Consider the following 113,464-nt stretch of genomic DNA (forward strand, 5'->3'; position numbering starts at 1 on the left):
CGCGGCAGCGATCGCCGCGGACCGGTGCGTTACTGCTTGGGCGCAGCCATTTCCTGCCGGGCCGCTGCATCCGCGGCCTTGTTCTCGACCTTGCGTTCCTGCTTGGCCGAGCCGACTTCATCCTTGTACTCGCCCTTGGCAGCCTTCTTCTTTGCCTTGTATTCGGCGGCGGCCTGCGCGCGCGCCTCGCGGCGCTCGACCAGCGGGTCCTTCGGCGGCTGGATCTGGGTCACGCCGGCCGCGGCGCCCTGGCCGCCGGCAGGGCTGGCCGCGGTGGCCGGCACGGCAGGCGTTGCCGGCATGCCCTGCGCGGCAGGGGTGGCTGGCGTGGCCGGGGTGGCGGGTGCGGTGGTCTGTGCGATCGCCGCGGCACAGCCGAGGCTTGCCAGGCCTGCCGCAATCACGCTGGCGACGCGGGCATGGCGGGTGCGGGTACGGCGAGCGGGTTGTTTCGGATCCATGGAATACCTCCAGGGTTAGGGTCGGAAGCGCCGGCCAAACGGCGTCGGCGCGACGTATGCCGCACGTTCCTGCCCGGCAGGCCATGCGGCGCGACGCGGTGATGAGAGCGACATGGCCAGTCTAGGTAGCGCGATGGCTTCGCGCTGTCGGGCATGCGCCGATGAGATGCCGGAATTGCTCCTACAAAGCCGGCAGGCACGCCGCCCCGCCGCCCCGCCGGCTCCCCGGCTGCCTGGCTGCTTCCGGGCTGCTCCCGGGCCGCTTCCGCTTTCAAGAATCTTTAAATCAGCGGCAATAAGATTCACTTCTGCCCTGGCAGCACTTCCGCCACCATGGCCCCCACGAAAGCGTGACGCCCCGGTCCGCCCGGCCCGGACCAGCTGCCGGTGACGCTGTTGTCACGAGGTTGACGTAGCGTCCGATGGCACAGGAGCGGATGAGGGAAACGATGCGAGCGCAAGGCCCCCTGGTATTCATGCTGCTGGCCGGCCTCGCGGCCGCACCCATGCCCGCGCTGGCCCAGGCGGAGCCGGCGTTCCGGGTGGTCGGCACCAATGTGCAGAAGCAGTCCAATGCGGTGCTGACGCTGATGTCGTTCGCGGTAGTACCGGACCTGGCTTCGAGCTCGCTTTCGATCAGCAATGCCAGCACCGACAACCCGGACCTGACCCTCTGGCAGCTCGGCGGGGGCTTTACGCTGAGCCAGTCGTTCCCGCTCTATCTTGAGGGGTCGATCGCGTACAACCGCTACGACCCGGCCTTTGTCGCCACCAACGGGCGCGAGTCGCGCCGGCTGCCGGCCAAATGGAACACGTTTGCCGGCACGGTCGGGGTGGGCTGGGATTTTCCGCTGATTCCCAGCAAGGAACTGGTGTTCCGCCCCATCTTCAATGCTTCGATCGGCCGCGTCGCCAGCGACCTGTCGATCGCCCAGTTCGCGGTCGAGCACAAGACCGAGCGCGACATCGCCTTTCTCGACGACGGCGCGATGAATGCCTATGGCCTGGGCGGATCGGTGATGCTCGACTGGGAAAGCCACCGCGACAACCGCGATATCGACGTGGAACTGCGCTATACCAACATCTACCTGCGCAGCCTCGGCGCCTCGTCCGGCGTGGAGGCCTCTTCCGCCGCGCAAACCGCCAGCCTGTACGCGCGCTGGCGCGCCCCGACCGGGCTGCGCGCGCTCGACCGGCCGGTGCGCTATGTGCTGGAGCTGTCGCATTCGCATTACTTCGGCAACCAGGCCGGGGCGCTGGGCTTCAACTCCCTCACCACGCTGGGCACGGGGCTTGAACTCGATACCAGTGCCCACGAAGTGTTCGTGACCCGGATTCGCGCGGTGGCGCGCTACGTCTTCGGCAACAACGTTTCGGGCGTGTCGCTTGGCCTGGCCGTCAGTTTCTAGCGGTGCTCCGGCTGGCTGTCGAGGCTCAAAAAGCCGACGCCGGACCGAGCGGTGTTGACCGGCATGCGCTCTGGCATCGCGCGGAACCCGACATCACGCAGTTTGACGCTCTGGTCGAGGCAGTTCCTTCCATTCGCGGAAAGCGCGGACGCCCTCTGCGCAAGCCGAAAATCGTCCAAGGCGATCGAGGCTACAGTTCCGAGCCACACCGACAGCGCTTGCGCAGGCGCGGCATCACGCCCGTGCTTGCCAAAATCGGCTCGCCTCACGGCAGTGGCCCGGGCGAAGGAGCGTCTGATCGGCTACGCGCATTGAGGGAATATGATTATCCCTGACAGCGCACGGTTGGCTTTGCGCTGATGGGCCGCCGAAACCGCCAGGTGAACATCAGGCGGAAACCACCATGCGATCAACCATCGCCTCGCACAGGTGCATCAGCTTTTGCGTATCCAGAGTCTTGGTCTGCGCGGTAGCGTTGATGGAATAGATCTGCGCGATGCCACGCATGTTGGCGACAATGAAAGTGGCCAGGCTGTCCAGATCGGACTCGATGAAGCGGGTGCCGCGGGCCTGTTCTAACTCCAGGCACTCGCGCACGAAGGCGATCGTGGCATCGTTCATGCTCGCGACGTCAGCCGCGAACTCCTGATCCTGGAAGATGGCTTCCGACAACAGCGCCGAGAACACCTGGGTGTTGGAGTCCGGCTTGCTGAGGCTGCCGAAGTGCGTGCGTATGAAGCTGCGCAGGCGTTCGAGGCCGACCGTGTGCCCTTCCGCCTGCTGGAAACGCTTGGCGAAATCGGCGCGCAACTCGGTCAGCACGGCCAGTTGCAGGGCCTGCTTGTTGCCGTACAGGTGAACGACGAGACCTTTGCTGACCCCCGCGGTCTCGGCCACCTCGGCAATCGTCATGCCGCCTACACCCTTGGCGCGCATGACCGTCATGGCGGCATTGATCAAGGCCAGCTCCGACGTGGCGCGCCGCTCCTCCTGGGTGCGACGGGTTCGGGCGATATGGGATGTCATGGAAGTCATTAGTTAAGCAAATTCAGGCGCTTTGTGAACGGAGCAGATTCTCCAGATTATCGGGCGTGAGAGCCAGAGTGCTCAGGATTTCGCGCGTGTGGGTGCCGACGGGCGCGATGTCCCGCATCTCCAGAGGCGTGGCCGAGAACCGCGGCGCGGGGGCGGCCTGCAGCACGCCGCCACGCTCGACATAGCTCTGCCGTGCTGCCATGTGTGGGTGGCAGGCGGCCTCGTGCGGCGCCAGCACGGGCGCCCAGCAGGCGTCACTGCCACCCAGGCAAGCCTCCCATTCGGCGCGTGTACGCGAGCGCATGAGTGCGGCCATGGCTTGCCTGAGCTCGGGCCACAGGCCGGGGTCGTTCTGGCCGCGGACAAAGCGCGCGTCGCCGTCCAGCCCCAGGCGCGCGAGCAACTCGGCATAGAACTTGGGTTCGAGCGGCGCAAAGTTGATCCAGCCGCCGTCCTTGCACTGGTAGCTTTGCGCCGCCCAGTGCGAACTGTCAAAAGCCTGCGTGCCGCGCTCGAAGCCGCCGCCGCGCCGCTGGATGGCGCCCAGCATCAGGTTCAGCATGTGGGCCGCGCCATCGACGATGGCGGCATCGACGACCTGCCCTTGCCCCGTGCTGCGCGCATGCTGCAGCGCGGCCAGCAGCCCTACCGCCAGATACAGCGCGCCGCCGGCCACGTCGCCCAGTACGGTGGACGGCGCCATCGGCGGTTCGCCGGCCGGGCCGGCAAACCACAGGGCGCCGCTGAGGGCAGTGTAGTTGCTGTCATGGCCGGCGCGCGGCGCCCACGGCCCATGCTGGCCCCAGCCTGTCATGCGGCCGTACACCAGGGCAGGCCGCCGCTGCAGGCACACCTCCGGCGCCAGGCCCAGGCGCTCCATCACACCCGGGCGCATGCCTTCGATCAGCAGGTCGGCGCCCTCGCACAGGCGCAGCACGGCCTCTACGGCGGCAGGGTCCTTGAGGTTCAGCACCACCGATTGCTTGCCGCGGCTGGTGATGGCATGGGGCCGTTGCGGCGCGGCCAGGCGCTCCGGCGGCTCGACGGCGATGACGGTCGCCCCCAGGTCGGCCAGCAGCATGCCGCAGAACGGACCGGGTCCGATGCCGCTGATTTCGATCACTTTGACGCCTGCGAGTGGGCCCAAGCTGTTGCTCCTTGTTGAGATGGATGGGATGGAAAGGCAGGACCTGCGGAAAACCCTATTGCCAAATCATACAAACTTACCGACCATATGGTAAGTAAGTTGAGGAAAAAACATGAAGACAGACGACACAACTTCCCGGATAGAAAAGCCCAGCCTCTGTGGTCGGGGCGCCCATCAGACCCCTTTTCTCAAAGGAGTCCGCTGCACAGCGTGCAATGAAGTGGCATTCCCACCGCAGCACTACGGCTGCGAGTGCTGCGGCAGCGCCGAACTGGCCGATATCGAACTGGCCGCGCAAGGGGTGGTGCTCGGCAGCAGCCAGGTCCACATCCATGCCCAGCCGGAGCCTGCGGTGCCGTTCACGGCGGCCGAGGTCCGGCTCGACGCCGGCCCGGTGGTGCGTGCCCTGCTGGACGTGGGGCACGAGGCGGGCGACTGGCACGGCCGGCGCGTCCATGGCGTGCTGCGTCAGCGCGGACAAGACCCCGCGGTTCTGGAATTCCGATTCGGGGTGACGGCATGAAGCGGACACTGAAGGACCTGCGGCCGGTCTACGTCGTAGGCATTGGCTGGCATCGCTACCAGGATCCGTCGGATACGTCGTACGTGACGCTGGGCCTGACCGCCGCGCGCCAGGCGCTGGCCGACGCGGGCGTGTCCATTGCCGGCGTGGACACCGCCTATGTTGCCCGGGCGCTGCTGGGCATGGCCTGCGGGCGGCCCATCCTGCGCCACCTTGGGGCGACGGGCCTGCCTATCGCCCATGTCGAAAACGCCTCGGCCTCCGGTTCGACGGCGTTCCGCAATGCCTGTATCGAAGTGGCCAGCGGCCTTGCCGATACCGCGCTGGTGCTGGGCGTGGACAAGCGCGCGCCGGTGGCCCGCGCCGAGACGCAGGCCGGGATCGAGCAACTGGCCAGCGAGTACATCGCGCCGTTCACACACTTTGCGCTGCTGGCAGACAAATACGTGCACCGCTCCGGAGCCGACATGCGCGACATCGCGCTGGCCGCGGTGAAGAACCACAACAACGGCGCGCTCAACCCGAACGCCCAGCGCCAGAAGCCGCGCACGCTCGAGGAGGTGCTGGGAGGGCGCAAGGTGTCTGGCGAGCTCACGGTGCTGCAATGCACGCCGGTCGGCGAGGGCGCGGCGGCTGTGGTGCTGATGTCCGAAGATGCAATCAAGGCGCACGGCATCGATCCCGGCCGCGCGGTGCGGGTGCTGTCGTCGGCCGCCCGGAGCCAGGCTGTTTACAAGGACGCTACAGCGTTCGACGAACTGCTCACGCAGGCCACCTGCCTGCAGGCGCTGCAGGAGGCCGGCGTCGCACCCACGGCGCTTGACGTGGTCGAGCTGCACGACGCCTTCGCGATCGAGGAAGTGCTGTACGTCGAGGCCATGGGTCTGTGCAAGCCGGGCCAGGCCATACCCGCTCTGAAGGGGGGCGAGTTCCACATCGGCGGCAAGGTGGCAGTGAGCCCATCTGGCGGGCTCATTGCCATGGGGCATCCGATCGGCCCCACCGGCGTGGGCCAGATCGCCGAAATCACGCTGCAACTGCGCGGCGAGGCCGGGCAGCGGCAGCAGCCCGGGGCGCGCACGGGGATGGCGCACATGGTGGGCGTGGGCGCTGTCTGCTACGCGCACGTGCTGGCCATCTGAGCCGCAAATCACATCAGCAATATCAGGAGACAGAGACATGATCGACTACATGGTTGAATTCGACGAAGACACGCGCGCCATCGTGGACCTCACCCGCAAGCTGGTGCACAAGCACCAGATGCCGCTGGAGGCCAGGAAACTGCAAGGCGGCGAGATCACCCCGGAGGACCTGTTGCCCGGCACCAGAGCCGCCAGGGAGGTGGGCCTGTGGGGCCTGACGCTGCCCGAGGCCCTGGGCGGCGCAAAGCTGACGGTAACGCAGCAACTGGCGGTCATCGAGGAGAATTTCCGGTGCCTGGTGCCGCTGCAGTTCGGGGGCCGTGTGCCGCCGTTCCTCTTCAACGCCACGGGCGTGCAGAAGGCGCGCTACCTCGATCCCTGCCTGGAGGACCGGCTGCAGTACGCGTTCGCGCAGACCGAGCCTTCGGGTGGCGCCGACCCCGGGAATGCGATCCAGACCAGGGCCGTCAGGCGGGGCGACAAGTGGGTGATCAACGGCACCAAGGTCTTCATCTCCCACGTCGGTCCGGCCGAGGTGATCTTCGTCGTGGCCGTGACCGACCAGGAAAAGCGCCAGCACGGCGGCATCTCCATGTTCGCGGTGGACAAGTCCAACCCCGGCCTGAACGTGTCGCGCGACATCCAGACGCTGGATGGCATGATCATCAACGAGCTGATCTTCGATAACTGCGAGGTGCCCGAGGACGCGATGATCGGCGCCAGCGGCGCAGGCTTCCGCAATGCGCAGATCATCCTGTCCCAGGCGCGCTTCGGTGTGGGCGCGCGCGCGATGGGCATCGCCATGCGCACGCTCGAGATGATGACCGAGTACGCGAAGCAGCGCGTGGCCTTCGGCTCCGCCCTGTCGCAGAAGCAGGCGGTCCAGGCCATGGTCGTGGACTCGTGGATCGACATCAACCAGTGCCGCTTGATGATGTATGCCGCCGCCAGGAAGGCCGATGCCGGCCACGACACCCGCGTCGAGGCCAGCACGATCAAGATGCAGGCTACCGAGGTGGTCGGCCGCGTGCTCGACCGCGGTGTCCAGATCTTCGGCGCGGCCGGGGTGTCGCTGGATAACCCCATTGCGCACTGGTATCGCTCGCAGCGCCCCGCCCGCATCTATGAAGGCCCGACCGAGGTGCACAAGTACCACGTGCTGGCCCGCCACCTGTTCCGCTGATGGGTGGACACCCGATGACAACCGCACCAAACTTGCCTGAACACTGGGCGCAGGTCCAGCCCGACAGGCCCGCCGTGGTCGCCGCAGACCAGACCCTGACCTGGCGCGAGCTCAACACGCTGGCCGACAACATCGCCAACCAGCTCGCCCGGCGCGGCGTCGGCGCCGGCGATATCGTGGCGCTGCGCATGCAGACCACGTCGCAATGGGTCGCGTTGATGCTGGCGCTGTCCAAGCTCAAGGCCCGGCTGCTGGGCATCAACTGGCGCCTGGTCGCCGACGAGGTCGACTATGTGCTGGAGAATGCCGGCGCCAGCATGCTGATCCTGGACGACGAGCAGCCGCAGGCGTTCATGGACAAGATCTCCGTGCTGCCGCCGGACGCCATGATTCCGGTGACCACGACCGGCGCAGCAAGCCAATGGAACGTGCTGACCCAGCCGGGCGGAGCGCCGCTCACCATGGACGAACTGTGCGAGCAGATCATCTACACCTCGGGTACCACGGGCAGGCCCAAGGGCGTGGCGCGCCATCTGCGGCCCGAGCCGGGCAATGAGCGCCTGAACCGCTACCTCGAAGCCCGGGGCGGCGCGTACAAGCGATACCAGGCGGCCGACGTGGTGCTGGTGTCCATGCCGTTGCATCACGGCTCAGGCCCTTCGCAGGTGCGCACGGCGATGGCGCACGGCTCCTTGCTGGTCCTGCAGAACCGCTTCGATGCCGCGCATTGGTTTGACCTGGCCGAGAAGCACGGCGTCACGCACTGGACCGGCGTGCCTACCATGTACAAGCGGCTCAAGAGCTACCAGGAGACCTCGGGCCGCCAGGTGCCGCGCCTCAAGAGCATGGGCATTGGCGCCGCGCCGGTACCCATGGCGATCAAGCAGTGGGTCCACGAGCAGTTCGGGCCGGTGCTGCATGAGGGCTACGGCTCCACCGAGACCGGCATGATCGCCGGCATGAAGGCAGACGACCACTTCCGGAAACCCGGCTCCAGCGGCCTGCCCTATGACGGCGTGGTAGTGGAGATCCGCGACGAGGACGGCAAGCCCTGCGCTTGCGGCACCGTCGGCGAGATCTGGGTCAATACCCCGGCCGTGATCAGAAACTATCTCAACGCGCCGCCGCTGGATGAAGACACGCTCGATGCGCGCGGCTTCTTTCGCACGGGCGACATGGGAAAACTCGATGCGGACGGCTATCTCTACATCACCGACCGCGCCAAGGACATGATCATCTCGGGCGGGGTCAACATCTATCCCGCGGAAATCGAGGCGGCGTTCTACCAGCACCCCGGCTTGCTCGACATCGCGGTGGTCGGCCTGCCCGACGAAGAATTCGGCGAGAAGGTGGTGGCCTACTACGAATCCAGGAACGGCCAGCCCATTCCCGGCGATGAACTGGCTGCGCTGGGGCAAGCGCAGCTGGCATCGTACAAGCGGCCACGGTATTTCGTGCATGTCGCCGAACTGCCGCGCAATGCCGTCGGCAAGATCCTGAAGCGCGAGCTTCGCCAACCTCATTGGAACAACCAGGAGCGCAACGTATGACATTGAACCTGACCGACCTCAACGGAAAGATCGCGGCCGTCACCGGCGCCGGCCAGGGTGTGGGCCGCGAGGTGGCCCTGCACTTCGCCAGGAGCGGCGCCGGGGCCGTCATCGTCAACGACTTCTATGCCGAGCGGGCCCAGGCAGTGGTCGAGGAAATCTGGGCACTGGGCGCGAAGGCCGTGGCTGCCGTGTGCGACGTGACCGACCAGGCGCAGGTCAAGGCTGTGTTCGCGCAGGCCACGGACGAGGCCGGCGGCAGCATCGACATCCTGGTCAATAACGCCGGCAATTCCGGCGTCAACCCCGATCCCGAAGCGCGCAAGCATTTCTGGGAAGTCGGCGAGGCAGCCTGGGACAGCTTCATCCGCGTCAATTTCTACGGCGTCATCAACTGCACGGCGGCGGTAGTGCCCGGCATGATCGAAAAGAACGCGGGCCGGATCATCACCATCATTTCCGACGCCGGCCGTGTGGGCGAGCCCAACCTGGAAATCTATTCCGGTGCCAAGGCCGGGGCCGCCGGCTTCATGCGCGGCGCGGCCAGGGCCCTGGGGCGCTACAACATCACGGCCAATTGCGTCGCCATCTCCGCCACGGCAACGCCGGCGATCGCGGCGCGCCTGGAGGCCGATCCCGACAGGAAAAAGAAGATGCTCTCGAACTACGTGATCCGCCGCGTGGGGCAGCCTGAGGACGTGGCCAACATGGTGTTGTTCCTGGCATCGGGATCGAGCTCGTGGATCACGGGCCAGACCTATCCGGTCAACGGCGGGTTCTCGTTCAACCTGTGAGGAGCGCACCATGACCACCGAGCAAGCTGCAATGCTGGAGAAGAAGGACGGGGTGGCAGTCATCACCCTGAACCGGCCCGAAGTCAAGAATTGCTGCAACAACGCGATGGCGATCGCACTGCAGGACATCATGGACGAAATTGACGAGGACAAGAACTGCTTCGTTGCCGTCATCCATGGCGCCGGCGGCAATTTCTCTACCGGCGCCGACCTGAAGGAAGCGGCCAGCGGCGTCAAGCGCACCAGACTGCGCCGCGGGGGCTTCGGCTGCTTCGTGCATCCGCTGCGCAAGCCGCTGATCGCCGCCGTCGAGGGCTATGCGGTGGGTGGCGGCTTCGAGCTGTGCCTGACCTGCGACATGGTGGTGGCCGCCGCCAACGCCAAGTTCGGCCTGCCCGAGGTCCGGCACAACCTGGTCGCGGTCGGCGGCGGGCTGTTCCGCCTGCCCAAGAAGATTCCCTACAACATCGCGTTCGAGATGGCCCTGACCGGCAAGATCTACGACGCCGATTTCCTGCGGCCCTATGGCATCCTGAACCGGGTGGTCGAGCCGGGCGCGACCCTGGAAAACGCCATGGAGCTGGCCCGCTCGCTGCTGGTGAACGGCCCGACGGCGCTGGCCGCGTCCAAGCGCATCATGTCCAAGGCCTTCGAATGGCAGGAACTGGAAGCCTGGGACAACCAGATGCCGATTGCGCAGGTCGCGCTCAACTCAAAGGACCGGGTGGAAGGGCTCAAGGCCTTCGCCGCCAAGCGCGCGCCGGTCTGGTCGGGCGAATAGCGCCCGGAACAAAGAGGAGACAACGATGCAAAGACGAAGCTTTCTGCTGGGCTCCGCAGCGGTGGCCACGGCATGGGCAGCGCATACGCCACTGCTTGCGCAGGACAAGACCCCGATCAGCATCATCATGCCGCTGGGCGGCGGCACAGGCGCCGACACCAGCACGCGTATCCTTGCTGACGTCCTGTCCCGTGAACTGCAGCGCACGGTGATCGTCGAGAACAAGCCAGGCGCCGACACCATGATCGCCACGCAATACGTGCTGAACGGACCGGCCGACGGAACGCGCGTACTGATGCTTTCGCCCAGCAACATGGTAATTGTTCCGCTGGTCAACAAGAGCCTGCGCTTCAATCCCGAAACCCAGCTGCAGCCCGTCATCACCTCGGTGCGCGGCGGTGCCGCCCTGGTCGTGAAGGCGGGCAGGCACAAGTCGCTGGCCGAGTTCGTTGCCTACGCCAAGGCCAACCCGGGCAAGACGTCGCTGGCCACCTACAGCGGGCACTACTACAAGCTGCTGGCGCTGATGATCCAGCGCGACCTCGGCATCCAGCTCAACAACGTGCAATACAAGGCCCCGGCGCCCGCGCTCAACGACGTGGTCGGCGGCAATGTCGACGCAATGATCATCGACGCCGGCGCCGCGCGCGAGTTCTTCCGCGCGGGCAAGGTCCACCTGCTGGCCTTGACGCACGAGCGCAGGCCCCCGGCCTTCCAGGATGTGCCAACCTTCAGCGAGCTCGGCTATCCCGATTCGACGGCTTACGTCTGGATCGGCTACGGGGTCAAGGCCGGTACGCCACCCGAGATGGTGCAGCGCCTGTACAAGGGATTCTCGGCCGCGCTCAAGTCCAAGGAGTATCTGGCCTACGTGGAGCAATCCAGCGCCGGCTCCGAGACGGTCGATCTGGACCCCGAGAAGACCAGGCTCTATGCGCAGGAGGAGCGCAAGCGCTTTGCCCGCCTGATCGAAAAGACCGGCTATACAAACTGATCGGACTGATGGATTGACATGGCTTGGTGCACCTCATGGTCGGCGGATGCCCAAGCATTTGATAGTGGGGATTGCACGAGTTTGCCTTCACCGCTGGCGTAGCGCCTGCGACTGCCGCTGATTGCCGCGCCGATGCTGCGCGTGTCCGGCCCGGACCTGGTGATGGCCGCATGCCGCAGCGGCGTCATCGGCGCGTTTCCCACGGTCAACGCCCGCGGCGCCGAGCAGCTGGACGCCTGGCTTGCCCAGATCAAGTCCCGGTGCGCCGAGGCGCCCGGCTTGCTCGCGCCGGTCTGCCCCAACATCATCATGCGCCGCCAGGCCACGCTGGATGAGGACCTGCGGGTCCTTATCCGCACCGGGTGGAGATGGTCCTCGCCAGCGTAGGCTCGCCCGAAGCCGTTAGGCACGCGCTTCATCGCCACGCCCGAGAGCCTGGGCGCCGGCCGCTACAAGGCCATGCTGGTGCACAGCCGGCTCGACGACGTGTTGCTGACCCAGGCCTTCACGGGACTGGATGCCAACATGCTGCGACCCTCCATCATGGCGGCGGGGCCGGACCCGCAGACCCTACAGGGCATGGTGTCTCCCGAGCGCGCCCGCGAACTGTTCAGCGAGCATGGCCGGGAGGCGCACGGCCTTGAAAAATAAGGGGATACAACCAAGTAACGATCTGGGCAGTTCAGGGTTGAGTGGACGAAGTTCAACGTTGCGTGAATCTCGACACTGGCTCCGGGAAAACCCGCATTCGGCCCCTGTCTTGAAATGCCCCCACCCCGTCCCTATAATTAGCACTCGTCAGGGGGGAGTGCTAACAACCCTGCGACACCTGAACATTTCTGACGGCCGTCGCCTCGGTAGCCGGCCGATTTGTGATCAAAAACACACTTTGTATCTAGGAGTCCGTATGAATCTGCGTCCTCTGCACGACCGCGTGATCGTGAAGCGTCTGGACAACGAAACCAAGACCGCGTCCGGTATCGTGATTCCCGACAACGCTGCCGAGAAGCCCGATCAAGGCGAAGTGCTGGCAATCGGTCCCGGCAAGAAAGACGACAAGGGCAACAACATCGCCCTGGACGTCAAGGTCGGCGATCGCGTGCTGTTCGGCAAGTATGCCGGCCAGGGCGTGAAGGTGGATGGCCAGGAACTGCTGGTCATGCGCGAAGAAGACATCATGGCCGTGGTCAACAAGTAATCCGTTACTTGTAGCCCCACCCGTACAGATTTCAGGAGATTCAGAACATGGCAGCAAAAGACGTAGTGTTCGGCGACGCCGCACGTGCCAAGATGGTCGAAGGCGTGAACATCCTCGCCAACGCAGTCAAGGTGACCCTGGGCCCGAAGGGCCGCAACGTGGTGCTGGAGCGCAGCTTCGGCGGCCCGACCGTGACCAAGGACGGCGTGTCCGTGGCCAAGGAAATCGAGCTGAAGGACAAGCTGCAGAACATGGGCGCACAGATGGTCAAGGAAGTCGCTTCCAAGACCAGCGACAACGCCGGTGACGGTACCACCACCGCAACCGTGCTGGCCCAGTCGATCGTGCGCGAAGGCATGAAGTTCGTCGCCGCCGGCATGAACCCGATGGACCTGAAGCGCGGCATCGACAAGGCTGTTACCGCCGCCGTGGAAGAGCTGAAGAAGATCAGCAAGCCCACCACCACCAGCAAGGAAATCGCCCAGGTTGGCGCGATCTCGGCCAACAGCGACGCCTCGATCGGCGAGCGCATCGCCGAAGCCATGGACAAGGTCGGCAAGGAAGGCGTGATCACCGTCGAAGACGGCAAGTCGCTGGCCGACGAGCTGGAAGTCGTGGAAGGCATGCAGTTCGACCGCGGCTACCTGTCGCCGTACTTCATCAACAACCCGGAAAAGCAGGTTGTCCAGCTGGACAACCCGTTCGTGCTGCTGTTCGACAAGAAGATCAGCAACATCCGCGACCTGCTGCCGGTGCTGGAGCAAGTGGCCAAGGCCGGCCGCCCGCTGCTGATCATCGCTGAAGACGTCGAGGGCGAAGCCCTGGCGACCCTGGTGGTCAACAACATCCGTGGCATCCTGAAGACCGCCGCCGTCAAGGCCCCGGGCTTCGGCGACCGCCGCAAGGCCATGCTGGAAGACATCGCCATCCTGACCGGCGGCACCGTCATCGCCGAAGAAATCGGCCTGACGCTGGAAAAGGCTGGCCTGAACGACCTGGGCCAGGCCAAGCGCATCGAGATCGGCAAGGAAAACACCATCATCATCGACGGCGCCGGCGACGCATCGGCGATCGAAGGCCGCGTCAAGCAAATCCGCGCCCAGATCGAAGAAGCGACCTCGGACTACGACCGTGAGAAGCTGCAAGAGCGCGTGGCCAAGCTGGCCGGCGGTGTTGCCGTGATCAAGGTTGGCGCTGCCACCGAAGTCGAAATGAAGGAAAAGAAGGCCCGCGTGGAAGACGCCCTGCACGCCACCCGCGCTGCGGTGGAAGAAGGCATCGTCCCCGGCGGCGGTGTGGCCCTGCTGCGTGCCCGCGCTGCGATCTCGGCACTGACCGGCGAAAACGCCGACCAGAACGCCGGTATCAAGATCGTGCTGCGCGCCATGGAAGAGCCGCTGCGCCAGATCGTGCTGAACGCCGGTGAAGAAGCGTCGGTGGTCGTTGCCAAGGTCATCGAAGGCAAGGGCAACTACGGCTACAACGCGGCTTCGGGCGAGTACGGCGACCTGGTGGAAATGGGCGTGCTGGACCCGACCAAGGTCACCCGCACCGCACTGCAGAACGCCGCTTCGGTGGCTTCGCTGATGCTGACCACCGACTGCGCCGTGGCCGAAACGCCGAAGGAAGAGTCGGCTCCGGCAATGCCGGGCGGCATGGGCGGCATGGGCGGCATGGAAGGCATGATGTAATTTGTGCCGACCGACTGCCTTCACGGGCAGGCTGTCTTGAAGAAACCCCCGCGGGCGTGAGTCCGCGGGGGTTTTTGTTTGGATGGCCGCCGCGATCGCGATCGCATCACACCTCAACCACGCAGCACCAGTCGAACGACTTGTTCTCCACCTCGCCGGTGCGGCGGCTGACATAGCCGCGCGGGTTGCACACCACGCGCGTGTTGTCGACGCAGTAATCGAAGCTGGTATGGGTATGCCCGTGGATCCACAGGTCCGCCTGCGCCACCAGGTCGGGCCGGCGCGACAGGAAGCCGCCGGAGACCAGGTCGTGCGAGAAGCGCGGGTCCAGGCTGCCCAGGTCCGGGCCGTGGTGCGTGACCACGACCGTCTTGCCCGCGTAGGGCAGCGCCAGTTGCGCAGACAGCCAGTCAGACGCGGCCAGGTGGCGGGCCAGCGCGTCCTGCGGCGTGAACTGGCGCATGCTGCCGTCCTCGCCGCGGATTTCGATCAGCCGGTGGTCGTACATCGCTTTCGCGCATGCCTGCATCGCTTCGTCGCGCCGGTCGGTGCCGAACAGCGTGTAGTCGGTCCACCAGGTCGTGCCGATGACGCGCACGCCGTCGAATTCCGCCACCTCGCCATTGAGCACGCGCACCTGCGGATGCGCAGCGGCGGCTTCGGCCAGCTGCTGGTCCACGGTGGCGAAATTGCTCTCGTAGTACTCGTGGTTGCCGGGCACGTAGACCACCGGCTGGCTGAACGTGCTGACGGCCCAGTCGATGCCGTCGCGGCCGTTGGCGATGTCGCCGGCCAGGACCACGAGGTCGGCATCGCACGCGGGCACGGACTGCGGCAGGTTGTGTTCGATGTGGAGGTCGCTCAGGATGCGTAGCTTCATCGGGACTCCAGGCGGGTAGGGCGCGCTGCATGATCTCGGCGCCGGCAGGGGGATTGCCTGCATTCTTGATAACACTGCCGCTCTGGTCAAGCCCCGGCCATCGGCCGGGCAAGCAAAAAAGCCCGGAACCTGGGTTCCGGGCAAGTGACTGTCTGGCCGGCATTGCACCGGGAGACAGCCGGGGGAAACGGTCGCGGTTTCCCGGAAGTGCTATCCCGCTTGCCCCGCCATGGTCGGCAGCAGGACGCGATAGATCTGGATGAAGGCCGGCCCCAGCAGCACCAGCAGCAGCGACGGGAAGATGGTGAAGATCAGCGGGAACAGCAGCTTCAGCGCAATCTTGGCGGCCTGCTCCTCGGCGCGCATGCGGCGCTTGGTGCGCAGCATGTCGGACAGCACGCGCAGCGACTCGCCCAGGCTGGTGCCGAAGCGGTCGGCCTGGACCAGCATCGACGCAAACTTGTCCACGTCTTCGACGCCGGTGCGCAGCGAAAGGTTGGTCAGCGCCTTTTCCTTCGAGAACCCCGAGCGCAGCTCCAGCAGCATCAGTTGCAGCTCGTCGGCCAGCACCGGGCAGCGCAGCGCCAGTTCGTCGGCCACCCGCATCAGCGCGGCATCCAGGCCGAGGCCGGCCTCGACGCAGACGGTGAGCAGGTCGATCACGTCGGGGAATTCTTCGAAGACGGTGCGCTGGCGTTGGGACACCTTGCGGGCGAGGACTATGTTGGGGAGGTAGTAGCCGATGGCGCCGAGCACGGCCAGCAGCACGAACATCAGTTGCTGGCTTTGCAGCCCGGGCTGGCTGCTGACCGCCACCAGTCCAAGCATCGGCAGGCCGACGGCCAGAACGGTCTTGGCGCCGAAGTACAGCGGCGCGGCGCTGGCGCTGCGCCAGCCGGCGTTCATGAAGCGCACGCGCAGCTGTGAATGCTCCCAGCCCTCCTTGGGCAGCGACAGCCGCGATACCGGCTGCGCCCACTTCACCAGCGTGTCGATCAGCGCCTGCTGCCGCCCCGCGTCAGCCTCGAACGGACCGGACTGGCCGGCGATCTGCTCGGCCCGCCCGCGCAGCCGGTGGGGCGCCAGCACATAGAGCACGCCGAACACCGTGCCGAACGCCGCCACGAAGATCAGCGCGAGCACGATCATCTGGTCGCCCTGGAACCCCTGGATAATTTCCTGCATGATGGACTCCCCGTCAGTATGGCTGTCCAAGCCCTGCTTCTTCTGTCTCTGCGCTGCGGCAACCGCGGCCGGCGCTTCAGACCCGGATCCGGATGATCTTGCGCATCCACAGCACGCCGAAGCTCATCGACACCAGCGCCCCGCCGATCATGCGCAACCCGAGCGGGTCTTCCCACAGCACGTTCATGAAGCCGGGGTTGACCACCAGGATCAGGCCGGCGGTGCAGAACGGCAGCAGCCCCAGCACCCATGCGGACATCTTGCCTTCGGCCGACAGCACGCGGATCTTGTCGAACAGCTTCAGGCGCTCGCGCACCATGGTGCCGATGGTGTCGAGGATCTCGGCGAGGTTGCCGCCGCTCTCGCGCTGGATCAGTACCGCGATGACGAAATAGCGCAGGTCGGCCACCGGCACGCGCATGGCCAGGTTGGTCATGGCCTCGTCCAGCGCCACGCCGTAGTTGATCTCTTCGAAGGTGGTGCGAAACTCCGGCCCGATAGGGGCCTTCATTTCCTGGCCGACCATGCTGAGCGCCCCGCTGAATGAATGCCCGGCGCGCAGCGCGCGGCTGATCATGTCGACCGCATCAGGCAGTTGCGCCTCGAGCTGCTTGAGCCGCCTGGCACGCAGGCGCATCACATGCAGTACCGGCAGCATCGCGGTCAGCACCGCGCCGAGCAGCACCAGCGAAGCCGGCAGGGGCAGCAGCGGGATCAGCGCGAGCGTGCACAGCACCACCATCGCGCAGTAGCCCAGCAGCTGGGCCACCGACCAGGTGCTGCCGGACTGCTCGAGCCAGCGGTCGAGCGCGCCGATGCGCGGCACGCGCATCAGCCACTGCTGCATGCGCGGCGAGCCGGCCAGCATGCGCTTCTTCAGGATCGAGAGCTGCTCGGCACCAACGTGCCCGCCCGCCGACAGCGCGCGCAGCCGGGCCTCGATGCGCTTGGCCGCGGGCCCGTGGGCATTGTTCCACCACAGGTAGATGCCCTCGACGCATAGCACCACGGCGACGAACAGCAGGATGCCGAAGGCGTAGAAGATCGTGCTCATGTGTAGCTCCCCCGGATGGATCGTATGGGTATGGGCCCTGGCAGGTCAGACTTCGTAGCGCTTGGCCGGGTCGTAGGTGTCATCCGGCAGCCCCACGCCGAACACGCGCAGCCGCTCGGCAAACTTCGGATACACCCCGGTGGCGCGGAAGTTGCCGCGCACGGTGCCGTCCTTGTCGACCCCGGTGCGCTGGAACGTGAAAATCTCCTGCATGTTGATGATGTCGCCCTCCATGCCGGTGATCTCCTGGATGCTGACGATCTTGCGGCGCCCGTCGGTCATGCGCGCGGCCTGCACGATCACCGTGATGGCCGAGGCGATCTGCTGGCGCATGGCCTTGGCCGGCATGGTCAGGCCCGCCATGCTGACCATGTTCTCCAGCCGCGTCAGCGCATCGCGCGGGGTGTTGGCGTGGATGGTGGTCAGCGAGCCTTCATGGCCGGTGTTCATCGCATTGAGCATGTCCAGCGCCTCGCCGCCGCGCACTTCGCCCAGGATGATGCGGTCCGGGCGCATGCGCAGCGCGTTGCGCACCAGCGCGCGCTGCGTGATCTCGCCCTTGCCTTCGATATTGGGCGGGCGCGTTTCCAGCCGCAGCACGTGCGGCTGGCGCAGCTGCAGTTCCGCCGCGTCTTCGATCGTGACCACGCGCTCGTCTTCCGGGATAAAGCCCGACAGGATGTTCAGCAGCGTGGTCTTGCCGCTGCCGGTGCCGCCGGACACCAGCACATTGACCTTGGCCTGCGACAGCGCCTGCAGCAGCTGCGCCATCGGCGGCGTCAGGCTGCGCAGGCTGACCAGGTCGGCTACCTGCAGCGGATTCACGGCAAAGCGGCGGATCGACAGCAGCGGCCCGTCGATGGCCGACGGCGGAATGATGGCGTTGACGCGCGAGCCGTCCGGCAGGCGCGCGTCGACCATCGGGCTGGTTTCGTCGATGCGGCGGCCGACGCGCGACACGATCTTCTCGATCACCTTCATCAGGTGCGCGTCGTCATAGAACAGGACGTCGGTCAGTTCCAGCTTGCCGCGCCGCTCCACGTAGGTCTGGCGCGCGGTGTTGACCAGGATGTCCGACACCGTCGGGTCCTTCAGCAGCGGCTCGAGCGGGCCGAAGCCGAACATTTCGTCGTAGATCTCGACGGTCAGCTGGCGGCGCTCGTTGTCGTTGAGCAGCACCTTCTGCTCGTCGACGATCAGGTTGACCAGCGCGGTGATCTCCTGGCGCACCTGTTCCTGCGGATAGCGTGCCAGCCGCTCCAGCTCGACGCGGTCGAGCACGGTCTCGTGCACATCGCGCTTGAGCTGGTGGTAGCCGCCCGAGACGGAGGCTGCCGAGGTCGCAAACTGGATCGCGGCGTGGCCGTTGGCGGTGAAGGCAGGCTCGGCATTGGCCAGTTGTTCTCGGATCGACATGGTGGACTCCTCGTTAATCGGGTGCGGTGGACCGTATCGGTCGGCGGCAATCGGTGGATTCAGGTGCTCTTCGCGCGCAGCATCAGCCGGCGCAGCGGCGATGCGGTTTCGGTCCGGCTGCGCCGCTCCGCCTCGGCCGGGGTGCACAGCTGCGTGGCCATCGCCTGCAGCGCGCGCGTCATGGCGCTGCGCCGGCTCAGCTTGGCGACGGGCTCGCCATGGCTGATGGCCTCGTCCACCGCGGAGGGGTCGTCGGGCAGCGTGAACGCGGCCTTCATGCCGAAGATCTCTTCCATGGTCGCGCGCGGCATCTCATGCTTGCGGCCGGTGCGGTTGAGCACCAGGCGGACCTTGTCGGCGGGGTAGTGCAGGGCACTGAGGATATCGAGCAGCCTGCGGCCCGGACGACCGAAGGAAATCGCGGGTTCGGCCACCACGCAGATGCGGTCGCTGTGGTCCAGCACGCTGATCGACAGCGGGTCGATGCTCTGGCCCAGGTCGAAGATCACGAAGTCGTAGGCGGGCTGCACCACCGACAGGATCCACTCCAGCTTGTCCTTCTGGATCTGGCTGGCCTTGACCGGGTCGGATGCGCCCGCGAGCATGTCGAAGCCGTTGTCCACGTGCACCAGGCAGGCCTCGAGGAAGGCGCTGTCCATGCGGTCGATCTGATTGCAGATCTCGGGCAGCGTGGACGGCGGGACCTTGTCGCTGACGATATAGGTCAGGTCGCCGAAGTGGCGGTTCAGGTCGACCACCAGCACGCGCTTGCCAAGATGGCGCGCCAGTGCGTCGCCCAGGTTGGCCGCGATGAAGCTGGTGCCGGCGCCGCCCTTGCACGAGATCAGCGAAATCAGCTGCCCGTGGTCCTGCGCGCGCGGCACGTGCGACGCCTCCACGCGCCGCAGCGCCTCTGCCAGCTGGCCTTTGTCCAGTGGCCACGGCAGTACGTCGCGGATGCCGGCGCGCATCGCCTTGATCAGTACCTCCGAGCCGGGTGCCGGCGTGATCAGGATGCAGGGCAGTTCGGGATGCTGCTGGCGCAGCAGTTCGATCGCCTGCATCTGCTGCGCGTTGATGGCGGGCAGTTCCAGGATCAACAGGTCCGCCATGCGCAGCCGGCTGGCGTGCAGCGGGAAGCGGCCCAGGCCCTCTTGCAGCGTCATGGCCTGGAAGTTGCCCACTGCGGCGCTGACCCGGTGGATCTCGGCAAGCCGGTCGGCGTCTTCGGAAACGATCAGAATTCTGAGCATGATGTGCTCCTGGTTCATGCGCGCTAGTTGCAGATCTTGCCGCCGGTGGAAGAGTCAAGGCTCTCCCGCGGCAGCGTGGTCGAGAACGGGGGCAGCGACACCGTGATCGGCACCACCGGGATGAAGGTCTTGACCGAGACGTTGGCCACGCTGACGGTGACGGAGCGGCAGGTATTGCGCGCGGTATCGGCGTCGGCGTCGCAGCCGCTCGGTTCGAAGGCGACCTGGATATTGGTGGCCTTCAGCAAAGGCATCAGGTGCGTCATCCTGTCCTTGATGGCGGTGTCGGTGACGTCGCACACCACCGCGATGCGCGCCCCCAGCCGGGTGGCTTCGCCGGCGGTGTTCCAGTAGAACAGCACGCGCGAAAACTCGGCGATGCCGATCAGCAGCATGAAGAAGATGCTTGCCACCAGGGCGAACTCGATGGCGGCGGCGCCGCTCTGGCGCAAGCGCGGACGCGGGGCGCGGATCGGGCTCATAGCACCTGCCTCATGACGGTTGCGATATCGGAGAACGCCAGCGCGCCCACGTTGAGGTAGCTTTGCATCGGCGCGTAGGTGAAGCCCGAGATCTTCACTTCCACCAGGTTGATGGTCCCCGCCGGCGTGCCGGAGCTGCCCCCGCCCTCGTAGATGGCGACGTTGGCGAACTGCTTGCCGGCGCAGCCGGTCGAGTCGACGCGGTCGCAGACCACCACCATGGATGTGCTGAGACCTTTCACCAGCGCCGTGCCGCCGCAAGTGGTCTTGCCGTAGACGGCGACGCATTTCGCCTGCTCGACCGGGTAATTCGCCTCGCTGGGCGCGTATTGCGACAAAAAGCGCGCGGCGTCGCGCGTGGCCTTGGCCAGCGCGTTGTACTGGTAGATGGCGCGCCCGTACTCCGCCACCCCGGTCACCAGCATCAGCAAGGGCACCAGGACCAGCGCGAACTCCACGGCGACCGCGCCGCGTCGATTGCACCTGCGTTGCCAGCATCGCTTCATGATCGGCTCCTATTGCACCAGCACCGGCACGCGCGGGCCGTTGCCCGTGCTGGAGCCGGGCACACCCTGGGTCGCGCACGGGCTGGTGGGATCCTTCGAATCGCCGAGGTACTCGATGTAGGTCACATCCTTTGCGCTGGGCTCCTGCATCGGCTGCACCATCAGCATGCAGGCCCACGAGGCCACCGTGGCCTGCTTGGACGAGGCCAGCTCGTTGCAGTCCACCACCGGCACCTGTACCAGCCTGCGGTCGGCGCCCGCCTGGTGGACCTGCCGGGTCGACGGCGAGCCCTTGGTGACCAGTCCGGCGTTGGCGTCGGTCTGGTACGGCTCGTTGGCGGCGCGCTTCTGGATGAAGTCCGGGTAGGCGTTGCCGCCGTTGGGCGGATTCCATGACTTGACGCTGTAGGCATAGCCGGCAAAGTCGGGGGCGCCATGCTCCGGCCCCTTGTAAGAGCCGGTATAGAGCCCGAAGCGGGTATTCCACGCCGGTATCAGCGACGAAATGCTGCCCGGCTGGCCGACCTTGGATCCCACCACCGACATGTCGCACTGTCCGGAACCGGCAAGGAGTTCCGCCAGTTCGGAGGCGCCGCCTCCCGGGGGCGACAGGTCGGCCCAGCCGAAGCTGCCGGGACCGTACGGGTCCTTCTCGTCCTTCGAGCGGATCCAGTCGCCGCGGTTGTACGCGGTCCTGACCGGGTTCGCCGTCTGCGGCGTGCAGATGTAGACCGGGATGGCGCACGCGGTCTGCGCGCTGGTGGTGGTGGCGACCGCCATGGCATTGACGGTGCTGGGCTGGATATTCATCCCCGGCAGCGCATTGAGGACCTGGATGAACCAGTGCGCAATGCCGGTGCGCTCGGCCGTGCATCTGACGTACTTGATCTTGTCGAGCGCGTAGGGGACCTTGTCCTTGGTGTAGAAGGTGTTGTCCGGGCTGTCGCTGTACGAGACGTTGAGGTTCTCGAACATTTCCACGGCCTTGCCCTGGAACAAGGCCGCGTTGCTCGAGCCGGTGGTGAGGCCGGCCGCTTCGGAGACCAGCAGCGGCGTGGCCCCGGTGACGTCGCGCGCGGCCGCCAGCGCGCAGGCATCGACGCTGTTCTGCAGCTCGCTCTTGGTCACGAAGAGCTTGCCCAGGTCGAGCGCCAGCCCGACAAAGCCGATCAGCACGGCCAGCGACAGCCCGACGATGATGGCCACTGCGCCACGCTGGCGCTTGCGCCGCGTCAGCGTGGCTCGTGCAAAGCCCGATGCAGACATGATCGCCTCCCCCGGTTCCGGTGCTCAGCGGCCGCCGCCGCCACCCATGCCCACGCCGCCATAGCCGCCGGCGCCGAAATCGATGGTCATCGACGGCGCCCCGCCTTGCTGGCCCTTCGACAGCGAGCGGTCGAAGTTCTTCATCGCCGCCACGGCGGTCTTGCCGTCGGTGCCGGTGACGGTCGGCAGGCCGGCCGGTGCGTCCGGGTTGATGATCTGCATCTGCGTGACGGTGGCCAGCGCGACGCCGCGCTGAGCGTCCCAGACGGGCGTCGTGGTCATGCAGGCTGACAGTCCGAGGCAAGCCAGTCCGCCCAGTACCACCACAGTGGCGCCGCGCGAAAGCTTCAGGGTCTTGTTCATGGTCGTTCTCCGGTTCTGCTGGTGCGCGGCGGATCAGTTGCCGCCCGATGCGGTGCGGCCGGCGGTGGCCGTGGCCCTTGCCTGAGCCAGGCGGGCAGCGGTGGCTTCGATGCGGGCAATGCGCGCGGCGGTGTCTTCGGCGGGTGGTGTCGCCACCGTGCTGCTGCGGGCCGGTGCCGCCGGCGCGGGCAGGGACGGACGCGGGCTGGCTGCCGCCGCGGGTTGCGCGGTAGCCGGCGCCGGATCCTCCAGCGGCCTGCCGGTCGGCACGGCCGAGACCGCAGTCGCCGGCGCGCCTTCGCTGCGCGGTGCCGCGGGCGGTGCGGCCGGCACCGCGGCCGGCGCGGCGGGCTGCGACGGCGCCGGGGCGGGCTGGGTCGGACGCTTGCCGTCGCCTTCCATATTGCCCATGAAGTACAGCGACAGCGGGTTGGGCGTGGAGAAGCTGTCGGTCGGCAGCGGGTAGTTGCTGGTCTGCATCGGCTTGACCAGGCGCGGCGTGATGATGAACACCAGCTCGGACAGGTCCTGCTGGTATTGCGTGCTGCGGAACAGCGTGCCCAGCACCGGCACTTCGCCGGCGCCCGGCAGCGCCTTGAGCGAGCCGCGCGCGCTGTCGGTCAGCAGGCCGCCGATGGCGAAGCTCTCGCCGTCGCGCATCTGCACGGTGGTCGAAGCGCGGCGGGTGGTGATGACCGGCAGGATGGTCTGGCCTGCCAGCGTGCCGCCACGGATGGTGGCGCCCGTGGGCGAGAGCTCGGACACTTCCGGCGCAACCTTCAGGTGGATGCGGCCATTGGCCAGCACCGTGGGCGTGAACTTCAGGCCGACGCCGAACTCTTCTTCCTGCAGCGTGACGGTGCCCGCGCCGTTCAGCACGTTGGCCTGCGCCACCGGGATATAGATCTTGCCGCCCGCCAGGAAGCTCGCTTCCTGCCCGCTGATGGTAACGAGGTTCGGCTCGGCCAGGATCTTGACCAGGCTGTCGTTCTTCTGCGCGTCGAGAGCGAACTCGAACGGCCGGTTGTTGGCCTTGCTGCCGAAGATCGCTGTCGATGCACCGGTCAGCAGCGACGTCACCAGGCCGCCGCTCCAGGAGCCGAAGCCGCCCTGCAGGTTCACCGCGGAACCGAGCTGGTTCAGCAGCGTCTTGGAGACTTCGGCCACCTTCACTTCCAGCATCACCTGCTGCGGCGTGTCGACCGACAGCATGTTCAGCACGCTGCCCTTCTTGTTGCCGTCGCCGCCCTGCGCCGCATTGGCGTAGGCCTGCGCGATCTCCATGGCCTGCTGCGCCGCCTGCGCGTTGGTGACACTGCCGGTCAGCACGAGGTTGTCCGCCGCCGTGGTCACGCGGATGCCGGGCTCGCCGGGCAGCAGCTGGCCGAGCGAGGTCTGCAGCCCGCCGGCATCGGCGTTGACCACCACGTTGATGATGCTGCAGCTGCCGCTGCGGCCCTGCACGATCATGTTGGTGGTGCCCACCGTGCGGCCCAGCACATAGAGCGTCTGCGGCGCCACCATGGTGGCCTGCACCACGCCCGGGTTGCCCAGGGTACGGTTGCGCACCGGCTCCTGCAGCGTGATCAGCTGCGACTTGCCGACCGGAACGACCACGCTCGATTCACTGCGGATGGCGCCCGTGCAGTTGGGCCCGCGCGCCTCCGCGGCCGGCGCGGCCGGTGCCTGCGCGGCCGGCGCGGCGCCGGGCGTCATGCTGATGGTCATCTGCATCGGGCCCTGGGGCGCCCTGGCGGCGGCCGGTGCTGTGGCCTTGGTCAGGTTGCCGGCCTCGACTGCGGCCTGCGCCGCGGCGGCAAGAGGCGTGCACAGGATGGCGGCCAGCACCAGGATGCGGGTGCCGCCGGCGGCTTCGGATCGTGTCTGGTTCATTTTGAATCTCCCCCCGGAGAGGCTGTGTTGCAGCTCAGAATTCGTGGATGCGTGGGTGCAGGCGCTCAGAAGCATTCGATGCCGCCCTGCATGCCTGCCAGCACGCCGATGCAGTTGCCGCGGGCGGGCGCTGCCGCCACCGTGCGCGTCTTGACCACGGTGCGGGTCTCGGTCTTTGTCACGACCTTGGCCGGTGCCTCGGGTGCCTTGCCCAGCAGCGTTCCCTTGGTGGCGCCGCCGGTGTTGATGTCGGCCACGTCGAGCTGGTTGCGCAGCACCAGCGAGAGCGTGCCCACGCTGCGCGCCACGTCGAGCTTCTCGGCCTGGTCGGGCGTGACTTCGAGGGTCACGGCGTTGACCACCTTGGGCTGGGTTTCGTCGCGGCTGACCTGCTGCGCGACCGCCAGCACCAGGATCTTCTCGAGCACGATCTTCGAGATGCTGCTGTTCTGGTTGCTCTTCGCTTCTTCGTTGGTGTTGACGATCACGTCGACGTAGTTGCCCGGCAGCGCGAAGCCGGCCACGCCCACCACGTCGTTGACGCGGACCGTGATGGCGCGCTTGCCGTCGTTGATCACCGCCGACAGCCCGCCCTTGGTGCCGACCGGTGCCAGCTTGGCGTCCAGGATCGGTTCGCCGCGCTGCAGGCTGGTGCGGACCACGCGACCTTCCAGCGCCTTCAGGTCAGTGAAGGCACCGGGCGGCACGCTGCCCGCCGGCCAGCTGACCATGCGCAGTTGCCCGCCATTGAGCGGCTGGCCCAGGTTGAGGTCGTTGGCCGCCACCACCACCTGCTTCACGGAGCCGGACGACTGCTGCACCAGCCATCGCGACGCCGATACCACCGCCGCCACGCCGGCGACCAGGGCGATCAGCAGCATCAGGATTGCGCGTGTGTTCTTCATGATGACTCTCCCCTACAGTTGTCCCGAGTATTCGGTAGTGCAGTTCAGCTGGCGGCGCGGTGATCGTCCGCCCATCGGTGAGCGGCGCCCAGATGCGGCATCGGTTCGGCCGGAGTGCGCAGTCCGTAGTAGCTCTGCCACGCCGACACCAGCCCGGCCTCGGTGACCTGCGTGGCCTGCCCGTGGTAGCGCACCCCGGAATCCACCAGGCGCAGCAGGTCGCGCGGAATGCACGCCAGCAGCGGCGTATCGCTGGCGTAGTGAAGGCTGTCGACCAGGAAATCGAACACCGCGTCGGTGCTGGTCAGCCCGAATTCGGCGACGGTGCGGTGATAGATCTCGCGGTAGTCGTCCACCGACAGCGGCCCCACATAGAGCTTGCTGCCCAGCCGGCGCAGGAAGGCATCGTCGCCGAGCGCCGTCGGCTCGAGATTGGTAGAGAACACCGGCCAGACGTCGAACGGAACGGAGAAGCGCACGCCCGTATGCAGCGTGAACATGTCGACCGAGCGGTCCAGCGGCACGATCCACCGGTTCAGCAGGTCGGCGACGCCGACCAGTTGCCGGCCCAGGTCGTCGACGATGTAGATGCCGTTGTTGGCCTTCATGTGCGGGGGCGCCTGGTAGAAGCCGGAGGCGCGGTCATAGCGCAGGTCCAGCATCGACAGCGTCAGCTCGCCGCCGGACAGCACCACCGGGCGGTGGCACAGCGTCCAGCGCCGATCCAGCGAGCGGTGCGCCAGCGAGGCTTCGCTGTCGTCGAAGGGCACATGGACCAGCGGGTCGAACACCTGGACGATCTCGCCGCCCACGGTGATCGCGTGCGGCACCGGCACCGCGCCGGGCAGCAGCGTGCCCAGCCGTTGTGCCAGGTAGGTCTTGCCGCTGCCGGCCGGTCCGTAGATCATCAGCGCGCGGCAAGTGTTCAGCGCCATGCCGATCGAATCGAGCAGCTGCACCGGGATCACCAGGTCATGGAAGGCCGCGGTGACGTCGGCCTTGGTCACGCTGGCGTGGTTGACGGAGTGATGCCTGACGGCGTCGATATACGCGTCGAGCGTGACCGGCGCCGTGCCGACATAGCTGCAGCGCGCCGCGGCTTCGGCCGCGCGGGCATAGCCTGCATCGGTCAGGCGGAAACGCACATCCAGGTCGCTGGCGCCGCGGTGCGCGATCTCCAGCAGGCGCTCGCGCACGGCGACGGCGGCGATCTCATTGACCACCAGTGCCGGCAGCTTGAGCGTGTCGGTCAGTACCGCCAGCGTGACGGTGCGGTGCTGGTAGGCGGACTTCATCAGCAGCCCGAGCAGCTGCGCGATCTCAAGCCCGGTATCGGCGATCGTGCGCGGCAGCACGTGCCACGGCGGCAGCGGCGGCGTGCCATGCTCGGCGCGAACATTCCTGCCGGTCGCGACGGGCTCGAGGAGCCGTGGTGCGTGACCTGTGTCGTGATGCTCGTTCATTGCCTTCCCCCGTTCCTGATCAGTTCGTTCTTGTTGCCGCAGCGCCCCGCTGCTGGCGGTGCGCCGCCTGGCTTGCGTCATGTGCCTGCGAACAGCATGGTCAGCGTTCCCGCGGCAATCGCCACGCCGTAGGGCATGGAGCCGGCGGAAATCCCGGCCTGGGGCCGCGCGGAGCCGGCGCCGGGCGTCACGGAGGCTTTCAGCATGTGTCCCACGCGGGCCAGGGTGGAGCGCCCTTGTCCGGTCGCAAATACCTGGACCAGGGCCCACAGCCCGCCGATCACGAAGGTGGCCAGCGCAATCTTCAGGGCCATGCCGACGCCCAGCCAGGCGCCCACGGCGGCCATCAGCTTGACGTCGCCGGCCGCCATGCCGCGCAGCAGGTAGAAGGGCAGGAACAGCACAAGGCCCACCATCCAGCCCGACAGCCACGCGAGCGCGCCGCCGGCCAGGCCGTGCATGGCTGCCATCACGGGCAGCGCGGCGATCCAGGCGCCGAAGGTCAGCCAGTTGGGAATGCGCCGCCGCTGCAGGTCGATGGCCGCGGCGGTGAGCACGATGCCGATCGTGGCAGGGCCGATGAAGGGCGCGAGGGCGGTGGCGGCTTGCATGGTGAGGGGCGCTGGCGGCTTGGTTGTGTTCGGGTATGGGGTGGCCGGATGCGGAACGCTTAAGGCATCTTGCCGGCGATCCGCTCGTACATGCCTTGCACGCTCTCGCCGAGCGTCACCACGGTGCCGAAAATGGCCATGGCGATCAGGCTGCCGAGCAATGCGTATTCAATCGACGTGACACCGTGGTCGTCGCGCAGAAAGCCGGTTGACCTGGCGATGAGCTTTGACATCTGGTGTCTCCGGTGTTTGTGTTGTCTGTATTCGGTTGGGCCGCGTGCCGCATGACCGCCCGGAGCCGGGCAGCCATGCGGGCTCGCCGGCTATCAGGCGGGCAGGGCGTTGGTGAGGGTGTCGCCGATGAAGTCGAAGATGATGTTCAGGTTCGTGCCGATCAGGCGGACCGAAACGATGATCACGACGGCAATCAGCGCTGCAATCAGGCCGTATTCGATGGCGGTCACGCCGTCTTCGTCGCGGATGAATTGCTTCAGCATGGTGGTCAGGTTTTGCATGACTAACTCCTTGGGTTGGGAACAAGCACTGCAGGACTACGGAACTGCGATCGGGTGGATGGCGCCGGGTATCAGCGCCTGGAACCCCGGCGGCAGGGCGGCGCGCAGATCGCGCAGGCATGGAACGGCCACCTGCCGGAACCGCCGTGTTCACCGCGCGGGCTGCGTGACTGCAGCCGGCGTAGCGCCGACGCATGCATGCAACGTGCGGCGTGCTGGACATGGCCTGCGCGCGCCCTGCAACGGAACGGCGCGCCGCCGGTGCCCCTGGCAGCGGCAGCGTGGCCGGTGTTCCGGTGTGGCATCGCAAGTTGGCGCACGGCTGGCATGGTCAGGCTCCCCGTATCGTTCTTGGTCAATGCCAGCGAGCGTTGCGCCGGCATTGCGGCAACCAGGACTGCGGTACCGCATGCCTGGCATAGGCAAACGGCGGGCCAGGCCACCGGGAACCGTTGTGCCACAAGGCTTTGCGGGTAGCGCCGCGCGGTCGCCGCGGGCCCGGCGGGGCCGCGCGAGGCATTCCGGCCGGGCTTCGTTGCTGGGTGGAAACGCGGCGCGGACAAGCCATTCCACAGGTCGCTACGAATGCCCTGGATCGCACAATGTGCCCATGTGCGCGGGTTGATGCGCGACGGTCTGCAACGTCATCCAAAAGCATGAGAGCGCGATTGCACGGCGGGGCGGCATGCGCCACAAGCCGTAGTCTTGCTGCGTGCCCTGACCGCATAAGCCGCTGCCGGACAGACTGACGGATGAGGAGGGTCCCTTGAAAGCGCGGCGTTTCCGGTTCGAAACGTCGCGACCGGGAACGGGGTTGCGCGAAGGCCGGCGGAGTTACCGCGCATAGCCGCGACGCCCTTGTGTGGCAAGGCTTGCAGCCTTGCGCGGCCGCGTGATTCATCGCGGAAACATGGGGCGCGAGACGGCGGATCATCGCTGCAGTTCCGGACTTGCACGCGGGCGGCCGCAGCTCGTATCCCGGGGGAACCGGAGCATGGGAACGCTTGGGTTCATGCAGCCTTCGCGTCCTGGCTTGCGCTGCCGCAGGCCGATGGAGCGGGGCTTGGGAAAGGTGTCGCGATGGTGTTGGCGACGTGCGCCGCAGGGCTGCGGCAACCGCGGGATGCAGACGGTGGCGCGGACCCTGCGGATGGCGCGGGCCTGGCGGGCGCGCAGGGATCCCACGCAGCCCGCCCTGTCGCGGGCAGAGAGGTATGGCGCGACCTGCCGCAGCCATGGCGGACTCCGGCCATGGCGCGTCGGGCCGTGCGCGTATCCGGCTAGCCGGATACGCGCACGGGCGGACAGCAGGCGGTCCTAGCGTTCGCGGACATAGGCGACGGCCACATCATCCTGGTGGACTTTGCGCCAGCCCGGCAAGTCATCGATCCACTTCGATGCAGGACTCCCGGGTTCAAGAACCGCCCAGCCGATCTGGTATTGCTCGAACATGGCCTGCAATACGTCGGCATCGCCCGCATAGGCTTTCATATACCTTCGCACGAAGGCGTCGCCGTAGAGATCGGCGCGGCCGTCGATGAGCGGGGCAATGCCGGAGAAGATCAGGTAGCCCCCGAAGTTGTAGCTGTTGAACACCGGCCCGCCACCCCCTGCCGCCATGGCCGCGCTGACGGCCTCGCGCGGCTGTATGCGGCGATGGTCGTGCTCGATGCCGTTGGCAAGCAGGACGATGCTGGTCATGAACAGTGCCAGGCATAACGCGGTAAGCGTGCGTAGCAGCGGCGGCGACAGGTTCAGCTTGATCTCCGGACGGATTGCCGCGCGCAGCTGGGGCCCGACGCTTGGCATCAGCAACAGCGGGGCCAGCAACCCGAGCAGTTCGGCATAGCGCGCCGAGACCAGGGTCAGGTGGACCAGCCCGAAGCACATCACGATGCGCATCGCCGGCAGGCGGAAGCCGAAATAGAGCGCACCGAACAGCACAAAGCCAAGCCACAGCTCGATGGGCTGGACCAGGCGGAAATCCGGCGCCTTCCATTCGCCGATGACGCTGAGCGTATAGCTCATGCCGGAGACGTGGAAGGGAAAGAGCAGGCCGTCCACGCCGTTTGGCGTCAGCAGGCCCGCCAGCACGGTGAGTGCAAGGAAAGGGGCCCATGCCTTTGCGCTGCGGACCGGCTGCTTGTCGGCAAGGACGGCCTCGGCGGCCAGCGCGCCTGCCAGGCCGATGCCGAGCAGGAAGCTGCCGTGCAGGTTGGCCCACGCCAGCATCACGAGCAGCAGCCACAGGCCCGGCCGCTTGCCTTGCTCGCGCGCAAGCACCAGCTGCGCGGTCCAAATCACCATCAGCGGCCAGGCCATGGCGTGCGGGCGGGCAACCAGGTGCTGGGCCAGCGTCAGGAAGGTGAGCAGGGTTGCGCTGAACGCGTGCAGCGGTTCGATATAGCGCAGCAGGAACCGCAGCAGCACGGTCAGCGTGACGGCGGTCGCCAGCGCGGTGACCAGTACCGGCCCCGCCCAGCCGAACCAGGCATGGGAAGCGGCAAGGATAACTTCGGCGAGCCATTCATGAGGGACCCATTTGGCGCCGTGAAACGAGAAGGAGAAGGGATCGGTGGAGGGTACCGCCTGGTTGGCAAGGATCCATTTGCCGGCGGCGATATGCCAGAACGTATCGGCATCCACCAGCAATCGGCCGCCGGCAAATGACAGCAGCGAGAACACGCCGAGCCCGTACAGCGCTGGCCAGAACCAGCGTTGCCTGGCGCACTGCCGGAGCAGGCTGTCCGAGCCGGCTGCCCCGACCCAAGTGGTATTGGTTTTCATGGCGTCTCGCGATGGCTTCGATGATGGCCCGTTCCCGTCGACCCGGCGCGCACTTCCCCAATGCGGCACGCGGGCGCGTTGCGTGGTTGCAAGGACTGCGCCATTGCTGGGAATGCCTTGGTTTTACCGGGTTTTCCGGCTTGGCGCGTGGATCCGGCCCGGCTTGCGGGCGAGGGAACGGGGCCGCCGTTTCCGCTTCGAATCGTGCTTAATTTCCTGTTGGACGACGGCCTGTGCAGCAGGATGGCAATATCCCGCCAGTTCTGCGCCGAAAGGATGATCAGGAGCGCGCCACGCACCGTGCCTTTGGCGGATCAGGCCACGAAAAGATGCGGCTACGTCATGGCGCATCGCGCTTCGCCAGGCTCGGGGCGCCGGAAGCCCGGCGTTTCAGGTGAGAAACGCGGACGGATGGCGGTGGCATGCGAGCTTTCGCTCGCGACCCGCAGGAATCCAGAGGCCATGCGGGCGCGCAGCCGAATCAGACGGTGATTCAACCTGGAAACGCTTGCGCAAGGCGGATTTTCTGGCTTGGCCAGCGGGCCTCGGTGGTGCTTGTATATCCCTGGTCGGCTGACCAGAATGAAGCGAATGCATCGATGCGTCGCGGCTGCATTTTTCAGGGCAACGCAGCGACAGCAGGCAGCGGCAGGATGGGCGCCGCACGACGTGCCGTGCCATCCGGCAGCCGCACCGATAACAAGACCATGCGGACGACCGCGCAAGCACGACGGCGTCCACCAACGCCAGGCCGTCCGGGGAGAGCATCATGTCGGGTCCATACGAAAGCAGGCTGCTGTCTCTGGTGGTGCCCTGCTACAACGAATCCGAAAGCATCGGCCAGTTCTTCGCCAGCGTCATCCCCGTGCTCGAGTGCATCGACGCGATCCGCTTCGAGATCGTGCTGGTGAACGACGGCAGCACCGACGACACCCTGGAACGGCTGGTCGCCCATTCGCAGCGCGACCCGCGCGTGCGCGTGGTGGACCTGACCCGGAACTTCGGCAAGGAGGCGGCGCTGACGGCCGGGCTCGACGAGGCCCTGGGCGATGCGGTAATCCCCATCGACGCCGACCTGCAGGACCCGCCCGCTTTGATTCCGGAGATGGTCAGGCGCTGGCGCGAGGGCGCAGAGGTGGTGCTGGCGCAACGCAGCAGCCGAGCCTGCGATTCCTGGCTCAAGCGTGTGACGGCAGGGGCTTACTACCGCGTCCACAACAAGCTGTCCGACCAGAAGCTGCCGGTGAACGTCGGCGATTTCCGTCTGATGGACCGGACCGTGATCAACGCGCTCAAGCAATTGCCGGAGCGGCATCGCTTCATGAAGGGCCTGTTCGCCTGGGTCGGCTACCGCACCGTGATCGTGCCGTACGAGCGCGAGGCGCGCAGCGCCGGACGGTCGAAGTTCTCCGGCTGGCGCCTGTGGAATTTCGCGCTGGAGGGTATCACCAGCTTCAGCACCATGCCGCTGCGCAGCTGGACTTACATCGGCGTGGCGATCGCGCTGGGGGCGTTCGGCTACGGCGCGTTCATCGTGGCGCGCACGCTGGTGCTGGGCGTCGATGTGCCGGGCTATGCCTCGCTGCTGTCGGCGCTGCTGTTTCTCGGCGGCATCCAGCTGATCGGGCTGGGCGTGGTCGGCGAATATGTCGGGCGCATCTACGACGAAGCGAAGGGCCGGCCGATCTACCTGGTGCGGCGGCGCTACCAGGAGACCGGGCAAGGCCGGAACCTGGCGTCGGGACGGCGCGTGATCCGGATCGATCGCGGGCAAGTCAGCAACGGCCGCTGAGGTTTGCCGTCTCCAAGGCCCTGCCGCGCATCAATCGCGGTAGGTCCAGGTGCGGTGGAGCAGGTAGGTGAACACCGGCACGGTCAGCACCACGCCAGCCAGCCCGGTCCAGTAGCTGGCCCCGAGCCGCTGCGCCGTCCACGCGATACCCATGGTCAGCACCAGCCCCAGCAGCGAGACCCCGGCAAAGCGCCACAGGGTGCGGCTGTGCAGGCGCGACGAAAAGCTCCACAGAGTGTTGAGCAGGTACGAGCATGCCGTCGCGCAGAGAAAGGCGACGCAGTTGGCCGCTACGGGCGAGGCCCCGCTCGCGCTCACCAGCGTTGCCGTGATGGCGACATGCACCCCGGTCGAGGTCGCGCCGGAAACCAGGAAGCGCGTGAACCGGCGCAGCCCGGCTGCGGTGCCGCTGGCGTTCACGATGCGCGCAGCACTGCCATCAGCGAAATGCCGAACGGCAGCGAGCCGTGCGCAAGCCAGTGGCGCTCGGTGCGGAACACGCGGTGCAGCGCGCCGTTGACCGGTGCGGGCGGGACGGCGGCGCCGCTTGCGTGGCGGCTGCCGCGCAAGCGGTCGCCGATGCGCGCGGCGACTGCGAGCGGGAACAGCATCGTATTGAAGTACGACATCCGTTCCACGCGCAGGCCGCAGCGGCTGGCCAGTGCGTGCAGCGAACCCTTGCTGTAGCGGCGCTGGTGATGCAGGAACACGTCGTGCGCGCTCCACAGCCACTGGTACGCGGGCACGGTGATGAAGACCGCGCCGCCCGCCTTCAGCAGCCTGGCGGCGCAGTCGAGCGAGCCGGCATCGTCGGCGATGTGCTCGAGGCAGTCGAGCAGGCAGACCAGGTCGAAGCTGCGCTCGGCGAACGGCATCTGGTCGGGGCACTTGCCGTGGCGAAGGTCATAGGCGTCAGCGGTTTTCTCGCGAGCCAGGCGCAGCGCGGTGCCGTCCATTTCCACCGCGCTGACCTTGCCGAACTGCGACAGCATCGCCAGGTTGCCGCCGGTGCCCGCGCCGATCTCGAGGATAGCCGCATGGCGCGGCAAGGCCAGGCCGCAGAGGATGGTGGCGACGATCTCGCGCCGGCCACGGAACCACCAGTGGCTGGCCTCGGTGTCGGCCATTTCGAGGTAGGCGTCAGGGGACATGGGGCGATCCTTCAGTGGCAAGCGTCGCGGTGTCAGCCCTGCACGCAGATCAACCCCAGGTCTCCCTTCTTCACCTGCAGCTTGTAATCCCGCATCAACCGGAACAACGTCACCCGCGAGATCCCCAGTTCGGCGGCCACGTCGATCAGCCGTTCATGGTGGCGCTGCAGCGCTTCGACGATGGCGTTCTGTTCGGCGGCCTCGCGGATCGCGGCGAGCGTCAGCGGGCGCTCGTCCGCGGGCGCGGCCAGTTCCAGGTCTTCGGGCTGGATCACGCCGTCTTCGCACATCGCGGCGGCGTGGCGGATGCGGTTGATCAGCTCGCGCACGTTGCCGGGCCAGGTATGCAGCTGGATTGCGCGCAGCGCCATCGGCGAGAAGCCGCGGATGCGCGCCGGCGACTGCTTGCGCACGGTCTCCAGCACATGTTCGGCGATCAGCAGGATGTCGCTGCCGCGCTCGCGCAGCGGGGGCTGGCGCACGCGCAGCACGCACAGCCGGTGGTACAGGTCGCCGCGGAAGCGCTCGGCGGCGATCGCGGCTTCCAGGTCGACATGGGTAGCGGAGATGATGCGCACATCGACTTCGACCGACTCGGTGCCGCCCAGCCGCTCGATGCGACCGGTCTCCAGGAAGCGCAGCAGGCTGGTCTGGCTTTCGATCGGCATGTCGCCGATTTCATCGAGAAACAGCGTGCCGCCCTGCGCCATCTCGATGCGGCCGGGCTTGCGCTTGGTGGCGCCGGTGAACGCGCCGCGCTCATAGCCGAACAGCTCGGACATCAGCAGCGTGGGCGGGATCGCCGCGCAGTTGACCGCGATGAACGGGCGCGACGCCCGCACCGAGGCGCGGTGGATGGCCTGCGCGGCGAGTTCCTTGCCGGTGCCGGACTCGCCCGAGATCAGCACCGGCGTATCCCAGCGCGACACCTTCTCGATGCCGCGGAACAGCGATTGCATCGCCGGGCAGCTGCCGATCATGCCATCGGGACGGCCTGTGCGCGCGGGCTCGTGCTGTGCGCCGGGCCGCAGCCGGGCCATGCCCAGCGCATGCCCCAGGGCCTCGGCCAGGCGCGGGTGCTCGAGCGGGGCGGTGTGGTAGTCGACGAAGTACAGGCCGAGCAGCCGGCGCGCGCTTTCGCTCAGCGCATGCTCGCCGGCGACGATGCCGATCCAGCCGATGTGCCGCTGCGCCAGCCACGGCTCGAACGCCTCCAGTTCGGCATCGCCGAAACCGCCTTGCAGGTCCAGCAGCGCGGCCAGCGGCTGGTTGCCTGGAGGCAGCGCGTGCAGGTCCTGCAGGTTCGATGCGAAACTGATTTTCCAGCCACGCTGGGCGAACAGCCGGCACAGCGAGGCGTCGTGGTGCTGCGACAGGTACAGCAGCGGGCGGTTGGCGTACGCGCTCATGATATTTCCCCGGATTTTTGTTTTTAGCGGAACTGGCGGCCGGCATGGCCGGCCGCTCGCTCCGTTGGCTCTAAGGCTTGCGCCGGCGCATCATGCCGATGCGCGCGGCGCGCTCCCCAATTTCTGTTGTCCACCCCGTTCTTATCCGGGCGCACCGGCATGCCGGCCCGTCCGCTTGCTGCCTGCGAGACGCCGGATTGGCCGGCATGCCGCAGCAATCCAGGTTGCACGGACCGCTTGCTTGCGCTCGCGGCCCGTGTCCTGAATGACCTCCGCCTTGTCTTGTCGACGCCCAGGCCGTGGCCGGTGCCGATGCGGGCCAGTTCCTGCCGCGTGGCCCCCGCTTACAGCGCCAGTCCAATTCCCGCCCTGGGTTGCGGGGTCGTCCTGAAACTGATCCTCGGCGAACGCGTGCCAGTTGTTTGCCGCTCTCGTTCCAGACTTCCCCTTTGTGCCGGGCTTCTGTTCGCGCCGACATATCTGCGACGAATGTGCCAGAGAGGTCTAAGCCGTTGAAAGGAAAGGGAAAGCAATTTTGGGGTGGGCGCTCCCCGGCCCACGGGCGATGCAAAACGTTCCGCCCTTGTTACGTCGCGCGGCTTTTTTATATTGCATTGCAAAAAAACTTCCCTGGGCAAAGGTACGTATCGGGCACAGCAATGCCGGTCCCGGTGGACGGCAAGGCATTTATCGTTTGCCACACCTACCTGAATGAGGGAGTGCAAAACCGGCAACGCCGGCGATGGGGGGCTCCGATACTGCACGTCGCTGTCCTTCGAAACAGTTTCGTTTCCGATACAAGGATTTGAACTGCATACATCTTTCGCTGACATTGACGCCGCCGGAAACCTCAGCCATTTGGTGTCGCGCGCACCGTCGCAGCGGCGGCGGGATGAAGACAATCGGCGCGTTGACAGGCTTTCGCACGAAGCGCGGCTGTGGCCCTCAGCCGCTTCTCATCTGTTTGGATGGGGCGGGTAAGTTTTTCAGTGTGGCGGGCATGCCGATGCGAATGGTTGCATCCGTGAAACTCGCACATCGTGAACACGGGGTTGCGGCGCCTTGGCATGGCGCGTGGCGGTACGGCCCGGGCGACCCTCAAGCCCTTGATTTTGCGGCGCTAGACGAAAATGATTCGTATTGCCAACATCGCCGCGCCAAACAATTTCACGGATGAAACCGCCCGGCATTGCCGGCGTCGACGGTAGTCGCCCGCGCGCCTTCCTGCCGCACCTGTTCCTGCAGCCAGGCATGGAACTGCTGGATCGCTTTCTCGCGCGGGTTGCCTTCGCGCCAGGTCACCCAGTAGTGCAGGCTCGACGGGATCCGGGTGGCACCGATCTGCACCAGCTCGCCGCTGGCCAGGTAGTCGTGCGCCAGCTGCGCGCGCGCCGTGGCCACGCCCAGCCCGGCCACGGCGGACTGCAGCATCAGGCCCGCATCCTGGAAGATCGGGCCGCGCTCGGGTTCGTCGCCGGGCAGGCCGGCGGCTTCCAGCCAGTCGCGCCAGGGGCGCAGGGCAAAGCGCAGCATCGGCAGGCGCGGCACGTCGGCCAGCGTAAAGCCGGGGTAGCGCGCCAGCAGCGCCGGGCTGGCCACCGCGATCACATGGTCTTCGATCAGGTTGTGGCACTCGAAGCCGGGCAGGTCGATGCGCTGGTGCCAGATGCCGACATCGACGCTGTACGGGTCCGGCGGCGTGATCTCCGCGTGCAGGCGCAGGTGCAGGTCCAGCGACGGCACCTGCGCGTGCAGGCTGGGCAGGCGCCGGATCAGCCAGGCATTGGCGAGGTCGGCCATCACGCTGACCTGCAGCCGGATTACCGGCGGCGCGGCGCTGTTGCCGGCCTCGCGCAGCGCGCTTTCGATGCCGTCGAGCGCGCCGCGCACCTGTTCGGCCAGCCGCGCGCCCACGCTGGTGGGCACCATCTGGCTGCCGCTGCGCTGGAACAGCTTGGTGCCGAGGCTGGTTTCCAGCGCGCGGACATGGTGGCTGATGGCGCTGTGGGTCAGCGCCAGTTCCTCGGCCGCGCGCGAGAAGCTGCGGTGGCGCGCGGCGGCCTCCAGTGCGCGCAGCGCTTGCAGCGGCGGCAGGTGGACGGGGTGTCGGGCGCGACCTTGGGCGCGAGCTTGGGCGGGTCTGGCGGGGGCTTTGGCCATGGCCGTCAAATTCTACTCACAATTGCCGCGGGTATCTTTCGTTGGCTTTGCACCGGGATGGGGAAGACAATGCAGGCCATCATGACGACTTCGACTTCCAACTTGTCTTCCGCATCCTCGCAGCCCTCGCATGCGCAACCGGCCGCCGGTGCCGCGGCCGGCGCCCGCTGGCGCGTGCTGGCCGTGTTCTCGCTGGGCTTCCTGGTGTCCTATGTGTTCCGCGGCGTCAACCTGGGCTTCGCCCCGCACCTGACGCGCGAACTCGGCCTCAATGCCGGCGACCTGGGCCTGCTCACCAGCTTCTACTTCCTTGGCTTTGCCTGCGCCCAGCTGCCGGCGGGTATCCTGCTGGACCGCTACGGCCCGCGCCGCACCGAGGCGGCGATGCTGCTGGTGGCGGTGGCCGGCTCGCTGGTGTTTGCGCTGGCGCCCGGCATGGCCGGGCTGGCCGCCGGCCGGCTGCTGATCGGGGTCGGCGTGTCGGTATGCCTGGGTGCCGCGATCCAGGCACTGTCGATGTGGTTCCCGCTGTCGCGCATGCCGTTGCTGAACGGCGTGGTGATGGCCATCGGCGGCCTTGGTGCAGTGCTCGTCGGTACGCCGCTGACTTGGCTGCTGTCGTTCACCGACTGGCGCACGATCAGCATCGGCCTCGCTTGCGTGTCGTTGGCGATGGCGGCGCTGCTTTGGTTCGGCGCGCCCGACAAGCCCCGCGTCGGCAAGGAAAGCCTGCGCGAGCAGCTGCGCGGCACGCGCCAGATCCTGGGCAGCGAGCGCTTCTGGCGCGTGGTGCCGCTGACGCTGCTCAACCAGGGCGTATTCCTGGCGGTGCAGACGCTGTGGGTTGGCGCCTTCCTGCGCGATGTGTCCGGCTACGATGCGGGCACCGGCGCGCGGCTGGTGTCGGTGATCGGCTTCGCCATGATGGCCGGCTGCGTCGGCTCGGGCTGGGCCGCGCGCCACCTGGAACGCCTGGGCGTGAGCCTGTATGCCTTTGCCGGCATCGGCATGACCGGCTTTATCGTGGTCCAGCTGCTGCTGATGGCGCAGGTGCCGCTGCCGCCGGTGCTGCTGTGGGCCGCGTACGGTGTGTTCGGCTCCAGCGGCATCCTGACCTATGCGGTGCTGGCGCGGAGCTTTCCGGATGCGCTGATCGGCCGCGCCACCACGGCGCTGACGCTGACCGTGTTCCTGTCGACCTTTGCGTGCCAGGTGGGCGTCGGCTTCGTTCTGGACCTGTGGCCCGCCACCGGCGGCCACTACCCCAAGGCGGCGCACCTGGCGGCATGGGCCGGGCTGGTGGCGCTGCAGGGGCTGGCGGCGGTGTGGTATGCGATCGGCGGGCGGCGCGCGCGCCGCGAGGCGGCGGCCGCCCGCTGAACCTGGCGGGTCCGGTTACAGGAACACCGGCCGATCGTCCAGCTCGTTCGGGTTATGCCCGCCATCCGACGGAAAGTGCGTGGCCAGCAGCGCATGGATGCGCGCCACCGTGGCCAGCACCGGCCGCACCGACAGGTCTTGCCGCAGCCCCTGCGCCAGTTCGTCGCACAGCTCGCGCCAGGTGGCCGGGCCCACGCTGGCGTCGATGCCGCGGTCGGCCAGCAGCTCGACGGCGTGGTCGGCCAGGTTGATGTAGAGCAGCACGCCGGTCTTGTCGGCGGTGTTCCAGACTTCGAGCGCGCCGAACAGGAAGCGCGCGCGCTCGCGCGGCGTGACGCCGGCCCAGGCGTCGCCTACCGGCAGGCTGGCTTCGATCACCACGCGGATCTCGCCGCGGTGGCTGGATTCGCCGGCGTGCACGGCATGGTGCAGCTGCTGCTGCGCTTCCGGCGGAAACAGCTTGCGCGTGGTGCCGGCGGTGGTGGCGATATGGTGCAGGGCGCGCTTGAGATGCGGCATGGTCGTCGTTCCTCGTGCTGTCACCAGTTGCCGGACGCGCCGCCGCCGTCGAAGCCGCCGCCGCCCCCGCCGCCAAAGCCACCGCCGCCACCAAAGCCGCCGCTGTCACCGCCGCCGCCCCAGCCGCCGCCCCAGCCGCCGCTGCGCCGGCCCCAGTCCTGCCCGATGGTGTAGCCGCCCAGGCCGCCAAGGCCGCCGGCGATCACGTCGCGGCCGCGCCGGGTGGTGACGATCTGCGGCCCGCGCCGGCGCAGGATGGCGCTCAGGAAGAAGAACACGATGATCGCCAGCGGCAGCAGCGCCGGCAGCCACTGGTCCAGCGCCGAGGCCTGCTGCGCCTTGCGCTGCGGCGCGGCCAGGCCTTCCTTGTCGATGGTGGCCTGGATCGCCGAGATGCCGGCCGCCAGCCCGCCGTAGAAATCGTTCTGGCGGAAGTGGGGCGCCATCACGTCCTGCAGGATGCGCTTGGACATGGCGTCGGTCAGCGAGCCCTGCACGCCGCGGCCCACCTCCAGCCGCATCTTGCGCAGGCCGGGCGGGTTGTCCTTGGCGATCAGCACGATCACGCCGTCGTCGATGCCCTGGCGCCCGGCGCGCCAGGCGTCGGCCACGCGGATGCTGTAGGCGTCGATCGGTTCCGGATCGGTGGTGGGCACCATGAGCACGAAGATCTGGCTGCCGCGCTGCTGCTCGTATTCGGCCAGCACGTTTTCCAGCGCGCCGCGCTGCTGCGGCGTCAGCGTGTTGGTCAGGTCGGTGACGCGCTGGGTCAGCGGCGGCACCGCGACGAAGCCGTCGGCGGCCAGCGCCGGGCTGCCCAGCAGCGCCGCCAGCCACAGCAGGACGGCGGCCAGCCAGCCGTGCCGGGCGCACCAACGCCAGGGGTGGCGCATCGCTGCCATCCCGTCAGAACTTGACTGCGGGCGGCGTGGAGATGGCCTTCTCGTTTTCCACGGTGAACGAGGGCTTGACCGGGTACTTGAAGATCATCGCCGTCAGGTTGGTCGGGAAGCTGCGCGCCAGCACGTTGTACTGCTGCACCGCGGCGATATAGCGCTGGCGGGCCACGGTGATGCGGTTCTCGGTGCCCTCGAGCTGCGATTGCAGGTCGCGGAACGAGGCATCGGCCTTGAGCTGCGGGTAGTTCTCGGACACCGCCAAGAGCCGCGACAGCGCGCCGGACAGTTCGCCCTGCGCCTGCTGGAAGCGCTTGAAGGCTTCCGGGTCGTTCAGGGTCTCGGGCGAGACCTGGATGCTGGTGGCGGCGGCGCGCGCCTTGGTCACGGCCTCGAGGGTCTCGCGCTCGTGCGAGGCGTAGCCCTTGACGGTGTTGACCAGGTTGGGGATCAGGTCGGCGCGGCGCTGGTACTGGTTGATGACTTCGCCCCAGGCTGCCTTGACCGCCTCGTCCTGGGCCTGGAAGTCGTTGTAGCCGCAGGCGGACAGCAGGCTGGCCATGACCGCCAGCACCAGCCAGCGCAACACGGACAGCGGCGAGCGGGTGGGCAGCGAAGAGGACGAGGATGCGCGCATCGGAGGCTCCGGCGGTTGGACGAACTTGAAGTGTAGCGCACCGCCCTTGCCGTCACGCGTGGGCCGCCGGCGCAACGTCGCGCCGCCGGCCCATCGGCCCGCGGGGCGCTCAGCAGGCCGCGAAAGCCTTGCGCGCGGCGTCGAAGGTGGCGTCGAGGATGGCGTCGTCGTGCTGCGCGGAGACGAAGCCGGCTTCGAAGGCCGAAGGCGCCAGGTAGACGCCGTGGTCCAGCATGGCGTGGAAGAAGCGGTTGAAGCGGGCGGTGTCGCTCTGGGTGACTTCGGCGAAGCTGCCGGGCACGCCGTCGCGGAAATAGAGCCCGAACATGCCGCCGACCGCATCCGCGGCGAACGGCACGCCGGCCGCCCGGGCGGCTTCGGCCAGGCCGTCGGCCAGCTTGCGCGTCTGCGCGGCCAGGCGGTCATGGAAGCCGGGCGCCTGGATCAGCTTGAGCGTGGTCAGGCCCGCCGCCACCGCCAGCGGGTTGCCGGACAGCGTGCCGGCCTGGTACACGCCGCCCAGCGGCGCCAGGCTGGCCATGATGTCGCGCCGTCCGCCGAAGGCCGCCGCCGGCATGCCGCCGCCAATGACCTTGCCCAGGCAGGTCATGTCGGGGCGGATGCCGTAGTGCGCCTGCGCGCCGCCCAGCGCCACGCGGAAGCCGGTCATGACTTCGTCGAAGAGCAGCACCGCGCCGTCGCGCGTGCACAGTTCGCGCATCGCCTGCAGGAAGGCGTCGGTGGCGCGCACCAGGTTCATGTTGCCGGCCACCGGCTCGACGATCACCGCGGCGATCTCGCCGGCATGCTTGGCGAAGGCCTGCTCCAGCTGCTCGACGTTGTTGTACTCCAGCACCATGGTGTGGCGCGTCACGTCGGCCGGCACGCCGGCCGACGACGGCGCGTTGCGGGTGGTGTCGGCAAAGGTCAGCAGGCCCGAGCCGGCCTTGACCAGCAGGCTGTCGGCGTGGCCGTGGTAGCAGCCTTCGAACTTGATGATCAGGTCGCGGCCGGTAAAGCCGCGCGCCAGGCGCAGCGCGCTCATGGTGGCTTCGGTGCCGGAGGAGACCAGGCGCACCTGCTCGATCGACGGCACCAGCTTGCAGATTTCCTCGGCCATGGTGATCTCGGCCTCGGTCGGGGCGCCGAACGAGAAGCTGTGCGCGGCGGTGTCCTGGACCGCGCGCACCACCTCCGGATGCGCGTGGCCGACGATCATCGGGCCCCACGAGCCGATGTAGTCGATATAGCGCTGGCCGTCCGCGTCCCACATATATGCGCCCTCGGCGCGCGTGATGAAGCGCGGCGTGCCGCCCACCGAACGGAAGGCGCGCACGGGCGAATTGACGCCCCCGGGAATGGTCTGCTGGGCGCGGTCGAAAAGCTGCTGATTACGGGACATGGCGTTGAGGTGAGGACTGGACTGCAGGGATCGTGCTCGGCGGGCCTGGCGCATGCCTTTGACATGCGGCAAAAACAGCGGAAGTTCGCTGCAATTGCCCGCCAATCGTGCGCTAACAAGGCGCTATCGGGTGCGAACACGGCGGAACTGGCCCGATTCCGGCCGCGTCCGGCTGGCGCCGGCGGCACGGTTTCGGTACCATCTGCGCTGGATTTTAATGGAGAGTGGCCAGAGCCTGTTATGGAATACAAGACTTGGATGTGCCTGATCTGCGGCTGGATCTACGACGAAGCCGCAGGCGCGCCGGAAGACGGCATCGCCCCCGGCACCCGCTGGGAAGACGTGCCGATCAACTGGACCTGCCCGGAATGCGGCGCGCGCAAGGAAGATTTCGAGATGGTCGCGATCTGAGCGGCCTCTATCCAGAAGAACAACGATACGGCAGGCGCGCGCGTCGCGCCGATGCGACAGAACGCCGCCGGGGGCTGGCCGCACCGGATTGACGGCCCCCCGGCGTCTTGTCACACTCTGTTGCAAAATGACTGGCCGTCCATCCGCCTTTGGTGGGGAGGACGGCGGGCCGATGCGGGGATCACGCATCGCCGCTGCCGGGCTCAGCCCGGCCTTGGAAGGGAAATAAGAAGAATTTTCGGGGGTCCGTCGGGGCGCGCATGGGTCGCGTTGCTCCGCACGGGTGTTCTCTGGTGCTTGCCGGCGCTCCGCCAGGAGCCGCTGGTCGCGGGAACAACATGCGGGTCGCTCAATTAGAAGACAACCAGCGGGTCAATACCGCCGGCGCCCAGGGTGTGGCGCCTGGCGTTCCTGTTCCGGGTACCGCGCCGGACATCATCACGCCTGAAACCGCTTCGCAGCCGCGCCGCAAGGTGCTGGTCATCGACGATTCCAGCACCATCCGCCGTACCGCGGAAATCTTCCTGGCGCAGGCCGGCTACCAGGTGACGCTGGCCGAGGACGGCTTCGAGGCACTGGCCAAGGTGGGCGAGCTGCACCCCGACCTGGTCTTCTGCGACATCCTGATGCCCCGGCTGGACGGCTACCAGACCTGCTCGCTGATCAAGAAGAGCCCGCGCTTCCACGCCATTCCCGTGATCATGCTGTCCTCGCGCGACGGCGTGTTCGACCGCTCGCGCGGCCGCCTGGTCGGCGCGCATGACCACCTTGCCAAGCCATTCACCCGTGACGCGCTGCTGCAGGCCGTGCAGGCCTGCCTGCCATGCCGGCCCGCGGGCGAGGCGTTGCCCGCCTGAGCGGCAGGCACGCCGTGTACGAATCGAAGGAAAACCTCATGACCGCCATTCACAAGATCCTGATCGTCGACGACTCCCCGACCGAAGCGCTGTTCATGTCCGACCTGCTCGGCAAGCGCGGCTTCAAGGTCGCGGTCGCCAGCAACAGCGAGCAGGCCTTCGCCCGCCTGCAGGCCGAAGCCTTCGACCTGATCCTGATGGACGTGGTAATGCCCGGCCAGAACGGCTACCAGGCCACCCGCGCGATCAAGCGCGACGACCGCTTCAAGGACATCCCCGTGATCATGTGCACCAGCAAGGGCCTGGACACCGACCGCATCTGGGGCATGCGCCAGGGCGCGTCCGACTACATCGTCAAGCCCGTCGACGGCGAAGAGCTGCTGGGCAAGATCGCCGCGCTGGCGCACTGAGCCGCCAGCGCGGGCCGCACGGCAAGCCACTGCCACCTGTTCCGGGGACCGCCATGAACGCGCCACGCCAAGACCTTCGCGCCCGCCACACGCGCCTGCAGGACTACCAGGCCATGCTGGCCCGGCGCCTGCGCGAGGCGCGCAGCCTGCCGGCCGCCGACAGCTACCTGGCGCTGCAGGTCGGCGCGCGCCACTGGCTGCTGCCGCTGGCCGATGCCGGCGAGGTGCTGGACATGCGCCAGCCCAGCCCCGTGCCGCTGACGCAGCCGTGGTACAGCGGCCTGGTCAACGCGCGCGGCAGCCTGCTGGGCGTGATCGATTTCAGCCTGTTCTGCGGCGGCGCGCCAACGCCGTTGCAGCCGGGCAGCAAGATCGTGGTGCTGTCGCGCGACGCGGAGCGCGCCTGCGCGATCCTGGCCACGCGCGTGGCCGGCCTGCGCCATGCGGCGGACCTGGGTTTGCCGCACGGCGATGCCGCCGCCCCCGGCCCGGGCGCGGCCCCGCCCTGGGAAGGGCAGCGCTATGCCGACCGCGAGGGCCGCGACTGGCAGGTGCTGGACGTGCGCGCGCTGCTGGACGCGCCCGCCTTCCTGCAGGCCGGCCGGGCCGCCGCCTGACCACACGCGCGCACACGCGCCGGTCACGCCAGGCACAGACAATGACGGCGCGCAGGCCAGCGCCTGCCGCACCCGGCACTAGCCGCCGGGCATGACAACGATAAAACGAAAAGAGGGTGCCATGGGTTTCAAGAAATTCAGCCTGGGCCGGCGCACGCCGGCCGCCGACGCTGCCACCGGCCTTGCGGATGGCCTGGACGGGACGGGCCTGGCCTATGCCGGCGGCCCCGAACCCGCGCCGCTGCCGCCCGCCGCGGGGCTGGGCGCGACGCCGCTGGAGCACGTGGGCCGCTGGCTCGGGCGCATGCCGTTCACGTCGCAGCAGCGGCTGCTGACCGTGGGCGTGGTGGTGTCGCTGGTGGCGCTGCTGGGCTCGGTCTACCTGGACAACCGCATCGCCAACAATGCCGCCGCGCAGATCGAGGTGGCCGGCGACATGCTGATGCACTCGCAGCGCCTGGGCAAGGCGGTGCCGGTGGCGCTGCTGGGCAATGCGCAGGCCTTCACCCAGCTGCGCCAGTCCAGGGACGCGCTGTCGGGCGACCTGAAGGCGCTGCAGCAGGGCAGCGACGAAAAGCGCGTGCGCGCCACCACCGGCGCGGCCGAACCGCTGCTGGAGGCCGCCATGGCGTCATGGCAGCGTTCCGAGAAAAGCGCCGCCGACGTGCTGGCGCAGCAGCCGGTGCTGACCACCATCGGCCAGACCCTGCAGATCTTCAACGCGTCCAACCCCGAGCTGCTCGAAGCCGCCGAACAGGTGGCGGCGATCAAGCTGCAGTCCGGCGCCAATGCGCGCGAGGTGGCGGCCTCGGCGCAGCTGGTGATGCTGACCCAGCGCCTGGGCAAGAACCTGAACGAGTTCCTGGCCGGCGAAGGCGTCAACCCCGAGACCGCGTTCCTGCTGGGCAAGGACACCAATACCTTCCGCGAGACCCTGGACGGCCTGCTCAACGGCAGCGAGGCGCTGCGGCTGTCCGCCGCCGCCGACGAAGAGACGCGCGGCTACCTGCAGCAGCTGTCGCAGCGCTTCGAGGCGGTGCAGAAGACCACCCAGACCATCCTGCAGAACCTGCCCGGCCTGATCGCCGCCAAGCGCGCGCAGCAGCAGATCTTCAATGACAACGAGGCGCTGCGCGCCGAGCTCTCGGCGCTGCAGCGCGCCTACGCGCAGTCGGCGCGGGTGCGCCCGGTGACGCTGGGCGCGACCGTGGTGTCGGCGGCGCTGACGCTGCTGTGCCTGGTCGGCCTGGCGGCGCTGTACCTGCGCGATTCGCGCATGCGCGCGCTGGAAGCCGAAGCGCGCGAGCGCGAGGCCGAGGCCCGCCGGCTCGACGAAAAACGCAACAACGACAACACCCAGAAGGCCATTTTGCAGCTGATGAACGAGCTGCAGGACATCGCCGACGGCGACCTGACGCGCCAGGCCACCGTGACCGAGGACATCACCGGCGCGATTGCCGACTCGGTCAACTACACCGTGGAAGAGCTGCGCGAGCTGGTCGGCCGGGTGCAGCAGACCGCGGGCGAGGTGACGCAGGCGTCGGGGCAGGTGCAGTCCACCTCGACCCAGCTGGTGTCGACCACCGAAGAGCAGTCGCGCCAGATCCGCCAGACCGGCGAGTCGGTGGTGGAGATGGCCGACCGCATCACGCAGGTGTCGCGCGGCGCGGCCGAGTCCGCCAACGTCGCGCGCGCTTCGCTGTCGGCGGCGGAACAGGGCCAGCAGGCGGTGCAGAACGCCATTGCCGGCATGAACGACATCCGCGAGCAGATCCAGGAGACCTCCAAGCGCATCAAGCGGCTGGGCGAGTCGTCGCAGGAGATCGGTGAAATCGTCGAGCTGATCTCGGACATTACCGAGCAGACCAACGTGCTGGCGCTGAACGCCGCCATCCAGGCGGCGTCGGCCGGCGAGGCCGGGCGCGGCTTCTCGGTGGTGGCCGAAGAAGTGCAGCGCCTCGCCGAGCGCTCGGGCGAGGCCACCAAGCAGATCGGCGCGCTGATCCGCACCATCCAGACCGATACCCAGGACGCGGTGCACGCGATGGAGCGCAGCACCCAGGGCGTGGTGGAGGGCGCGCGGCTGTCGGACAACGCCGGTGCCGCGCTGGTCGAGATCGGGCGCGTGTCGCGCCAGCTCGCCGAACTGATCGAACAGATCTCGCAGTCCACCTCGCACGAGGCCGACCTCGCCACCACCGTGGCGCGCCATATCGAACGCATCCTGCAGGTCACCGAGCAGACCACCACCGGCACGCGCCAGACCGCGCAATCGGTGCGCCAGCTGACGCTGCTGAGCGAGGAACTGCGCAACTCGGTGTCGCGCTTCAAGATCGCCTGAGTGGCCGGATGACGCCTGCGACCGCTTCCGCGCACCGCTTCCCCGCGCCTTATGCCAACTCCGCGCCCGCCGCCCGTTGCGGCGGGCGGCCCGCGGCTGCCGTGCCGGCGCCGCACTGGAAGCCGTCATGTCCCTGAATCTTCCCGTCCCGCGCGACGCTGCCGCAGCCGGTGTGCCGGCCGGCGCCTTGCCCGAACCCGAACCCGCACCGTTGCCGGCCGGCGCGCAGCCGTCGCCCGAAGGCGGCGCCGCGCGCGACCTGTCCGGCCTGGCGTGGCTGGCGCCCAGCCTGCGCAGCGCGCTGGAAGAGGCCGCCGCGGAGCTGGGCCACTATGTCGATGAAGTGCGCCAGGCGCCCGAGGCGCTGGGCGCGCGCGACACCACCTCGCTGCGGCTGGCCGGCCAGCACCTGCACCAGGCCGCCGGCGCCGTGCATATCGTCGGGCTGCGCGGCACCGATCCGTATTGCCAGGCACTGCGCCGCCTGCTCGACGCCATCGACGCCGGCGCCGTCGCCGCCGACCCCGAGGCGCTGGCGGTATTCCGCGCCGGCGTGCAGGCACTGGCCGAATACGTCGACGACCTGATGGCCGGCGACGACGAAGCCCCGCTGCGCCTGTTCCAGCCCTATGCGGCCGTGCTGGCCCGATTGGGCGAGGAACGCGTGCATCCCGCCGACCTTTGGCTCGACGAACTGCAGATGCTGCCCGGCATGCTGCTGCCGGCCAAGGGGCCGGCAGCCGTCACGCGCGCGCGCCAGCAGTTCGAATCGGCCCTGCTCAAGGCGCTGCGCCTGCCCGCGCCGTGCGCCGACGCGGCGCTGCTGCGCGAGGCCTGGCTGCCGCTGCACGCGGCGCTGGAGGAACTGCGCGCCAACGAACAGGATGCGCGCCGCGCCGCCGACCATCCCGACCGCGGCGTCTGGCATGTGCTGGGGCTGGTGTGCCGTGCGCTGGCGCTGGGCCTGCTGCCGTCGGACCTGCTGGCCAAGCGCCTGGCCGGCCGCGTCAACCTGTTGCTGCGCCAGTACCAGCAGGGCCATGTGCGGGTGCCGCAGGCGCTGCTGAACGATGCGGTGTTCCTGCTGGTCTGCACCGGGCTGGGCGAGGGTGGCAACGATAGCGCCAACGACAGCGACAACGACGCGGTGTCGCTGCGCGCCGATATCGCGCGCACGCTGGCGGCGTTCCGCCTCGATGGCGCGCATGCGCAGGCCAATGCCGATTTCCGCCGGCGCTACTACGGCTGGCTCGACCCCATCGACACGCGCAACCTGCAGCAGGCCGCGGCCGGGCTGGAACGCGCCGCGGCGGCCGACCAGGCCGCCTGGGAAATCGCGCTGGCCGCGCTGGCCGAGGCGGCGCTGCCGCTGGCGCAGCCGCCGCTGCAGCGTTGCCTGGCGCGGGCCGCGATGCCGGGGCGCGAGCGCGGCGCCGGCGATGCGCTGGGCGCCGCCGGCATCGCGCTGTTCCTGTCGCGCGCGCTGGCGCTGCCGTGGCGCGTGCACGGGCAGTCCGCCCATCCGGCCGCGGCGCGCTTTGCCGCGCAGTGCGACGCGCTCGCCGCCAGCCTGGCCGACCCTGCCGCCGCCGCGCCGGCCTGGCTGGCGCGCATGGTCGACGAGGCGCGCGCGCAGGCGCTGCGCAGCGAAGCCGTGGCGCAACTGCGCGCCCAGCTCGACAGTGGCGAGTCCTGGCTCGACAGCTACGACCGCAATGCGGCGCGCGCCGACGGCGCCGCGCACCTGCGCGACGCGCGCCAGGCCTTCGCCGCGCTGCAGGCAACGCTGGCGCAGCTGCAGGGCTCCTGCGCACTGCCGGCGGCGCTGGCCGGCGAAGCGGCGCAGGCCAGCGCGGCGGTGCAGGGCGTCGCGGCGCGGCTTGCCGATGCGGGCGAGCTCGCCGACGCCGGCGCGCGCGCGGCGCTGCTGCGCACGGTGGCGGCGGAGCTGGGCGCGGTCCACGCGTTCGCCGATGCCGTCGAATTCGGCCGCGTGCGCCGCGCGGACGCATTGCCGGATGCCGCAGACGCGAGCGAAGCGCAGGCGCCGCAGGATCCGCTGGCCGCCGCGCGCGCCGCCGCCGACGAAGCGCTGCGCGCCGGTGCCAGCGCCGATGCGCCGGCAGTGCAGCGGCTGCGTGCCGCGCTGCAGGCGCTGGCCGACCAGGCCGCCATCGACGACGATGCCGCGCTGCGCCGCCTGGCCACCGATGCCGTCACGCAGTGCAACGCCTGGCTTGCCGGCAGCGACGACGCCGGCGCCCGCATGGTGATGGCGCTGGCCGCGATCCCGGCCGAGCCTGCGCCGATGCCGGCCAGCGCAACCACGCCGGCGATGCCCGCCGCCGGCGACCACGCCGCCATCGATGCGGAACTGCTCGACATCTTCCTGAACGAGGCCGACGAGGTGCTGGCCGGCATCGCCGGCGACCTCGGCGCCGGTGTCGAGGCGCTGCGCGATGCCGACACGCTCAGCCGTCTGCGGCGCGCATTCCATACGCTCAAGGGCTCGAGCCGCATGGTCGGCCTGCATCGCTACGGCGAAGCGGCGTGGGCGGTGGAGCAGGTGATGAACCTGTGGCTGGCCGAAGCGCGCGAGCCCGCGCCGGCGCTGCTGGCGCTGCTGCGCCGCGCGCATGCCGAGCTGTCGGCGTGGGTCGCGCGGCTGCACGGCGATGCCGCGGCCTGGCACGACATCGCGCCGCTGGTCGCCGCCGCCGAAGCGCTGCGCGATGCCGGCGCCGCCGCCGACATGGCGCTGGCGCCGGACGTGCCTGAAGTGCCTGAAGTGCCTGGCGACGACGTGCCGAGCGAGGAGCCGGAGGCCGCCGCCACCGCGGACACGGATACCGATACCGATACCGGCGCCGACGCCGACGCCGCCACGCCCGACGACAACGTGATCCCCTTCCGCCTGGCCGGCGGCCTGTCGGACGAGGACGACCATTACAAGGTCATCGGCCCGGTGCGCATCGGCCTGGCGCTGTACAACGTCTACCTGCAGGAGGCCGACGGCCTGCTGCGCCAGTTCGCCACCGATATCTCCGAATGGCGGCACGAGGCCCACCCATGCCCGAGCGAGCTGGCGCTGCGGGTCGCGCACACGCTGCAGGGCAGCGCGTCGACCGTGGGCCTGGAGCCGGTGCGCGAGATTGCCGAGGCGCTGGAAGCGTTGCTGCTGCAGCTGGGCGCGCATCCGGTGGCGATGCATGCGGGCGACTTCCGCCTGCTGGAGCAGGCCGCCGAGCGCATGCGCGGTATGCTGCACCAGTTTGCCGCCGGCATCTGGCCGCAGGCCGATGCCGGGTTGCGCCGCAGCCTGGTCGAGTTCGGCGAGCGCGCACTGCTGCGCCCGCGCGTGGCAGTACCCGTGCCGCAGCCGCCGGCCGAGAGCGATGACGCGATGGCGCAGATGTTCGGCCGCTTGCCGCCCGCGGCACAGGATGCAGCGGCGCTGCCGCCTGCTGCCGATGCTGCTGAAGCTGCCGAAGCCGATGCAGCGCCGCCCGCCACCACGCATGACGCGGTCGTGATCGCGCTGCCGACGGCGCAGCGTGCGCATGAGGCGGCGGCTGCCGACGCCAACGTTGCCAACGTCGCCGACCCGGCCCTGGTGCAGATCTTCCTGGAAGAGGCGCAGGGCTCGCTGCCCGAGCTGGGCAAGCTGTTGCGCGGCTGGGAAGCCGCGCCCGCCGACGCGCGCCATGGCGGGCTGGTGCTGCGCGCGCTGCATACGCTCAAGGGCAGCGCGCGCATGGCCGGCGCGATGGCGCTGGGGCAGGCCGCGCACGAGATGGAAACGCTGCTCGACAGCACGCTGCGCGGGCAGGGGCAGCAGCCGGTTGCGCCCAAGGTGTTCGAGCGGCTCTACGCCTGGTACGACCGCATCCTCGCGCATGCCGAGGCCTTGCAGGCCGGCCGCCTGCTGCCGGCCGACGATCCCGATGTGGTCAACGGCCTGGCCGAACCCCTGCAGGCGGCCGACGCCGCCATGCCGCAGCCTGAAGCCGCTGAAGCGCCCGACGCTTGCGCGGCAGCAGCGCCCGCGTCCGACCCCGATCGCGACCTGCCCGCGGTGCCGGGGCCGGCCGACGTGATGGTGCCGATGCCGCCGGCCGCTGCGCTGGCTCCGCTCGCGCCGCTACCTGCGCTGGCTCCGGCCGAGCCGCAGCGCGCGCTGGTCCGCGTGCAGGCGCGCGCGCTCGACACGCTGATCAACGAGGCCGGCGAAGTCGGCGCCACGCGCGCGCGCCTGGACAGCGAGCTGGAGGCGATGCGCGCCTACCTGGGCGAACTGAACGACAACGTCGCGCGCCTGCGCGGCCAGTTGCGCGAGATCGAGATCCAGGCCGAATCGCAGATGGCGTCGCGCATTGCCGACGCGCAGCACAAGCAGGAATTCGATCCGCTCGAGTTCGACCGCTTCACGCGCTTCCAGGAGCTGACGCGGATGATGGCCGAGTCGGTCAACGACGTGGCCACCGTCGAGCAGAACCTGCAGCGCGGCTTCGACCGCGCCGCCGGCGACCTTGCGGCGCAGGCGCGGCTCACGCGCGGGCTGCAGCGCGGACTGATGCAGGCGCGCATGGTGCAGTTCGACGCGCTGGCCGAGCGCCTGTACCGCGTGGCCCGGCAGGCCGCGGCCGAGACCGGCAAGGAAGTGCGGCTGCTGATCAAGGGCGGCACGGTGGAGATCGACCGCTCGGTGCTGGACCGCATGGCCGGCCCGATCGAGCACCTGATCCGCAACGCGGTGGCGCACGGCATCGAGCCCTCTGCGCAGCGCCGCGCCGCGGGCAAGCCTGCCACCGGCGCGCTGACGCTGGAGGTGCAGCAGGAAGGCAACGAGGTGGTGCTGCATTTCATCGATGACGGCGGCGGGCTCGACCTGGCGCGCATCCGCGCGCGCGCGGTCGAGCGCCGGCTGCTGGCGCCGGACGACGACGCCAGCGAAGCGCGCCTGACCGAGATGATCTTCACCCCCGGCTTCTCCACCGCGCAGGAAGTGTCCGAACTGGCCGGCCGCGGCGTCGGCATGGACGTGGTGCGCGCCGAGACCGTGGCGCTGGGCGGGCGCATCACGCTAACGTCGCAGCCGGGGCAGGGCACCACCTTTACCGTGCACCTGCCGCTGACCACGGCCATCACGCAGGTGCTGGTGTTCGCGCTGGGCGCGCGCCGCTATGCGGTGCCCAGCGGCATGATCGACCAGGTGCAGCAACTGCGCGCGCCGGCGCTGCTGGACGCGTACAACCACGGCCGCCTGGGCGTGGCCGGCGCCGAGGTGCCGTTCTTCTATTTCGGCGCGCTGCTGGAACAGGGCAACGCCGCGACGGCGGGGCGCAAGTACTCGCCGGTGGTGGTGGTGCGCAGCGGCGCCGAGCGCGTCGCCGTGCATGTGGACGACGTGGTCGGCAACCGCGAAGTGGTGGTCAAGCACATCGGCCCGCACCTGGCGCGCCTGGAGGGCATCGCCGGCGCCACCACGCTGGGCGACGGCGAGATCGTGCTGATCTACAACCCGGTGGTGCTGGCGCAGCGCTTCGTGCGCGAGCGCGGCCAGTCACGCCCGCTGGATCCGCCCGCGCTGCCGCAGACGCCGACTCAGCCGGTCGCGCAGATGGGCGCGGTGGCGGAACTGGCGGGCGACGGCAGTGCCGAGCCCGTGCCGGGCCTGGCGCTGCAGCCCACCGTGATGGTGGTCGATGATTCGCTGACCGTGCGCAAGGCCACCCAGCGCCTGCTGGGCCGCGCCGGCTACCACGTGGTGCTGGCGCGCGACGGCGTCGACGCGCTCAAGCAGCTGCAGGACGTGATGCCGGACGCGATGCTGGTGGATATCGAGATGCCGCACATGGACGGCTTCGACCTGACCCGCAACGTGCGCTCCGACGCGCGCACCGCGCACCTGCCGCTGGTGATGATCACCTCGCGCACCGCCGACAAGCATCGCCGCTATGCCGAGGAAATCGGCGTCAACGTGTACCTGGGCAAGCCTTATAACGAGGATGAACTGCTGGGGACGCTGCACCGGCTGCTGGGCGAGCGGGCGGCGGGGACGGCGGGGTCGGTGGGGCAGATGCTGGGGGATACGCCGGCGGGCTGAGGCTTTGCTCCCCTCTCCCGCTTGCGGGAGAGGGGCCGGGTGTGAGGGCCGGGCGGTGGCAATGGCGACGGCCTTCACTTCGTCGACATTCCCGGCCCTCACCCCAACCCTCTCCCGCAAGCGGGAGAGGGAGTACCCAGGCGGTCATGCAAGGCGCGTCACTGTATTACAGTCGAGCAGCGCTACCACCGCATCTGCGCATTCTTGCTATTCGTACTGACCGTCATGGTCTTGGTCCTGCCCTGGTACGTCGCGCGCACGTTGTACGTGCCCGACGGCGCCTTCAGCAGGCAGCGCGGCCCGTCCGCGACAAAGCTGGCGACTTCCTTGCCGCCGCGCATCAGCTTGACGTCGACATCCGACAAGTACTCGCCGCGCGCGCCCTGCGTGAACAGCAGGCTCATGTTGTACTTGCGCGCCTGCGATTGCAGCGCGACCTGCTCGTCCTCGGCGACGCCGCCGCAGATATAGGCGACGGGCCCGGCCTGGCGCTGCACCATCGCGTCACGCGGTGGCGGCGGGGGCGGCACGGTAAGCGGGGGGCTGGGCTGCGCGGGGGCTGCCATGGGCGGCGGGGCGGGCACCGCGGGCGGCGTGCCGGTCGGCGCGGGCATCGGTGAAGCCGTTGGCGGCGGGGCGGCCGTGGCGGGCGCCGCTATGCCGGGTGCTGGCTGGGTGGCGGGAGGCATGGTGGCGGCCGGCGGCACCGTCGTTGCGGGCGGCGTGGTCGCGCCCGGTGTCGGTGCCATGGTGCCTGGTGCGGGTGTCGCGGCCGGCGTTGCCGGCGCGGGATTGGCATCGACTACGGGTGCCTGCGCATGGCTCGCTGCCGGCACCAGGGCCAGCAGCGCGACCACGCCGGCGCTCAGTGCGAGCACCAGGCGCTTTACGCGCGAGCGGCGTGCCAGGCGCGCTTCGACAACCTTCAGCGAACGGGTAGGGGCAAACGGGGGCAGTTGCGGCATCGTGGCCTCCTTGGCAAGCTTGGGAATCCGATGCCCGGAGGACCCCGTCGGGATCACTCCGGGTGTCTCTTTTCCATGCTAGGGCCAGGGAACAGGCGACACTGCCGGGCGCGGTCCTACATCCGCGTCAGCCGACGGCGCATTCGCGCCGGCAAGCGGCGCGCGCGCGACTTCACTTCGGGCCCACCAGCCGCTTCGGCACCGACAGCGTCAGCGCCGCGCCGACCACCAGGCACGCGGCCAGCAGATACATGCCGGAATCCGTGCTGTGGGTCAGGTCCTTGAGCCAGCCCACCGCATACGGGCTGAGAAAGCCGGCGAGGTTGCCCAGCGAGTTGATCAGCGCAATGCCCGCGGCCGCGCCGGTGCCGGCCAGGAACGCCGTGGGCAGGCTCCAGAACAGCGGCAGCGTGGTCAGGATGCCGATCGTCGCCAGCGTCAGCGCCACCATCGCCAGCGTGGTGTCGCCGTGCCATTGCACCGACAGCAGCAGCCCCAGCGCGCCGGCCAGCGCCGGCAGCGCGATATGCCAGCGCCGCTCGCCGCTGCGATCCGCGCTGTAGGCCACCAGCACCATGCCGATCACCGCGCAGCCATAGGGAATGGCGGTCAGCAGCCCGATATCGAGCGCGCCCTTGACGCCGGTCTGCTTGATGATGGTCGGCAGCCAGAAGCTGACGCCGTACAGGCCCATGACGAAGCAGAAATAGATCGCGCTCATCAGCCACACGCGCGGGCTGGACAGCACGGTGCGCACCGGCGGGTCTTCCTTGTGCGCGTTCTCGCTGGCGATATTGCGCTCGAGCAGCGCCTTTTCCTCGGCCGTCAGCCACTTTGCATGGGCGATGCGGTCATCGAGGTAGGCCAGCACCCACAGCCCCACCAGGATCGACGGAATCCCTTCGAGCAGGAACATCCACTGCCAGCCGGCCCAGCCGTTGTGGCCGTCGAAGGACTGCATGATCCAGCCCGACAGCGGCCCGCCGATCACTCCCGACAGCGCGATCGCGGTCATGAAGAAGGTGGTGGTGCGCCCGCGCCGGTTGGCCGGATACCAGTAGGTCAGGTACAGGATGATGCCGGGGAAGAAGCCGGCCTCGGCGATGCCCAGCAGGAAGCGCAGCACGTAGAACATGGTCGGCGTGGTGACGAACATCATCGCCGCCGAGATCGCGCCCCAGGTGATCATGATGCGCGCGATCCAGATGCGCGCGCCCACCTTGTGCAGGATCACGTTGCTCGGCACTTCGAACAGGAAGTAGCCGATGAAGAAGATGCCCGCGCCCAGGCCATAGACGGTCTCGCTGAACTGCAGGTCGTTCAGCATCTGCAGCTTGGCGAAGCCGACGTTGACGCGGTCCAGGTAGGCCACCACGTAGCACAGCAGCAGGAAGGGCACCAGGCGCCAGCTGACCTTGCGGTAGGTGGCGTCTTCGAAGGCGGCGTCGCTGACGCCCGGGTTGACTGCGGTCGTTGTCATGCTGTCTCCTGAGGAAATGGCGTTTCTGTGTGACGCGTTCTTGCAGCTACCGTACGACTGGAAAAGCGGGTGGGAGGCGGTCTCAGACGCAGCGGCCGCCGTCCACTTCGATGCAGGTGCCGGTGATAAAGGCGGCTTCGTCCGACGCCAGGTACAGGCAGGCGTTGGCCACGTCCTGCGGCGTCGACATGCGGCCCATCGGGATGGTGGCGAGGAACTTCGCGCGGTTCTCGGGCGTGTCGGGCATGCCCATGAATTCTTCGAGCAGCGCGGTGGCGCCGATTACCGGATTGACGCAGTTGACGCGGATATTGTCCGGTCCCAGCTCGGCGGCCATGGCCTTGCTGGCGGTGATTACCGCGCCCTTGCTGCCGTTGTACCAGACCAGCCCGGGACGCGGGCGGATGCCGGCGGTGGAGGCGATATTGACGAACACGCCGCCGCCGCGCCGGCGGAAATGCGGGACAAAGGCGCGCGCCGACCAGTAGATGCTCTTGACGTTGACGGCGTAGACGCGGTCGAACTCGTCCTCGGTGACTTCAAGGACGGGCTTGTTGCGATGGGTGGTGCCGGCGTTGTTGACGACGATATGAACGTCGCCGAAGGTGGCCAGCGCGGCCTCGCGCATGGCCTCGGTATCGGCCTCGCGCGAGACATCGGCGCGCACCGCGCGGGCACGCCCGCCGGCGTCGCGGATCGCCGCGGCAACGCGCTCGGCGGCATCCTCGCGCAGGTCGGCCACCACCACGTTGGCGCCTTCGCGCGCAAAGGTGTGGGCAATGCCTTCGCCGAAGCCGGAACCGCCGCCGGTGACGATCGCTACCTTGTTGGTGAGTCTCATGGCTTGTCTCCAGATGTTGTGGTTCTTGGGTATTGCTGCAGCCTTTCAAGATCTGCCGGTTTGCTCCCCTCTCCCGCAAGCGGGCGAGGGGAGCGATCACGACGGGCGTTGGCAAGTTCAGGCGCTATCGATGACGTGCCTGGGTCCCCTCAATGCGAAAACGGCCCCCGTCCCCGCACTGCATTCGCCACCATCATCAGCGCCAGCAAGAACGGCAGCGCCACATACAGGCACCAGTGCACGCGGTCGCCCATCACATCGCCCCACTTGCGCTTGAACACCTGCAGCCGCGGCATGCCGGAAGGGTTGGTGGCGCGCTTGTTCCGCACATGCCATGCCATCCAGAAAAAGAAGATGGCAAAGGCGACCGACAGGAAATTGATGTTACCCATGTTGAATGGCGATAGTTTTCAGTGTGGTGAATCCGTACAGGGCCTCGAAGCCCTTCTCGCGGCCGTAGCCGGACTGGCCGCTGCCGCCGAAGGGCAGTTCGACGCCGCCGCCGGCGCCGTAGTTGTTGATAAAGACCTGGCCCGCGCGCAGCTTGTGCGCCAGGCGCAGCTGGCGCCCGCCGTCGCGGGTCCAGACCCCGGCGACCAGCCCGTAGGGCGTGCCGTTGGCCAGCGCGATGGCCTCGGCCTCGGTGTCGAACGGCATCGCGGCCAGCAGCGGGCCGAACACTTCTTCCTGCGCCAGCCGGTGCGCCGGCGGCACGTCGCGGAACAGCATCGGCACCTGGTAGTAGCCGGCCTCGGGCGCCTCGGCCACGATCTGGCCCTGCGCCATCACCGCCACGCCGGCGTGCTGCGCGTCCGAGACGAAGTCCCACACGCGCTGCTGCTGCTTGCGGCTGATCAGCGGGCCGCACTCCAGGTCCAGCTCGGACGGGCCCACGCGCAGCGACTCGAACACCGACGCCAGCCGGTCGAGCAGCGCGTCATAGACCGGACGCTCAACCAGCAGGCGGCTGCCGGCCGAGCAAGTCTGGCCGGCGTTCTGCACGATGCCGTTGACCACCACCGGCACCACCGCGTCGAGGTCGGCATCGGCAAACACGATCTGCGGCGACTTGCCGCCCAGTTCCAGCGTGACCGGCACGTGGTTCTCGGCGGCCAGCTGCGACACCAGCTTGCCGGTCTGCGGCGAGCCGGTGAACGAGATATGGTGGATGCCCGGGTGGCGCGCCAGCGCGGCGCCGGCTTCATGGCCATAGCCGGTGATGATATTGAGCGCGCCTTCGGGCAGGCCGGCTTCCGCGGCGATCTCCGCCACGCGCAGCAGAGACAGGCACGCATCCTCGGCCGGCTTGACCACGCACGCGTTGCCGGCGGCCAGCGCCGCACCGACGCTGCGCCCGAAGATCTGCAGCGGGTAGTTCCACGGGATGATGTGGCCGGTCACGCCGTGCGGCTCGCGCACGGTCAGCACGGTGTAGCCGGGGTTGTAGGGGATGGTCTGGCCGTGCAGCTTGTCGACCGCGCCGGCGTAGAACTCGAAGTAGCGCGCCACCGCGCGGGCGTCTGCGCGCGCCTGGCGCAGCGGCTTGCCGGTGTCGCGGGCCTCGAGCGCGGCCAGCTCTTCTTCGTGGGCGATCAGCACCACGGCGACGCGGTTGAGCAGGCGCACCCGCTCGGCCGGGGCCATCTGGCCCCAGGCGCCTTCGGCGGCCTGGCGCGCGGCATGGACGGCGACATTGATATCGGTGGCGTTGCCGCGCGCGATCTCGGCGAACGGCTCGCCGTTGGACGGATCGAACACCTTGATGCGCAGGCCGTTGTCGGGCGCGATCAGGCGGTTGGCGACGAAGTGCTGGGCGTGCATGGGTGGCTCCGGGGCAGCAGGGTGCAACAAGAGAGGGCAGGGCAGCGGGGGTGCTGCGCTATTCAGCGACGGCTGAAGAATGCGCCATTATCGCCGACGCCGGCCGGCCTGCAAGGCGCGGCGGCGGGCCCGCGTGTCAGCCTGCGGTCAGGCATGAGCCGCTATAATGCCCGCCATCCAACACTCACCGCAGGCATCTGGAGAACCGCATGAGCTTCAATCTCGTATCCCCGGGCAAGGACATCCCCAACGATTTCAACGTCATCATCGAGATCTCGGCCCAGAGCGATCCGGTGAAGTACGAGGCCGACAAGGAAACCGGCCTGCTGTTCGTCGACCGCTTTATCGGCACCGGCATGCGCTATCCGGCCAACTACGGCTACATCCCGCAGACGCTGTCGGGCGACGGCGACCCGGTCGACGTGCTGGTGCTGTCCCCGTTCCCGATCCTGGCTGGCGCCGTGGTGCGCTGCCGTGCACTCGGCATGTTGAAGATGACCGACGAAGCCGGCGTGGACGCAAAGCTGGTCGCCGTGCCCGTGGACAAGCTGTCGCCGGCCACCGCCTACATGAAGGGCCTGTCGGACGTGCCGCAGAACCAGCTGGACCAGATCAAGCACTTCTTTGAGCACTACAAGGCACTGGAAGCCGGCAAGTGGGTCAAGGTCGAAGGCTGGGCCGGCATCGAGGAAGCCCACAAGGAAATCACCGACGGCGTGGCCAACTACAAGAAGTAAGCGCAACCGCCGCTGACCAAGCCCCGCTCCGGCGGGGTTTTTTGTTGCCGCGCGCTTGATGCACGGCAGTACCCGGGCAAGTGCGTTGCGCTACGCTATGCGGGTGCTGACAACAGGAGTCCCCATGCCTTCCCTCTCCGAACTCCAGGCATCGCCGCAGACTTTTTCGTCATCGTCCCGCTACGACCGGCTCGCGGTGTCGCTCCATTGGATCGTGTTCGTGCTGGTGGCGCTGGCCTATGCCGCGATCGAGCTGAAGGGCAGTTTCGCCAAGGGCACGCCGCCGCGCGCGCTGGCCATGGCGGTGCATGAATGGGCCGGCGCGCTGGTGCTGGTGCTGGCGGTGCCGCGCCTGCTGTGGCGGCTGCTGCGCGGCGCGCCCGCGCCGGAGCCCGGCGCGCGCTGGATGCAGCTGGCCGGCGCGGCCATGCACTGGGTGCTTTACCTGTTTATCCTGGCGCAGCCGCTGCTGGGCCTGCTGGCGATGAATGCCGGCGGCCACCTGCTGGCGCTGCCTTCGCTTGGGATCGAAGTGCCGGCGCTGGTCGCGGCCGACCCGGCGCTGAAGGACACCGTCAAGGAGCTTCACGAAACCCTGGGCACCGCGTTCTACCTGGTTATCGGGCTGCACGCGATGGCGGCGCTGTTCCACCACTACATGCTGGGCGACAACACGCTGCGGCGCATGTGGCGCTGAGCGCCAATGCCGCGGCCTCAGGCGCGTGCGAACGGGTTGCGCTCGTTCAGTTCGTCGAGGTAGGCGTCGATGCCCTGGCGCTCGCGCGCGAGGAAGCGCTCGACGGCGTCGGCGAAGGCCGGGTGCGCCAGCCAGTGGGCCGAGCGCGTCGCCACCGGCAGGAAGCCGCGCGCCATCTTGTGCTCGCCCTGCGCGCCGCCTTCGAAGGTGCCGATGCCGTGCTCGATGCAGAATTCCAGCGGCTGGTAGTACGCGGTCTCGAAATGCAGGCAGGGGTGGTATTCCAGCGCCCCCCAATATCGCCCGTATAGGGTGCTGACCTCGGGCGCATCGTCATAGACCAGCAGCGAACTGGCGATGGGCTGGCCCGCGCGCTCGGCAATCACCAGCAGCAGGTGCTGCGGCATGGCGGCGCCGATGCGGCGGAAGAAGTCCAGGTTCAGGTAGGGCGTGGAATGGTGCTCGCGGTAGGTCTGGCGATAGCAGCGGTTGAAGAACTTCCACGCTTCGTCGTCGATCTCGGCGCCGCGCAGCCGGCGGAAGGTGATGCCGGCCTGCGCCACCTGCCGGCGCTCGGCGCGGATGTTCTTGCGCTTTTTCTGCGACAGCGTGGCGAGGAAGTCTTCGAAGCTGCCGTAGCCGCCGTTGCTCCAGTGGAACTGCACGCCGTGGCGCATCAGCATGCCGGCCTGCTCCATCATGGCGGCCTCCGCCTGGTCCGGAAACAGGATGTGCAGCGACGACATCTGGCTGTCGGCGGCGAGCGCCAGCGCGACCTGCAGCAGCAGCCGGCGCGCATGGGCGTCTTCGGCCAGCAGCCGCGCGCCGCGCACCGGTGTGAACGGGATCGCCGCCAGCCACTTGGGGTAGTACTCGATGCCGTTGCGGGCATAGGCATCGGCCCAGGCCCAGTCGAAGACATACTCGCCGTACGAATGCGCCTTGGCATAGAGCGGCATGGCGGCGGCCAGCCGTTGCGGGCGTCCGGCCGCGGCGGGTGCCCACAAGGTCAGGTAGCGCGGATGCCAGCCGGTGTCAGGGCAGGCGCTGCCGCTGGCGTGCAGCGCGTGCAGGAAGGCATGCTTGAGGAAGGGCGTGGCGTCGGCGTGGCGGGCCACCAGCGCGTCCCAGGCGGCGGCGTCGATCTGGCCCAGGTCGGAGACGATCTCGGTACGGTATTCGGGGGCGGCATCCGCCTGGTTGCGCGTTTGCCGCGCCGGCTGCCCGTGGCCGGGCACGCATGATTCAGACTGCATTGCACGAGTTCCCTCTGTGGACCGGTCGAGTCTACCGGAAACACTGCGTCAGGGCCGGCGTCGTAAAATGGAGCATCCTGGTCAATAGTGCTTTCCCAGGCATCCACGGATGCACCGGGCGACCCGCACGCTTGCGGCTGGTCCAACGACCACCGCATGACTCCCAACACCAAGGCGCCGATATGAAGAACCTGTTTTTCAACCTCTATTCGCACGGCTTTGCGCGCGTCGCGGTGGGCGTGCCGGTCTGCCGGGTAGCCGACCCGGCCTTCAACGCCAACGAGACCATCGCGCTGGCCACGCAGGCGGCGCAGCGCGGCGCGGTGCTGGTCGCGTTCCCGGAGCTGGGGCTGTCGGCCTACACCTGCGACGACCTGTTCCACCAGCGCGCGCTGCTGGATGCCTGTCAGGCGGCGCTGGCCACCATCGTCGAGGCCTCGCGCAAGCTGCCGGCGGCGTTGATCGTGGGCATGCCGCTGCGGGTCGAGCACCAGTTGTTCAACTGCGCGGTGGTGGTGGCGCGCGGGCGCATCCAGGGGGTGGTGCCCAAGACCTACCTGCCCAACTACTGGGAGTTCTACGAGGCGCGCCAGTTCAGCTCCGCCGACAACGCCGCGGTCACGTCGATCGAGCTGCTGGGCCAGGACGTGCCGTTCGGCGCCGGCCTGCTGTTCGACCTCGACGACATCCCCGACTTCCGCTTCCACGCCGAGATCTGCGAAGACGTCTGGGTGCCGGTCCCGCCGTCGTCGTTCGCGGCGCTGGCCGGGGCCACGGTGCTGGTCAACCTGTCGGCATCGAATATCGTGGTCGGCAAGTCGGGCTACCGGCACCAGCTGGTGTCGCAGCAGTCGGCGCGCTGCCTGGCGGCCTACCTGTACACCTCGGCCGGCAAGGGCGAGTCGTCGACCGACCTGGCCTGGGACGGCCAGGCGCTGATCTGCGAGAACGGCGAGCTGCTGGCCGAGTCCGGGCGCTTTGCCGACACCTCGCACCTGCTGTTCGCCGATATCGACGTCGAGCGGCTGTCGCGCGAGCGCATGCACCAGGTCACCTTCGGCCACTCGGTGCGCCGGCACAAGGCCGAGGTCGAGCAGTTCCGCGTGGTCCGCTTCGCGCTCGACCTGACGCTGGAAAAGTCGCTGCCGCTGGAGCGCAACGTGGCGCGCTTCCCGTACGTGCCGGCCGATCCGCGCCAGCGCGACGAACGCTGCATGGAGGTCTACAACATCCAGGTGCAGGCGCTGGTGCAGCGGCTGTCGGCAAGCAGGATCAGCAAGGTGGTGATCGGCGTCTCGGGCGGGCTTGATTCGACCCACGCGCTGCTGGTCTGCGCCAAGGCGATGGACCGGCTGGGCCTGCCGCGCGCCAATATCCTGGCGTACACCATGCCGGGCTTCGCCACCAGCGGCCGCACGCTGCAGCAGGCACGCCAGCTGATGCAGGTGGTCGGCTGCAGCGCGACCGAGATCGATATCCGGCCGTCGTGCCTGGCGATGCTGAAGGACCTGGGCCACCCCTATGCCGCCGGCGAGAAGGTCTACGACGTGACCTTCGAGAACGTGCAGGCGGGCGAGCGCACCAACCACCTGTTCCGGCTGGCCAACTACAACAATGCCATCGTGATCGGCACCGGCGACCTGAGCGAGCTGGCGCTGGGCTGGTGCACCTATGGCGTGGGCGACCATATGTCGCACTACAACGTCAATGCCAGCGTGCCCAAGACGCTGATCTCGCACCTGGTGCGCTGGGTGGCCGAGACCGGGCAGGTGGGCGAGGGCGGCTCGGACGTGCTGCTGGCGGTGCTCGATACCGATATCAGCCCCGAACTGATCCCCGGCGACAGCAACCACGGCCCCGAGCAGAAGACCGAAAGCACCATCGGCCCGTACGAACTGCAGGACTTCAACCTCTACTACACGCTGCGCTTCGGCTTTACCCCGTCGAAGATCGCCTTCCTGGCGCAGCATGCCTGGGGCGACCGCGAGCTCGGCATCTGGCCCAACGGCCCGCACGTGGTGCGCAACCAGTACGGCCTGCCCGACATCAAGCGCAACCTGGCGATCTTCCTGGACCGCTTCTTCCGCACCAGCCAGTTCAAGCGCTCGTGCGTGCCGAATGCGCCCAAGGTGGGGTCGGGCGGCTCGCTGTCGCCGCGCGGCGACTGGCGCGCGCCCAGCGACTCGGAATCGGTGGTGTGGCTGGCGGACCTGGAGAAGGTGCCGGACTGAGCGCCGGACCGGTGGATGTCGCCCTGGAGTGCCGGCTTGTGCACAGGTTCTCCAGTGGCTACCCACAGGGTTATCCACAGGCGCGGACGGCGCCCAACGCGCGCCAGCCCACGCAGCGGCCGCGCCGGCTGTGGCGCTGGCGGAAATGCAAGCGTCCAAGGGCTGTTAAAATGCCCTCCGGAGAGCGCCGCGTCCGCGGCGAAGCGCCGCCAGGCGCGTGAACAAACGATAAACAGGGGCCAGTCATGAAGCAGATTACCGCCATCATCAAACCGTTCAAGCTCGACGAGGTGCGCGAAGCCCTGGCAGACGTCGGCGTGACCGGGCTGACGGTGACCGAAGTCAAAGGATTTGGCCGCCAGAAAGGGCATACCGAGCTGTACCGCGGCGCCGAGTACGTGGTCGACTTCCTGCCCAAGATCAAGATTGAAGTGGTGGTGGCCGAGAACCAGCTCGATACCGTGCTGGATGCCATCGTCAAGGCCGCCCACACCGGCAAGATCGGCGACGGCAAGATCTTCGTCACCGAAATCGAGCGCGTGATCCGCATCCGCACCGGCGAACAGGACGAAGCCGCGGTCTGAACCATCGGCCGGGATCGGCCAGCGCAGCGACAAGCCGCCTTGCAGGGCGGCTTTTTCATGGGCGAGCGCCGCAGGCGCCCGCTCAGCTGGGCAGCTTCCAGCCGTAGCGCACCGACGCCAGGCGCATGGCGATAATCGCCAGCGCGCCGGTCAGCAGCGCCGCCTCCTGACGGACCTCGAGCCAGGTCAGGCCGATATAGATCCAGCAGCCGATAAACGAGCAGGTGGCGTAGGGCGAGCGGTCGCGCAGGATCATCGGCACTTCATTGCACAGCACGTCGCGCACCACGCCGCCGAACACCGCCGAGATAATGCCCATCATCACCGCCACGGTGGGGGTCATCTGCGCCACCAGCGCCAGCGAGGCGCCGGTGACGGAGAACAACCCCAGGCCGATGGCATCGGCGAAGATCATGGCCCGGTCCGAGGCCACCCGGCTGACCACGCGCAGCACGAACGACGCGCCGAACGACATCACGAAGATCAGCAGCACATAGCCTTCATGGTCGACCCAGTAGAACGGGCGCCGGTCGAGCAGCACGTCGCGCACGGTGCCGCCGCCGAAGGCGGTGGCAAAGGCCACCACGAAGGTGCCGACCACGTCCAGGCGCTGCTTGCGCGCGTCGACCACCCCCGAGACCGCGAAGGCGAGCACGCCGATCACCTCCATGATGTGGAGGATCAGGGGCAGACGCCCCATCAGCAATTCGAGCGGAAGGTGCATCCGGGCGCGGCGTCAGGCGCGCGGCTGGCGCAGCAGCACCATCAGCGCGCCGGCGCCGCCTTCGGCCTCGCGCGCCTGCACGAAGGCCAGCACCTCCTCCTTCTGCACCAGCCAGCTGCGCACCTTGCCCTTGAGCACCGGCAGCTTGTCGGGCGAGCCCAGGCCCTTGCCGTGGATCACGCGCACGCAGCGCACGCCGTTGCGCACCGAGCGGCGCAGGAACTCGGCCAGCACCTCGCGCGCCTCGTCGCTGCGCAGGCCGTGCAGGTCGACCTTGTCCTGCGGCACCCATTCGCCTCGGCGCAGCTTGCGCACCACGTCCATGCCGATGCCGGGGCGGCGGAACGACAGCGTCTCGTCGGTCTCCAGCAGGCTTTCGACATCGAACTCGTCGGACAGCGACGCCTGCAGCACCGCCTGGTCGTTGCGCTGTGACTGCACCGGCACCGGTGCGGGCTTGCTGGGGGGATGGTGGGCGCGGTTGCGGTCGCGCAGCTGGCTGACCTGACCCACGCTGGTGCGGAACACATCGGCTTCGGCGCGGGCACGCGCGGCCGCCTGCTCGGCGGCGAGGCGTTCGGCTTCGCGGCGCTCGGTGTCGGCCTTGAGGGTGTCGCGCAGCCTGGCAAGGTCGTTCAGGCCGAGGCGTTGGGGCGGTCGGTCGGGTTTGCGGGCGCCGTGCGTCATTGAAAAAATCTCCAAAGGCTCGGCGCCGATTATATCGACTGGCGGGGCCGCGGGCGGGCGGCGCCCGTGTGACGCGCCGGCGGGCGCTGACGGCGCCCTGCCGGCGCAAGGGCAGCTTACTTCAGGGCTTCGACAAAGCGCTGGGCATCCAGCGCGGCCATGCAGCCGGTGCCGGCGCTGGTGATGGCCTGGCGGTAGACATGGTCCTGCACGTCGCCCGCGGCGAACACGCCCGGCACGCTGGTGGCGGTGGCATCGCCCTGCAGGCCCGACTTGGTCACCAGGTAGCCGTTCTCCATCGCCAGCTGGCCGGTGAAGAGATCGGTGTTGGGCTTGTGGCCGATGGCGATGAACACGCCGGCCAGCTTCAGGTCTTCGGTCTGGCCGGTCTTGGTGCCGCGCACGCGGATGCCGGTCACGCCGGATTCATCGCCCAGCACTTCGTCCAGCACGCTGTCGTAGCGGATCACCACGCGGCCTTCCTTTTCACGCTGCAGCAGGCGGTCGACCAGGATGGGCTCGGCGCGGAAGCTGTCGCGGCGGTGGATCACGGTGACCTTGCTGGCGATATGCGACAGGTACAGCGCTTCTTCCACGGCGGTATTGCCGCCGCCGACCACGGCCACTTCCTGGTTCTTGTAGAAAAAGCCGTCGCAGGTGGCGCAGGCCGACACGCCGCGGCCCATGAACGCTTCTTCGGACGGCAGGCCCAGGTACTGGGCCGAGGCGCCGGTGGCGATGATCAGAGCGTCGCAGGTGTACTCGCCGGCGTCGCCGATCAGCGTGAAGGGGCGGGCCGGCTGGCCGTGCTCGTCGACCAGCTTGGCGGTATGGATATGATCGAAGATGATTTCGGTCTTGAATTCCTCGGCATGCGCCAGCAGGCGCTGCATCAGCTCGGGGCCCTGCACGCCCTTGGCATCGCCCGGCCAGTTCTCGACGTCGGTGGTGGTCATCAGCTGGCCGCCCTGTGCCAGGCCGGTGATCAGCACCGGTTCCAGGTTGGCGCGGGCCGCGTAGACCGCGGCGGTGTAGCCGGCGGGACCGGAACCGAGAATCAGCACTTTTGCGTGTTTTGCCATGATGCGTTCCTGTGGCCGGTGCGGGATGGTGCCCACCGGCATTGCTCGAAAGCGACATTATAAGAGGAGCCGCATTTGCTCACTGTTGCAAATTCCAATGGGTGCGATAGTCTCGGGCCACGTTAAAATGGCCGCCACGATGCCTGTCAGTCACCCGGCGAGCTAGCGCTGGCCGACGCCGGCATCGGTCCGGAATCCATCCCAACCGATCCGGAAACCATCTGGAATCCCCTAACACGCGAGTTTCAACCAGGCATGGCCCGAGCTACCACGACCACCCGCACCGACCCCTCAGCCTTGCCATCCCGCATCGGCAGACTGCTGGGCGAGGTCCGCTGGTTCCTGCTGCTGGCCGTCACGCTCGGTTTCCTGTGCGTGCTGGCCAGCTACAGCAAGACCGATCCGGGCTGGTCCCATGCCAACCAGGTGGCCGATATCCATAACCTGGGCGGCCGCGTCGGCGCCTGGGTGGCGGATGTGCTGTTTTTCATCTTCGGCTTTTCCGCCTACTGGCTCGCGGTGCTGCTGGTGCGCCGCTGCTGGCGCGGCTGGCGCACGCTGACCGCCGAGCTGCCGGAGCGCACCGACCACGGCCTGCACCGCCAGGGCGTCACCGTCAGCTGGATCGGCTTCGCGCTGACGCTGTTCTCCAGCATGGGCCTGGAGGCGATCCGCATGTACCCGCTGCGCGCCGCGCTGCCGCGCGCCCCCGGCGGGGTGCTGGGCGACCTGCTCGGCGGCTGGCTGCAGGTGGCGCTGGGCTTTACCGGCGCGACCCTGCTGCTGTTGCTGCTGCTGGCGATCGGGCTGTCGCTGTTCTTCCATTTCTCGTGGCTGTCCGTGGCCGAGCAGATCGGAGGCTTTGTCGAGACCCTGTTCCTGGGCTTCAAGGCCCGCCGCGAAAGCAAGCAGGACCGCATCATCGGCGAGGCCGCCAAGACCGAGCGCAAGGAAACCGTCGAGGTGCAGCGCGTGCGCATCGAGGAAGCCGCGCCGGTGCAGATCGTGCGCCCGCAGGCGGTGCCCAAGCACGAGCGCGTCGAGCGCGAGAAGCAGCAGCCGCTGTTCGCCGATATCCAGGACTCGGACCTGCCGCCGCTGTCGCTGCTGGACCCGATCCCGCCGCACCAGGAAACCGTCAGCGCCGAGACGCTGGAGTTCACCTCGCGCCTGATCGAGAAAAAACTCAAGGACTTCGGCGTCGAGGTCAAGGTGGTGGCGGCCTACCCGGGCCCGGTCATCACGCGGTATGAGATCGAGCCGGCCACCGGGGTCAAGGGCAGCCAGGTGGTGAACCTGGCGCGCGACCTGGCGCGCTCGCTGTCGCTGGTGTCGATCCGCGTGGTCGAGACCATCCCGGGCAAGAACTACATGGGGCTGGAGCTGCCCAACCCCAAGCGCCAGACCGTGCGGCTGTCGGAAATCCTGGGCTCGCAGGTCTACAACGAGAGTGCGTCCAGCCTGACCATGGCGCTGGGCAAGGACATTGCCGGCAAGCCGATGGTGGCCGACCTGGCGCGCATGCCGCACTGCATGGTGGCCGGCACCACCGGCTCGGGCAAGTCGGTCGGCATCAACGCGATGATCCTGTCGCTGCTGTACAAGGCCAAGGCCGAAAGCGTGCGCCTGATCCTGATCGACCCGAAGATGCTGGAAATGAGCGTCTACGAGGGCATCCCGCACCTGCTGTGCCCGGTGGTGACGGACATGCGCCAGGCCGGCAACGCGCTGAACTGGGCCGTCGGCGAGATGGAGCGCCGCTACAAGCTGATGAGCAAGCTGGGCGTGCGCAACCTGGCCGGCTACAACAAGAAGATCGACGAGGCCGCGGCCCGCGAAGAGAAGATCCCGAACCCGTTCAGCCTGACCCCGGACGCGCCCGAGCCGCTGGACCGGCTGCCCACCATCGTCATCGTCATCGACGAGCTGGCCGACCTGATGATGGTGGTCGGCAAGAAGGTGGAGGAACTGATCGCCCGCATCGCGCAGAAGGCGCGCGCCGCCGGCCTGCACCTGGTGCTGGCCACGCAGCGCCCGTCGGTGGACGTGATCACCGGGCTGATCAAGGCCAACGTGCCGACGCGTATCGCGTTCCAGGTCAGCAGCAAGATCGATTCGCGCACCATCCTCGACCAGCAGGGCGCCGAAACGCTGCTGGGCATGGGCGACATGCTCTACCTGGCGCCGGGCACCGGCCTGCCGGTGCGCGTGCACGGCGCCTTTGTCTCGGACGAGGAAGTCCACCGCGTGGTGGAGAAGCTCAAGGAATCGGGTGCGGCCAACTATATCGAGGGCATCCTCGAAGGCGGCCTGACCGATGACGCCGGCGGCGGCGATGGCTTTGGCGGCGGCGCCGGTATCGGTGGTGGTGGCGGCGAAGCCGATCCGCTCTACGACCAGGCTGTCGAAGTGGTGCTGAAGAACCGGCGTGCTTCGATTTCGCTGGTGCAGCGGCATCTGCGCATCGGTTATAACCGGGCCGCGCGGCTGCTGGAAGATATGGAGAAGGCAGGGCTGGTGTCGGCGATGTCGGGCAACGGCAACCGCGACATCCTGGCGCAGGGCGGCGGTGCGGCCGCGCGTGACGATGACTGAGCCTGACAGCGCTCATCCCAGCCGGCGTGAGTTTGTGCCCGGCTGGTATTTGAGCTAGCGGCGCCTGAGCAGCTGGTCGAGCTTCGTGTTGATGGTTTCGAATTGCTTGTCGACACGCACTTCCAGGCGCTCGATGCGCGTATCGAGCGCATCGAAGCGATCGGTGATGCGGCGGTCCATTTCGGCCATCCGGCTGGCGAGCGGCGCGGTGGCCTTGTCGACCTTGTCTTGGGTGGCGTCATTCAGCCATGTCATCACCGAAAAGACAAAGGCGACGCCCGCCAGGATGCCCGTGCCGACCATGGCGGGACCAAGGGGCCGGGTAGCGGCAGTCTTTCCCTGTCGGGCTTCGAGTTCGATCCTGACCCTGCGCGCCGCGATCGTTTCGATTTCGTTGCGGTCAATACGCTTGGAGCCGCGCCGGAACGGCTGGCGGCCCTCGGTGCGCTCGTCGTGAAAAGTGTTGGATGCGGTCGTGGTCATATTCTGGACCCAAGTCTGGATGGCCGCCTGGCAGGCAGCACGCATGGCGCAACGTGGGGATTGCTCTACGTACATGCCCTGCATTGTGCCTCCGGTCAGGCAAGGAAGTGTTTCGGCTGGATACGAGATGTCGCCACAACTTGCCTTTCCCCACCAATTCAGAGTTTTCGCCGCCAACCTGGCGCAGTTCCCGCAGCATCTGCCGTAATATCCCGTTACCCGTGAGCGGGGGCCGTGTGGAATCCTCCGGCTGCCGCCTGCTCTAACCAGACGAGTTGCCCGTGCAGCGGCCTATGGCGCCAAGCCCGGCACACGCGACAACCACCCTATACGCCCTATAACAACCAGGACCCGAACCATGCGCAACCGCATCCTCGTGTCGGCCTGCGCCGCGCTGGCGATGTTCGCCATGCAGGCGCCGGCCCATGCCGCAGCCACCGACCAGCTGCAGAGCTTTGTCACCGGCGTGAAGAGCGCGCGCGGCGAATTCACGCAGCGCCAGGTCAAGGGGCAGGGCGCCAACGTCAAGGTGACGGCCACGTCCAGCGGCACCTTCGTGTTCTCGCGCCCGGGCAAGTTCACCTGGCGCTATACCAAGCCCTACGAGCAACTGCTGCAGGCCGACGGCCAGACCCTGTACATCTATGACAAGGACCTGAACCAGGTCACCGAGCGCGAGCTCGACGGCGCGCTGGGTTCCAGCCCGGCGGCAATCCTGTTCGGCAGCAATGACCTCGACAAGAACTTCGTAGTCAAGAACGGGCCCACGCGCGACGGCGTGGAATGGCTGGAGCTGACGCCCAAGGCCAAGGACACGCAGTTCGAGCGCATCGGCATCGGCTTCAAGGCCGGCAATCTCGAAGCGATGGAGCTGCGCGACGCGTTCGGCAACACCACGCTGCTGACCTTCACCGGCATGCAGAAGAACCCGCCGCTGGCGGCCGATGCATTCCGCTTCACGGTGCCCAAGGGCGCCGACGTGATGAAGCAATGAGGAACGCCATGACGGATGCGCACCAAGGGTCGGCAGGATCGGACGGAACCTGTCGCCGCCGCGGCGCGGCGGTCTTGGCTGTCGCTGGCACGCTCGCGCTGGCGGCATGCGCCAGCAGCGGCGGAGGCGCCAGCAAGTTCGATGTCGATGCCTTCGTGCGCGCGCCGGACTCGGCGTTGCCAGAGGTGGTCGGCAATCCGGCCTTCCTCGCGGCCACGCGCGTGCCCGCCAACGAATGCGCGGTGATGCTGCAATCGGCCAGCACCGGCGTGCTGCAGGACCTGCCTCCGAGCAGCAACGCGCGCGGCCCGGCCTGGCTGCTGCACCCCAGGGACAAGCCCGGCCAGGTATGGCTGGTGGTCAGCGAGGCCGGCGGCGAGCGCACCTGCCACGGCCCGTTGCCGGCCGATGCGATGAAGAACCTGGCCGACCGCGCCAGGGGCTGAGGCGTCCGCGCGGCTCAGTGCGACTCAGTGCGGCTTGATGGCGATCTTCAGCACGCCGTCGCGCTGGTTGGCGAACAGGTCGTACGCCGAGACGATGTCATCCAGTTTGTATTGGTGGGTCACCAGCAGGCCCAGGTCGACGCGGCCCGATTCGATCACGTTGACCAGCCGGCGCATGCGTTCCTTGCCGCCGGGGCAGAGCGCGGTGTTGATCTTGTGGTCGCCCAGCCCGGCGGCAAAGGCAGACAGCGGGATGGTCAGGTCGCTGGAGTACACCCCCAGGCTGGACAGCGTGCCGCCCGGCTTGAGCACGCGCAAGGCCTGCTCGAAGGTCGCCTGGGTGCCGAGCGCCTCGATCGAGGCGTCGACGCCGCGGCCGCCGGTCAGCTTCATGATTTCATCGACCACGTCGCAGTTGCGGAAATTCAGCGCGACATCCGCGCCCATCTTGCGCGCGATCTCGAGCCGGTGGTCGTTGCCGTCGATGGCGATGATGGTGGTCGCGCCGCATAGCCGCGCGCCGGCCGTCGCGCACAGGCCGATCGGGCCCTGGGCGAACACCGCGACGGTGTCGCCGATGCGGATGTTGGCATTCTCCGCGCCCTTGAAGCCGGTGGACATGATGTCGGGGCACATCAGCACCTGCTCGTCGCTGAGGCCGTCGGGGATCGGCGCGAGGTTGGCCTGCGCATCGGGCACCAGCACGTATTCCGCCTGCGTGCCGTCGATCAGGTTGCCGAAGCGCCAGCCCGCGGTGGCCTTGTAGCCATGGCAGCCGCACAGCCCCTGCGCCACCAGGTAGCTGCCGTCCTGCGAGGCCACGCCGTCCTGCGCGGCGTAGGAATTGAAGTTGGGGCAGATGGCGCCGGCAATGACGCGCTGGCCTTCGCGGTAGCCGGCCACCGCGCTGCCCAGCTTCTCGATCACGCCAACCGGCTCGTGGCCCACCGTCAGGCCGCGGGCGACCGGGTATTCGCCCTTGAGGATGTGCACGTCGGTGCCACAGATGGTGGTGGTGGTGATGCGCACCAGCGCATCGTTGGGGCCGACCTCGGGGATCGGCTTGTCGGCCAGTTCGATGCGGCCGGGCTCGACGAAGATGGCGGCTTTCATCATTGCGGTCATGCGGTTCTCCCAGTAGTACGGGTCAGCGGTACGGATGAGGCGAATCGGCCTGGCGCTTGCCGGGCCTGCGTGAACCTTGATAGCACGCATGGGTTATAGCGCGGTTTATCCAGGTCAAGCGCGAGCCAGGCCGTGAAAGCGCCGCCCCGGCGCCTATCCACCAAAAGTTTCAGATCAGCGTGAAAAGAAACTGAACCGCGCCCGGCACCATGTGTCCCAGAATCCACAGAATTGCCAACCCTGACAGGAGAAACCCATGATCGCGATGTTTGCCATGGTGCGCAGCCGGACCCATCAACTGCTGTGGCTGGCCGCTGGCGGCGCCTTGCTGGCCGGCTGCGCGGCCGCGCCCGCCGAGCCAGCGGCCCCGGCCCCGGGCCCGCAAGGTTCGCGCGGCACGCCGGCCGGCTGCGCCGCCGACAAGCTTGCCGACGACGCCCTCGTCGGCAAGCCCGAGGCCGAAGCCATCGGCCTGCTGCAAGGCTGCGCGTGGCGCCTCGGCGAACGCGACGGCCAGCAGTTTCCCGGCACCATGGACTACAACCCGCAGCGGCGCACGTTGGGGATCCAGGCCGGCAAGGTGGTGTGGGTGCGCCGCGGCTGAGGCCGTCGGCATGCCGGTGTCGGAGGAGGCGCTTGACCCGGCGCAAGCGCCGCCCAACATGACAGAAATGTAATTTGACCGCCTGAACAAGAATCAATATTGTTTCCCGCTGACCGGAATCCAATCACCGGGCGGCCTTGGGGGTGCCCGGCGGCTGCCCGAAAACCATGCTGGGGAGCCAACCGCGTGAAAACCACCCTCCGAACCCTCTTGCCGCGCGCCGCGGCACTGGCCCTGCTGACGCTGCCGCTTGCCGCGGCGGCGCAGGAAAAGGTGCTCAACCTCTACACCGCGCGGCACTACCAGACCGACGAGGCGCTGTACGCCAACTTCACCAAGCAGACCGGCATCAAGATCAACCGCATCGAAGGCCAGGAAGATCCGCTGCTGGAACGCATCCGCAATGAAGGCGCCAACAGCCCGGCGGACGTGTTCATCACGGTAGATATCGGGCGCCTGTGGCGCGCCCAGCAGGCCGGCGTGTTCGCGCCGGTGAAGTCGAAGGTGCTGGAGTCGCGCATCCCGGCCAACTACCGTGACCCCAATGGCGAGTGGTTCGGCTTCTCGGCCCGCGGCCGTGTGATCGCCTACAACAAGACCGCGGTCAAGGCCGGCGACATCGCCAGCTATGAAGACCTGGCCGATCCGAAGTGGAAGGGCAAGGTCTGCACGCGTTCCGGCGGCCATGTCTACAACCTGTCGCTGGTGTCCAGCCTGATCGCCCACGACGGCGAAGCCCGCACCGAGCAATGGGCGCGCGGCGTGGTCGGCAACCTGGCACGCGCGCCCAAGGGCGGCGACACCGACCAGCTCAAGGCGGTTGCCGCCGGCGAGTGCGACGTGGCCATCGCCAACACCTACTACATCGCGCGGCTGCTGAAGTCGTCCAAGCCCGAAGACAAGGCCGTGGCCGAAAAGCTGGGCGTGCTGTGGCCCAACCAGTCCAGCCAGGGCGTGCACATGAACATCTCCGGCGGCGGCATGCTCAAGCACGCGCCCAACAAGGAGGCGGCGGTCAAGTTCCTGGAGTACCTGGCCAGCGACGAGGCACAGCGCTATTTTGCCGACGGCAACAACGAATGGCCGGTGGTGAAGGGCGTGAAGGTCAGCAACCCCGCGCTGGAAGCGCTGGGCGAGTTCAAGTCCGATGCCATCAACGTGGCCGAGCTGGGCAAGTACCAGCCGCAGGCGCAGAAGCTGCTGGACCGGGCGGGGTTCAAGTAAGTCCGAAACGCCTGGCGTGCCGGGTGTTTTCTCCCCTCTCCCGCTGTGCGGGAGAGGGAGCAAACCGACGGGTGAGGATGCGTCAGCAGCCGACATCCCTCACAGCAAGAACCGCTTGTTCCCCGTCACCTGCGTCGGCTCGACCTTGCGGAACGTCAGCCTGACGCTGCTGTCGAGCCGCCGTCCCGCCTGGCGCCGCACCAGCGCCCGGTGCAGCAGGCCCTTGTGGCCGACCGTGCCTTCGGCATAGGGCTGGCCAGAAGTCCCGCCCAGCGCCATCGCCGCCAGCGCCTGGTTGCGCTCGGCCGCACTCTTTTCCAGCAGCTTGTCCAGCGCCATGCGCGCGCGCACCTGCGCCGCCAGCGCGGTATCGCCGGGGTTGGCGCGGGCGCGTTCGGCATCCCACGGCAGTTGCACCTTGCCGGCCAGGCGGCGCAGCGCGGCGCGCAGCTCGGCGCCGTCCATGCGGGTTTCCTGCACGATCCAGACCGCATCGTGGCGTATCGAGGCTTCGGCATCGGCCATGCGGCGCACCAGCGCGGGCTGCAGCGCGGGTGCATTGAATTGCCGCGCGCGCCGCACCGCATTGAGCGCGATGCGGCGTACCTGCGGGTTGTCATGGTCGAACAGGTCGTCGATCACGCGCGCGGCGGTGTCGGCGCTGCCGATCATCTCGGCCAGCTGTCCGGCCAGCGAGACTTCTTCCACGCCGCTCAGCTTGTTGCGGCTGAGCCGGTTCAACTTGAACAGCAGGATGTGATATCGCAGCATAGGCTCTTGCGCGGCAGGCATGCCGCGGATCGCGCCCGGGCGGACGCCGGGCCATAAGAGGCTATCGGCGCGGGCCGGCGCGACTTTAGCGCGGCTGCGCCTGGCGGCGGATCGTGCGCGACAGCACGATCACCGGCAGCAGCCCGACCGCCACGATCACCAGCGAGGCGGTGGCGGCCTCGGTCAGGCGTTCGTCGGCGGCGAGGTTGTAGGCCTGCACCGCCAGCGTGTCGAAATTGAACGGCCGCATCACGAAGGTGGCCGGCAGTTCCTTCATCACGTCGACGAAGACGATCAGCGCGGCGGTCAGCAGGCTGCCGCGCAGCATCGGCAAATGCACGCGCCGCAGCGTGGCGCCGGGGCCGTGGCCCAGGCTGCGCGCGGCGGCGTCCATGCTGGGCGTGATCTTGCCCAGCCCGGCATTGACAGCCTGCAGTGCCACCCCCAGGAAGCGCACCAGCAGCGCATAGACCAGCGCGGCAATGCCGCCGGTCAGCAGCAGCCCCGCCGAGACCCCGAACTGCTGCTGCAGCCAGGCCGACAACGCATTGTCCAGCCGCGCCACCGGCACCAGCACGCCCACCGCGATGACCGAGCCCGGCAGCGCATAGCCCATGCCGCACACCCGGGTCAGGCCGCGCATCAGCCAGCTGCGCTTGCCGTTGACCGCGCGCGCGGCGTAGCCCACCGCCAGCGCGACCGCCACCGCGGCCAGCGCGGTGGCGCTGGCCAGCAGGAAGCTGTTGCGCACCAGCCCGACGAAGCGCGGGCCGAACTGCGCGTCGCCATCGGTCAGGGCCATGCGGCACAGCATCAGCGCGGGCACCAGGAAACCCAGCAGCACCGGCACCAGGCACGCCGCCAGCGCCAGCCAGCCGCGCGCGCCGTCCAGGGTCCAGGCCGCGGCGCGGCGCTGGTTGCCGAACACCTGCGCGCGGCCGCGGCTGGCGCGCTCCATCAGCAGGATGGCGGCGACGAACAGCAGCATGCAGGCGGACAGCTGCGCCGCGGCGTTCTTGTCGCCCAGCGAGAACCAGGCGCGGTAGATGCCGGTGGAGAAGGTCGGGATGGCGAAATACGCCACGGTGCCGAAGTCCGCCAGCGTTTCCATCATCGCCAGCGCGGTGCCGGCGACGATGCCCGGGCGCGCCAGCGGCAGCACCACGCGCCAGAGCCGGCTCCAGGTGCCGTGGCCAAGCAGGCGCGCGGCCTCCAGCGTGTTCTGGGTTTGCTGCAGGAAGGCGGCGCGCGCGGTCAGGTAGACGTACGGGTACAGCACCAGCGAGAACAGCACGATGGCGCCGCCGAGCGAGCGGATTTCCGGAAACCAGTACTCGCGCGCGCGCCAGCCGGTCAGCTCGCGCAGCCAGCCCTGTACCGGGCCGGCGAACTGCAGCGCGTCGGTATAGGCGTAGGCGATCACATAGGCCGGCATCGCCATTGGCAGCACCAGCGCCCATTCCATTACCGCATGGCCGGGGAAGCGGTAGGTCGAGACCAGCCAGGCGGTAGTCACGCCCAGTAGCAGTACGCCCGCGGCGACCCCGCACAGCAGCCACACGGTATTGAGCACGTACTCGGCCAGCACGGTGTCGATCAGGTGGCGCCAGGTGTCGCCGGCGGGCAGCAGCACCGCCGAGGCGATCACCAGCACCGGCACGGCGATCAGCAGCGCCATCGCCACGGTGGCGAGTGTCAGGGGATGGAAGCGGCGTCGGCTGGACAGGAGCATGCGCGGAAGCAGTGGGCAAAAGTGCCGCCGGCCTGGCGTTGGCCTGGCGCAGCGGTGTGCGGGCTGCCGCATTCTAGCAATGCCGCCGCTCCCGGCGCGCCGGCGTGCATGGGAATGAGGGTACGCGGCGCACGCGCGTCCCTACAAGCGCGTCCCTATAATGCACACATGCGAACCGATTCCTATTCACGACCGCCCGGCGCCCAGGCCCGCAGCCGTCCCGCCAACCGCGCCGATGCCCCGGGCGCCGCCGTTCCCGCGATCCCGGCCGACCCGGCCGTCATCGAAGTGGATCGTATCCGCCACGCCTTCGGCCGCCACGCCGTGGTCAAGGGCCTGTCGTTCTCGGTGGCGCGCGGCCATGTCGCCTGCCTGCTGGGGCCGAGCGGCTGCGGCAAGACCACGGTGCTGCGCGCGATCGCGGGCTTTGAGCCGCTGCAGGACGGGCGCATCGTGCTGGACGGGCAGACCGTGTCGTCGTCTGGCATGCAGCTGGCGCCCGAACAGCGCCGCATCGGCATGGTGTTCCAGGACTATGCGCTGTTTCCGCACCTGGATGTGGCGGCCAACGTCGGCTTCGGCCTGACGCGCGCCAGCCGGGCCGAGCGCGCGGCGCGGGTGGACGAGGTGTTGCAGCTGGTGGGCCTGGACGGCGCCGGGCGCCAGTACCCGCATGAGCTGTCAGGCGGCCAGCAGCAGCGCGTCGCGCTGGCCCGCGCGCTGGCGCCGCGCCCCGAACTGCTGCTGCTCGACGAGCCGTTCTCCAACCTCGACGTCGACCTGCGCGAGCGCCTGAGCCTGGAGGTGCGCGCGATCCTGAAGGCGCAGGGCACCACCGCCATCCTGGTCACGCACGACCAGCACGAGGCCTTCGCCATGGCCGACGAGATCGGCGTGATGCACGATGGCGTGATCGAGCAGTGGGGCAGCGCGCACGACCTCTACCACCGCCCGGCGTCGCGCTTCGTCGCCGGCTTTATCGGCCAGGGCGTGCTGATGGCGGGGCGGGTGCGCGATACCGCGCAGATCGAGCTGGAGCTGGGCCTGCTGCGCCCGGCCGTGCCGCTGGGCCTGCCGGCCGGCGCGGCGGTCGACGTGCTGGTGCGCCCCGACGACATCATCCACGACGACGCCAGCCCGATGCGCGCCGAGGTGGTGCACAAGGCCTTCCGCGGCGCGGAGATCCTGTACACGCTGCGGCTGGCCAGCGGCGGCCGCGTGCTGGCGCTGGTGCCGTCGCACCACAACCACGCCGTGGGCGAGCGCATCGGCATCCGCGTCGAGATCGAGGACGTGGTCGCGTTTGCCGCCTGAGCGCGCGGGCAGGCGGCCGGCGCCGATGGTCTACACTGTGGCGTTCTGCATCTTGCGCACTGACAGGGCCTGACTACCGTGGCGGACACGCTGTTTTCCGATACTCCCGACCGTTCCCGGCAACCGCTGGCGGAGCGCCTGCGCCCGCGCACCATCGACGAGGTGATCGGCCAGCAGCACCTGCTGGGTCCGGGCAAGCCGCTGCGCGTGGCGTTCGAGTCGGGCGAGCCGCATTCGATGATCCTGTGGGGTCCGCCCGGCGTGGGCAAGACCACGCTGGCGCGGCTGATGGCGGATGCGTTCGACGCCGAATTCATCGCGCTGTCGGCGGTGCTGTCGGGGGTCAAGGACATCCGCGAGGCGGTCGAGCGCGCCGAGCAGTTCCGTGCCCACGGGCGGCGCACGCTGGTGTTCGTCGACGAGGTCCACCGCTTCAACAAGAGCCAGCAGGACGCGTTCCTGCCGCACGTGGAAAGCGGCCTGTTCACGTTTATCGGCGCCACCACCGAGAACCCGTCGTTCGAGGTCAACGGCGCCTTGCTGTCGCGCGCGGCGGTCTACGTGCTCAAGAGCCTGGACGATGCCGAGCTGACCCAGCTGGCCTTGCGCGCCAGCGAAGAGCTGGGCGGCATCGGCTGGCAGGACGAAGCCCTGCAGCTGATCGTGGCATCGGCCGACGGCGACGGGCGCAAGCTGCTCAACAATATCGAGATCGTTGCGCGCGCCGCGCGCAATGCCGGCGCCGCGCAGATCGATACCGCGCTGCTGGGCAGTGCGCTGTCGGAGAACCTGCGCCGCTTCGACAAGGGCGGCGATGCCTTCTACGACCAGATCAGCGCGCTGCACAAGTCGGTGCGCGGCTCGGACCCCGACGCCGCGCTGTACTGGTTCTGCCGCATGATCGACGGTGGCGCCGATCCGCGCTACCTGGCGCGCCGCATCGTGCGCATGGCGTGGGAGGATATCGGCCTGGCCGACCCGCGCGCCGCGCGCATCACGCTGGACGCGGCCGAGACCTATGAGCGTCTCGGCTCGCCCGAGGGCGAACTGGCGCTGGGCCAGGCGCTGATCTACCTGGCGGTCGCGCCCAAGTCCAACGCCGGCTACAACGCCTACAACGCCGCGCGCGCCTTCGTCGCCAAGGACAAGTCGCGCGCGGTGCCGGTGCACCTGCGCAACGCGCCGACCCGGCTGATGAAGGAGCTGGGCTACGGCCACGCCTACCGCTACGCGCACGACGAGCCCGAGGCCTACGCCGCCGGCGAGCATTACTTCCCGGACGACCTGAAGGCACAGGGCTGGTACCAGCCGGTGCCGCGCGGGCTGGAGGGGAAGATCGCCGAGAAGCTGCGCCACCTGCGCGAGCTGGACGATGCCTGGCATCGCGAACAGCGCGCCGGCAAGCAGAAGGACGGCGGCAAGGGCGGGAAGGCGGGCGAGTAGGGCGAGTAGGGCGGCCGCGTTGCCATTGGGCCGCGGCCCGCTCGTGCCGGCCCATGCGCGTGCAGTAAAATGGCGGGTCCGCCGGCATGTCGCTGGCCCTGCACTCCACCTCAAGCAACATGCTCGACATCCAGCTGTTCCGCAAAGACATCGACGCCGTGGCGCAACGCCTTGCCACGCGCGGCTTCCAACTCGACGTGGCGGCGTTCCAGGCACTCGAGGCCGAACGCAAGCAACTGCAGACCCAGACCGAGGAACTGCAGGCGCGCCGCAACAGCCTGTCCAAGCAGATCGGCATGCTCAAGGGCAAGGGCGAGGACGCCTCGGCCGTGATGGCGGAAGTGGTCGGCATCGGCGACACGCTCAAGGCCTCGGCCGCGCGGCTGGACGAGATCCAGGCGCACCTGGGCGAGCTGATGCTGTCGATCCCCAACCTGCCGCACGACAGCGTGCCGGTGGGCAATGACGAAACCGAGAACGTCGAGGTGCGCCGCGTCGGCGCGCCGCGCCAGTTCGACTTTGCCGTGCGCGACCATGTCGACGTGGGCGAGAAGCTGGGGCTGGATTTCGACACCGCGGTCAAGGTTACCGGTTCGCGCTTCTCGATGCTGCGCGGCGGCATGGCGCGCCTGCACCGCGCGCTGGTGCAGCTGATGCTCGACACCCATACGCAGGAGCACGGCTACACCGAGATGTACGTGCCGTACATCGTCAACGCCGCGTCGATGCGCGGCACCGGCCAGCTGCCCAAGTTCGAGGAAGACCTGTTCAAGGTGCCGCGCAAGGTCGGCAGTGAGGAAGGCGAGCGCATCGAGAACTTCTACCTGATCCCCACCGCCGAGGTGCCGCTGACCAATATCGTGCGCGACGCCATCGTCGCCGGCGAGAAGCTCCCGCTGCGCTTCGTCGCGCATACGCCGTGCTTCCGCTCGGAAGCCGGTTCGTACGGCAAGGACACCCGCGGCATGATCCGCCAGCACCAGTTCGACAAGGTCGAGCTGGTCCAGGTGGTGCCCGCCGACCAGTCCTTCGACGCGCTGGAGCAGCTGACCGGCCACGCCGAGGCGATCCTGAAGAAGCTGGAGCTGCCGTTCCGCACCATCGTGCTGTGCACCGGCGACATGGGCTTCGGCAGCACCAAGACCTACGACCTGGAAGTCTGGATTCCCGCGCAGAACACCTACCGCGAGATCAGCTCGTGCTCCAACATGGGCGATTTCCAGGCGCGCCGCATGCAGGCGCGCATGCGCACCGGGCAGGGCAAGCCGGAACTGGTGCATACGCTGAACGGCTCGGGCCTGGCCGTGGGCCGCACGCTGGTGGCGATCCTGGAAAACTACCAGAACGCCGACGGTTCGGTGACGGTGCCGGCCGCGCTGCAGCCGTACATGGGCGGCACCACCCGGCTGGAGTCGGAACTGTAAGGCGCCGCAAAAATCTGCTGCCAGCCTCTTGCATCGGCTGGCAGAGCGTGGCTATAATCTTGGTTTCGCCACACGGCAACAAGTTACCGGAGAGGTGGCAGAGTGGTCGAATGTACCTGACTCGAAATCAGGCGTACCGGCGACGGTACCGTGGGTTCGAATCCCACCCTCTCCGCCAAAACAAGAAGCTGTCGGCATCGACCACCGGCAGGCAACAACAGCGTAGTAAAACTCAGGCCGACGCCCACGACAGTGCGCGTCGGTTTTGTTTTTTGCGCGGCCGGTCTTGTGCTGCGTTTTGTGCTGCGGCGGCAAGCCGCGCCACGGATCCCCCCGGACGCGCCGGCTGGTGCACTATGATGGCGGTCCGCAACGCAGGATGCCGCACCATGACCCAGTCCACCGACAAGCCCGTGGCCGCGCCGGCCTTTCGCGGCGACCCCTCCGAACTGCCCGCCGATCCCAACCTTGCCTATGGCATGCCGTACCGGCACTACAAGGGCGGCGCCTACACCGCGGTAGGCATCGGGCGCTTCGAGGCCGACCTGGCGCCGGTGGTGGTCTACCGCGCCATGCGCGATCCGTCCTTGCTGTGGGTGCGCCGCGCCGATGTGTTCAGCGAACCGGTGGCGACGCCGCAGGGCGAGGTGCCGCGCTTCGCGCCCGACTGGCCCGCGGCGCTGGCCTGCCTGGACTTCCTGCCGCGCCAGGCGGTGCTCGACGTGCTGGCGCTGCACGACACGCCGTACCGCCGCTACCACGACCGCCGCCATATCCTGGAGATGTTCGAGGCCGCCCATGCGCGCGGCGTGGCGCTGGACCGCGCGCAGGCGCTGGCGGTGCTGTGCCACGACGCGGTCTATGTGGCCGGCTGCGAGCACAACGAGGCCGCGTCGGCCGCCATGGTCGAGACGGTCGCGCCCGGCGAGGCGCGCGCGGTGCTGGAGCGTGCCGCGCAGATCGTGCTCGATACGCGCGACCATCGATCAAGCGGCGCGGATGCGGACACCGTGCTCGATCTCGACCTGCTCAGGCTGGCCGCGCCGCCCGACGTGTTCGACCGCCACAGCCAGGACGTCTTCGCCGAGAACCGCGCGCTGCTGGCCGCGCGCACCGGCTTGCAGGGCGAGGCGCTGCTGGCCGAATTCACGCGCCGGCGCGCGGCATTCCTGAGCCACCTGGCGCAGCGCCCGCAACTGTTCCTGAGCGCGGCCTTCGCCGACTGCGAGGCCCCGGCCCGCGCCAATATCGCCCGCAGCGTGGCCGCGGCGGAGGCCGCTGGTGACTGACGCGCCGGCGCGCGCGGCCGGCCTGGTCCAGGCATGGCTCACGCCGGGCACGGCGCTGGGGCTGCTCGCGCTGTTCACGCTGGTGACGTTGCTGCTGCTGAGCCTGGTGCCGCTGCTGGTGGCGATGTTGCAGCCCGTGGTGCGCTGGCTCGACCGCTGGCGCATGTGGGGCGCCGGCGCGCTGTCCGCGCGCGTGGCCGCGCGTGCGCGGCGGCTGGACGCGATCACGCTGCGCCTGCTCGAGCGCGACGTGGCGGAGCTGCTGCTGGTGCTGCTGGCCGGCGCCGTGCTGCTGGCCTGCGGCAGCGCGCTGTTCTGGCTCGCCGCCGAGGTCGCGGAAAACGCGGAAGTGGCGCGCCTGGACCAGCAGGTGTTTGCCGGCCTGCGCGCGTTGCGCACCGACTGGCTCGACCTGGCGATGGTGGCCGTGACCGAGTTCGGCGGCGGGCGCATTTCCGTGGCGGTGGGCGTGGCGGTGTTTGCGTGGCTGTGCTGGCGCCGCGCCTGGACTGTGGCGCTGTACTGGGCGGCCGCGCTGCTCGGCGCGCGCGCCTGCGTGATGGCGCTCAAGCTGGGCATGGCGCGGGTGCGTCCGGCCAGCATCTACAGCGGGCTGGAGTCGTACTCTTTCCCCAGCGGCCACGCCACCAGCAGCATGGTCACGTACGGCTTCCTGGCCTTCCTGATGTGCCTGCGCCAGCCGTGGCGCGTGCGCGTTCCGGTGCTGGCGCTGACCGTGGTGGCGGTGGCGGCGATCGGCGTGTCGCGGCTGTACCTGGGCATGCACTGGGTGTCGGACGTGGCCGCGGGCTATGCGCTCGGGCTGGCGTGGATCGCGTTGCTAGGGACGGCCTACCTTGCGCTGCACGGCCCGGCCCCCGCGACGCGGTGGCGCCGTGGCGGCTCGGCGTGGTGGCGGCCGTTGCGGTGGTGGCGGCGTTCGGCTACGTGGCGTGGTTCCGGCTGCCGGATACGCTGGAGCGCTATCGCCAGGCCGGCGCCGCTACGCTGGCGCGGCCGGCGCTTCCGTCCCGGATGCTTGCGGCAGGCGCGACACCAGCAGCTGGTCGATCTTGTGATGGTCGATGTCCAGCACTTCGAAGCGATAGCCCGCCACGGTGATCGACTCGGATTTCTTGGGGATGCGCTTGAGCGCATAGATCACCAGCCCGGCGGCGGTATCGACATAGTCCTCGCCCGGCAGCGTATCCAGCTCCAGCGCCTTCTTCAGGTCTACCAGCGGCGTCAGGCCATCGACCAGCCACGAGCTGTCATCGCGCCGCACGATCTGCTCGTCCTCGCTGGAATAGAGGATGTCGCCCATCAGCGCGCCGACGATGTCGTCCAGCGTGACGATGCCCACCACCAGCCCGTACTCGTTCATGACCACGGCGAAGCTCTGGTGCATCTCGCGAAAGCGCGTCAGCGCCTCGGACAGGGTCAGCGTGTCGGGGATCACCAGCACGTTCTTGTCGTGGTGGCGGCCGATATTGCCCATCACCGCGGCGCTTTCGTCGGCCAGCAGCAGCTGCAGGATGTCCTTGGAATCGATATAGCCCTGCACGTCGTCGAGGTCGTGGCCGCACACCGGGTATTGCGCGTGCGGCTGGTTGACCAGCTTGCGGCGCACGCTGTCGGCGGGCTCGTCCAGGCTCAGGTAGACCACCTCGTCGCGCGGCGTCATGATCGCGGTGATGCCCTTGAAGTCGAGTTCGAACACGTTCTCGATCAGATGCAGCTCATGCTTGTGCAGCACGCCGGCCTCGGCGCCGGCATCGACCATCGCGGCGATGTCCTCGGTGGTGATCTGGTCGACCGGCTTGGTCGGCAGCCGCAGCAGCCGCAGCATGGCGTCGGCGGCGGCGTTGAAGATCCAGACCAGCGGCCTGAGCACGCGCAGCAGCGTCAGCATCGGGTCGATCACGGCCAGCGCGCAGGCTTCGGGAAAGGTCATGGCGATGCGCTTGGGGATCAGGTCGGCGAACTGGATGAACAGCAGCGTCACGATCAGGAACGAGCCGATGTTGGCGGTGCGCTGCGCGTGCACCACCTGCATGTAGGGCGACAGCGCTTCCAGCAGCAGGTCGGACACATGCTTCTCGCCCAGGATACCGGCCAGGATGGCGACGCTGTTGACTCCGATCTGCACGATGGTGAAGAAATTCCCCGGCTCTTCCTTGAGCAGCAGCACGCGCGTGGCGCGGCTGTCGCCGCGCTCGGACAGGACTTGCAGCTTGGTGCGGCGGGCAGCGGTCAGCGCGATCTCGGAGATCGAGAAAAAGGCGCTGACGGCGACGAGCAGGATCAGGGTCAGGACGAACATAGGCGGGATGGCGCTGTCAGGTTGTGCCTGCAGGCGGCTTGATGATGGTGCACGGCGCGCGCGGCTGTCAATCTGTGCGCGCCCGGTTAGTCGCGGCGCCGCGCGGGCGTGGCGTCGAAGCTCGCCGCCGGCGCTTCCAGCCGCTGCGGCAGCGTTGCGGCCAGCGCCGCGGCGGCCTGCGCGAACTGCGTGCGCAGGTCGTCGGCCAGGCTGGAGCCGGCGCGGTGGCTGGCGCGCAGCATCTGGATCTCGAACGGCAGCACCGGCGCCACGTCATGCAGCGCAACGCGCTCCGGGCTGGCGCTGAGCGCGGTGTACTGGTCCAGCAGCGTCATGCCCAGCCCCGCGTCGACCAGCGCCAGCGCCAGCGAGTAGGTCTGCACCTCCAGCGTCGAGCGCGGTTCCAGCGCGTGCCGGGCCAGCGTCTGGCGCACCAGCAGGCCCAGCGAGCTGTTGTCGTCATAGCCGATGAAGGCGCGCTCCATCAGCCGCTGCATCGGCACCACGCGGCGGCGCCCGCCGGCGGGCAGCGGCTGCGCGCGCGGCACCGCCAGCAGCATGCGGCCGCTGGCTACCGGCTCGCTCGAGATCGCTTCATGGCGCGGCGGCGCGAAGGCAAAGCCCAGGTCGATCTGGTTGGCCAGCAGCGCGCCGACGATCTCGTCGGTATGGTGCGTCAGCACCTGCACCTGGATGTCGGGGTGGCGCGCGCAGAAGCTGCGCACCGCCGGCACCAGCAGCGGGTTGGCCAGGCTCGGCGTGGCGGCCACGCGCAGCCGGCCAGCGCCCTTGTGGCGCAGGCTTTCCGAGACGCGGCGCACGCGTTCGATCTCGCCATATAGCCTTTCGACATCCCCATACAGCGCGTTGGCCTCGGGCGTGGCCTGCAGGCGCCCGCGCACGCGCTCGAACAGCCGGAAGCCGAGCGAGGCCTCGGCATGCTGCAGCACGCGCGTGACCACCGGCTGCGACACGTGCAGCAGGCGCGCGGCCTCGCTGACGGTGCCGGTCAGCATCACGGCGCGGAAGACTTCGATCTGGCGCAAGCGCATGGCATCTGAGTGAATCGGGATGGCGGGACAGGTTAGCTATAGCCGGGAGACATATTCTGGCACGTATTCGCATTGGGCAAGCCGGCGCGCTTGCACTACGCTCTGCCTGATGGATGCAAGCAAAGGAACGGCAATGCAGGTGGTGATCGTGGGCGCGGGCGTGGTAGGCATGACGACGGCATGGCGCCTGGCCGAGGACGGCCACCAGGTGACGGTGCTCGAGCGCCACCAGGGCCCGGGCGAGGAAACCAGCTTTGCCAACGGCGGGCAGCTCAGCTACAGCTACGTGGCGCCGCTGGCGGGGCCGGGCGTGATGACCAAAGTGCCCGGCTGGCTGCTGCGGCGCGATTCGCCGATGCGCTTTCGCCCGGCGGCGGACCCGGCGCAGTGGCGCTGGCTGGCCGCCTTCATGTCCGCCTGCAACAGCGCCGCCAGCGAGGCGACCACGCGCAAGCTGCTGCGGCTGGGCTTCTATTCGCGCGACCTGATGCAGGCCTTCGTGGACCGGCACCAGCATGACGACGGCGGCGCCGGCTTCAGTTTTGCGCGGCGCGGCAAGCTGGTGGTGCACCGCGACGCGGCGGCGTTCGCTTCGGCGCGCCGGCTGCTCGACTACCAGGCCAGCCTGGGCTGCGAGCAGCAGGCGCTGGACCGCGACGCCTGCGTCGCGCTGGAGCCCGCGCTGGCCGGCATCCGCGACGACATCGCCGGCGCCATCCATACCCCGAGCGAGGAGGTCGGCGACTGCCATCGCTTCTGCCTGTCGCTGGCACGGTTGCTGCAAGAGGGGGCGTACGCCGGCGTGTCGATGCGCTTCGGCGCCGCCGTGCAAGCGCTGGTGCAGCAGGGCGGGCGCGTCACCGGGGTGCGTACGGCGGCCGGGGTGGTTCCCGCCGACGTGGTGATCGTGGCGGGCGGCATCGGCAGCGTGCCGCTGCTGCGCCCGCTAGGGGTACGCCCGATGCTGTGGCCGCTCAAGGGCTATAGCATCACGGTGCCGCTGGCCGACGGCGCGCACGCGCCGCATATCAGCGTGACCGATGCTGCCAACAAGATCGTTTATGCCCGGATCGGCAATACACTGCGGGTGGCGGGCATGGCCGACCTGGTGCGCGGCGGCACCCGTATCGATCCGGAACGGGTCGGCACGCTGGTGGCGCAGACGCGCGCGCTGTTTCCCGGCATCGTGCCGGAGCAGCCGCTGGCGCAGCTGCAGCCGTGGGCCGGGCTGCGTCCGGCCACCCCCGACGGGCTGCCGCTGGTGGGGCCGTCGCGGGTGTCGGGGCTGTGGCTCAACCTGGGCCATGGCGCGCTCGGGTTTACGCTGGCGATGGGCAGTGCCGGCCTGCTGGCCGACCGGCTGGCGGGGCGCCGCCCCGCCATCGACGCAGAAGATTTCGATGCCGCGCGCGCCTAGCGCAGCGGCAGAGCATGGGTTGTTGCAGTACCGTCAAGTCCGCAGTACCAGAAGCTGTCCACGAAACATGCCTCGATGACCAAGCCCCACTACAAGGAGCGCCACATGCAAACGCCGCACCCCCACCGATCCGCCACCCTCCGCATGCTTGCGGCCGCCACGCTGCTGCTGGCCGCCGGCGCCGCCCAGGCCGCCGACGGCGACACGCTGAAGAAAATCAAGGACAGCGGCGTGATCTCGCTTGGCTACCGCGAATCGTCGATCCCGTTCTCGTACACCGACGGCAAGGAGGTCATGGGCTATTCGCATGAAATCCTGTTGCAGATCGTCGACAAGGTGAAGAGCGAGCTGAAGATGCCGAACCTGCAGGTGCGCCTGACGCCGATCACCTCGCAGAACCGCATCCCGCTGGTGCAGAACGGCACCATCGATATCGAATGCGGCAGCACCACCAACAACCTGGAGCGGCAGAAGCAGGTGGCGTTCTCCAACAGCCTGTTCGTCTACGGCATCAAGATGCTGACCAAGAAGGACTCGGGCGTGAAGGAGTTTGCCGACCTGAAGGACCGCAACGTGGTCACCACCGCCGGCACCACCGGCGAGCGCCTGCTGGTCAAGATGAACGGCGAGAAGGCCATGAACATGAACCTGATCAGCACCAAGGACCATGGCCAGTCGTTCCTGATCCTGGAAACCGGCCGCGCCGCCGCGTTCGTGATGGATGAGCCGCTGTTGTACGGGGAGCGCACCAAGGCCAAGAATGCGGCCGAGTGGGTGGTGGTGGGCGCGCCGCTGCAGACCGAGAACTACGCCTGCATGTTCCGCAAGGACGATGCCTCGTTCAAGAAGCTGGCCGACGGCGTGATCGCCGACCTGCAGACCAGCGGCCGCGCCGAGAAGCTGTACAACAAGTGGTTCATGTCGCCGATTCCGCCGCGCGGCATCAACATGAACTATCCGATGTCGGCGGACATGAAGGCGCTGTTCGCGGCGCCCAACGACAAGGCCTACCAGTAGGGCAGGGCAGCCGCGGGGCGCGCAACCGGGCCTCGCGGTTATTTAGCCATGATGAATCGATATTTAGCATTCGATAGTGTTTGCGGTAGTGTTGAGCCCGATATAGGCTCATAGCAGCACAACGGCCGGCGGCCCTCCAAAAGAGGCCAGCCGGCGCTGCCCCACACTGCTTATCCGCATCGACTGGAGAACATATGCGATCGCTTCGTACTGGCTGGTTCAAATCCCTGCTGGCCGCTTCCCTGCTGGCCGGCGCCGGCCTGGCGGCCACGGCCCATGCCGCCGACCTGCTCGACACCGTCAAGCAGTCCGGCGTGCTGAAGATCGGGCTGGAGGGCACCTACCCGCCGTTCGGCTTCCGTGGCGCAAAGAACGAGCTGGAAGGCTTCGACGTCGACGTGGCGCGGGCGGTGGCGGGCAAGCTCGGCGTCAAGCCGGAGTTCGTCACCACCGAATGGAGCGGCATCATCGCCGGCCTGCAGGCGGGCAAGTTCGACGTGATCGTCAACCAGGTCAACGTCACGCCGCAGCGCCAGCAGGTGCTGGACTTCTCCACGCCCTACGTCTACTCGGATGCGCAACTGATCCAGCGCAAGGATGACAAGCGCCAGTTCAAGTCGCTGGAAGACCTGAAAGGCCACAAGCTTGGCGTCAGCCTGGGCAGCAACTACAACGACCTGGCCAAGTCCGTGCCCGACATCGAGGTCAAGACCTATCCCGGCGCACCGGAGTACCTGCGCGACCTGGCGGCACAGCGCGTCGACGCCGCGCTGAACGACCGGCTGATGGTCGCGTATCTGGTCAAGACCGCCAACCTGCCGCTGCGGCCGGGCGCGATCGTGGCGGGTGCCACCACGCAGGTGGCGATCCCGTTCCGCAAGGACAACCCCAAGTTCGCGCAGGCGATCAACCACGCGCTGGATGAGCTGGGCAAGGACGGCACGCTGGGCAAGCTGTCGGTGAAGTGGTTCGGCACCGACGTGACCAAGCCCGCCGGCAAGCCGATCAAGTAAGCCGGTCAAGTAAGCCGGTCAAGTAAGCCGGTCAAGTAAGCCGGTCAAGTAAGCCGACCGGCAAGAGAGAGCGTTATCATGTCGCGGCGCGGCGGCCTGCATGGCTGCCGCGCCGCTTTGCATTGCGTCCTTGATTGCTGATCCTCTTCCCGCCGCCACGCCATGTCCGCTCTCCAGCTTGTCATCGACTCCCTGCCCGTGCTGCTGCAGGGCACGCTGCTGACCATCAAGTTCGCGTTGTGGTCGATGGTGTTCGGGCTGCTGCTGGGCACGGTGGTGGCGCTGATGGGCATCAGCCATAGCCGTGCGCTCAAGGCGGTGGCGCGCGGCTACGTCAGCATCATGCGCGGCACGCCGCTGCTGGTGCAGATCTTCGTGGTCTACTACGGGCTACCCGGCATCGGCATCGCCCTGGAGCCGACGCCCGCGGGCGTGCTGACGCTGAGCCTGAATGTCGGCGCCTACTTGTCGGAGAGCATGCGCGGCGCCATCCTGGGGGTGGCGCGCGGGCAGTGGCTGGCTGCGTACAGCCTGGGGCTGACGCCGGCGCAGGCGCTGCGCTACGTGGTGGGCCCGCAGGCGCTGCGGCTGGCGGTGCCGAGCCTGTCGAACAGCCTGATCAGCCTGATCAAGGATACGTCGCTGGTGTCGGTGATTACCGTGACCGAGCTGCTGCGCACGGCGCAGGAGGTAATTGCTGCGACTTACCAGCCGTTGCCGTTGTACCTGGCGGTGGCGGCGATTTACTGGGTGCTGAGCACGGGGTTGTCGGGGCTGCAGCACAGGCTGGAGCGGAGGTTGTCGTTGCCGGGGAGGCATTGATTCCCACGGACAAGAACGAGGAGGGCGGTGTTGGGTGCCCCCAAGCCGCCCGAACTAGCCCAAGCAAGGTGTTCTCCCTCTCCCCTCATGGGGAGAGGGTCGGGGTGAGGGGTGGGCTAGCGAGGTACCACATGAAGCAAGGCCGACGGTTTTAACCCACGGGCAGTCAGCTTTTGACACCCCGGCCCTCACCCCCCGGCCCGTCTCCCGCGAGCGGGAGAGGGGAGCAAACACGGGCATAGCGAAAAGATTTACCCCTGCGCAATCCGCCCCGCGATATGCCCCAGCGCCTCTTCCACCTGGTCCACCAGGATCAGGCAAAGATCGCCGGCATTCAGGTGCGACAGCGCCGTATCGATCGCCAGGAACTCCCCGCGGATCTCCTCGACCTTGCTGGTGCGTTGCGCGCCCTGCAGGCCCTCGCGCAGCAGCGCCAGCACCTCGCCGTCGGCACGTCCTCGCTGGCACTGGTCCTGGTACAGGATCACTTCATCGAACACGCCGCCCAGGATCTGGGTCTGGCGGCGGATGTCGTCGTCGCGGCGGTCGCCCGCGCCGCTGATCACCACCACGCGGCGCCTGGCCGGGATGGATTCGATCGCGTTGCACAGCGCCAGGATCGCATCCGGGTTGTGGCCGTAGTCGGCGATCAGCGTGGCGCCGCGGTAGTCGAACACATTGAAGCGTCCGGGCGCGGTCTGCGCATCGTTGACGAAGGTGGCCAAACCGCGGCGGATCACCGGCCAGTCGATGCCCAGCGCCCACGCGGCGGCGATCGACGACATCGCGTTCTCGACCTGGAAGCCGATGGTGCCGTTGCGCGTCAGCGGGATTTCCGCCAGCGCAATGCGTACCTCGGCATCGCCTTCCGCGGCGACGATGTCGGCGCCGTCGACGAACACCACGCGCTTGCCCTGCGCGCGGTGCGTGGCCATGGCCGGCTGGTCGGGATCGTGCGCGAAGAAGGTGACGCTGCCGGGGCAGGCGTCGGCCATGCGCACCACCATCGGGTCGGCGGCGTTGAGCACGGCCATGCCGTGCGGCGCGACGTTCTGCACGATCACGCTCTTGAGCACCGCCAGGTCTTCGACCGAATTGATATAGGACAGGCCCAGGTGGTCGCCTTCGCCGACGTTGGTCACCACCGCCACGTCGCAGCGGTCGAAGGCCAGGCCCTCGCGCAGCAGGCCGCCGCGCGCGGTTTCGAACACGGCGGCGTCGACGTCGGGATGCAGCAGCACGTTGCGCGCGCTGCGCGGGCCGCTGCAGTCGCCGGTGTCGATGCGCTCGCCCTGGATATAGACGCCGTCGGTGCCGGTCATGCCCATGCGCAGCCCGCTGGTGGCCATGATGTGGGTGATCAGGCGGACCGTGGTGGTCTTGCCATTGGTGCCGGAGACCGCCACCACCGGGATGCGGCCATCGTCGCCATCGGCGAACATGGTCGAGACGATGGCTTCGCCGACCGCGCGGCCCTTGCCGTACGACGGCTGCAGGTGCATGCGCAGGCCCGGCGCGGCATTGACTTCGACGATGCCGCCGGCCTGTTCCTCGAACGGCTTGAGCATGGTCTCGCAGACCGCGTCGACGCCGGCGATGTCCAGGCCAACCATCTGCGCCGCGGCCACCGCGCGCGCGGCGATGTCCGGGTGGACGTCGTCGGTCACGTCGGTGGCGCTGCCGCCGGTGGACAGGTTGGCGTTATTGCGCAGCACCACGCGGGTGCCGTTGGCCGGCACGGAATCGGCGGTCAGGTTCTGCTTGGCCAGCGTGGCCAGCGCGATGTCGTCGAAGCGGATCTTGGTCAGCGAGGTCGCATGGCCTTCGCCGCGGCGCGGGTCGCGGTTCACTTCGTCGACCAGCTGGCGCACGGTATGCACTCCGTCGCCGATCACCTGCGGCGGATCGCGGCGCGCCGCCGCGACCAGCTGCTTGCCGACCACCAGCAGGCGGAAATCGTGGCCCGGGATATAGCGCTCGACGATCACGTCCGAGCTGATGTCCGAGGCCACTTCATAGGCCGTCATCACTTCCTCGCGGGTGCGGATGCGCACCGCCACGCCCTTGCCCTGGTTGCCGTCGCGCGGCTTGACCACCACCGGCGCGTCGATTTCCTGCGCCGCGGCCCAGGCTTCCTCGGCGCTGCGCACCGAGCGGCCCAGCGGCACCGGCACGCCTGCGGCGTGCAGCAGGGACTTGGTCAGTTCCTTGTCCTGCGCGATCGATTCGGCCACGGCGCTGGTGCGGTCGGTCTCGGCGGCCTGGATGCGGCGCTGCTTGCTGCCCCAGCCGAACTGCACCATCGAGCCCTGCGTCAGGCGCCGGTACGGAATGCCGCGCGCGACCGCGGCGTAGACGATCGAGCCGGTGCTCGGCCCCAGGCGCACGTCCTCGTCCAGCTCGCGCAGGCGGTGCAGCGCGTCGGCGAGGTCGAACGGGGTGTCGTGGCGGGCGGCGTGGCACAGCGCCTCGGCCAGTTCGAACGCGAGCCGGCCGACTTCTTCCTCGCTGTATTGCACGATCACCTGGTAGATGCCGGGCTCGACCGTCTGCGCGGTGCGGCTGAACGTGACCGGGCAGCCGGCGGCGGCCTGCAGGCGCAGCGCGGTTACTTCCAGCACGTGGGCCAGCGACAGCTCGACCGATTCCTCGTCCGGGCGCAGCGGCCCGATCTCGGGGAAGCGCGCGCGCAGCCGGTCTTCAAAGCCGGGCAGCGCCGACAGCATGTTGGCGGTGTCCTGGCAGGCCACGATCGCCTCGATGGCGGTGTGGCGGCACCACAGGTTCGGGCCCCGCAGGGCCCGGATACGGGAGACTTCCATAGAACGGTTTCCGTGTCTTCTATGCGCGGTTAGGCTGGGGGCGTCAGGCGCGGCGGGCAGGCTGGCCCATCCAGTGGTGCACCAGGTCGACGGTGGCGCCGGTGGCAGCCTCGTCGCACTGCAGGACCAGCAGGTCGCCCGGCACCAGTTGGCCGAGGGCGGTTTCGATGGCGCTGGCGCGAGTGCCTTCGTCGATGATCTTGGTCACGCGCCGGCCTTCGTACAGGCCCTGCTTGAGCAGCGCGCGCGCTTCGGCGTCGGGCAGGGCGCGCTTGACGCTGCGGTCCTCGCACAGGAACACGCGGTCGAAATGCTGGCCCAAGGCCTTGCCCTGGCGCACCAGGTCGTCGTCGCGGCGCTGCACGCCGGCGCCGTAGACCACCATGCGGCGCTCGGCCGGGAAGCGGTCCAGCGCGGCCGCCAGCGCTTCCAGCGCGGGGGCGTTGTGGGCATCGTCGACCACCACCGTGGCGCCGTTGCGCTCGAACATCGTAAAGCGGCCCGGCACGTCGACCTGGCCGACATCGAAGGTCACCACGCCGGCGCGGATCAGGTCATTGGAGATGCCCAGCGCCCAGCCGGCGGCGACCGCGGCCAGCACGTTCTCGACCTGGAACGCGACGCGGCCGGCGTAGGTCAGCGGCACCGCGGCCACGTCGACCAGCGCGGTCTCGCTGCTGCCGGTGGCCAGCACGATCTTGCCTTCGCGCACATACACCGCGCGCTTGCCGGCGGCGCGGTGCGACATGATCGCGGGCAGCTCGGGCGTCAGGCCGAAGAAGATCACGTCGCCGTCGCACAGCCCGGCCATCTCGACCAGGCGTTCGTCGCGCGCGTTGAGCACGGCGGCGCCGTTCTGCAGCACCACGTCGACCTGCGTGCGCAGCACGTTGTACATGCGGTCTTCGTCTTCGACGTAATAGTCGCCGAGGTGGTCGGGCTGGTCGAAGTTGGTGACCACGCCGACCTGGCAGCGGTCATAGGCCAGGCCCTCGGACAGGATGCTGCCGCTGTCGTTCTCGAACACGGCGGCCTCGACCGCGCGGTTCATCAGGATGCGGTGACCGGCTTCCCAGTTGGCGCGGTCGCCGCTTTCGACCTGGCGGCGGTCGAGGTACAGGCCGTCGCTGCAGGCCAGCCCGGTATGCTTGCCCGACAGCTGCAGCAGGCGCGCCACCAGGCGCGCCACCACGGTCTTGCCGTTGGTGCCGGTCACGCCCACCACCGGGATGCGGCCCTGGTCGTCTTCCGACTCGGGGAACAGGTGGTTGACGATGGCGCGGCCCACCGGGCGCGGCGTGCCCTCGGCGGGCTTGATATGCATCAGCAGGCCGGGGCCGGCGTTGACTTCGACGATGGCGCCGCGCTGTTCGTGCAGCGGGCGCGAGATGTCCTCGGCCACCAGGTCGACGCCGGCGATATCCAGCCCCACCACGCGCGCGGCCAGCGCGGCATGCGCGGCGACGCTGGGATGGACGCGGTCGGTGACGTCGAAGGCGACGTTGCCGTTGCGCTGGATCAGCACCGGGCGGCCTTCCGGCGGCACCGAGCTGCCGTCCATGCCCTGGCGCTTCAGTTCGAGCCGCGCGGCGGAATCGAGCCGCACGCGGTTGAGCGGGTGGTCCTCGGTGCTGCCGCGGCGCGGATCGGAATTGATCTGCAGCTCGATCAGCTCGTCGATGGTGGACTTGCCGTCGCCGACCACGCTGGCGGTCTCGCCCATGGCCGCGGCGACCAGGCGGCCGCCCACCACCAGCAGGCGGTGCTCGTTGCCGGGGATAAAGCGCTCGACGATGACGCCGCTGCCCTCGTCGAGGGCCACGCCGTAGGCGGTTTCGACTTCCTCGCGGGTCATCAGGTTGGTGAACACGCCGCGGCCATGGTTGCCGTCATAGGGCTTCACCACCACCGGCACGCCGATGTCCTCGGCGGCATCCCAGGCATCTTCGGGCGATTCGACCAGGCGGCCTTCCGGCACCGGCACGCCGCACGATTCCAGCAGGCTCTTGGTCAGGTCCTTGTCGCGCGAGATGCTCTCGGCGATCGCGCTGGTGCGGTCGGTCTCGGCGGTCCAGATGCGGCGCTGCCGCGCGCCGTAGCCGAGCTGCACCAGGTTGCCGTCCGACAGGCGGATCGCGGGAATGTCGCGGTCGTCCGCGGCATCGACGATGCAGGCGGTGCTGGGGCCCAGGCAATGCTTGTCGACCAGGCGGCGCAGGTGGTCGACCGTCGCCGGGACGTCATAGGGACGGTCCTCGATCGCCGCCATCACCAGGTCGCGCGCGGCGAACAGGGCGGCGCGGGTGACTTCCTCGTGCCAGGCGCGCACGATCACCTTGTAGACGCCTCGCACCGGCGTTTCGCGCGCCTTGCCGAACCCGCCCGGCATGCCCGCCAGGTTTTGCAGCTCAAGCGTCACGTGTTCCAGGATATGGCCCGGCCAGGTGCCTTCCTTCAGCCGCTGCAGGAAGCCGCCGCGCTCGCCGATGCTGCAGCGATGCTCGATCAGCGATGGCAGCCAGGCCGACAGGCGCTCGTAGAACCCCGGAATCGTGTTGGAGGGAAAGTCCTCCAGTTCCCCGATATCGACCCATGCCTCCAGGACGGGCCGATATGTCCACATATTCGGGCCGCGCAGCGACATGACATCGAAAATCTCAATGTCCTTCTTTTTCATTGAATTAGCTTGAGGCAGTGGGCGGAACGCCCGAGAAATGGAAGCCTAACCTTTCAGTAACGTTACAGCACGAAGCGGGTTGACTTTCTTGGTGTAAAAGTGATTGTGCAATGCATCAGGGCACCGGGGCGTTCGTCGTTATGTATACTGCGGGCGAATTCGCGGGCCGCCAGCGCGTGCCCGGCCTAAATTGTTTCAAGTTATGTCCGCAACCCCTGGACGCACGCCGCGCCATCCATGACCCAGTCCTCCCTGCCTGTCCCTACCGCCACTGCCGCCGATGAACCCTGGCGGGCTGAAGCCGGATCGTGGCTCCGACCCGGCGAAACCGTGCTGGCCGGACTGGCACTGGACCTCGACGCGAGGCTGCATTTTACCCAAGGGTGGCTGGTTGTGACGGACCAGCGCATCGTCGCCCGCGCCCCCGGCGAAAAAAATGTGCGGGAATGGAACATCGCCCCGGCGCTGCGCCTGTCGCATACCGACCATGCAGGGGTGGGCACGCTGGAACTGAGCGGCCCCGCCGGCCGGCTCGCCACCTGGCGATATACGCTTGGTTACAATCCCGCGGCCCTGCGGCTGGCGGACCAGTTCGAGGCCCAGCGCGACGCCGCCGCGTCACGCCCGGCCAGCGCGGCGGGCGAGGTGTTGTGCCCGACCTGCAAGGCGCCGCTGCCGCCGGACGAGGAACAGTGCCCGCAATGCAGCCGCGAGCTGGAAACGCCCCCGTCGACCTGGGCGCTGCTGCGGCTGTGGCGCTTCGCGCGACCATACCGCTGGCAACTGCTGGGCGGCTTCCTGCTGACGCTGCTGTCGACCGCCGCCACGCTGGTGCCGCCGTACCTGACCATGCCGCTGATGGACAAGGTGCTGATTCCGTTCCAGAACGGCGTGCCGATCGACTACGGGCTGGTGCGCCTGTACCTGGCGGGGCTGCTTGGCGCGGCACTGGTGGCGTGGTCGCTGGGATGGGCGCGCACCTACCTGCTGGCACGGGTATCGGAGCGCATCGGCGCCGATCTGCGCACAACCACCTATGAACATTTGCTGAAGCTGTCGCTCGAGTACTTCGGCGGCAAGCGCACCGGCGACCTGATGGCGCGCATCGGCTCGGAAAGCGATCGTATCTGCGTGTTCCTGTCGCTGCACCTGCTCGACTTTGCCACCGACGTGCTGATGATCCTGATGACGGCGGTGATCCTGGTATCGATCAACCCGTGGCTGGCGCTGGTGACGCTGGTGCCGCTGCCGTTCATCGCCTGGATGATCCACCTGGTGCGCGACCGCCTGCGCCACGGTTTCGAGAAGATCGACCGGATCTGGTCGGAAATCACCAACGTGCTGGCCGACACCATCCCCGGCATCCGCGTGGTCAAGGCGTTCGCCCAGGAAAAGCGCGAAGTGTCGCGCTTCCGCGAAGCCAACAAGCACAACCTGGCGATCAACGACCGCGTCAATGCGGTCTGGTCGCTGTTCACGCCGACCGTGACGCTGCTGACCGAGATCGGGCTGCTGATCGTGTGGGTGTTCGGCATCTGGCAGGTGTCGCACAGCGCCATCACGGTGGGCGTGCTGGTGGCGTTCCTGACCTATATCAGCCGCTTCTATACCCGGCTGGATTCGATGAGCCGGATCGTGTCGGTGACGCAGAAGGCCGCCGCCGGCGCCAAGCGCATCTTCGACATCCTCGACCATGTGTCGAGCGTGCCCGAGCCGGTGCGGCCGGCCAAACTGGAACGGGTCGAGGGCGCCATCGACATGAGCGACCTGGGCTTCCGCTACGGCAACCGCGCGGTGATCCGCGGGCTGAATTTGTCAATCGCGCCGGGCGAGATGATCGGGCTGGTCGGCCACAGCGGCTCGGGCAAGAGCACGCTGGTCAACCTGATCTGCCGCTTCTACGATGTTTCGGAAGGCGCGATCCGTGTCGACGGCGTCGATATCCGCTCGCTGCCGGTGTCGGAGTACCGCCGCCATATCGGCCTGGTGCTGCAGGAGCCGTTCCTGTTCTTCGGCACGATTGCCGACAATATCGCCTACGGCAAGCCGGACGCCACGCGTGAAGAGATCATTGCCGCCGCGCGGGCCGCGCACGCGCATGAGTTCATCCTGCGGCTGCCGCACGGCTATGACTCGCTGGTCGGTGAACGAGGCCAGGCGCTGTCGGGCGGCGAGCGCCAGCGCATCTCGATTGCGCGCGCGCTGCTGATCAACCCGCGCATCCTGATCATGGACGAGGCCACCTCGTCGGTCGACACCGCCACCGAGAAGGAAATCCAGAAGGCGCTCGACAACCTGGTGCAGGGCCGTACCACCATCGCCATCGCGCACCGCCTGTCGACGCTGCGCAAGGCCGACCGGCTGGTGGTGATGGACCGCGGCCAGATCGTCGAAGTCGGCAGCCACGACGAACTGCTGCTGCGCGAAGGCGCGTACTACAAGCTTTACCAGGCGCAGGCGCGCAATGTCGACACCGAAGACGACGACGCCGAAGCGGCCATCGACATCCCGGAGACCGCCCATGCCCAATGACCTCGCCGCCGCGACTACCCCCGTGTTCACGCTCGACCGCAATCCGTTCGGCCGCCTGGTACTGATTGCCGAGGACGGCACCGTCCATGAAGGCGTGGTGCCGGTGCGCGCCTTCCCGATCTCGGCGCCTCGGGGCGGCATCGGCATGATGAGCACCGACGGGCATGAGGTGGTATGGATTCCGCGGCTGGAAGACTTGCCGGTCGCCGAACGCGACATGATCGAAGCGGAGCTCGCCGCGCGCGAGTTCATGCCGGAAATCGAGCGGATCGTCGGTGTGTCGACCTACGCCACGCCCAGCGTGTGGACGGTGAAGACCGACCGCGGCCAGACCGACCTGGTGCTGCGCGGCGAAGAGGCGATCCGGCGCCTGGCCGGCAACACGCTGCTGATCTCGGACACGCACGGCATCCACTACCTGATCCGCGACCTGATGGCGCTGGACAAGCACAGCCGCAAGATCCTCGATCGTTTCCTTTGAGGATTGGGGACGCGCAAGCCTGGCTTGCGCGTCTGGCGAGCCGGGAGATCAGTGCAGCAGCTCGGACGAATCGTCTTCGTCGTCCCAGTCGTCGTGCATTACCGGGACCTCGGGCGCCATGTCGAACACCATCGAGTGATAGCGCACGCTGAACCACTCGCGAAACATCTTCAGCGAGAGCTCCTCGGGCCATGCCGAGTCGTCGAACCATTCGCCGAGCATGAATTCGAAGAAATCCTGCCAGCGCTTCTCGACCCAGCGTACGGCGTTCTCGTGCGTGTCGGCCAGTTCCTCGGGCAGCAGGAACACGCTCTGGTCTTCGCGCACCTGCTCCAGCGTGAGGCCGGCGACGGGCTGGGGATCGACCGCCTGGATCCAGTCCAGGAACGGCTGTTCCGGAACCAGGGCGATCATCGAGCGGTTGATGGTGAAGCGGGGGTGGTCGGACATCGCGAAAGCCTTCAAGGACTGCAGCCGGGTATTGTAGTCCTTCGATTCCCGGATGTAGCGCCGGACCATCCCGTCGGGCACTTCACCGCCGCGACAGCGGCTACTGGTAGTCCAGCGTAAAGACCATCGAACTGGTGACGTTCCCGGGCGAAAGGGTGCCGCCGAGGCTGGCATAGCGGGCGCCGAAACGATAAGTGGCGGGTGTGTTGGCCTGGATGTTGCCCATGGCATTGCGCACCTGAAGCGGTACCGGCGCGGTGCCGCTGGCGTTGACGATCTGCACGCCGGCGCCGCTCGCCGCGCCGGCGGCCCCGGCATTGCTCAGGCCCAGGATGCCGGACGAAGCCGACTTGACTGGGGTGCCGGGGGCGCCGTCCAGCGTCATGCCGACGATGGCCGCGCTGTTGCAGGTCAGCTGTATGGCGAACGGCGTGTTGCCGCCGGAGCCCTGCGTTGCGAGGGTCTTGGCGCTGATCGCCGGCAGGCTGACGGTGGGGGGAGAGAGGACATTGCAGGCGATTTCGCGCGTGGCGATGGTGCCGGAGAATCCGATGTAGTTGGTGGCATTGCCGGTGCCTCCCAGTGCGCCATCCACCGAGCCGTTATAGACGCCGAAGCCAAAGCGGGTCTGGGCGGGGTCGAGGCTGCCGGGCGATATCGGCCCGGTCTTGACGAACTCGATGGTCACTGAAACGGAATAGGTCAGGTCGGCTTTGAGGGTGCCGAGGTTGGCCGAGCGGGTGTCGCACCAGATGCCCGACGCATTTGTCATCGGCTGTCCGGCGGCATTGCGCAGGCGGATGCCGACGCCGGCTACACCGGTCGAATAGACACCCGGCAACACTTCGGTACCGGACCCGTAGTAGCACGAGACGATGGGCGCGCCAGGCACCACCCAGGGTGGCACGTTGGCGCAGGCGCCGCTGAACTGGTACTGGCGCACCGTTCCGGGGATGGTGCTGCCAACGGACAGGTTGACCGCGACCGCCATGCTGTTGAGGGTCTGCAAATAGGGCATCGACGGGGTCGCAGTGCAGGTCGCATGGGCAAGGTGCGGGGCCGCGAAGCACGCCAGCACGACGAGCCAGCGGCGCAGGATAGTGAAGAATTGTGTTCCGTTCATAGCAGGGTCAGGGATGTGGCTTGCCTTGCGAAACTCCCGCGGCGCGGGAACCGGCCCATGACAACCAGCGGCATGCCTGTCAAAGTTCCTTGCTACGATAGGACCCGCACCCTCGTGAAGCGATAAGGCTTGGCCTATTTTGGGGTCGGAAAATTTCCCTCACCCGGGGGGGGCGCGGCAAAGAAAAAGCCCTCGGCCAGGGTGGACGAGGGCTCGAAGTGGCAGCGGGCGAATCGCGGATCGCCCGCATCGCATCATGGGCCGGCGTGGCGGCCGCGGCATCCCCAAAACTGGGGATGGTGTTTTCTTCCTGCGCTTGTCCGGGATGGCGCCGGGCCAAGAAAAAAACCCGCGCAGCCTGAGCTGTCGCGGGTTTCTGGTCCTGCTGATACTGCATCGGACTGAATACTGGTGGAGCCGGCGGGAATCGAACCCGCGTCCGCAAGCCCTCCACAGAGAGTTCTACATACTTAGTTCTGTCATTTGATTTAACCGGCGCATCGCGGACGAACACGCTCTACGACGGCGAGTCACTAGGTTTTCGTCCCCGGCTTCGTGACCCTTCCGGAGCTTATCTGACGTAAATGACCTCGCGTGGTCTTGCGACCCTAGCCCGTCAGCGAGCCAGTGCGAGGACGGCGGCCCTTAGGCTGCCAGTGCGTAACGTTCGTCGTTAGCAGTTATTGCATTCCCATTGATTAACGAGGTGACGGGTCCTCGGTATGCCCTCCACTGCTTTGTAACCCACGTCGAAACCAGGTCGGCCCCAGTGAGGAAGCTGGATTGTACCCGGTTGGACGCAAGCTGTCTTGGGGAGTTCCAGGCCGGGCCCGTTGTTACTGCCGACGCACTTTCAGGCAATCGCCGCGGGCACCAGCAGCGGGATCAGCTCCGCGGGGTGGCGGATCAGGTGATCCGCGCCCCAGGCCTCGGGCGGGTCGCCATCGCCGCAGTAGCCATAGGCGGCGGTCACGGTGATCATGCCGGCGGCCTTGCCGGCCTGGATGTCGCGCAGGTCGTCGCCCACATAGACGCAGCGGCGCGGGTCGACGCCGGCGCTGGCGGCGGCATGCAGCAGCGGGGCAGGGTGCGGCTTGGCGTGCGGCGTGGTATCGCCGCTGACCACGGCGCTGGCGCGCGGAGTCAGCCCGATCGCGGCGACCAGCGGCACCGTGAAGCGCGCGATCTTGTTCGTCACGATGCCCCACGGGATGCCCGCCGCCTCGAGTGCGGCCAGCACCTGCGGCATGCCGTCGAACAGGCGGGTGTGCACCGCGATGTCGGCTTCGTAGTAGTCCAGGAAGATATCGCGCAGCGCCGCGAATTCCGCATCTTCCGGACGCAGGCCGAAGGCCGCGCCCAGCAATCCGCGTGCGCCATGCGAGGCCACGGGGCGCAGCTTGTCATAGGCCACGGCCGGGCGGCCGCGTTCGACCACCAGCCGGTTCGCCGCGGCAGCGAGGTCCGGGGCGGTGTCGGCCAGTGTGCCGTCGAGGTCGAAGAAGACGCCTGCAATCCCCGCGCTCATGCCGCCACCCGGCGGAACGCCATCAGGTAATTCACGTCCGTGTCGCGGCCCAGCGTATAGACCTGCGACAGCGGGTTGTAGGTCATGCCGCGCATCTCGACCAGGTCCAGGCCGGCCTGGCGCGCGAAGCGCGCGAGCTCGGAGGGCGTGATGAACTTATCGTAGTCGTGGGTGCCGCGCGGCAGCATGTTCAGCACATATTCCGCGCCAACGATCGCCAGCAGGTACGCCTTCAGATTCCGGTTGATGGTCGAGAAGAACACATGGCCACCCGGCCTGACCAGCGTGGCGCACGCCTGCACGATCGAAGCCGGATCCGGCACGTGTTCCAGCATTTCCATGCAAGTCACCACATCCACGCTGGCCGGCTCGCGCGCGGCCAGCGCTTCGGCGGCGATCTCCTCGTAGGTCACGGCAACGCCGGACTCCAGGCTGTGCAGGTCGGCCACCTTCAGCGCCTTGCTGGAGAGATCGATGCCGCGGACGGTGGCACCGAGACGCGCCATGCTTTCGGACAGGATGCCGCCGCCGCAGCCCACGTCGACCACGCGCTTGCCCGCCAGCCCGGCGATGCCATCGATCCAGCCCAGGCGCAGCGGGTTCAGCTCATGCAGCGGCTTGAACTCGCTCTGCGGATCCCACCAGCGGTGGGCCAGTTCGCTGAATTTATCGATTTCCTTGGGGTCGGCATTCCGGCGCGGCGGATGCTGGCTGGCGGCGTCGGTTGCGGGGAGGGTTTGCGATTGCAACGTCATCGTATGCGGGGCCGGCGGCGCTGGCCGCGGCGGGTGATGGAAGGGGACAGTCCGGGCAACTGTACCAAAAAAAAAGCCCAGCTTGCGCTGGGCTCTTTGGATCGGAAGGGTTCCGATTAACGTGCGCTGCGGGTGCCGACCACTTCGACTTCCACGCGGCGGTTCGGCTGCTGGCAGGCGATCTGCGACTTGCGGTTGCCCTTGCACGACTTCGGATCAACCTTCAGCTGGCGCTTGCCCTTGCCTTCGGTGTAGACGCGGTTGGCTTCAACGCCCTTGCTCACCAGGTAAGCCTTGACCGATTCAGCGCGGCGGATCGACAGGCGATCGTTGTACTTGTCCGAGCCGAACGAGTCGGTGTGGCCCACTGCGATGATGACTTCCAGCGTGATGCCTTGCAGCTTCGAGACCAGGTCGTCCAGCTTGGCCTTGCCTTCGGGCTTCAGCACAGCCTTGTCGAAGTCGAACAGGGTGTCAGCAGCGAAAGTGACCTTCTCGCTCGAAACCACCGGAGGAGCCACCGGAGCCGGTGCCGGAGCCGCTACGGCCGGGGCCAGGGCGCCGTCGCACAGCGCGTTGGCCGTGGCCGGGGTCCAGGAGCTGTCGCGCCAGCAGAGCTCGTTCGTGCCATTCTTCCACACGTACTCGCTCGTACCGTTGCCCCAGTTGTCGTTCACTGCCTTCTTTTCATAAGGGACGGACTGAGCTTGAGCGGATGCAGCCATTACTGCGGTAGCTGCAACGAGCGCGAGCTTGGCAAATTTTTTCATATTTCTCCTCTCAGGATGAGATCACCGCAGGGTTACTGCGAGCAAATGGACGAAAACAAGTCATACATTCTTCGGAGTATAACATTCTCGATGTGGCGGATGCTCCACTTCGAACAATGTCTGGCTCTTCGCTGGGGAATTGTGCCACAAGGGTCGTTTCCTAAGAAGTAAATATATTCGATTCGCCGCATGGGTTTTGGGCCTGTGGTGTTTGTGCAACATGGGTCTTGTGTCGCCCGCAAAGCCTTGTGGCATCAGGGATTCCGGGTTTCAGCGCGGGTCTGCGAGGGGCGCTGCGGGGCCTGTCCGGAGAGCCGCGGGCAGGGGGTGCCGGCATGTTAGAATGGCACGTTGCCCAGCCGTCAGGCGCCCACCGGCGCCGCGTGCCAAAGGGCCTTTCATTCGCTTAAACCTGCCGCATAAACCACGCCGCAATGGATCCATTCGCAAAAGAAACCCTTCCGGTCTCCCTAGAAGAGGAAATGCGCCGCTCCTACCTCGATTACGCCATGAGCGTGATCGTCGGGCGCGCGCTTCCCGATGTCCGGGACGGCCTGAAACCGGTGCACCGGCGCGTGCTGTTTGCGATGCACGAGCTCAATAACGACTGGAACCGCGCCTACAAGAAGTCGGCCCGTATCGTCGGCGATGTGATTGGTAAGTACCATCCGCACGGCGATACGGCGGTCTACGACACCATCGTGCGCATGGCGCAGGACTTCTCGCTGCGCTACATGCTGGTCGACGGCCAGGGGAATTTCGGTTCGGTGGACGGTGATAACGCCGCGGCCATGCGTTATACCGAAATCCGCCTGTCGAAAATCGCGCACGAGATGCTGCATGACATCGACAAGGAAACCGTCGATTTCGACAGCAACTACGACGGCTCCGAAAAAGAGCCCTCGATTCTCCCGGCGCGTATTCCCAATCTGCTAATCAATGGTTCGTCGGGTATTGCGGTGGGCATGGCCACCAATATCCCGCCGCATAACCTGAATGAAATCATCGACGGCTGTCTGCACCTGCTGCGCAACCCGCAGGCGACCGTGGATGAGCTGATTGAATTGATTCCGGCTCCGGATTTTCCGACCGCCGGCATTATCTATGGCATCCAGGGCGTTCGCGAAGGCTACCGCACCGGCCGCGGCCGCGTGGTGATGCGCGCGAAGACGCACTTCGAGGATATCGACCGCGGCCAGCGCCAGGCCATCATCGTCGACGAGCTGCCCTACCAGGTCAACAAGCGCACCCTGCTCGAGCGCATCGCCGAGCTGGTCACCGAAAAGAAGATCGAAGGCATCTCGGACATCCGCGACGAGTCGGACAAGTCCGGCATGCGGGTGGTGATCGAGCTCAAGCGCAACGAGGTGCCCGAGGTCGTCCTCAACAACCTATATAAGAACACCCAGCTGCAGGACACCTTCGGCATGAACATGGTGGCGCTGGTCGACCGCCAGCCACGCCTGCTGAACCTGCGCCAGATGCTCGAGTACTTCCTGGCGCACCGCCGCGAGGTTGTCACCCGCCGCACCGTGTTCGAGCTGCGCAAGGCGCGCGAGCGCGGCCATGTGCTGGAAGGCCTGGCGGTGGCGCTGGCCAATATTGATGAGTTCATTGCCATCATCAAGGCCGCGCCGACGCCGCCGATCGCCAAGCAGGAACTGATGGGCAAGGCGTGGGATTCCGCCCTGGTCCGCGAAATGCTGGCGCGTGCCGAAGGCGAAACCCCTGGCGGGCGCGCATCGTACCGGCCGGACGGGCTGCCGGCGGTATTCGGCATGCAGGCCGATGGCCTGTACCGGCTGTCTGACGGTCAGGCGCAGGAAATCCTGCAAATGCGCCTGCAACGCCTCACCGGGCTCGAACAGGACAAGATCGTCCAGGAATATCGCGACATCATGGCGGAAATCGCCGACCTGCTCGACATCCTGGCGCGTCCGGAACGCATAACCACCATCATCGTCGACGAACTGACCGCGATCCGCGCCGAATTTGGCGATGAGCGCCGTTCGCAGATCGAGCTGAACGCGACCGAACTCGATACGGAGGACCTGATCACCCCGCAGGACATGGTGGTCACGCTGTCGCACAGCGGCTATATGAAGAGCCAGCCGATCTCCGAATACCGGGCCCAGAAGCGCGGCGGCCGGGGCAAGCAGGCGGCGGCGACCAAGGAAGACGACTGGATCGACACGCTGTTCGTGGCCAATACCCACGACTACATCCTGTGCTTCTCCAACCGCGGCCGGCTCTACTGGCTGAAGGTCTACGAGGTGCCGCAGGGCTCGCGCAACTCGCGCGGCCGCCCGATCGTCAACATGTTCCCGCTGTCGGAAGGCGAGAAGATCAACGTCATCCTGCCGGTGCGGCAGTTCGACGCCGAGCACTTCATCTTCATGACCACCGCGCGCGGCACGGTCAAGAAGACGGCGCTGACGGAATTCTCCAACCCGCGCAAGGCGGGCATCATCGCGGTCGACCTCGACGAGGGCGATTACCTGATCGGTGCCGCGGTGACCGACGGACAGCACGACGTGATGCTGTTCTCCGACGCCGGCAAGGCCGTGCGCTTCGACGAGAACGATGTGCGACCGATGGGCCGCCAGGCGCGCGGCGTGCGCGGCATGAACCTGGAAGACGGGCAGGCCGTGATCGCCATGCTGGTGGCGCCTGCGGAGACCGCCGAAGAGACGGCGGATGCCGGCGTGCGCGGCAGCGTGCTGACCGCGACCGAGAACGGCTACGGCAAGCGCACCCCGATCGCCGAGTACACTCGACATGGCCGTGGCACCAAGGGCATGATTGCGATCCAGACGAGCGAGCGCAACGGCCGTGTGGTGGCTGCCGCACTGGTGTCGCCGGAAGACGAAATCATGCTGATCACCACCGGCGGCGTGCTGATCCGTACGCGCGTGGCCGAGATCCGCGAGATGGGCCGCGCCACGCAGGGCGTCACGCTGATCAACGTCGATGAAGGCACCAAGCTGTCGGGGCTGCAGCGCATCGTGGAAAGCGATGCCGACAACGGCGGCAATGGCGAAGAGCCGGACGAGGCCGAGGGTGCCGAAGGTGCTGAAGGTGCCGAGGGCGCCGCCGGTGCGGATGCCGACGCGAAGCCGTAAGACCAAACGTAAGTTGTTGCAACAATAGGACGCCAGCCGGAACTCGCCCCGCGGCTGTCCGGACTAAAACGGACGTATTTACCAGGGAGTCACAATGCTCAAAACCTATCGACGTATCGCTGTTCTGGCTGCTTTCGTTCCGACCTTCATGATGGCGCAGCATGCCCACGCCCAGGATGCGGAAAAGACGGCGGCGATCAAGGAACTGCTTTCCGTCATGCAGGCAGACCAGGCTGTAAAGGGCCAGGCAGAGAACTGGCAGCAGGGCGCCAAGCAGGAAGCGCCGCTGGTCCTCGAGCAGGTGCTGGTCGAAAACAAGACCCTGAACGACAAGCAGAAGCAGGCCGCCGTTGAAAAGCTGAAGAAGAACGGCGCGGTCCAGCGCATCGTGGATGGCGCCGGCACGGCGTTCACCACCGACGGCTTCCGCAAGGACGCCATCCAGGCGCACTATGATGCCTTCGGCAAGTACTACACCACGCAGGAACTGAAGGATCTGACCACCTTCCTGAAGTCGCCGACCGGCCAGAAGTTCATGGCCAACCAGGGCAAGGCCACGCAGGAGATCTGGGGCTCGATGATGCAGAAGTACGGCCCGCAGGTCGGCAAGTCGATGCGCGACGCCGCAGAAAAGGAAATCACCGCCGCTTCGAAGTGATGCCGGCGTGATCCGCAACGGATCCGCCGCCGCCCGTCCGATGACGTGCTGTCGGGCGCGGCCGCCTGGGGGCTGACCCCCGGGCGCCCAACGGGGCGCGGGTTTGAGGGATAATGGCTGCTTGGGTAACACCGGCAGCCATTTTTCCATTCCCCCGTCTCATGAACGATCCCCAGAATCCCGCTCTTGCCGGCATGATGCAGCGTGCATTGGCCGAACGCGTCTACAACTTCTCGCCCGGCCCGGCAGCGCTGCCTGCCGAAGTGCTGCAACAGGCTGCCGAGGAGATGTTGTCCTGGCGCGGGACCGGGGTGTCGGTGATGGAGATGAGCCACCGCAGCCGCGAGTTCGAGGGCATCCAGGCCCAGGCCATCGCCGACCTGCGCGAGTTGCTGCATATTCCCGCCAACTACCGCGTACTGTTCCTGCAGGGTGGCGCCATCGGCGAAAACGGCATCGTGCCGCTGAACCTGATGCGCCTGCGCCATGCCGACGCACCCAAGGCCGATTTCGTCGTCACCGGCACCTGGTCGGTCAAGACCGAGCAGGAGGCGCGCCGCTACGGCACGGTCAATATCGCGGCGACCAGCGAGGCGCAGAAGTACCACCGCATTCCTGACGTGGCCGACTGGAAGCTGTCGGACGATGCCAGCTACGTCCACCTGTGCACCAACGAGACCATCGTCGGCGTCGAGTTCCAGCAGATTCCCGATATCGGCCAGGTCAAGGGCGAGCGCGTCGTGGTGGCGGATGCTTCCAGCCATATCCTGTCACGGTCGATCGACTGGTCGCGCGTGCAGGTGGTCTACGGCGGCGCGCAGAAGAACATCGGACCGGCCGGCGTCACCATCGTGATCGTGCGCGAGGACCTGATCGGCCATGCCCACCCGCTGTGCCCGTCGGCATTCAACTGGCGCCTCGTGGCCGAGCACAACTCGATGTACAACACGCCGCCGACTTATGCGATCTATATCGCCGGCCTGGTGTTCCAGTGGCTCAAGCGCCAGGGCGGCGTGCCCGCGATCGAACAGCGCAATATCGCCAAGGCGTCGGCGCTGTACGACTACCTCGACCAGAGCGATTTCTATCGCAACGAGATCCACCCCAGCTGCCGTTCGCGCATGAACGTGCCGTTCTTCCTCGGCGACGAATCGCGCAACGAGGCCTTCCTGCAGCAGGCGCGCGCCAACGGCCTGGTGCAGCTGAAGGGGCACAAGACCGTGGGCGGCATGCGCGCCAGCATCTACAACGCCATGCCGCTGGAAGGCGTGATGGCGCTGATCGAGTTCATGCGCGAGTTCGAGCGGACCTCCGCCTGACGCGCATTCCCGCTCGCGGGCCAGCGCATGCCAGGCACGGCATGCATGGGCCCGCGCGGGCAGTTTTTCCCGGCCGCCACGCCCGGCGGCCCACCGGATCGATACAACATGACAAGCCAAGACCGCACCCCCGCGCGCGAGGAGACGCCGCCCAATGCGCCGCAGAACGGCGACAGCCACCTCAGTGATGCCGAGCGCAAGCTGTCGGTCGAGCTGGGCCCGCTGCGCGAGCAGATCGATACCGTCGACCGCGAGCTGCTGGCGATGCTGAACCGCCGCGCCAAGCTGGCGCTCGAAGTGGGCGAGGTCAAGAAGAAGTACGGCGCGCCGGTGTTCCGTCCGGAACGCGAGCTGCAGGTCATCCGCAAGGTGCAGGGCGCCAACCCGGGCCCGCTGCTGGGCGAAAGCGTGGCGGCCATCTGGCGCGAGGTGATGTCCGCCTGCCGCGGGCTGGAGAAACCGCTGGAAGTGGCGTTCCTGGGCCCGGCCGGCACGTTCTCGGAGCAGGCGCTGTACGCGCATTTCGGCCATGAAGTGTCGGGCGTGCCTTGCCCCAGCATCGACGAGGTGTTCCGCGCGGTCGAGGCGGGCACGGTCGAATACGGCGTGGTGCCGGTCGAGAATTCCACCGAGGGCGCGGTGTCGCGCACGCTGGACCTGTTCCTGCAGACCTCGCTGAAGATCAGCGGCGAGATCGCGCTCAAGGTCCACCACAACCTGATGGCGTCGACGCCCGACATGAAGGGTGTCACCGTGGTGCGCGCGCACGCGCAGGCGCTGGCGCAGTGCCAGCACTGGCTGACCGCCAACTATCCGCACCTCGAGCGCCAGGCGGTGTCGAGCAATGCCGAAGCGGCGCGCATGGCCAGCGAAGACCCGACGGTCGCCGCGATTGCCGCCGAGTCCGCCGCCAACCGCTATCACCTGCACCTGGTGCGCACGCATATCCAGGACGATCCGCACAACCGCACCCGCTTTGCCGTGATCGGCCGCTACGAGACCGAGCCGTCGGGCAGCGACCAGACTTCGCTGATCCTGTCGGTGCCGAACAAGGCCGGCGCGGTGTACCAGTTGCTGGCGCCGCTGGCAGAGAACGGCGTGTCGATGTGCCGCTTCGAGTCGCGCCCGGCGCGCAGCGGCGCGTGGGAATACTACTTCTACGTCGACGTGGAAGGGCACCAGCATGAGGCGGCGGTGGCGCGCGCGATCGAAGAGCTGCGCCGCAACGCCGCCTACCTGAAGGTGCTCGGCTCGTATCCGTCGAGCAAGTAAGGCAGCCGGACCAGCACAAGGAGACGAGATGGCAGAGCAGGGCAAGCAGGGCGGCGCCACGGTATTCGGGCCGGATTATGTGCGGGCGATTTCGCCATACGTGGCAGGCAAGCCGATTGCCGAAGTCGCGCGCGAGTTCGGCCTGGACGAGGCCGCCATCGTCAAGCTCGCGTCGAACGAGAATCCGCTGGGCATGCCGCAATCGGCGCGCAGTGCGGTGGCCGCGGCTGTCGCCGAGCTGGGCCGCTATCCCGATGCCAACGGCTTTGTGTTGAAGGGTGCGCTGTCGGCGCGTTTCGGCGTGCCCGCCGACTGGCTGACGCTGGGCAACGGCAGCAACGATATCCTGGAGCTGGCCGCGCATGCGCTGGTGGAGCCGGGCCAGTCGATCGTCTATGCCGAGTATTCGTTCGCGGTGTACGCGCTGGCCACGCAAGAGATTGGCGCACGCGCCATCGAAGTGCTCGCGCGCGACTACGGCCACGACCTCGACGCGATGGCCGCGGCGATCGCGCCCGATACGCGCCTGGTCTTTATCGCCAACCCCAACAACCCGACCGGCACCTTCCTGCCGGCGGCGCAGATCGAGGCCTTCCTGCAGCGGGTGCCGCGCGATGTGGTGGTGGTGCTGGACGAGGCCTACAACGAGTATCTCGACGCCGACCAGCAATACGATGCGATTGCCTGGGTGCGCCGCTACCCCAACCTGATGGTATCGCGCACGTTTTCCAAAGCCTACGGCCTGGCGGGACTGCGCATCGGCTACGCGGTGGCGCAGCCGGAGCTGACCGACCTGCTGAACCGCATCCGCCAGCCGTTCAACGTCAACAGCGTGGCGCAGGCCGCGGCCATCGCCGCGCTCGCCGATACGGATTTCCTGCGCCGCAGCGCGGAACTGAACCGCGACGGCAAGCGGCAACTGACGCAGGCGTTCGACCGGCTCGGCCTGGAGTACGTGCCGTCGTCCGGCAACTTCGTGCTGGTGCGCGTGGGCGATGATGACGGCGCCGGCGCGCGCGTGAACCTGGCATTGCTCAGGCAAGGCGTGATCGTGCGGCCGGTGGGCAACTACAACCTGCCGCGCTGGCTGCGCGTGACCATCGGCTTGCCGGAAGAAAACGCGGCCTTTATCGCGGCGCTGGAGCGGGCGCTGGCCTGAGTCCGGCGGCTGCCAACACCGGTGGTTTTTGCCGCCCTTTGACTTACCTCGGTCTGAACCGAACTACCGCCGCTTGCGGCCTGTGATTGTGAGTGCATTGCATTTTTCCCGTGTTGTCATTGTCGGCGTCGGCCTGATCGGCGGCTCGCTCGCGCTGGCGCTCAAGCGCGCCGGCGTGGTGGGCACGGTGGTCGGGGTCGGGCGCTCGGCCGCGTCGCTGCAGAAAGCGCTGGACCTGGGCGTGATCGACGAGGCCGCGACGCTGGCCGATGCCGCGCGCGGCGCCAGCGTGATCGTGCTGTGCGCGCCGGTGGCGCAGAACTTCGCCTTGCTGCACGCGCTGGAGCCGCACTTGCAGCCGGGCACCATCGTCACCGATGCCGGTAGCACCAAGTCCGACGTGATCATCGCCGCCAAGACCGCGCTGGGCGACAAGGCCGCGCAGTTCGTGCCCGCGCACCCGATCGCGGGGCGCGAACTCAACGGCGTCGAAGCGGCGCTGCCCGACCTGTATGCGGGCAGGAAGACCGTGCTGTGCCCGCTGCAGGAAAACGCGCGCGCCGATGTGGCCGCCGTGCGCGCCATGTGGGAAAGCGCCGGCGCGGATTGCCACGTGATGTCGGCGGTGCAGCATGACGCGGTGTTCGCCGCGGTCAGCCATTTGCCGCACGTGCTGTCGTACGCGCTGGTGGCGCAGGTGGCCAATGCCGAGGACGCGGCGCTGAAGCTGGACTTTGCCGGCGGCGGCTTTCGCGACTTCACGCGGATCGCGGCGTCATCGCCGGAAATGTGGCGCGACATCTGCGTGGCCAACCGCGAGGCGCTGCTGCGCGAGCTGAATACTTACCAGTCGGTGCTGGCGCACCTGAAGATGCTGATCGAGAAGGGCGACGGCGACGCGCTCGAGCGCATCTTCGCGCGTGCCAGCAAGACCCGGCTGGCCTGGGGCACCGAGCGTGCCGCGGGCAACCATATCGAACCCTGATCGAACCCTGATCGAACCCAGATGGCTTCCGCCAATCGCCTGACCGCGGCGCCCCGGCGCCCACGACACCCATGGAACACCTGACGCTAGGCCCCCTGACCCGCGCCAACGGCACCGTCCGGCTGCCGGGCTCGAAGAGCATCTCCAACCGCGTACTGCTGCTGGCAGCGCTGGCCGACGGCGAGACCCGCGTGCGCGACCTGCTCGATTCCGACGACACGCGCGTCATGCTGCAGGCGCTGCGCACGCTGGGCGTGGCGTGGCGTCAGGAGGGAGCGGACTATATCGTCACCGGCGCCGGCGGCAATTTCCCGCACAAGTCCGCCGAGCTGTTCATGGGCAATGCCGGCACCGCGATCCGTCCGCTGACCGCCGCGCTGGCGCTGCAAGGCGGCAGCTACAAGCTGTCCGGCGTGCCGCGCATGCATGAGCGGCCGATCGGCGACCTCGTCGATGGCCTGCGCCAGGTCGGCGCGGTGATCGACTACCTTGGCAACGAAGGCTTCCCGCCGCTGCATATCCGGCCCGCCAGCCTGCGCATCGAGGCGCCGATCCGCGTGCGCGGCGATGTCTCGAGCCAGTTCCTGACCGCGCTGCTGATGAGCCTGCCGCTGGCGCAAAGCGACAGTGGCCGCATCGAGATCGAGGTGGTGGGCGAGCTGATCTCGAAGCCGTATATCGAGATCACGCTGAACCTGCTGGCGCGCTTCGGCATCCAGGTGGAGCGGCAGGGCTGGGAGCGCTTCGTGCTGCCAGCCGGCGCCGCCTACCAGTCGCCGGGCGAGATCTTCGTGGAGGGCGATGCTTCGTCCGCGTCGTATTTCCTCGCAGCGGGTGCGATCGGCGGCGGCCCGGTGCGGGTCGAGGGTGTCGGCATGGCCAGCATCCAGGGAGATGTCCGCTTTGCCGACGCGCTCAACCGCATGGGCGCCAATGTGATGGCGGGCGACAACTGGATCGAAGTGCGCGGCACCGAACGCGACGACGGGCGCCTGCACGGCATCGAGCTGGACTGCAACCATATCCCCGATGCGGCCATGACGCTGGCGGTGGCGGCGCTGTTTGCCGAAGGCACCACCACGCTGACCAATATCGCCAGCTGGCGCGTCAAGGAAACCGACCGCATCGCGGCGATGGCAACGGAATTGCGCAAGCTGGGTGCGGTGGTGGAAGAGGGCGCTGACTACCTGCGGGTAACGCCGCCGCAGCCGTGGCAGACCCCGGCAGACGGCATTGGCACCTATGATGACCATCGCATGGCGATGTGTTTCTCGCTGGCGGCGTTCGGGCCGTTGCCGGTCCGGATCAACGATCCGGGCTGCGTGGCGAAGACCTTCCCGGATTACTTCAGCGTGTTTGCGGGCGTCACGCGCTGACCAGGCCGGCGCCGGCGCCCGGGCGGGCGGGATCTGCGGTGCTGTCGCCGCTGGCCGGCGCGTGGCGGCGCTCGCGCTTGTCCCAGTACCGGTCGAAGAAGTAGTGGGCCACGGTATTGATGGCCGGCTCGATAAAGGTGACGGCACCGCTCACGGCCAGGCTGCCGGTCAGCGCATAGGTCACGCTGAACGCGATGCCGAGGTGCATGATGCCGAACGTCAGGGTTTTTGCCATGGTAGATTGCCTCGCGACCAATACTGAGGAATGCGCCGCGCCTGCCGCGGCGCGATGCCATGAATCAAATGATAATGATTCTCAATAGAATTAACAATCAATCGTTTCACTAGGTGCCATAAGCAATGACTATCGTCAACGTCATCACCATTGACGGACCGACTGCCTCCGGCAAGGGCACGGTTGCGCACAAGGTTGCCGACGCGGTGGGCTTCCACCTGCTCGACAGCGGCGCGCTGTACCGGCTGGTAGCGCTGGCCAGCGACCGCGCGGGTGTTGACCTGGCCGACCTGGATACCTTGGCGCGGATCGCTTCGCGCCTGGACGTGAAGTTCGGCCCCGACCGGGTCTGGCTGCAGGGCGAGGAGGTGAGCCTGGCGATCCGGGCCGAGGCGATCGGCAACCGCGCCTCGGCCATCGCCGTGCACCAGCCGGTGCGCGACGCGCTGACCCAGCTGCAGCGCAGCTTCCGCAAGCTGCCGGGGCTGGTGGCGGACGGCCGCGACATGGGCACCGTGATCTTCCCGGATGCCCAGCTCAAGGTGTTCCTGACGGCCAGTGTCGAGGCGCGCGCGCGCAGGCGCTATAAACAATTGATTGATAAGGGAATTTCTGCTAATATCGAAGACCTTTTGCGTGACCTCGAGGCGCGCGACGCGCGGGATCGCACCCGTGCCGCCGCGCCGCTGCGTCCCGCCGAGGATGCAAAGCTGCTCGATACCTCCGACATGACGGTGGATCAGGCAGTGGCGCAGGTGCTGGAGTGGTTTGCCGCTGTGCGGCCCGATGCATGACGTGCACGGGCGCATCCGTAGAAGCGGCGCGCCCCTTCCGTACCCGATGGCGTCAGCCCGGCCCAATGCCGGAACTGGCTTTTGTCAAACCTGACCCCGCTGCCCTGGCAGACTGAGCGCGATCGTCGCGCCGGCCAGCGTATTGCGGATTTCACCTTACGTTTATGTCCGACCTGCAAACTAACGAATCCTTTGCCGCACTGTTCGAGGAATCCGTCGCCCGCTCCAATATGAAGGCTGGCGAAGTGATCTCCGCTGAAGTCGTGCGCATCGACCACAATTTCGTGGTCGTCAACGCCGGCCTCAAGTCCGAGGCATTCGTGCCGGTGGAGGAGTTCCTGAACGACCAGGGCGAACTCGAAGTGCAGGCCGGCGACTACGTCTCCGTGGCCATCGATGCACTCGAGAACGGCTATGGCGACACCATCCTCTCGCGCGACAAGGCCAAGCGCCTGGCATCGTGGCTGAACCTCGAGAAGGCGCTGGAAGACGGCGAGATCATCTCGGGTACCGTGACCGGCAAGGTCAAGGGCGGCCTGACGGTGATGGTCAACGGCATCCGCGCGTTCCTGCCGGGCTCGCTGGTTGACGTGCGCCCGATCAAGGACACCACCCCGTACGAAGGCAAGACCCTGGAA

At 67.9% G+C, this 113,464-nt stretch carries 98 protein-coding genes, 1 tRNA gene, 1 other RNA gene and 2 pseudogenes (1 of these 102 cut by a window edge); 51 read left to right on the top strand and 51 right to left on the bottom strand.

The window, feature by feature from the left end:
• Positions 1-29: 29 nt before the first annotated feature.
• Positions 30-461: a hypothetical protein gene (locus CBM2594_RS04635; RefSeq protein WP_116355819.1), complete on the bottom strand. Its 432-nt coding sequence runs from the start codon at positions 459-461 to the stop codon at positions 30-32.
• A 449-nt stretch (positions 462-910) separates the two neighbouring features.
• On the opposite strand from CBM2594_RS04635, the gene CBM2594_RS04640 reads away from it, so the two are divergent.
• Together CBM2594_RS04640 and CBM2594_RS04645 are read left to right on the top strand one after the other, a co-directional pair.
• A complete protein-coding gene (locus CBM2594_RS04640; RefSeq protein ID WP_116355820.1) occupies positions 911-1,870 on the top strand; it encodes a hypothetical protein in 960 nt (319 codons plus the stop codon).
• Positions 1,871-1,959: 89 nt separating this feature from the next.
• Positions 1,960-2,154 (top strand): annotated as a pseudogene (locus tag CBM2594_RS04645) (IS5/IS1182 family transposase); the annotation flags it as partial.
• Between the two features lie 103 nt (positions 2,155-2,257).
• On the opposite strand, the gene CBM2594_RS04650 reads toward CBM2594_RS04645, so the two are convergent.
• Complete coding sequence (locus tag CBM2594_RS04650; RefSeq protein ID WP_198048093.1) at positions 2,258-2,896, bottom strand: TetR/AcrR family transcriptional regulator; 639 nt, start codon at positions 2,894-2,896, stop codon at positions 2,258-2,260.
• A gap of 22 nt (positions 2,897-2,918) precedes the next feature.
• Positions 2,919-4,052 (bottom strand): CaiB/BaiF CoA transferase family protein, encoded by a 1,134-nt coding sequence (locus CBM2594_RS04655; RefSeq protein ID WP_116355822.1) that lies wholly within the window; start codon positions 4,050-4,052, stop codon positions 2,919-2,921.
• A gap of 112 nt (positions 4,053-4,164) precedes the next feature.
• On the opposite strand from CBM2594_RS04655, the gene CBM2594_RS04660 reads away from it, so the two are divergent.
• From CBM2594_RS04660 to groL, 11 genes are all read left to right on the top strand, one after another.
• Positions 4,165-4,575 carry a Zn-ribbon domain-containing OB-fold protein gene (locus CBM2594_RS04660; protein WP_147310400.1) on the top strand — a complete coding sequence of 137 codons (411 nt, stop codon included), beginning with the start codon at positions 4,165-4,167 and terminating at the stop codon, positions 4,573-4,575.
• The gene (locus CBM2594_RS04665; RefSeq protein WP_116355824.1) at positions 4,572-5,717 is read left to right on the top strand and encodes a thiolase family protein; all 1,146 of its coding nucleotides are present in this window, start codon (positions 4,572-4,574) and stop codon (positions 5,715-5,717) included. The genes CBM2594_RS04660 and CBM2594_RS04665 overlap by 4 nt, the downstream gene beginning before the upstream one ends.
• 37 nt (positions 5,718-5,754) lie before the next feature.
• Positions 5,755-6,900, top strand: coding sequence for an acyl-CoA dehydrogenase family protein (locus CBM2594_RS04670; RefSeq protein ID WP_116355825.1), 1,146 nt, complete (start codon positions 5,755-5,757; stop codon positions 6,898-6,900).
• Between the two features lie 14 nt (positions 6,901-6,914).
• The gene (locus CBM2594_RS04675; protein WP_198048094.1) at positions 6,915-8,450 is read left to right on the top strand and encodes a class I adenylate-forming enzyme family protein; all 1,536 of its coding nucleotides are present in this window, start codon (positions 6,915-6,917) and stop codon (positions 8,448-8,450) included.
• On the top strand, positions 8,447-9,244 hold the full coding sequence (locus CBM2594_RS04680) for an SDR family NAD(P)-dependent oxidoreductase (RefSeq protein WP_116355827.1): 798 nt from the start codon (positions 8,447-8,449) through the stop codon (positions 9,242-9,244). Before CBM2594_RS04675 ends, CBM2594_RS04680 begins: the two co-directional genes overlap by 4 nt.
• Positions 9,245-9,254: 10 nt before the next feature.
• Complete coding sequence (locus CBM2594_RS04685) at positions 9,255-10,025, top strand: crotonase/enoyl-CoA hydratase family protein (RefSeq protein WP_116355828.1); 771 nt, start codon at positions 9,255-9,257, stop codon at positions 10,023-10,025.
• 25 nt (positions 10,026-10,050) lie between these two features.
• Positions 10,051-11,019 (top strand): Bug family tripartite tricarboxylate transporter substrate binding protein, encoded by a 969-nt coding sequence (locus CBM2594_RS04690; protein ID WP_116355829.1) that lies wholly within the window; start codon positions 10,051-10,053, stop codon positions 11,017-11,019.
• A 132-nt stretch (positions 11,020-11,151) separates the two neighbouring features.
• Positions 11,152-11,406, top strand: a complete 255-nt coding sequence (locus CBM2594_RS04695; protein WP_116355830.1) for a hypothetical protein — start codon at positions 11,152-11,154, stop codon at positions 11,404-11,406.
• A gap of 72 nt (positions 11,407-11,478) precedes the next feature.
• Positions 11,479-11,670: a hypothetical protein gene (locus CBM2594_RS04700; protein ID WP_116355831.1), complete on the top strand. Its 192-nt coding sequence runs from the start codon at positions 11,479-11,481 to the stop codon at positions 11,668-11,670.
• Positions 11,671-11,926: 256 nt separating this feature from the next.
• On the top strand, positions 11,927-12,217 hold the full coding sequence (groES, locus tag CBM2594_RS04705) for a co-chaperone GroES (RefSeq protein WP_008644494.1): 291 nt from the start codon (positions 11,927-11,929) through the stop codon (positions 12,215-12,217).
• A gap of 47 nt (positions 12,218-12,264) precedes the next feature.
• Positions 12,265-13,908 carry a chaperonin GroEL gene (gene groL / locus CBM2594_RS04710; RefSeq protein WP_116355832.1) on the top strand — a complete coding sequence of 548 codons (1,644 nt, stop codon included), beginning with the start codon at positions 12,265-12,267 and terminating at the stop codon, positions 13,906-13,908.
• Positions 13,909-14,014: 106 nt separating this feature from the next.
• On the opposite strand, the gene CBM2594_RS04715 is transcribed toward groL, so the two are convergent.
• The 16 genes from CBM2594_RS04715 to CBM2594_RS04790 form a co-directional block, all read right to left on the bottom strand.
• On the bottom strand, positions 14,015-14,788 hold the full coding sequence (locus CBM2594_RS04715) for a metallophosphoesterase (protein WP_116355833.1): 774 nt from the start codon (positions 14,786-14,788) through the stop codon (positions 14,015-14,017).
• A gap of 210 nt (positions 14,789-14,998) precedes the next feature.
• Complete coding sequence (locus CBM2594_RS04720; protein WP_116355834.1) at positions 14,999-15,973, bottom strand: type II secretion system F family protein; 975 nt, start codon at positions 15,971-15,973, stop codon at positions 14,999-15,001.
• A 76-nt stretch (positions 15,974-16,049) separates the two neighbouring features.
• Positions 16,050-17,027, bottom strand: coding sequence for a type II secretion system F family protein (locus tag CBM2594_RS04725; RefSeq protein ID WP_116355835.1), 978 nt, complete (start codon positions 17,025-17,027; stop codon positions 16,050-16,052).
• Between the two features lie 45 nt (positions 17,028-17,072).
• A complete protein-coding gene (locus CBM2594_RS04730; protein ID WP_116355836.1) occupies positions 17,073-18,443 on the bottom strand; it encodes a CpaF family protein in 1,371 nt (456 codons plus the stop codon).
• A gap of 59 nt (positions 18,444-18,502) precedes the next feature.
• Entirely contained in the window at positions 18,503-19,696 is a 1,194-nt protein-coding gene (locus CBM2594_RS04735) for an AAA family ATPase (RefSeq protein ID WP_116357686.1), read from the bottom strand.
• A 23-nt stretch (positions 19,697-19,719) separates the two neighbouring features.
• Positions 19,720-20,178, bottom strand: coding sequence for a TadE family protein (locus CBM2594_RS04740; RefSeq protein WP_116355837.1), 459 nt, complete (start codon positions 20,176-20,178; stop codon positions 19,720-19,722).
• Positions 20,175-20,684, bottom strand: a complete 510-nt coding sequence (locus CBM2594_RS04745; protein ID WP_116355838.1) for a TadE/TadG family type IV pilus assembly protein — start codon at positions 20,682-20,684, stop codon at positions 20,175-20,177. Before CBM2594_RS04745 ends, CBM2594_RS04740 begins: the two co-directional genes overlap by 4 nt.
• Positions 20,685-20,693: 9 nt before the next feature.
• Complete coding sequence (locus CBM2594_RS04750; protein WP_116355839.1) at positions 20,694-21,950, bottom strand: TadE/TadG family type IV pilus assembly protein; 1,257 nt, start codon at positions 21,948-21,950, stop codon at positions 20,694-20,696.
• A gap of 24 nt (positions 21,951-21,974) precedes the next feature.
• Entirely contained in the window at positions 21,975-22,313 is a 339-nt protein-coding gene (locus tag CBM2594_RS04755) for a hypothetical protein (RefSeq protein WP_116355840.1), read from the bottom strand.
• 33 nt (positions 22,314-22,346) lie between these two features.
• Complete coding sequence (locus CBM2594_RS04760; RefSeq protein WP_116355841.1) at positions 22,347-24,206, bottom strand: type II and III secretion system protein family protein; 1,860 nt, start codon at positions 24,204-24,206, stop codon at positions 22,347-22,349.
• A 65-nt stretch (positions 24,207-24,271) separates the two neighbouring features.
• Entirely contained in the window at positions 24,272-25,111 is an 840-nt protein-coding gene (gene cpaB / locus CBM2594_RS04765; protein ID WP_116355842.1) for a Flp pilus assembly protein CpaB, read from the bottom strand.
• A gap of 44 nt (positions 25,112-25,155) precedes the next feature.
• Positions 25,156-26,574: an ATP-binding protein gene (locus tag CBM2594_RS04770; protein ID WP_116355843.1), complete on the bottom strand. Its 1,419-nt coding sequence runs from the start codon at positions 26,572-26,574 to the stop codon at positions 25,156-25,158.
• Between the two features lie 77 nt (positions 26,575-26,651).
• The gene (locus CBM2594_RS04775) at positions 26,652-27,185 is read right to left on the bottom strand and encodes an A24 family peptidase (protein WP_116355844.1); all 534 of its coding nucleotides are present in this window, start codon (positions 27,183-27,185) and stop codon (positions 26,652-26,654) included.
• Positions 27,186-27,244: 59 nt separating this feature from the next.
• The gene (locus CBM2594_RS04780; RefSeq protein ID WP_116355845.1) at positions 27,245-27,418 is read right to left on the bottom strand and encodes a Flp family type IVb pilin; all 174 of its coding nucleotides are present in this window, start codon (positions 27,416-27,418) and stop codon (positions 27,245-27,247) included.
• Between the two features lie 93 nt (positions 27,419-27,511).
• A complete protein-coding gene (locus CBM2594_RS04785; RefSeq protein WP_062797232.1) occupies positions 27,512-27,700 on the bottom strand; it encodes a Flp family type IVb pilin in 189 nt (62 codons plus the stop codon).
• A 1,317-nt stretch (positions 27,701-29,017) separates the two neighbouring features.
• The gene (locus CBM2594_RS04790) at positions 29,018-30,487 is read right to left on the bottom strand and encodes a hypothetical protein (RefSeq protein WP_116355846.1); all 1,470 of its coding nucleotides are present in this window, start codon (positions 30,485-30,487) and stop codon (positions 29,018-29,020) included.
• A gap of 769 nt (positions 30,488-31,256) precedes the next feature.
• Between CBM2594_RS04790 and CBM2594_RS04795 the strand changes: the two genes are divergently transcribed.
• Positions 31,257-32,279 carry a glycosyltransferase family 2 protein gene (locus CBM2594_RS04795; RefSeq protein ID WP_116355847.1) on the top strand — a complete coding sequence of 341 codons (1,023 nt, stop codon included), beginning with the start codon at positions 31,257-31,259 and terminating at the stop codon, positions 32,277-32,279.
• A 30-nt stretch (positions 32,280-32,309) separates the two neighbouring features.
• On the opposite strand, the gene CBM2594_RS04800 is transcribed toward CBM2594_RS04795, so the two are convergent.
• From CBM2594_RS04800 to CBM2594_RS04815, 4 genes are all read right to left on the bottom strand, one after another.
• Positions 32,310-32,699, bottom strand: a complete 390-nt coding sequence (locus tag CBM2594_RS04800; RefSeq protein WP_116355848.1) for a GtrA family protein — start codon at positions 32,697-32,699, stop codon at positions 32,310-32,312.
• Positions 32,696-33,430 (bottom strand): class I SAM-dependent methyltransferase, encoded by a 735-nt coding sequence (locus tag CBM2594_RS04805; RefSeq protein ID WP_116355849.1) that lies wholly within the window; start codon positions 33,428-33,430, stop codon positions 32,696-32,698. The genes CBM2594_RS04800 and CBM2594_RS04805 overlap by 4 nt, the downstream gene beginning before the upstream one ends.
• A gap of 32 nt (positions 33,431-33,462) precedes the next feature.
• Positions 33,463-34,839, bottom strand: coding sequence for a sigma-54 dependent transcriptional regulator (locus CBM2594_RS04810; RefSeq protein WP_116355850.1), 1,377 nt, complete (start codon positions 34,837-34,839; stop codon positions 33,463-33,465).
• Between the two features lie 1,167 nt (positions 34,840-36,006).
• The gene (locus CBM2594_RS04815) at positions 36,007-36,999 is read right to left on the bottom strand and encodes a LysR substrate-binding domain-containing protein (protein WP_116355851.1); all 993 of its coding nucleotides are present in this window, start codon (positions 36,997-36,999) and stop codon (positions 36,007-36,009) included.
• A gap of 81 nt (positions 37,000-37,080) precedes the next feature.
• Here CBM2594_RS04815 and CBM2594_RS04820 point away from each other — a divergent pair, with 81 nt between their 5' ends.
• Positions 37,081-38,379, top strand: a complete 1,299-nt coding sequence (locus CBM2594_RS04820) for an MFS transporter (protein WP_116357687.1) — start codon at positions 37,081-37,083, stop codon at positions 38,377-38,379.
• 15 nt (positions 38,380-38,394) lie between these two features.
• On the opposite strand, the gene CBM2594_RS04825 is transcribed toward CBM2594_RS04820, so the two are convergent.
• From CBM2594_RS04825 to hemL, 4 genes are all read right to left on the bottom strand, one after another.
• Positions 38,395-38,898, bottom strand: a complete 504-nt coding sequence (locus CBM2594_RS04825; protein WP_116355852.1) for a TPM domain-containing protein — start codon at positions 38,896-38,898, stop codon at positions 38,395-38,397.
• A 20-nt stretch (positions 38,899-38,918) separates the two neighbouring features.
• Positions 38,919-39,791 (bottom strand): TPM domain-containing protein, encoded by an 873-nt coding sequence (locus tag CBM2594_RS04830; RefSeq protein WP_116355853.1) that lies wholly within the window; start codon positions 39,789-39,791, stop codon positions 38,919-38,921.
• Positions 39,792-39,804: 13 nt separating this feature from the next.
• The gene (locus CBM2594_RS04835) at positions 39,805-40,431 is read right to left on the bottom strand and encodes a LemA family protein (protein WP_116355854.1); all 627 of its coding nucleotides are present in this window, start codon (positions 40,429-40,431) and stop codon (positions 39,805-39,807) included.
• Positions 40,432-40,540: 109 nt separating this feature from the next.
• On the bottom strand, positions 40,541-41,833 hold the full coding sequence (hemL, locus tag CBM2594_RS04840) for a glutamate-1-semialdehyde 2,1-aminomutase (RefSeq protein ID WP_116355855.1): 1,293 nt from the start codon (positions 41,831-41,833) through the stop codon (positions 40,541-40,543).
• Between the two features lie 240 nt (positions 41,834-42,073).
• On the opposite strand from hemL, the gene CBM2594_RS04845 reads away from it, so the two are divergent.
• From CBM2594_RS04845 to CBM2594_RS04870, 6 genes are all read left to right on the top strand, one after another.
• Complete coding sequence (locus CBM2594_RS04845; protein WP_010813017.1) at positions 42,074-42,244, top strand: rubredoxin; 171 nt, start codon at positions 42,074-42,076, stop codon at positions 42,242-42,244.
• Between the two features lie 338 nt (positions 42,245-42,582).
• Entirely contained in the window at positions 42,583-43,101 is a 519-nt protein-coding gene (locus CBM2594_RS04850; RefSeq protein WP_116355856.1) for a response regulator, read from the top strand.
• 38 nt (positions 43,102-43,139) lie between these two features.
• Complete coding sequence (locus CBM2594_RS04855) at positions 43,140-43,511, top strand: response regulator (RefSeq protein ID WP_012352035.1); 372 nt, start codon at positions 43,140-43,142, stop codon at positions 43,509-43,511.
• Between the two features lie 53 nt (positions 43,512-43,564).
• Positions 43,565-44,128 carry a chemotaxis protein CheW gene (locus CBM2594_RS04860; protein WP_116355857.1) on the top strand — a complete coding sequence of 188 codons (564 nt, stop codon included), beginning with the start codon at positions 43,565-43,567 and terminating at the stop codon, positions 44,126-44,128.
• A 121-nt stretch (positions 44,129-44,249) separates the two neighbouring features.
• The gene (locus CBM2594_RS04865; RefSeq protein WP_116355858.1) at positions 44,250-46,469 is read left to right on the top strand and encodes a methyl-accepting chemotaxis protein; all 2,220 of its coding nucleotides are present in this window, start codon (positions 44,250-44,252) and stop codon (positions 46,467-46,469) included.
• Positions 46,470-46,596: 127 nt separating this feature from the next.
• Positions 46,597-52,575, top strand: a complete 5,979-nt coding sequence (locus CBM2594_RS04870; RefSeq protein ID WP_116355859.1) for a hybrid sensor histidine kinase/response regulator — start codon at positions 46,597-46,599, stop codon at positions 52,573-52,575.
• A 182-nt stretch (positions 52,576-52,757) separates the two neighbouring features.
• On the opposite strand, the gene CBM2594_RS04875 is transcribed toward CBM2594_RS04870, so the two are convergent.
• The 5 genes from CBM2594_RS04875 to CBM2594_RS04895 form a co-directional block, all read right to left on the bottom strand.
• Complete coding sequence (locus CBM2594_RS04875) at positions 52,758-53,540, bottom strand: hypothetical protein (RefSeq protein WP_116355860.1); 783 nt, start codon at positions 53,538-53,540, stop codon at positions 52,758-52,760.
• 172 nt (positions 53,541-53,712) lie between these two features.
• Complete coding sequence (locus CBM2594_RS04880) at positions 53,713-55,020, bottom strand: MFS transporter (protein ID WP_116355861.1); 1,308 nt, start codon at positions 55,018-55,020, stop codon at positions 53,713-53,715.
• Between the two features lie 82 nt (positions 55,021-55,102).
• Positions 55,103-55,861 (bottom strand): SDR family oxidoreductase, encoded by a 759-nt coding sequence (locus tag CBM2594_RS04885; protein WP_116355862.1) that lies wholly within the window; start codon positions 55,859-55,861, stop codon positions 55,103-55,105.
• A 149-nt stretch (positions 55,862-56,010) separates the two neighbouring features.
• A complete protein-coding gene (locus CBM2594_RS04890; protein ID WP_116355863.1) occupies positions 56,011-56,253 on the bottom strand; it encodes a hypothetical protein in 243 nt (80 codons plus the stop codon).
• On the bottom strand, positions 56,246-57,682 hold the full coding sequence (locus tag CBM2594_RS04895) for an aldehyde dehydrogenase family protein (RefSeq protein ID WP_116355864.1): 1,437 nt from the start codon (positions 57,680-57,682) through the stop codon (positions 56,246-56,248). Before CBM2594_RS04895 ends, CBM2594_RS04890 begins: the two co-directional genes overlap by 8 nt.
• Positions 57,683-57,891: 209 nt before the next feature.
• Here CBM2594_RS04895 and ppa point away from each other — a divergent pair, with 209 nt between their 5' ends.
• Together ppa and CBM2594_RS04905 are read left to right on the top strand one after the other, a co-directional pair.
• The gene (gene ppa / locus CBM2594_RS04900; protein ID WP_035822416.1) at positions 57,892-58,419 is read left to right on the top strand and encodes an inorganic diphosphatase; all 528 of its coding nucleotides are present in this window, start codon (positions 57,892-57,894) and stop codon (positions 58,417-58,419) included.
• A gap of 124 nt (positions 58,420-58,543) precedes the next feature.
• A complete protein-coding gene (locus tag CBM2594_RS04905) occupies positions 58,544-59,116 on the top strand; it encodes a cytochrome b (RefSeq protein ID WP_116355865.1) in 573 nt (190 codons plus the stop codon).
• Between the two features lie 17 nt (positions 59,117-59,133).
• Here CBM2594_RS04905 and CBM2594_RS04910 read toward each other — a convergent pair whose 3' ends face one another.
• Positions 59,134-60,372, bottom strand: coding sequence for a GNAT family N-acetyltransferase (locus CBM2594_RS04910; protein ID WP_116355866.1), 1,239 nt, complete (start codon positions 60,370-60,372; stop codon positions 59,134-59,136).
• A gap of 182 nt (positions 60,373-60,554) precedes the next feature.
• Between CBM2594_RS04910 and CBM2594_RS04915 the strand changes: the two genes are divergently transcribed.
• Together CBM2594_RS04915 and glnK are read left to right on the top strand one after the other, a co-directional pair.
• On the top strand, positions 60,555-62,603 hold the full coding sequence (locus CBM2594_RS04915) for an NAD(+) synthase (RefSeq protein ID WP_116355867.1): 2,049 nt from the start codon (positions 60,555-60,557) through the stop codon (positions 62,601-62,603).
• Between the two features lie 245 nt (positions 62,604-62,848).
• Positions 62,849-63,187, top strand: a complete 339-nt coding sequence (glnK, locus tag CBM2594_RS04920) for a P-II family nitrogen regulator (protein ID WP_006162803.1) — start codon at positions 62,849-62,851, stop codon at positions 63,185-63,187.
• An 82-nt stretch (positions 63,188-63,269) separates the two neighbouring features.
• On the opposite strand, the gene CBM2594_RS04925 is transcribed toward glnK, so the two are convergent.
• The 3 genes from CBM2594_RS04925 to trxB form a co-directional block, all read right to left on the bottom strand.
• Complete coding sequence (locus CBM2594_RS04925) at positions 63,270-63,911, bottom strand: trimeric intracellular cation channel family protein (RefSeq protein ID WP_116355868.1); 642 nt, start codon at positions 63,909-63,911, stop codon at positions 63,270-63,272.
• Positions 63,912-63,923: 12 nt separating this feature from the next.
• Positions 63,924-64,598, bottom strand: coding sequence for a Smr/MutS family protein (locus CBM2594_RS04930; RefSeq protein ID WP_116355869.1), 675 nt, complete (start codon positions 64,596-64,598; stop codon positions 63,924-63,926).
• Between the two features lie 116 nt (positions 64,599-64,714).
• The gene (trxB, locus tag CBM2594_RS04935) at positions 64,715-65,680 is read right to left on the bottom strand and encodes a thioredoxin-disulfide reductase (RefSeq protein WP_116357688.1); all 966 of its coding nucleotides are present in this window, start codon (positions 65,678-65,680) and stop codon (positions 64,715-64,717) included.
• 255 nt (positions 65,681-65,935) lie between these two features.
• Here trxB and CBM2594_RS04940 point away from each other — a divergent pair, with 255 nt between their 5' ends.
• Complete coding sequence (locus CBM2594_RS04940; RefSeq protein ID WP_116355870.1) at positions 65,936-68,275, top strand: DNA translocase FtsK; 2,340 nt, start codon at positions 65,936-65,938, stop codon at positions 68,273-68,275.
• Between the two features lie 54 nt (positions 68,276-68,329).
• Here CBM2594_RS04940 and CBM2594_RS04945 read toward each other — a convergent pair whose 3' ends face one another.
• Positions 68,330-68,758, bottom strand: a complete 429-nt coding sequence (locus tag CBM2594_RS04945) for a hypothetical protein (RefSeq protein WP_147310401.1) — start codon at positions 68,756-68,758, stop codon at positions 68,330-68,332.
• 358 nt (positions 68,759-69,116) lie between these two features.
• Between CBM2594_RS04945 and lolA the strand changes: the two genes are divergently transcribed.
• Together lolA and CBM2594_RS04955 are read left to right on the top strand one after the other, a co-directional pair.
• Entirely contained in the window at positions 69,117-69,752 is a 636-nt protein-coding gene (gene lolA, locus CBM2594_RS04950) for an outer membrane lipoprotein chaperone LolA (protein ID WP_116355872.1), read from the top strand.
• Between the two features lie 8 nt (positions 69,753-69,760).
• Positions 69,761-70,198, top strand: a complete 438-nt coding sequence (locus tag CBM2594_RS04955) for a hypothetical protein (protein WP_116355873.1) — start codon at positions 69,761-69,763, stop codon at positions 70,196-70,198.
• Positions 70,199-70,222: 24 nt separating this feature from the next.
• On the opposite strand, the gene CBM2594_RS04960 is transcribed toward CBM2594_RS04955, so the two are convergent.
• Positions 70,223-71,323, bottom strand: coding sequence for an NAD(P)-dependent alcohol dehydrogenase (locus tag CBM2594_RS04960; RefSeq protein WP_116355874.1), 1,101 nt, complete (start codon positions 71,321-71,323; stop codon positions 70,223-70,225).
• Positions 71,324-71,579: 256 nt separating this feature from the next.
• On the opposite strand from CBM2594_RS04960, the gene CBM2594_RS04965 reads away from it, so the two are divergent.
• On the top strand, positions 71,580-71,927 hold the full coding sequence (locus CBM2594_RS04965; RefSeq protein ID WP_116355875.1) for a hypothetical protein: 348 nt from the start codon (positions 71,580-71,582) through the stop codon (positions 71,925-71,927).
• A gap of 186 nt (positions 71,928-72,113) precedes the next feature.
• Positions 72,114-73,151: a Fe(3+) ABC transporter substrate-binding protein gene (locus tag CBM2594_RS04970; RefSeq protein ID WP_116355876.1), complete on the top strand. Its 1,038-nt coding sequence runs from the start codon at positions 72,114-72,116 to the stop codon at positions 73,149-73,151.
• A gap of 99 nt (positions 73,152-73,250) precedes the next feature.
• Here the strand turns inward: CBM2594_RS04970 and CBM2594_RS04975 are convergent, their stop codons facing one another.
• Both CBM2594_RS04975 and CBM2594_RS04980 read right to left on the bottom strand, forming a co-directional pair.
• Entirely contained in the window at positions 73,251-73,922 is a 672-nt protein-coding gene (locus CBM2594_RS04975; protein WP_116355877.1) for a hypothetical protein, read from the bottom strand.
• Positions 73,923-74,007: 85 nt separating this feature from the next.
• The gene (locus CBM2594_RS04980) at positions 74,008-75,654 is read right to left on the bottom strand and encodes an ABC transporter permease (RefSeq protein WP_116355878.1); all 1,647 of its coding nucleotides are present in this window, start codon (positions 75,652-75,654) and stop codon (positions 74,008-74,010) included.
• 168 nt (positions 75,655-75,822) lie between these two features.
• On the opposite strand from CBM2594_RS04980, the gene CBM2594_RS04985 reads away from it, so the two are divergent.
• The 6 genes and pseudogenes from CBM2594_RS04985 to CBM2594_RS26790 form a co-directional block, all read left to right on the top strand.
• Positions 75,823-76,968, top strand: coding sequence for an ABC transporter ATP-binding protein (locus CBM2594_RS04985; protein WP_116355879.1), 1,146 nt, complete (start codon positions 75,823-75,825; stop codon positions 76,966-76,968).
• 78 nt (positions 76,969-77,046) lie between these two features.
• Positions 77,047-78,411 carry a replication-associated recombination protein A gene (locus CBM2594_RS04990; RefSeq protein WP_116355880.1) on the top strand — a complete coding sequence of 455 codons (1,365 nt, stop codon included), beginning with the start codon at positions 77,047-77,049 and terminating at the stop codon, positions 78,409-78,411.
• A gap of 119 nt (positions 78,412-78,530) precedes the next feature.
• On the top strand, positions 78,531-79,835 hold the full coding sequence (gene serS, locus CBM2594_RS04995) for a serine--tRNA ligase (RefSeq protein ID WP_116357689.1): 1,305 nt from the start codon (positions 78,531-78,533) through the stop codon (positions 79,833-79,835).
• Between the two features lie 88 nt (positions 79,836-79,923).
• Positions 79,924-80,013: transfer RNA gene (locus CBM2594_RS05000), tRNA-Ser, on the top strand.
• A 181-nt stretch (positions 80,014-80,194) separates the two neighbouring features.
• On the top strand, positions 80,195-81,124 hold the full coding sequence (locus CBM2594_RS05005; protein WP_116357690.1) for a DUF1653 domain-containing protein: 930 nt from the start codon (positions 80,195-80,197) through the stop codon (positions 81,122-81,124).
• Between the two features lie 577 nt (positions 81,125-81,701).
• Positions 81,702-81,908 (top strand): annotated as a pseudogene (locus CBM2594_RS26790) (phosphatase PAP2 family protein); the annotation flags it as partial.
• Between the two features lie 219 nt (positions 81,909-82,127).
• Here CBM2594_RS26790 and CBM2594_RS05015 read toward each other — a convergent pair.
• Together CBM2594_RS05015 and CBM2594_RS05020 are read right to left on the bottom strand one after the other, a co-directional pair.
• Positions 82,128-83,447 carry a hemolysin family protein gene (locus CBM2594_RS05015; RefSeq protein ID WP_116355881.1) on the bottom strand — a complete coding sequence of 440 codons (1,320 nt, stop codon included), beginning with the start codon at positions 83,445-83,447 and terminating at the stop codon, positions 82,128-82,130.
• An 86-nt stretch (positions 83,448-83,533) separates the two neighbouring features.
• Complete coding sequence (locus tag CBM2594_RS05020) at positions 83,534-84,499, bottom strand: LysR substrate-binding domain-containing protein (protein WP_116355882.1); 966 nt, start codon at positions 84,497-84,499, stop codon at positions 83,534-83,536.
• A 133-nt stretch (positions 84,500-84,632) separates the two neighbouring features.
• Between CBM2594_RS05020 and CBM2594_RS05025 the strand changes: the two genes are divergently transcribed.
• The 4 genes from CBM2594_RS05025 (at position 84,633) to CBM2594_RS05040 (ending at position 88,768) form a co-directional block, all read left to right on the top strand.
• Positions 84,633-85,916 (top strand): D-amino acid dehydrogenase, encoded by a 1,284-nt coding sequence (locus tag CBM2594_RS05025; protein WP_116355883.1) that lies wholly within the window; start codon positions 84,633-84,635, stop codon positions 85,914-85,916.
• Positions 85,917-86,021: 105 nt separating this feature from the next.
• Entirely contained in the window at positions 86,022-86,933 is a 912-nt protein-coding gene (locus CBM2594_RS05030; RefSeq protein WP_116355884.1) for a glutamate/aspartate ABC transporter substrate-binding protein, read from the top strand.
• A 194-nt stretch (positions 86,934-87,127) separates the two neighbouring features.
• On the top strand, positions 87,128-87,946 hold the full coding sequence (locus tag CBM2594_RS05035; RefSeq protein WP_116355885.1) for a transporter substrate-binding domain-containing protein: 819 nt from the start codon (positions 87,128-87,130) through the stop codon (positions 87,944-87,946).
• A 162-nt stretch (positions 87,947-88,108) separates the two neighbouring features.
• Entirely contained in the window at positions 88,109-88,768 is a 660-nt protein-coding gene (locus CBM2594_RS05040) for an amino acid ABC transporter permease (protein WP_116355886.1), read from the top strand.
• A 251-nt stretch (positions 88,769-89,019) separates the two neighbouring features.
• Here the strand turns inward: CBM2594_RS05040 and cphA (CBM2594_RS05045) are convergent, their stop codons facing one another.
• Both cphA (CBM2594_RS05045) and cphA (CBM2594_RS05050) read right to left on the bottom strand, forming a co-directional pair.
• Entirely contained in the window at positions 89,020-91,590 is a 2,571-nt protein-coding gene (gene cphA, locus CBM2594_RS05045) for a cyanophycin synthetase (protein WP_116355887.1), read from the bottom strand.
• Between the two features lie 43 nt (positions 91,591-91,633).
• Complete coding sequence (gene cphA / locus CBM2594_RS05050) at positions 91,634-94,267, bottom strand: cyanophycin synthetase (protein WP_116355888.1); 2,634 nt, start codon at positions 94,265-94,267, stop codon at positions 91,634-91,636.
• Positions 94,268-94,504: 237 nt separating this feature from the next.
• Here cphA (CBM2594_RS05050) and CBM2594_RS05055 point away from each other — a divergent pair, with 237 nt between their 5' ends.
• Together CBM2594_RS05055 and CBM2594_RS05060 are read left to right on the top strand one after the other, a co-directional pair.
• Positions 94,505-96,799: a cyanophycin metabolism-associated ABC transporter gene (locus tag CBM2594_RS05055; RefSeq protein WP_116355889.1), complete on the top strand. Its 2,295-nt coding sequence runs from the start codon at positions 94,505-94,507 to the stop codon at positions 96,797-96,799.
• Entirely contained in the window at positions 96,789-97,280 is a 492-nt protein-coding gene (locus CBM2594_RS05060) for a cyanophycin metabolism-associated DUF1854 family protein (RefSeq protein WP_116355890.1), read from the top strand. Before CBM2594_RS05055 ends, CBM2594_RS05060 begins: the two co-directional genes overlap by 11 nt.
• 48 nt (positions 97,281-97,328) lie before the next feature.
• On the opposite strand, the gene CBM2594_RS05065 is transcribed toward CBM2594_RS05060, so the two are convergent.
• The 6 genes from CBM2594_RS05065 to ompA form a co-directional block, all read right to left on the bottom strand.
• A complete protein-coding gene (locus CBM2594_RS05065; protein ID WP_116357691.1) occupies positions 97,329-97,730 on the bottom strand; it encodes a hypothetical protein in 402 nt (133 codons plus the stop codon).
• A gap of 100 nt (positions 97,731-97,830) precedes the next feature.
• Positions 97,831-98,853: a fimbrial protein gene (locus CBM2594_RS05070; RefSeq protein WP_232346563.1), complete on the bottom strand. Its 1,023-nt coding sequence runs from the start codon at positions 98,851-98,853 to the stop codon at positions 97,831-97,833.
• Between the two features lie 409 nt (positions 98,854-99,262).
• Positions 99,263-99,621: a transfer-messenger RNA gene (ssrA, locus tag CBM2594_RS05075) on the bottom strand.
• 85 nt (positions 99,622-99,706) lie between these two features.
• Positions 99,707-100,381 (bottom strand): phosphoglycolate phosphatase, encoded by a 675-nt coding sequence (gene gph, locus CBM2594_RS05080; RefSeq protein WP_116355891.1) that lies wholly within the window; start codon positions 100,379-100,381, stop codon positions 99,707-99,709.
• Entirely contained in the window at positions 100,378-101,136 is a 759-nt protein-coding gene (gene ubiG, locus CBM2594_RS05085) for a bifunctional 2-polyprenyl-6-hydroxyphenol methylase/3-demethylubiquinol 3-O-methyltransferase UbiG (RefSeq protein WP_116355892.1), read from the bottom strand. Before ubiG ends, gph begins: the two co-directional genes overlap by 4 nt.
• A gap of 116 nt (positions 101,137-101,252) precedes the next feature.
• Complete coding sequence (gene ompA, locus CBM2594_RS05090) at positions 101,253-101,906, bottom strand: outer membrane protein OmpA (RefSeq protein WP_012352078.1); 654 nt, start codon at positions 101,904-101,906, stop codon at positions 101,253-101,255.
• A 434-nt stretch (positions 101,907-102,340) separates the two neighbouring features.
• Here ompA and gyrA point away from each other — a divergent pair, with 434 nt between their 5' ends.
• From gyrA to aroA, 7 genes are all read left to right on the top strand, one after another.
• Complete coding sequence (gyrA, locus tag CBM2594_RS05095; RefSeq protein ID WP_116355893.1) at positions 102,341-105,028, top strand: DNA gyrase subunit A; 2,688 nt, start codon at positions 102,341-102,343, stop codon at positions 105,026-105,028.
• Between the two features lie 94 nt (positions 105,029-105,122).
• The gene (locus CBM2594_RS05100; protein WP_116355894.1) at positions 105,123-105,686 is read left to right on the top strand and encodes a DUF2059 domain-containing protein; all 564 of its coding nucleotides are present in this window, start codon (positions 105,123-105,125) and stop codon (positions 105,684-105,686) included.
• A 161-nt stretch (positions 105,687-105,847) separates the two neighbouring features.
• Complete coding sequence (serC, locus tag CBM2594_RS05105) at positions 105,848-107,005, top strand: 3-phosphoserine/phosphohydroxythreonine transaminase (RefSeq protein WP_116355895.1); 1,158 nt, start codon at positions 105,848-105,850, stop codon at positions 107,003-107,005.
• A 108-nt stretch (positions 107,006-107,113) separates the two neighbouring features.
• Positions 107,114-108,277 carry a prephenate dehydratase gene (pheA, locus tag CBM2594_RS05110; protein ID WP_116357693.1) on the top strand — a complete coding sequence of 388 codons (1,164 nt, stop codon included), beginning with the start codon at positions 107,114-107,116 and terminating at the stop codon, positions 108,275-108,277.
• Positions 108,278-108,305: 28 nt separating this feature from the next.
• Positions 108,306-109,436: a histidinol-phosphate transaminase gene (hisC, locus tag CBM2594_RS05115; RefSeq protein ID WP_116355896.1), complete on the top strand. Its 1,131-nt coding sequence runs from the start codon at positions 108,306-108,308 to the stop codon at positions 109,434-109,436.
• Between the two features lie 88 nt (positions 109,437-109,524).
• Complete coding sequence (locus CBM2594_RS05120) at positions 109,525-110,421, top strand: prephenate dehydrogenase/arogenate dehydrogenase family protein (protein WP_116357694.1); 897 nt, start codon at positions 109,525-109,527, stop codon at positions 110,419-110,421.
• A 71-nt stretch (positions 110,422-110,492) separates the two neighbouring features.
• Positions 110,493-111,797, top strand: a complete 1,305-nt coding sequence (gene aroA, locus CBM2594_RS05125; RefSeq protein ID WP_116355897.1) for a 3-phosphoshikimate 1-carboxyvinyltransferase — start codon at positions 110,493-110,495, stop codon at positions 111,795-111,797.
• On the opposite strand, the gene CBM2594_RS05130 is transcribed toward aroA, so the two are convergent.
• Positions 111,787-112,032: a DUF2061 domain-containing protein gene (locus CBM2594_RS05130; protein WP_116355898.1), complete on the bottom strand. Its 246-nt coding sequence runs from the start codon at positions 112,030-112,032 to the stop codon at positions 111,787-111,789. The two genes, aroA and CBM2594_RS05130, sit on opposite strands and share 11 nt — an antisense overlap.
• A gap of 125 nt (positions 112,033-112,157) precedes the next feature.
• On the opposite strand from CBM2594_RS05130, the gene cmk reads away from it, so the two are divergent.
• Both cmk and rpsA read left to right on the top strand, forming a co-directional pair.
• Positions 112,158-112,826 (top strand): (d)CMP kinase, encoded by a 669-nt coding sequence (gene cmk, locus CBM2594_RS05135; protein WP_116355899.1) that lies wholly within the window; start codon positions 112,158-112,160, stop codon positions 112,824-112,826.
• A gap of 164 nt (positions 112,827-112,990) precedes the next feature.
• Positions 112,991-113,464: the 5' portion of a 30S ribosomal protein S1 gene (gene rpsA / locus CBM2594_RS05140; RefSeq protein ID WP_116355900.1), read on the top strand. Its footprint extends 1,221 nt past the window's final position; the window shows 474 of its 1,695 coding nt (coding positions 1-474); it begins with the start codon at positions 112,991-112,993; its stop codon lies beyond the right edge, outside the window.

Origin of the sequence: Cupriavidus taiwanensis, assembly GCF_900249755.1 — a bacterium.
In the GTDB taxonomy this organism is placed as follows: domain Bacteria; phylum Pseudomonadota; class Gammaproteobacteria; order Burkholderiales; family Burkholderiaceae; genus Cupriavidus; species Cupriavidus taiwanensis_D.

Bases quoted from the DNA above. Each gene is read 5' to 3' on its own strand.
- groL (WP_116355832.1), top strand. From the start codon at position 12,265: ATGGCAGCAAAAGACGTAGTGTTCGGCGACGCCGCACGTGCCAAGATG.
- cpaB (WP_116355842.1), bottom strand. From the start codon at position 25,111: ATGAAGAACACACGCGCAATCCTGATGCTGCTGATCGCCCTGGTCGCC.
- CBM2594_RS04865 (WP_116355858.1), top strand. From the start codon at position 44,250: ATGGGTTTCAAGAAATTCAGCCTGGGCCGGCGCACGCCGGCCGCCGAC.
- CBM2594_RS04830 (WP_116355853.1), bottom strand. From the start codon at position 39,791: ATGCGCCACCCCTGGCGTTGGTGCGCCCGGCACGGCTGGCTGGCCGCC.
- serC (WP_116355895.1), top strand. From the start codon at position 105,848: ATGAACGATCCCCAGAATCCCGCTCTTGCCGGCATGATGCAGCGTGCA.
- CBM2594_RS04845 (WP_010813017.1), top strand. From the start codon at position 42,074: ATGGAATACAAGACTTGGATGTGCCTGATCTGCGGCTGGATCTACGAC.
- CBM2594_RS04665 (WP_116355824.1), top strand. From the start codon at position 4,572: ATGAAGCGGACACTGAAGGACCTGCGGCCGGTCTACGTCGTAGGCATT.
- CBM2594_RS04910 (WP_116355866.1), bottom strand. From the start codon at position 60,372: ATGCAGTCTGAATCATGCGTGCCCGGCCACGGGCAGCCGGCGCGGCAA.
- CBM2594_RS04820 (WP_116357687.1), top strand. From the start codon at position 37,081: ATGACGACTTCGACTTCCAACTTGTCTTCCGCATCCTCGCAGCCCTCG.
- CBM2594_RS04670 (WP_116355825.1), top strand. From the start codon at position 5,755: ATGATCGACTACATGGTTGAATTCGACGAAGACACGCGCGCCATCGTG.
- gph (WP_116355891.1), bottom strand. From the start codon at position 100,381: ATGAGCGCGGGGATTGCAGGCGTCTTCTTCGACCTCGACGGCACACTG.
- CBM2594_RS04855 (WP_012352035.1), top strand. From the start codon at position 43,140: ATGACCGCCATTCACAAGATCCTGATCGTCGACGACTCCCCGACCGAA.
- CBM2594_RS04885 (WP_116355862.1), bottom strand. From the start codon at position 55,861: ATGAGACTCACCAACAAGGTAGCGATCGTCACCGGCGGCGGTTCCGGC.
- CBM2594_RS04640 (WP_116355820.1), top strand. From the start codon at position 911: ATGCGAGCGCAAGGCCCCCTGGTATTCATGCTGCTGGCCGGCCTCGCG.
- CBM2594_RS04870 (WP_116355859.1), top strand. From the start codon at position 46,597: ATGTCCCTGAATCTTCCCGTCCCGCGCGACGCTGCCGCAGCCGGTGTG.
- CBM2594_RS05040 (WP_116355886.1), top strand. From the start codon at position 88,109: ATGTCCGCTCTCCAGCTTGTCATCGACTCCCTGCCCGTGCTGCTGCAG.
- CBM2594_RS04695 (WP_116355830.1), top strand. From the start codon at position 11,152: ATGCTGCGCGTGTCCGGCCCGGACCTGGTGATGGCCGCATGCCGCAGC.
- CBM2594_RS04660 (WP_147310400.1), top strand. From the start codon at position 4,165: ATGAAGACAGACGACACAACTTCCCGGATAGAAAAGCCCAGCCTCTGT.
- gyrA (WP_116355893.1), top strand. From the start codon at position 102,341: ATGGATCCATTCGCAAAAGAAACCCTTCCGGTCTCCCTAGAAGAGGAA.
- CBM2594_RS04985 (WP_116355879.1), top strand. From the start codon at position 75,823: ATGCGAACCGATTCCTATTCACGACCGCCCGGCGCCCAGGCCCGCAGC.
- CBM2594_RS04795 (WP_116355847.1), top strand. From the start codon at position 31,257: ATGTCGGGTCCATACGAAAGCAGGCTGCTGTCTCTGGTGGTGCCCTGC.
- CBM2594_RS04850 (WP_116355856.1), top strand. From the start codon at position 42,583: ATGCGGGTCGCTCAATTAGAAGACAACCAGCGGGTCAATACCGCCGGC.
- CBM2594_RS04740 (WP_116355837.1), bottom strand. From the start codon at position 20,178: ATGAGCCCGATCCGCGCCCCGCGTCCGCGCTTGCGCCAGAGCGGCGCC.
- cmk (WP_116355899.1), top strand. From the start codon at position 112,158: ATGACTATCGTCAACGTCATCACCATTGACGGACCGACTGCCTCCGGC.
- CBM2594_RS04720 (WP_116355834.1), bottom strand. From the start codon at position 15,973: ATGCAGGAAATTATCCAGGGGTTCCAGGGCGACCAGATGATCGTGCTC.
- CBM2594_RS04745 (WP_116355838.1), bottom strand. From the start codon at position 20,684: ATGAAGCGATGCTGGCAACGCAGGTGCAATCGACGCGGCGCGGTCGCC.
- CBM2594_RS04915 (WP_116355867.1), top strand. From the start codon at position 60,555: ATGAAGAACCTGTTTTTCAACCTCTATTCGCACGGCTTTGCGCGCGTC.
- CBM2594_RS04905 (WP_116355865.1), top strand. From the start codon at position 58,544: ATGCCTTCCCTCTCCGAACTCCAGGCATCGCCGCAGACTTTTTCGTCA.
- CBM2594_RS05100 (WP_116355894.1), top strand. From the start codon at position 105,123: ATGCTCAAAACCTATCGACGTATCGCTGTTCTGGCTGCTTTCGTTCCG.
- CBM2594_RS04860 (WP_116355857.1), top strand. From the start codon at position 43,565: ATGAACGCGCCACGCCAAGACCTTCGCGCCCGCCACACGCGCCTGCAG.
- CBM2594_RS04925 (WP_116355868.1), bottom strand. From the start codon at position 63,911: ATGCACCTTCCGCTCGAATTGCTGATGGGGCGTCTGCCCCTGATCCTC.
- CBM2594_RS04790 (WP_116355846.1), bottom strand. From the start codon at position 30,487: ATGAAAACCAATACCACTTGGGTCGGGGCAGCCGGCTCGGACAGCCTG.
- CBM2594_RS04980 (WP_116355878.1), bottom strand. From the start codon at position 75,654: ATGCTCCTGTCCAGCCGACGCCGCTTCCATCCCCTGACACTCGCCACC.
- groES (WP_008644494.1), top strand. From the start codon at position 11,927: ATGAATCTGCGTCCTCTGCACGACCGCGTGATCGTGAAGCGTCTGGAC.
- glnK (WP_006162803.1), top strand. From the start codon at position 62,849: ATGAAGCAGATTACCGCCATCATCAAACCGTTCAAGCTCGACGAGGTG.
- ompA (WP_012352078.1), bottom strand. From the start codon at position 101,906: ATGAAAAAATTTGCCAAGCTCGCGCTCGTTGCAGCTACCGCAGTAATG.
- CBM2594_RS04960 (WP_116355874.1), bottom strand. From the start codon at position 71,323: ATGACCGCAATGATGAAAGCCGCCATCTTCGTCGAGCCCGGCCGCATC.
- CBM2594_RS04815 (WP_116355851.1), bottom strand. From the start codon at position 36,999: ATGGCCAAAGCCCCCGCCAGACCCGCCCAAGCTCGCGCCCAAGGTCGC.
- CBM2594_RS04715 (WP_116355833.1), bottom strand. From the start codon at position 14,788: ATGAAGCTACGCATCCTGAGCGACCTCCACATCGAACACAACCTGCCG.
- CBM2594_RS04955 (WP_116355873.1), top strand. From the start codon at position 69,761: ATGACGGATGCGCACCAAGGGTCGGCAGGATCGGACGGAACCTGTCGC.
- CBM2594_RS04875 (WP_116355860.1), bottom strand. From the start codon at position 53,540: ATGCCGCAACTGCCCCCGTTTGCCCCTACCCGTTCGCTGAAGGTTGTC.
- CBM2594_RS04965 (WP_116355875.1), top strand. From the start codon at position 71,580: ATGATCGCGATGTTTGCCATGGTGCGCAGCCGGACCCATCAACTGCTG.
- CBM2594_RS04725 (WP_116355835.1), bottom strand. From the start codon at position 17,027: ATGAGCACGATCTTCTACGCCTTCGGCATCCTGCTGTTCGTCGCCGTG.
- serS (WP_116357689.1), top strand. From the start codon at position 78,531: ATGCTCGACATCCAGCTGTTCCGCAAAGACATCGACGCCGTGGCGCAA.
- CBM2594_RS05030 (WP_116355884.1), top strand. From the start codon at position 86,022: ATGCAAACGCCGCACCCCCACCGATCCGCCACCCTCCGCATGCTTGCG.
- CBM2594_RS05060 (WP_116355890.1), top strand. From the start codon at position 96,789: ATGCCCAATGACCTCGCCGCCGCGACTACCCCCGTGTTCACGCTCGAC.
- CBM2594_RS04880 (WP_116355861.1), bottom strand. From the start codon at position 55,020: ATGACAACGACCGCAGTCAACCCGGGCGTCAGCGACGCCGCCTTCGAA.
- CBM2594_RS04700 (WP_116355831.1), top strand. From the start codon at position 11,479: ATGCTGGTGCACAGCCGGCTCGACGACGTGTTGCTGACCCAGGCCTTC.
- CBM2594_RS05020 (WP_116355882.1), bottom strand. From the start codon at position 84,499: ATGCGCTTGCGCCAGATCGAAGTCTTCCGCGCCGTGATGCTGACCGGC.
- CBM2594_RS04940 (WP_116355870.1), top strand. From the start codon at position 65,936: ATGGCCCGAGCTACCACGACCACCCGCACCGACCCCTCAGCCTTGCCA.
- CBM2594_RS04810 (WP_116355850.1), bottom strand. From the start codon at position 34,839: ATGAGCGCGTACGCCAACCGCCCGCTGCTGTACCTGTCGCAGCACCAC.
- ubiG (WP_116355892.1), bottom strand. From the start codon at position 101,136: ATGACGTTGCAATCGCAAACCCTCCCCGCAACCGACGCCGCCAGCCAG.
- CBM2594_RS05015 (WP_116355881.1), bottom strand. From the start codon at position 83,447: ATGTTCGTCCTGACCCTGATCCTGCTCGTCGCCGTCAGCGCCTTTTTC.
- CBM2594_RS05130 (WP_116355898.1), bottom strand. From the start codon at position 112,032: ATGGCAAAAACCCTGACGTTCGGCATCATGCACCTCGGCATCGCGTTC.
- CBM2594_RS04975 (WP_116355877.1), bottom strand. From the start codon at position 73,922: ATGCTGCGATATCACATCCTGCTGTTCAAGTTGAACCGGCTCAGCCGC.
- CBM2594_RS04755 (WP_116355840.1), bottom strand. From the start codon at position 22,313: ATGAACAAGACCCTGAAGCTTTCGCGCGGCGCCACTGTGGTGGTACTG.
- CBM2594_RS05005 (WP_116357690.1), top strand. From the start codon at position 80,195: ATGGCGGTCCGCAACGCAGGATGCCGCACCATGACCCAGTCCACCGAC.
- CBM2594_RS04750 (WP_116355839.1), bottom strand. From the start codon at position 21,950: ATGTCTGCATCGGGCTTTGCACGAGCCACGCTGACGCGGCGCAAGCGC.
- CBM2594_RS04785 (WP_062797232.1), bottom strand. From the start codon at position 27,700: ATGCAAAACCTGACCACCATGCTGAAGCAATTCATCCGCGACGAAGAC.
- CBM2594_RS05065 (WP_116357691.1), bottom strand. From the start codon at position 97,730: ATGTCCGACCACCCCCGCTTCACCATCAACCGCTCGATGATCGCCCTG.
- hisC (WP_116355896.1), top strand. From the start codon at position 108,306: ATGGCAGAGCAGGGCAAGCAGGGCGGCGCCACGGTATTCGGGCCGGAT.
- aroA (WP_116355897.1), top strand. From the start codon at position 110,493: ATGGAACACCTGACGCTAGGCCCCCTGACCCGCGCCAACGGCACCGTC.
- CBM2594_RS04890 (WP_116355863.1), bottom strand. From the start codon at position 56,253: ATGGGTAACATCAATTTCCTGTCGGTCGCCTTTGCCATCTTCTTTTTC.
- lolA (WP_116355872.1), top strand. From the start codon at position 69,117: ATGCGCAACCGCATCCTCGTGTCGGCCTGCGCCGCGCTGGCGATGTTC.
- CBM2594_RS04760 (WP_116355841.1), bottom strand. From the start codon at position 24,206: ATGAACCAGACACGATCCGAAGCCGCCGGCGGCACCCGCATCCTGGTG.
- CBM2594_RS05035 (WP_116355885.1), top strand. From the start codon at position 87,128: ATGCGATCGCTTCGTACTGGCTGGTTCAAATCCCTGCTGGCCGCTTCC.
- hemL (WP_116355855.1), bottom strand. From the start codon at position 41,833: ATGTCCCGTAATCAGCAGCTTTTCGACCGCGCCCAGCAGACCATTCCC.
- ppa (WP_035822416.1), top strand. From the start codon at position 57,892: ATGAGCTTCAATCTCGTATCCCCGGGCAAGGACATCCCCAACGATTTC.
- CBM2594_RS04895 (WP_116355864.1), bottom strand. From the start codon at position 57,682: ATGCACGCCCAGCACTTCGTCGCCAACCGCCTGATCGCGCCCGACAAC.
- CBM2594_RS04945 (WP_147310401.1), bottom strand. From the start codon at position 68,758: ATGACCACGACCGCATCCAACACTTTTCACGACGAGCGCACCGAGGGC.
- CBM2594_RS04775 (WP_116355844.1), bottom strand. From the start codon at position 27,185: ATGCAAGCCGCCACCGCCCTCGCGCCCTTCATCGGCCCTGCCACGATC.
- CBM2594_RS04650 (WP_198048093.1), bottom strand. From the start codon at position 2,896: ATGACATCCCATATCGCCCGAACCCGTCGCACCCAGGAGGAGCGGCGC.
- CBM2594_RS04675 (WP_198048094.1), top strand. From the start codon at position 6,915: ATGACAACCGCACCAAACTTGCCTGAACACTGGGCGCAGGTCCAGCCC.
- CBM2594_RS04680 (WP_116355827.1), top strand. From the start codon at position 8,447: ATGACATTGAACCTGACCGACCTCAACGGAAAGATCGCGGCCGTCACC.
- CBM2594_RS04805 (WP_116355849.1), bottom strand. From the start codon at position 33,430: ATGTCCCCTGACGCCTACCTCGAAATGGCCGACACCGAGGCCAGCCAC.
- pheA (WP_116357693.1), top strand. From the start codon at position 107,114: ATGACAAGCCAAGACCGCACCCCCGCGCGCGAGGAGACGCCGCCCAAT.
- CBM2594_RS04635 (WP_116355819.1), bottom strand. From the start codon at position 461: ATGGATCCGAAACAACCCGCTCGCCGTACCCGCACCCGCCATGCCCGC.
- CBM2594_RS04690 (WP_116355829.1), top strand. From the start codon at position 10,051: ATGCAAAGACGAAGCTTTCTGCTGGGCTCCGCAGCGGTGGCCACGGCA.
- CBM2594_RS04735 (WP_116357686.1), bottom strand. From the start codon at position 19,696: ATGCTCAGAATTCTGATCGTTTCCGAAGACGCCGACCGGCTTGCCGAG.
- CBM2594_RS04730 (WP_116355836.1), bottom strand. From the start codon at position 18,443: ATGTCGATCCGAGAACAACTGGCCAATGCCGAGCCTGCCTTCACCGCC.
- CBM2594_RS04770 (WP_116355843.1), bottom strand. From the start codon at position 26,574: ATGAACGAGCATCACGACACAGGTCACGCACCACGGCTCCTCGAGCCC.
- CBM2594_RS05055 (WP_116355889.1), top strand. From the start codon at position 94,505: ATGACCCAGTCCTCCCTGCCTGTCCCTACCGCCACTGCCGCCGATGAA.
- CBM2594_RS04825 (WP_116355852.1), bottom strand. From the start codon at position 38,898: ATGCCGCATCTCAAGCGCGCCCTGCACCATATCGCCACCACCGCCGGC.
- CBM2594_RS04685 (WP_116355828.1), top strand. From the start codon at position 9,255: ATGACCACCGAGCAAGCTGCAATGCTGGAGAAGAAGGACGGGGTGGCA.
- cphA (WP_116355887.1), bottom strand. From the start codon at position 91,590: ATGGAAGTCTCCCGTATCCGGGCCCTGCGGGGCCCGAACCTGTGGTGC.
- CBM2594_RS04780 (WP_116355845.1), bottom strand. From the start codon at position 27,418: ATGTCAAAGCTCATCGCCAGGTCAACCGGCTTTCTGCGCGACGACCAC.
- cphA (WP_116355888.1), bottom strand. From the start codon at position 94,267: ATGAAAAAGAAGGACATTGAGATTTTCGATGTCATGTCGCTGCGCGGC.
- CBM2594_RS04835 (WP_116355854.1), bottom strand. From the start codon at position 40,431: ATGCGCGCATCCTCGTCCTCTTCGCTGCCCACCCGCTCGCCGCTGTCC.
- CBM2594_RS05025 (WP_116355883.1), top strand. From the start codon at position 84,633: ATGCAGGTGGTGATCGTGGGCGCGGGCGTGGTAGGCATGACGACGGCA.
- CBM2594_RS05070 (WP_232346563.1), bottom strand. From the start codon at position 98,853: ATGAACGGAACACAATTCTTCACTATCCTGCGCCGCTGGCTCGTCGTG.
- CBM2594_RS04930 (WP_116355869.1), bottom strand. From the start codon at position 64,598: ATGACGCACGGCGCCCGCAAACCCGACCGACCGCCCCAACGCCTCGGC.
- trxB (WP_116357688.1), bottom strand. From the start codon at position 65,680: ATGGCAAAACACGCAAAAGTGCTGATTCTCGGTTCCGGTCCCGCCGGC.